110 protein-coding genes, 1 tRNA gene, 1 other RNA gene and 1 pseudogene (2 of these 113 only partly in view) are annotated in these 112,564 nt (G+C 60.9%); 78 read left to right on the forward strand and 35 right to left on the reverse strand.

What is annotated here, in order from left to right:
* Window positions 1–234, forward strand: the 3' portion of a protein-coding gene (locus tag ACE3TY_RS02365; RefSeq protein WP_374650986.1) for a hypothetical protein. 63 nt of this gene lie to the left of the window's left edge; the window shows 234 of its 297 coding nt (coding positions 64–297); the start codon falls outside the window, past its left edge; it ends in the stop codon at window positions 232–234.
* Here ACE3TY_RS02365 and ACE3TY_RS02370 read toward each other — a convergent pair.
* Window positions 209–865 (reverse strand): hypothetical protein, encoded by a 657-nt coding sequence (locus ACE3TY_RS02370; protein WP_374650540.1) that lies wholly within the window; start codon window positions 863–865, stop codon window positions 209–211. The two genes, ACE3TY_RS02365 and ACE3TY_RS02370, sit on opposite strands and share 26 nt — an antisense overlap.
* Window positions 866–1,080: 215 nt before the next feature.
* Here ACE3TY_RS02370 and ACE3TY_RS02375 point away from each other — a divergent pair, with 215 nt between their 5' ends.
* Window positions 1,081–1,512: a helix-turn-helix domain-containing protein gene (locus ACE3TY_RS02375; RefSeq protein ID WP_374650967.1), complete on the forward strand. Its 432-nt coding sequence runs from the start codon at window positions 1,081–1,083 to the stop codon at window positions 1,510–1,512.
* Between the two features lie 46 nt (window positions 1,513–1,558).
* Here the strand turns inward: ACE3TY_RS02375 and ACE3TY_RS02380 are convergent, their stop codons facing one another.
* Window positions 1,559–2,290 (reverse strand): SOS response-associated peptidase, encoded by a 732-nt coding sequence (locus ACE3TY_RS02380; protein WP_374650541.1) that lies wholly within the window; start codon window positions 2,288–2,290, stop codon window positions 1,559–1,561.
* A 138-nt stretch (window positions 2,291–2,428) separates the two neighbouring features.
* Between ACE3TY_RS02380 and ACE3TY_RS02385 the strand changes: the two genes are divergently transcribed.
* Together ACE3TY_RS02385 and ACE3TY_RS02390 are read left to right on the forward strand one after the other, a co-directional pair.
* On the forward strand, window positions 2,429–2,749 hold the full coding sequence (locus ACE3TY_RS02385) for a DUF433 domain-containing protein (protein WP_374650543.1): 321 nt from the start codon (window positions 2,429–2,431) through the stop codon (window positions 2,747–2,749).
* Window positions 2,750–2,756: 7 nt separating this feature from the next.
* Entirely contained in the window at window positions 2,757–2,954 is a 198-nt protein-coding gene (locus ACE3TY_RS02390) for a hypothetical protein (protein ID WP_374650545.1), read from the forward strand.
* Window positions 2,955–3,191: 237 nt separating this feature from the next.
* Here the strand turns inward: ACE3TY_RS02390 and ACE3TY_RS02395 are convergent, their stop codons facing one another.
* A complete protein-coding gene (locus tag ACE3TY_RS02395; RefSeq protein ID WP_374650546.1) occupies window positions 3,192–3,650 on the reverse strand; it encodes a hypothetical protein in 459 nt (152 codons plus the stop codon).
* 760 nt (window positions 3,651–4,410) lie between these two features.
* Here ACE3TY_RS02395 and ACE3TY_RS02400 point away from each other — a divergent pair.
* The 7 genes from ACE3TY_RS02400 to ACE3TY_RS02430 all read left to right on the forward strand — a co-directional run bounded on the left by ACE3TY_RS02400 (window position 4,411) and on the right by ACE3TY_RS02430 (window position 10,850).
* Window positions 4,411–5,583, forward strand: a complete 1,173-nt coding sequence (locus tag ACE3TY_RS02400; protein WP_374650548.1) for an MBL fold metallo-hydrolase — start codon at window positions 4,411–4,413, stop codon at window positions 5,581–5,583.
* A gap of 161 nt (window positions 5,584–5,744) precedes the next feature.
* Window positions 5,745–7,058, forward strand: coding sequence for a hypothetical protein (locus ACE3TY_RS02405; RefSeq protein ID WP_374650550.1), 1,314 nt, complete (start codon window positions 5,745–5,747; stop codon window positions 7,056–7,058).
* A 25-nt stretch (window positions 7,059–7,083) separates the two neighbouring features.
* The gene (locus ACE3TY_RS02410) at window positions 7,084–7,668 is read left to right on the forward strand and encodes an N-acetylmuramoyl-L-alanine amidase (protein ID WP_374650551.1); all 585 of its coding nucleotides are present in this window, start codon (window positions 7,084–7,086) and stop codon (window positions 7,666–7,668) included.
* A gap of 65 nt (window positions 7,669–7,733) precedes the next feature.
* Window positions 7,734–8,660 (forward strand): zinc dependent phospholipase C family protein, encoded by a 927-nt coding sequence (locus ACE3TY_RS02415; RefSeq protein WP_374650552.1) that lies wholly within the window; start codon window positions 7,734–7,736, stop codon window positions 8,658–8,660.
* Window positions 8,660–9,097: a hypothetical protein gene (locus ACE3TY_RS02420; protein ID WP_374650554.1), complete on the forward strand. Its 438-nt coding sequence runs from the start codon at window positions 8,660–8,662 to the stop codon at window positions 9,095–9,097. The genes ACE3TY_RS02415 and ACE3TY_RS02420 overlap by 1 nt, the downstream gene beginning before the upstream one ends.
* A gap of 29 nt (window positions 9,098–9,126) precedes the next feature.
* Window positions 9,127–9,675: a hypothetical protein gene (locus ACE3TY_RS02425; RefSeq protein WP_374650556.1), complete on the forward strand. Its 549-nt coding sequence runs from the start codon at window positions 9,127–9,129 to the stop codon at window positions 9,673–9,675.
* Window positions 9,672–10,850 carry a hypothetical protein gene (locus ACE3TY_RS02430; protein ID WP_374650557.1) on the forward strand — a complete coding sequence of 393 codons (1,179 nt, stop codon included), beginning with the start codon at window positions 9,672–9,674 and terminating at the stop codon, window positions 10,848–10,850. Before ACE3TY_RS02425 ends, ACE3TY_RS02430 begins: the two co-directional genes overlap by 4 nt.
* A 20-nt stretch (window positions 10,851–10,870) precedes the next feature.
* Here the strand turns inward: ACE3TY_RS02430 and ACE3TY_RS02435 are convergent, their stop codons facing one another.
* The 9 genes from ACE3TY_RS02435 to ACE3TY_RS02475 all read right to left on the reverse strand — a co-directional run bounded on the left by ACE3TY_RS02435 (window position 10,871) and on the right by ACE3TY_RS02475 (window position 18,779).
* Entirely contained in the window at window positions 10,871–11,182 is a 312-nt protein-coding gene (locus ACE3TY_RS02435; RefSeq protein ID WP_374650559.1) for a hypothetical protein, read from the reverse strand.
* 483 nt (window positions 11,183–11,665) lie between these two features.
* Window positions 11,666–12,274, reverse strand: coding sequence for a methyltransferase domain-containing protein (locus tag ACE3TY_RS02440; RefSeq protein ID WP_374650561.1), 609 nt, complete (start codon window positions 12,272–12,274; stop codon window positions 11,666–11,668).
* Window positions 12,271–13,527 carry a His-Xaa-Ser system-associated MauG-like protein gene (locus ACE3TY_RS02445; RefSeq protein WP_374650563.1) on the reverse strand — a complete coding sequence of 419 codons (1,257 nt, stop codon included), beginning with the start codon at window positions 13,525–13,527 and terminating at the stop codon, window positions 12,271–12,273. The genes ACE3TY_RS02440 and ACE3TY_RS02445 overlap by 4 nt, the downstream gene beginning before the upstream one ends.
* On the reverse strand, window positions 13,484–13,867 hold the full coding sequence (locus tag ACE3TY_RS02450; RefSeq protein ID WP_374650565.1) for a TIGR03982 family His-Xaa-Ser system protein: 384 nt from the start codon (window positions 13,865–13,867) through the stop codon (window positions 13,484–13,486). The genes ACE3TY_RS02445 and ACE3TY_RS02450 overlap by 44 nt, the downstream gene beginning before the upstream one ends.
* The gene (locus ACE3TY_RS02455; RefSeq protein ID WP_374650567.1) at window positions 13,864–14,439 is read right to left on the reverse strand and encodes a peptidoglycan-binding domain-containing protein; all 576 of its coding nucleotides are present in this window, start codon (window positions 14,437–14,439) and stop codon (window positions 13,864–13,866) included. Before ACE3TY_RS02455 ends, ACE3TY_RS02450 begins: the two co-directional genes overlap by 4 nt.
* 10 nt (window positions 14,440–14,449) lie before the next feature.
* A complete protein-coding gene (hxsC, locus tag ACE3TY_RS02460) occupies window positions 14,450–15,562 on the reverse strand; it encodes a His-Xaa-Ser system radical SAM maturase HxsC (RefSeq protein ID WP_374650569.1) in 1,113 nt (370 codons plus the stop codon).
* Window positions 15,531–16,970: a His-Xaa-Ser system radical SAM maturase HxsB gene (gene hxsB / locus ACE3TY_RS02465; protein WP_374650571.1), complete on the reverse strand. Its 1,440-nt coding sequence runs from the start codon at window positions 16,968–16,970 to the stop codon at window positions 15,531–15,533. The genes hxsC and hxsB overlap by 32 nt, the downstream gene beginning before the upstream one ends.
* Entirely contained in the window at window positions 16,970–17,221 is a 252-nt protein-coding gene (locus tag ACE3TY_RS02470) for a hypothetical protein (protein WP_374650573.1), read from the reverse strand. The genes hxsB and ACE3TY_RS02470 overlap by 1 nt, the downstream gene beginning before the upstream one ends.
* Before the next feature lie 265 nt (window positions 17,222–17,486).
* The gene (locus ACE3TY_RS02475; protein WP_374650575.1) at window positions 17,487–18,779 is read right to left on the reverse strand and encodes a hypothetical protein; all 1,293 of its coding nucleotides are present in this window, start codon (window positions 18,777–18,779) and stop codon (window positions 17,487–17,489) included.
* 1,072 nt (window positions 18,780–19,851) lie between these two features.
* On the opposite strand from ACE3TY_RS02475, the pseudogene ACE3TY_RS02480 reads away from it, so the two are divergent.
* From ACE3TY_RS02480 to ACE3TY_RS02490, 3 genes and pseudogenes are all read left to right on the forward strand, one after another.
* Window positions 19,852–20,421: pseudogene (locus ACE3TY_RS02480) on the forward strand (IS3 family transposase); the annotation flags it as partial.
* Window positions 20,422–20,905: 484 nt separating this feature from the next.
* Window positions 20,906–21,556, forward strand: a complete 651-nt coding sequence (locus tag ACE3TY_RS02485; protein ID WP_374650577.1) for a hypothetical protein — start codon at window positions 20,906–20,908, stop codon at window positions 21,554–21,556.
* A gap of 5 nt (window positions 21,557–21,561) precedes the next feature.
* The gene (locus ACE3TY_RS02490; protein ID WP_374650579.1) at window positions 21,562–23,772 is read left to right on the forward strand and encodes a KGGVGR-motif variant AAA ATPase; all 2,211 of its coding nucleotides are present in this window, start codon (window positions 21,562–21,564) and stop codon (window positions 23,770–23,772) included.
* 2,334 nt (window positions 23,773–26,106) lie between these two features.
* On the opposite strand, the gene ACE3TY_RS02495 is transcribed toward ACE3TY_RS02490, so the two are convergent.
* The 3 genes from ACE3TY_RS02495 to ACE3TY_RS02505 all read right to left on the reverse strand — a co-directional run bounded on the left by ACE3TY_RS02495 (window position 26,107) and on the right by ACE3TY_RS02505 (window position 28,578).
* Window positions 26,107–27,237: a hypothetical protein gene (locus ACE3TY_RS02495; protein WP_374650581.1), complete on the reverse strand. Its 1,131-nt coding sequence runs from the start codon at window positions 27,235–27,237 to the stop codon at window positions 26,107–26,109.
* A 167-nt stretch (window positions 27,238–27,404) separates the two neighbouring features.
* On the reverse strand, window positions 27,405–27,818 hold the full coding sequence (locus ACE3TY_RS02500; RefSeq protein ID WP_374650583.1) for a helix-turn-helix transcriptional regulator: 414 nt from the start codon (window positions 27,816–27,818) through the stop codon (window positions 27,405–27,407).
* Window positions 27,819–27,909: 91 nt separating this feature from the next.
* Entirely contained in the window at window positions 27,910–28,578 is a 669-nt protein-coding gene (locus ACE3TY_RS02505) for an alpha/beta hydrolase (RefSeq protein ID WP_374650584.1), read from the reverse strand.
* A 247-nt stretch (window positions 28,579–28,825) separates the two neighbouring features.
* On the opposite strand from ACE3TY_RS02505, the gene epsC reads away from it, so the two are divergent.
* The 16 genes from epsC (at window position 28,826) to ACE3TY_RS02585 (ending at window position 42,411) form a co-directional block, all read left to right on the forward strand.
* Window positions 28,826–29,608 (forward strand): serine O-acetyltransferase EpsC, encoded by a 783-nt coding sequence (gene epsC, locus ACE3TY_RS02510; RefSeq protein ID WP_374650585.1) that lies wholly within the window; start codon window positions 28,826–28,828, stop codon window positions 29,606–29,608.
* Window positions 29,609–29,683: 75 nt separating this feature from the next.
* Complete coding sequence (locus tag ACE3TY_RS02515; RefSeq protein WP_374650587.1) at window positions 29,684–30,187, forward strand: Rrf2 family transcriptional regulator; 504 nt, start codon at window positions 29,684–29,686, stop codon at window positions 30,185–30,187.
* Between the two features lie 11 nt (window positions 30,188–30,198).
* On the forward strand, window positions 30,199–31,362 hold the full coding sequence (locus ACE3TY_RS02520) for a cysteine desulfurase family protein (protein ID WP_374650589.1): 1,164 nt from the start codon (window positions 30,199–30,201) through the stop codon (window positions 31,360–31,362).
* Window positions 31,363–31,388: 26 nt separating this feature from the next.
* Complete coding sequence (locus tag ACE3TY_RS02525; RefSeq protein WP_374650590.1) at window positions 31,389–32,663, forward strand: IscS subfamily cysteine desulfurase; 1,275 nt, start codon at window positions 31,389–31,391, stop codon at window positions 32,661–32,663.
* 39 nt (window positions 32,664–32,702) lie between these two features.
* Window positions 32,703–33,104 (forward strand): Fe-S cluster assembly scaffold IscU, encoded by a 402-nt coding sequence (gene iscU / locus ACE3TY_RS02530; protein WP_374650968.1) that lies wholly within the window; start codon window positions 32,703–32,705, stop codon window positions 33,102–33,104.
* A 14-nt stretch (window positions 33,105–33,118) separates the two neighbouring features.
* Complete coding sequence (locus tag ACE3TY_RS02535; protein ID WP_374650970.1) at window positions 33,119–33,496, forward strand: HesB/IscA family protein; 378 nt, start codon at window positions 33,119–33,121, stop codon at window positions 33,494–33,496.
* Between the two features lie 9 nt (window positions 33,497–33,505).
* Window positions 33,506–34,153, forward strand: coding sequence for a Fe-S protein assembly co-chaperone HscB (gene hscB, locus ACE3TY_RS02540; protein ID WP_374650592.1), 648 nt, complete (start codon window positions 33,506–33,508; stop codon window positions 34,151–34,153).
* Window positions 34,134–36,062: a Fe-S protein assembly chaperone HscA gene (hscA, locus tag ACE3TY_RS02545; protein ID WP_374650594.1), complete on the forward strand. Its 1,929-nt coding sequence runs from the start codon at window positions 34,134–34,136 to the stop codon at window positions 36,060–36,062. The genes hscB and hscA overlap by 20 nt, the downstream gene beginning before the upstream one ends.
* A gap of 49 nt (window positions 36,063–36,111) precedes the next feature.
* Window positions 36,112–36,444 (forward strand): ferredoxin family 2Fe-2S iron-sulfur cluster binding protein, encoded by a 333-nt coding sequence (locus tag ACE3TY_RS02550; protein ID WP_374650595.1) that lies wholly within the window; start codon window positions 36,112–36,114, stop codon window positions 36,442–36,444.
* A gap of 17 nt (window positions 36,445–36,461) precedes the next feature.
* Window positions 36,462–36,668 carry a Fe-S cluster assembly protein IscX gene (iscX, locus tag ACE3TY_RS02555; protein WP_374650596.1) on the forward strand — a complete coding sequence of 69 codons (207 nt, stop codon included), beginning with the start codon at window positions 36,462–36,464 and terminating at the stop codon, window positions 36,666–36,668.
* Window positions 36,669–36,812: 144 nt separating this feature from the next.
* Window positions 36,813–38,126 (forward strand): hypothetical protein, encoded by a 1,314-nt coding sequence (locus ACE3TY_RS02560; RefSeq protein ID WP_374650598.1) that lies wholly within the window; start codon window positions 36,813–36,815, stop codon window positions 38,124–38,126.
* 26 nt (window positions 38,127–38,152) lie between these two features.
* Window positions 38,153–39,298, forward strand: coding sequence for a tRNA 2-thiouridine(34) synthase MnmA (gene mnmA / locus ACE3TY_RS02565; protein WP_374650599.1), 1,146 nt, complete (start codon window positions 38,153–38,155; stop codon window positions 39,296–39,298).
* Window positions 39,299–39,314: 16 nt separating this feature from the next.
* Window positions 39,315–39,617 (forward strand): SCP2 sterol-binding domain-containing protein, encoded by a 303-nt coding sequence (locus ACE3TY_RS02570; RefSeq protein WP_374650601.1) that lies wholly within the window; start codon window positions 39,315–39,317, stop codon window positions 39,615–39,617.
* Window positions 39,618–39,730: 113 nt separating this feature from the next.
* Window positions 39,731–39,805, forward strand: a tRNA-Met gene (locus tag ACE3TY_RS02575).
* A 70-nt stretch (window positions 39,806–39,875) separates the two neighbouring features.
* A complete protein-coding gene (locus ACE3TY_RS02580; RefSeq protein WP_374650602.1) occupies window positions 39,876–41,129 on the forward strand; it encodes an Hsp70 family protein in 1,254 nt (417 codons plus the stop codon).
* 157 nt (window positions 41,130–41,286) lie between these two features.
* On the forward strand, window positions 41,287–42,411 hold the full coding sequence (locus ACE3TY_RS02585) for a class I SAM-dependent RNA methyltransferase (protein WP_374650604.1): 1,125 nt from the start codon (window positions 41,287–41,289) through the stop codon (window positions 42,409–42,411).
* Here ACE3TY_RS02585 and groL read toward each other — a convergent pair.
* Window positions 42,408–44,030 (reverse strand): chaperonin GroEL, encoded by a 1,623-nt coding sequence (groL, locus tag ACE3TY_RS02590; RefSeq protein ID WP_374650606.1) that lies wholly within the window; start codon window positions 44,028–44,030, stop codon window positions 42,408–42,410. The two genes, ACE3TY_RS02585 and groL, sit on opposite strands and share 4 nt — an antisense overlap.
* Window positions 44,031–44,282: 252 nt before the next feature.
* Between groL and ACE3TY_RS02595 the strand changes: the two genes are divergently transcribed.
* Window positions 44,283–44,681 (forward strand): DUF3775 domain-containing protein, encoded by a 399-nt coding sequence (locus ACE3TY_RS02595; RefSeq protein WP_374650607.1) that lies wholly within the window; start codon window positions 44,283–44,285, stop codon window positions 44,679–44,681.
* 182 nt (window positions 44,682–44,863) lie between these two features.
* On the forward strand, window positions 44,864–46,246 hold the full coding sequence (locus tag ACE3TY_RS02600) for an L-serine ammonia-lyase (RefSeq protein ID WP_374650609.1): 1,383 nt from the start codon (window positions 44,864–44,866) through the stop codon (window positions 46,244–46,246).
* A gap of 2 nt (window positions 46,247–46,248) precedes the next feature.
* On the opposite strand, the gene ACE3TY_RS02605 is transcribed toward ACE3TY_RS02600, so the two are convergent.
* From ACE3TY_RS02605 to ACE3TY_RS02615, 3 genes are all read right to left on the reverse strand, one after another.
* Window positions 46,249–47,262: an ornithine cyclodeaminase family protein gene (locus ACE3TY_RS02605; protein WP_374650611.1), complete on the reverse strand. Its 1,014-nt coding sequence runs from the start codon at window positions 47,260–47,262 to the stop codon at window positions 46,249–46,251.
* A 16-nt stretch (window positions 47,263–47,278) separates the two neighbouring features.
* Window positions 47,279–49,603 (reverse strand): caspase family protein, encoded by a 2,325-nt coding sequence (locus tag ACE3TY_RS02610; protein WP_374650613.1) that lies wholly within the window; start codon window positions 49,601–49,603, stop codon window positions 47,279–47,281.
* Between the two features lie 102 nt (window positions 49,604–49,705).
* Window positions 49,706–50,659 carry an autotransporter outer membrane beta-barrel domain-containing protein gene (locus ACE3TY_RS02615; RefSeq protein WP_374650615.1) on the reverse strand — a complete coding sequence of 318 codons (954 nt, stop codon included), beginning with the start codon at window positions 50,657–50,659 and terminating at the stop codon, window positions 49,706–49,708.
* 230 nt (window positions 50,660–50,889) lie between these two features.
* Between ACE3TY_RS02615 and ACE3TY_RS02620 the strand changes: the two genes are divergently transcribed.
* The 3 genes from ACE3TY_RS02620 to ACE3TY_RS02630 are packed head-to-tail and all read left to right on the forward strand — an operon-like array spanning window position 50,890 to window position 53,800.
* Window positions 50,890–51,543 (forward strand): hypothetical protein, encoded by a 654-nt coding sequence (locus ACE3TY_RS02620; RefSeq protein WP_374650617.1) that lies wholly within the window; start codon window positions 50,890–50,892, stop codon window positions 51,541–51,543.
* 26 nt (window positions 51,544–51,569) lie between these two features.
* Entirely contained in the window at window positions 51,570–53,654 is a 2,085-nt protein-coding gene (locus tag ACE3TY_RS02625) for an adenylate/guanylate cyclase domain-containing protein (RefSeq protein WP_374650618.1), read from the forward strand.
* 14 nt (window positions 53,655–53,668) lie between these two features.
* Complete coding sequence (locus ACE3TY_RS02630; RefSeq protein WP_374650620.1) at window positions 53,669–53,800, forward strand: hypothetical protein; 132 nt, start codon at window positions 53,669–53,671, stop codon at window positions 53,798–53,800.
* Here ACE3TY_RS02630 and ACE3TY_RS02635 read toward each other — a convergent pair.
* Genes ACE3TY_RS02635 through ACE3TY_RS02655 form a run of 5 tightly spaced genes read right to left on the reverse strand, consistent with a single transcriptional unit; the run spans window position 53,797 to window position 59,932 of the window.
* Entirely contained in the window at window positions 53,797–54,978 is a 1,182-nt protein-coding gene (locus ACE3TY_RS02635; RefSeq protein ID WP_374650621.1) for a Gfo/Idh/MocA family protein, read from the reverse strand. The genes ACE3TY_RS02630 and ACE3TY_RS02635 overlap by 4 nt on opposite strands.
* Before the next feature lie 15 nt (window positions 54,979–54,993).
* Entirely contained in the window at window positions 54,994–56,046 is a 1,053-nt protein-coding gene (locus tag ACE3TY_RS02640) for a sugar phosphate isomerase/epimerase family protein (protein WP_374650972.1), read from the reverse strand.
* A gap of 56 nt (window positions 56,047–56,102) precedes the next feature.
* On the reverse strand, window positions 56,103–57,428 hold the full coding sequence (gene xylA / locus ACE3TY_RS02645) for a xylose isomerase (protein WP_374650623.1): 1,326 nt from the start codon (window positions 57,426–57,428) through the stop codon (window positions 56,103–56,105).
* A complete protein-coding gene (xylB, locus tag ACE3TY_RS02650; protein ID WP_374650624.1) occupies window positions 57,425–58,882 on the reverse strand; it encodes a xylulokinase in 1,458 nt (485 codons plus the stop codon). The genes xylA and xylB overlap by 4 nt, the downstream gene beginning before the upstream one ends.
* Window positions 58,883–58,894: 12 nt before the next feature.
* Window positions 58,895–59,932 (reverse strand): LacI family DNA-binding transcriptional regulator, encoded by a 1,038-nt coding sequence (locus ACE3TY_RS02655; protein ID WP_374650626.1) that lies wholly within the window; start codon window positions 59,930–59,932, stop codon window positions 58,895–58,897.
* A 413-nt stretch (window positions 59,933–60,345) separates the two neighbouring features.
* On the opposite strand from ACE3TY_RS02655, the gene ACE3TY_RS02660 reads away from it, so the two are divergent.
* The 12 genes from ACE3TY_RS02660 to dhaK all read left to right on the forward strand — a co-directional run bounded on the left by ACE3TY_RS02660 (window position 60,346) and on the right by dhaK (window position 70,420).
* Window positions 60,346–61,662, forward strand: coding sequence for an ABC transporter substrate-binding protein (locus ACE3TY_RS02660; protein WP_374650628.1), 1,317 nt, complete (start codon window positions 60,346–60,348; stop codon window positions 61,660–61,662).
* Window positions 61,663–61,731: 69 nt separating this feature from the next.
* Window positions 61,732–62,685: a carbohydrate ABC transporter permease gene (locus tag ACE3TY_RS02665; RefSeq protein ID WP_374650629.1), complete on the forward strand. Its 954-nt coding sequence runs from the start codon at window positions 61,732–61,734 to the stop codon at window positions 62,683–62,685.
* A complete protein-coding gene (locus ACE3TY_RS02670) occupies window positions 62,682–63,638 on the forward strand; it encodes a carbohydrate ABC transporter permease (RefSeq protein ID WP_374650631.1) in 957 nt (318 codons plus the stop codon). Before ACE3TY_RS02665 ends, ACE3TY_RS02670 begins: the two co-directional genes overlap by 4 nt.
* The gene (locus ACE3TY_RS02675) at window positions 63,635–63,853 is read left to right on the forward strand and encodes a hypothetical protein (protein ID WP_374650633.1); all 219 of its coding nucleotides are present in this window, start codon (window positions 63,635–63,637) and stop codon (window positions 63,851–63,853) included. The genes ACE3TY_RS02670 and ACE3TY_RS02675 overlap by 4 nt, the downstream gene beginning before the upstream one ends.
* Window positions 63,854–63,856: 3 nt before the next feature.
* Window positions 63,857–64,954, forward strand: coding sequence for an ABC transporter ATP-binding protein (locus tag ACE3TY_RS02680; protein ID WP_374650635.1), 1,098 nt, complete (start codon window positions 63,857–63,859; stop codon window positions 64,952–64,954).
* The gene (locus tag ACE3TY_RS02685; protein ID WP_374650637.1) at window positions 64,947–65,966 is read left to right on the forward strand and encodes an ABC transporter ATP-binding protein; all 1,020 of its coding nucleotides are present in this window, start codon (window positions 64,947–64,949) and stop codon (window positions 65,964–65,966) included. Before ACE3TY_RS02680 ends, ACE3TY_RS02685 begins: the two co-directional genes overlap by 8 nt.
* Before the next feature lie 39 nt (window positions 65,967–66,005).
* Window positions 66,006–66,617, forward strand: coding sequence for a dihydroxyacetone kinase subunit DhaL (gene dhaL / locus ACE3TY_RS02690; RefSeq protein ID WP_374650639.1), 612 nt, complete (start codon window positions 66,006–66,008; stop codon window positions 66,615–66,617).
* Window positions 66,614–67,003 carry a dihydroxyacetone kinase phosphoryl donor subunit DhaM gene (gene dhaM, locus ACE3TY_RS02695; protein ID WP_374650641.1) on the forward strand — a complete coding sequence of 130 codons (390 nt, stop codon included), beginning with the start codon at window positions 66,614–66,616 and terminating at the stop codon, window positions 67,001–67,003. Before dhaL ends, dhaM begins: the two co-directional genes overlap by 4 nt.
* A 37-nt stretch (window positions 67,004–67,040) precedes the next feature.
* Window positions 67,041–67,385 carry an HPr family phosphocarrier protein gene (locus ACE3TY_RS02700; RefSeq protein WP_374650974.1) on the forward strand — a complete coding sequence of 115 codons (345 nt, stop codon included), beginning with the start codon at window positions 67,041–67,043 and terminating at the stop codon, window positions 67,383–67,385.
* The gene (gene ptsP / locus ACE3TY_RS02705) at window positions 67,375–68,976 is read left to right on the forward strand and encodes a phosphoenolpyruvate--protein phosphotransferase (RefSeq protein ID WP_374650975.1); all 1,602 of its coding nucleotides are present in this window, start codon (window positions 67,375–67,377) and stop codon (window positions 68,974–68,976) included. Before ACE3TY_RS02700 ends, ptsP begins: the two co-directional genes overlap by 11 nt.
* Window positions 68,973–69,398, forward strand: a complete 426-nt coding sequence (locus ACE3TY_RS02710; RefSeq protein WP_374650643.1) for a hypothetical protein — start codon at window positions 68,973–68,975, stop codon at window positions 69,396–69,398. Before ptsP ends, ACE3TY_RS02710 begins: the two co-directional genes overlap by 4 nt.
* Window positions 69,399–69,418: 20 nt before the next feature.
* Window positions 69,419–70,420, forward strand: coding sequence for a dihydroxyacetone kinase subunit DhaK (gene dhaK, locus ACE3TY_RS02715; RefSeq protein ID WP_374650645.1), 1,002 nt, complete (start codon window positions 69,419–69,421; stop codon window positions 70,418–70,420).
* Between the two features lie 3 nt (window positions 70,421–70,423).
* On the opposite strand, the gene ACE3TY_RS02720 is transcribed toward dhaK, so the two are convergent.
* The 5 genes from ACE3TY_RS02720 to ACE3TY_RS02740 all read right to left on the reverse strand — a co-directional run bounded on the left by ACE3TY_RS02720 (window position 70,424) and on the right by ACE3TY_RS02740 (window position 75,398).
* Window positions 70,424–71,326 (reverse strand): carbohydrate kinase family protein, encoded by a 903-nt coding sequence (locus ACE3TY_RS02720; RefSeq protein WP_374650647.1) that lies wholly within the window; start codon window positions 71,324–71,326, stop codon window positions 70,424–70,426.
* Between the two features lies 1 nt (window position 71,327).
* Window positions 71,328–72,341 carry an SIS domain-containing protein gene (locus ACE3TY_RS02725; RefSeq protein ID WP_374650649.1) on the reverse strand — a complete coding sequence of 338 codons (1,014 nt, stop codon included), beginning with the start codon at window positions 72,339–72,341 and terminating at the stop codon, window positions 71,328–71,330.
* Between the two features lie 2 nt (window positions 72,342–72,343).
* Complete coding sequence (locus ACE3TY_RS02730) at window positions 72,344–73,192, reverse strand: carbohydrate ABC transporter permease (protein ID WP_374650651.1); 849 nt, start codon at window positions 73,190–73,192, stop codon at window positions 72,344–72,346.
* 1 nt (window position 73,193) lies between these two features.
* The gene (locus tag ACE3TY_RS02735) at window positions 73,194–74,057 is read right to left on the reverse strand and encodes a carbohydrate ABC transporter permease (protein WP_374650653.1); all 864 of its coding nucleotides are present in this window, start codon (window positions 74,055–74,057) and stop codon (window positions 73,194–73,196) included.
* A 75-nt stretch (window positions 74,058–74,132) separates the two neighbouring features.
* Window positions 74,133–75,398: an extracellular solute-binding protein gene (locus ACE3TY_RS02740; RefSeq protein ID WP_374650655.1), complete on the reverse strand. Its 1,266-nt coding sequence runs from the start codon at window positions 75,396–75,398 to the stop codon at window positions 74,133–74,135.
* A gap of 184 nt (window positions 75,399–75,582) precedes the next feature.
* Between ACE3TY_RS02740 and ACE3TY_RS02745 the strand changes: the two genes are divergently transcribed.
* The gene (locus ACE3TY_RS02745; RefSeq protein ID WP_374650657.1) at window positions 75,583–76,824 is read left to right on the forward strand and encodes an ROK family protein; all 1,242 of its coding nucleotides are present in this window, start codon (window positions 75,583–75,585) and stop codon (window positions 76,822–76,824) included.
* 12 nt (window positions 76,825–76,836) lie between these two features.
* Here ACE3TY_RS02745 and ACE3TY_RS02750 read toward each other — a convergent pair whose 3' ends face one another.
* Complete coding sequence (locus ACE3TY_RS02750; protein WP_374650659.1) at window positions 76,837–77,817, reverse strand: PotD/PotF family extracellular solute-binding protein; 981 nt, start codon at window positions 77,815–77,817, stop codon at window positions 76,837–76,839.
* A 409-nt stretch (window positions 77,818–78,226) separates the two neighbouring features.
* On the opposite strand from ACE3TY_RS02750, the gene ACE3TY_RS02755 reads away from it, so the two are divergent.
* The 3 genes from ACE3TY_RS02755 to ACE3TY_RS02765 are packed head-to-tail and all read left to right on the forward strand — an operon-like array spanning window position 78,227 to window position 81,121.
* Window positions 78,227–79,210, forward strand: coding sequence for an ABC transporter permease (locus tag ACE3TY_RS02755; protein ID WP_374650661.1), 984 nt, complete (start codon window positions 78,227–78,229; stop codon window positions 79,208–79,210).
* 2 nt (window positions 79,211–79,212) lie between these two features.
* On the forward strand, window positions 79,213–80,016 hold the full coding sequence (locus ACE3TY_RS02760) for an ABC transporter permease (protein ID WP_374650663.1): 804 nt from the start codon (window positions 79,213–79,215) through the stop codon (window positions 80,014–80,016).
* Window positions 80,017–80,020: 4 nt separating this feature from the next.
* Window positions 80,021–81,121 carry an ABC transporter ATP-binding protein gene (locus ACE3TY_RS02765; RefSeq protein WP_374650665.1) on the forward strand — a complete coding sequence of 367 codons (1,101 nt, stop codon included), beginning with the start codon at window positions 80,021–80,023 and terminating at the stop codon, window positions 81,119–81,121.
* An 11-nt stretch (window positions 81,122–81,132) separates the two neighbouring features.
* Here the strand turns inward: ACE3TY_RS02765 and ACE3TY_RS02770 are convergent, their stop codons facing one another.
* From ACE3TY_RS02770 to tkt, 3 genes are all read right to left on the reverse strand, one after another.
* The gene (locus ACE3TY_RS02770; protein WP_374650667.1) at window positions 81,133–82,350 is read right to left on the reverse strand and encodes a serine hydrolase domain-containing protein; all 1,218 of its coding nucleotides are present in this window, start codon (window positions 82,348–82,350) and stop codon (window positions 81,133–81,135) included.
* A gap of 173 nt (window positions 82,351–82,523) precedes the next feature.
* Complete coding sequence (gene gap, locus ACE3TY_RS02775) at window positions 82,524–83,531, reverse strand: type I glyceraldehyde-3-phosphate dehydrogenase (protein WP_374650669.1); 1,008 nt, start codon at window positions 83,529–83,531, stop codon at window positions 82,524–82,526.
* Between the two features lie 163 nt (window positions 83,532–83,694).
* Window positions 83,695–85,698: a transketolase gene (gene tkt, locus ACE3TY_RS02780; protein ID WP_374650671.1), complete on the reverse strand. Its 2,004-nt coding sequence runs from the start codon at window positions 85,696–85,698 to the stop codon at window positions 83,695–83,697.
* A 289-nt stretch (window positions 85,699–85,987) separates the two neighbouring features.
* Between tkt and ACE3TY_RS02785 the strand changes: the two genes are divergently transcribed.
* The 6 genes from ACE3TY_RS02785 (at window position 85,988) to ACE3TY_RS02810 (ending at window position 90,260) form a co-directional block, all read left to right on the forward strand.
* Window positions 85,988–86,215, forward strand: a complete 228-nt coding sequence (locus ACE3TY_RS02785; protein WP_374650673.1) for a hypothetical protein — start codon at window positions 85,988–85,990, stop codon at window positions 86,213–86,215.
* A gap of 4 nt (window positions 86,216–86,219) precedes the next feature.
* Window positions 86,220–86,549: a cell division protein ZapA gene (locus ACE3TY_RS02790; RefSeq protein ID WP_374650675.1), complete on the forward strand. Its 330-nt coding sequence runs from the start codon at window positions 86,220–86,222 to the stop codon at window positions 86,547–86,549.
* A gap of 14 nt (window positions 86,550–86,563) precedes the next feature.
* Window positions 86,564–86,722, forward strand: a non-coding RNA gene (gene ssrS, locus ACE3TY_RS02795) — 6S RNA.
* A gap of 87 nt (window positions 86,723–86,809) precedes the next feature.
* Window positions 86,810–87,406, forward strand: a complete 597-nt coding sequence (locus tag ACE3TY_RS02800) for a 5-formyltetrahydrofolate cyclo-ligase (protein WP_374650677.1) — start codon at window positions 86,810–86,812, stop codon at window positions 87,404–87,406.
* Window positions 87,407–87,410: 4 nt separating this feature from the next.
* Window positions 87,411–88,238 carry a TIGR00282 family metallophosphoesterase gene (locus ACE3TY_RS02805; RefSeq protein WP_374650679.1) on the forward strand — a complete coding sequence of 276 codons (828 nt, stop codon included), beginning with the start codon at window positions 87,411–87,413 and terminating at the stop codon, window positions 88,236–88,238.
* A gap of 105 nt (window positions 88,239–88,343) precedes the next feature.
* Window positions 88,344–90,260, forward strand: a complete 1,917-nt coding sequence (locus ACE3TY_RS02810) for an MHYT domain-containing protein (protein ID WP_374650681.1) — start codon at window positions 88,344–88,346, stop codon at window positions 90,258–90,260.
* A 5-nt stretch (window positions 90,261–90,265) separates the two neighbouring features.
* On the opposite strand, the gene ACE3TY_RS02815 is transcribed toward ACE3TY_RS02810, so the two are convergent.
* Window positions 90,266–90,532, reverse strand: a complete 267-nt coding sequence (locus ACE3TY_RS02815; RefSeq protein ID WP_374650683.1) for a hypothetical protein — start codon at window positions 90,530–90,532, stop codon at window positions 90,266–90,268.
* 317 nt (window positions 90,533–90,849) lie between these two features.
* Between ACE3TY_RS02815 and ACE3TY_RS02820 the strand changes: the two genes are divergently transcribed.
* The 19 genes from ACE3TY_RS02820 to ACE3TY_RS02910 all read left to right on the forward strand — a co-directional run bounded on the left by ACE3TY_RS02820 (window position 90,850) and on the right by ACE3TY_RS02910 (window position 109,701).
* Window positions 90,850–91,599 carry a YebC/PmpR family DNA-binding transcriptional regulator gene (locus ACE3TY_RS02820; protein WP_374650685.1) on the forward strand — a complete coding sequence of 250 codons (750 nt, stop codon included), beginning with the start codon at window positions 90,850–90,852 and terminating at the stop codon, window positions 91,597–91,599.
* Window positions 91,600–91,627: 28 nt separating this feature from the next.
* Window positions 91,628–92,143 (forward strand): crossover junction endodeoxyribonuclease RuvC, encoded by a 516-nt coding sequence (gene ruvC / locus ACE3TY_RS02825; protein WP_374650687.1) that lies wholly within the window; start codon window positions 91,628–91,630, stop codon window positions 92,141–92,143.
* On the forward strand, window positions 92,140–92,760 hold the full coding sequence (ruvA, locus tag ACE3TY_RS02830; RefSeq protein WP_374650689.1) for a Holliday junction branch migration protein RuvA: 621 nt from the start codon (window positions 92,140–92,142) through the stop codon (window positions 92,758–92,760). The genes ruvC and ruvA overlap by 4 nt, the downstream gene beginning before the upstream one ends.
* A complete protein-coding gene (ruvB, locus tag ACE3TY_RS02835) occupies window positions 92,757–93,812 on the forward strand; it encodes a Holliday junction branch migration DNA helicase RuvB (protein ID WP_374650691.1) in 1,056 nt (351 codons plus the stop codon). The genes ruvA and ruvB overlap by 4 nt, the downstream gene beginning before the upstream one ends.
* Before the next feature lie 130 nt (window positions 93,813–93,942).
* Window positions 93,943–94,377, forward strand: a complete 435-nt coding sequence (gene ybgC / locus ACE3TY_RS02840; RefSeq protein ID WP_374650693.1) for a tol-pal system-associated acyl-CoA thioesterase — start codon at window positions 93,943–93,945, stop codon at window positions 94,375–94,377.
* Between the two features lie 21 nt (window positions 94,378–94,398).
* Window positions 94,399–95,193, forward strand: coding sequence for a protein TolQ (tolQ, locus tag ACE3TY_RS02845; RefSeq protein ID WP_374650695.1), 795 nt, complete (start codon window positions 94,399–94,401; stop codon window positions 95,191–95,193).
* Entirely contained in the window at window positions 95,193–95,663 is a 471-nt protein-coding gene (locus tag ACE3TY_RS02850) for an ExbD/TolR family protein (protein ID WP_374650697.1), read from the forward strand. Before tolQ ends, ACE3TY_RS02850 begins: the two co-directional genes overlap by 1 nt.
* Before the next feature lie 4 nt (window positions 95,664–95,667).
* The gene (locus ACE3TY_RS02855; protein WP_374650699.1) at window positions 95,668–96,564 is read left to right on the forward strand and encodes a hypothetical protein; all 897 of its coding nucleotides are present in this window, start codon (window positions 95,668–95,670) and stop codon (window positions 96,562–96,564) included.
* 138 nt (window positions 96,565–96,702) lie between these two features.
* Window positions 96,703–98,019, forward strand: a complete 1,317-nt coding sequence (gene tolB / locus ACE3TY_RS02860; protein WP_374650701.1) for a Tol-Pal system beta propeller repeat protein TolB — start codon at window positions 96,703–96,705, stop codon at window positions 98,017–98,019.
* Window positions 98,020–98,176: 157 nt separating this feature from the next.
* Window positions 98,177–98,683 (forward strand): peptidoglycan-associated lipoprotein Pal, encoded by a 507-nt coding sequence (gene pal / locus ACE3TY_RS02865; protein ID WP_374650703.1) that lies wholly within the window; start codon window positions 98,177–98,179, stop codon window positions 98,681–98,683.
* Between the two features lie 178 nt (window positions 98,684–98,861).
* The gene (pal, locus tag ACE3TY_RS02870; protein WP_374650705.1) at window positions 98,862–99,386 is read left to right on the forward strand and encodes a peptidoglycan-associated lipoprotein Pal; all 525 of its coding nucleotides are present in this window, start codon (window positions 98,862–98,864) and stop codon (window positions 99,384–99,386) included.
* A 204-nt stretch (window positions 99,387–99,590) separates the two neighbouring features.
* Complete coding sequence (gene ybgF / locus ACE3TY_RS02875) at window positions 99,591–100,562, forward strand: tol-pal system protein YbgF (RefSeq protein WP_374650707.1); 972 nt, start codon at window positions 99,591–99,593, stop codon at window positions 100,560–100,562.
* A 60-nt stretch (window positions 100,563–100,622) separates the two neighbouring features.
* Window positions 100,623–101,882, forward strand: a complete 1,260-nt coding sequence (tilS, locus tag ACE3TY_RS02880) for a tRNA lysidine(34) synthetase TilS (RefSeq protein WP_374650710.1) — start codon at window positions 100,623–100,625, stop codon at window positions 101,880–101,882.
* An 82-nt stretch (window positions 101,883–101,964) separates the two neighbouring features.
* Complete coding sequence (gene ftsH / locus ACE3TY_RS02885; RefSeq protein WP_374650711.1) at window positions 101,965–103,896, forward strand: ATP-dependent zinc metalloprotease FtsH; 1,932 nt, start codon at window positions 101,965–101,967, stop codon at window positions 103,894–103,896.
* A gap of 87 nt (window positions 103,897–103,983) precedes the next feature.
* The gene (folP, locus tag ACE3TY_RS02890; protein ID WP_374650713.1) at window positions 103,984–105,021 is read left to right on the forward strand and encodes a dihydropteroate synthase; all 1,038 of its coding nucleotides are present in this window, start codon (window positions 103,984–103,986) and stop codon (window positions 105,019–105,021) included.
* Between the two features lie 181 nt (window positions 105,022–105,202).
* Entirely contained in the window at window positions 105,203–106,072 is an 870-nt protein-coding gene (locus tag ACE3TY_RS02895) for an NYN domain-containing protein (RefSeq protein ID WP_374650715.1), read from the forward strand.
* A 67-nt stretch (window positions 106,073–106,139) separates the two neighbouring features.
* Complete coding sequence (gene glmM, locus ACE3TY_RS02900; protein ID WP_374650717.1) at window positions 106,140–107,501, forward strand: phosphoglucosamine mutase; 1,362 nt, start codon at window positions 106,140–106,142, stop codon at window positions 107,499–107,501.
* A gap of 30 nt (window positions 107,502–107,531) precedes the next feature.
* Entirely contained in the window at window positions 107,532–107,921 is a 390-nt protein-coding gene (gene gloA / locus ACE3TY_RS02905) for a lactoylglutathione lyase (RefSeq protein ID WP_374650718.1), read from the forward strand.
* Between the two features lie 169 nt (window positions 107,922–108,090).
* A complete protein-coding gene (locus tag ACE3TY_RS02910; RefSeq protein ID WP_374650720.1) occupies window positions 108,091–109,701 on the forward strand; it encodes a methyl-accepting chemotaxis protein in 1,611 nt (536 codons plus the stop codon).
* 57 nt (window positions 109,702–109,758) lie between these two features.
* On the opposite strand, the gene gltA is transcribed toward ACE3TY_RS02910, so the two are convergent.
* Window positions 109,759–111,177, reverse strand: coding sequence for a citrate synthase (gene gltA, locus ACE3TY_RS02915; RefSeq protein WP_374650721.1), 1,419 nt, complete (start codon window positions 111,175–111,177; stop codon window positions 109,759–109,761).
* 247 nt (window positions 111,178–111,424) lie between these two features.
* On the opposite strand from gltA, the gene ACE3TY_RS02920 reads away from it, so the two are divergent.
* Together ACE3TY_RS02920 and ACE3TY_RS02925 are read left to right on the forward strand one after the other, a co-directional pair.
* A complete protein-coding gene (locus ACE3TY_RS02920; RefSeq protein ID WP_374650723.1) occupies window positions 111,425–112,381 on the forward strand; it encodes an ABC transporter ATP-binding protein in 957 nt (318 codons plus the stop codon).
* A protein-coding gene (locus ACE3TY_RS02925) for a hypothetical protein (protein ID WP_374650724.1) crosses the window boundary here: on the forward strand, window positions 112,378–112,564 show its start. Its footprint extends 1,226 nt past the window's final position; 187 of the gene's 1,413 nt are visible here — the first part of the coding sequence; it begins with the start codon at window positions 112,378–112,380; its stop codon lies beyond the right edge, outside the window. The genes ACE3TY_RS02920 and ACE3TY_RS02925 overlap by 4 nt, the downstream gene beginning before the upstream one ends.

Here is a 112,564-nt window from a genome sequence, read left to right on the forward strand (position 1 = left end):
GAAAAGAGGGCGACGAGTGGCGGCTGGCGCCAGCTGCCAAGGCCATTCTTCAATATCGATAAACATGGGCTGATGCTGAAGAGGGCAGGGCGCCATTACAAACCGCTTTTAGCGGAAGACGGGGCGGCGTCGAGACACTGGTCCAAATATGGCGAAACCTTCAATTTTGCAGCTTGGAGCGTTCTGAAGGATCGCTTCGGCAGCTTGGCTAAAACGAACTACCTGTGGAAATGACGTCATCAACAATGATGACGCGGGTCATTTTGCGGATTGTTTCTCCCATCTCTGCGGTGATAAGCGGAACGAACCGCCTAAGACGAACCGGTATGTGCTTCATGGCAATTGTGGCACTTCGATCCAAACTCGTTAGCCGGCGCCGAAAGCTTGCGTAATCCGCTCTCACGCCAGGAGATACCGCCGAAACCGGTGGCATGACTTCGAGCAGTTCCTCGACAGAGCGCTTACGAAGGGCGTGAGCGATAGGCGGCCGACCGGACATACGGGCGGAAGCATACCTGCAACATCTGCTTACGATCTCCGACGTCGTCGGCATCGGAATTAGGGCATCGGTATATTTCCCCTGGATGGCACCAATACCGAGAGAGATAGCACGCTGGGCAATCGTCAGTGTATCGGATCGCGAAATGCAATAATCGCGGCTTCCCTTCATGGCGTGAAGCAGCGCTGCGGCGTCGCCCGATTTGCCTCCGGGGTGACGTGAGAAAAGATAGGTGATCTCGAACTTGATGCTGCCGGCAATGTTGAAATGAAGACGATGCACACGCTGCCGAATGTCCGTGTTGACGCACTGATTATGGTTGTCACTGAGGCTGACGAGATTTCCAGCGGTGACAATAACTCCCATGTCCTCACTCCCCCTGGTGGCGGCTCCTTCAGGAGCAAAAACTGCTTTAGTGTGAAATTTTCCTCACATCCCTGGGTCGTAACAACTGATTCGACACCACTATAGGTATATTGCTATTGCGAGCGATTAGGACCATTTTTCGGCGGCGAATGACGATGGAGAGGCGCGTGGCGAAGAAAGTGGTGGCCAAGAAGGCAAGGAAGTCATCCGGTCGGATGGCCAGCAAGGGTTTTCCCAATCCAATTGACGTCCATGTCGGGCAACGTATCCGGCAGCGGCGCACGCTTCTCGGAATGAGCCAAGAGAAGTTGGGTGAGGCGATCGGTCTGACGTTCCAGCAGGTTCAGAAGTATGAGCGTGGCGCCAATCGCGTTGGCAGCAGCAGGCTCTTCGACCTCAGCCAAGTCCTCGACGTGCCCATCGTCTACTTCTTCGAGGACATGCCGGGCGATGTTCAAAAGAAGTCACCGGCAAATTTGATCGGCGTGTCGGCGCCGGAACCGGTCGAATACGATTTGAATCCGATGATGAGGCGCGAAACTCTTGAGTTGACCCGCGCCTATTACAAGATCCCAGATCAAGGCGCGAGAAAGCGTCTAGCGGAACTCGTAAAGGCGCTTGCGAAAACTGTCGGTTTCGACGACTGATCCGGAACCTCGCCGTCTATACTGTTACTCGCTTGCAGTCGGTGAGTTAGGAAGCGTCTGCACCATCCGCTTTCTTCCCACGCGCGACAACTCGCAGGCTGCCATCGGGTAATGGTCTTTGCAAGGAAAGAGCTTCCTCCACCGGTGCAGTCATCCATGTCTCGATCTCTTCGTTTGTCCGCAGGATGACGGGCATCGCCTTTGGATGAATTGCCTCGACCTCGGCGTTTGGATTTGTTGTCAGGAAGCCGTAGAGATCAGTCGTGACTAGACCTTCGCGAACTTTTCGCACTGAGGTCCAGTTCGTCCAGATGCCGGCGAAGAATGTCAATGGACGGGTTTCGTCGGTGGCGAACCAGACTGGCTGCCTTCCGCCGCCAGGTGCGTCTTCGTTCTCGGAAAAGCTGGTGAATGGCACGACGCAGCGGTCCTCTAGTCCAAGCCAACGCTTCCAATGCTGGCTTTTTGTATTGCGGATGTTTGTCGTTCCGCTGTCGGGCTCCATCTTGAGTAGCTCTTGAAAATCGAAATCTTTCCCTTTGGCTCGAAGCTTATCGGCCCGCTTCTGTGCAGCTTCAAGTTGGGCCTTTTGCGAAGAAGGCATGCCCCATCTCGCCAGGCAGAGTTCGCGGCCTTTGGCTGTGTTGCGGACGATTGGCGCGCTGTAGTCGGGGAAGACGCCGGGCATCGGCGGCAGATTGCCGGTGCTATCGACCATAGCGTCGACAGCCTCCATGATCGCCTTCTGGCCTTTGGTCACACTGTAGAGGTTGCACATTGTGGTGAGCCCATCGTGTCAGCCAAACATCGGCCTAAGGTATTAAACGTATTGGGTGGATAGCAATCCCGGATCAATCTGATGGCCAGACCAGCGCTTGACTGGCAACGACACCTGATCGGCCATATCTGGATGTGAATGATGCCTAATAACAGCGAGGTAACGCATCCCGGATCGGCGGAAGCCGCTGTGATTGAAGATCCGGAGATCCTGGATGGCCTGCCAGTTCTCAGGGGAACACGCATGCCGGTCTTTATGGTGGCGGATATGAGAAGGTCTGGCATGTCGATAGGAGCGATGCTGGCAGAGTATCCATCCCTAAACGCTGAACTGATCGAATTTGCCGAAGTTTATGCGGCCACGCACCGCCGCGTCAGCCCGACGGCTCCTACTTGGCGTAGCCAAGCACCTATGGGCGCTGCATTTGTATCTCGCCGGCGTCAGACAACGCCTCAATGAGCGCCTGATGAGCAATAGGAATGAACCAACGGTCCTATGGTTGTGGCCAGAGCTATCTAAAGAAGAGAACGCCCAGATGGACTTACAGGCAGAAGCGGATTGTAACGCCGGTATAGGTATTCCAATGGATGAAGTAACCGCCTGGGTGGAAAAGTGGATCGACGGTATTGAAGCCCCCATGCCCAAAGCTCGCAAGCTTTGGTGAGGCATTTCAATATTATCCAACTCTGACGACAATCGGTCGACGCTTCGCCAGCCTATCATCTGATCGTAGGACGACGCTATCGCCGAGGCCGAAGCGGCTGGCGATGCATCGGCAGAAGAATCTGAGCGACGTGCCGACGCTTTATTGATACGTCTTGGCGGACTAGCACTTGAGGGGAGGATTCAGCCCTGACGTGAACACTTAGGGTTGACGATTCCGTGCCGGGTGACGTTGTCTTCAAGCCTTCTCTTCGACGGGTAGGATATCCTCAAAGCTATCGACACTGACACTGTTGTCTCCGAGCCGAATCTCGATATTCAGTTCACCGCCGATGTTCCACAAATAGGTCCGCAGCGTGCCGAGATAGATATCAGTCCAGCGTTCGATGTTTTCGTTCTCGCCCGGACGAACGCTTATGACTTTGGCGAGTTTCTCTCTGGTTATCTGCAGGACGGTGAGAAGCTGCGTGTAATGTCGTCGTTGTTCGCTGGCGATAGCGGCTTTCTGAAGCCGGTGATATGTCTTCGGTTCAATAGCGACAGTGACGATCCGACCTTTGTCGACGATGGCGATGAACTTTTTCTTTTGCAGGGCACGAGCGAACACGTTCCACCGCCGGCGCATATCCGCGGCTTCCCATGTTGGCAGGTCTTCTAACGGGCGCAGTTTTGCGAGCATCCAATGTGGTGCTTCCAAGATTAAACTCATCTAAGCCTGTCACACGGATCGGTCGGCGCCACACATGAATTGCGTAAATTATTCGACCGAGCGGGCGCCAGCATCCGGCGATAAGGCCTTGCCCAGCATTTCATGGACCAGCTCGCATGCGCCGCGTTCCTTCCATGGCCAATCTCGCATAGACGATCGATAAGGTCCAAGCATGGCATCCATCCAGGGATCCTCTGAGAACTGCGCCTTATAGCTCGCGGTAGATGCCGACGTTTTGTCTGCGAAGTGGATACTTGCTTCTCCGATTGTCCTAGCATTGGCGGCGTCGCTTTGCGGCAATACTTCGATTGATATCTTAAGCATCAGGACACGCCTCCCGTATCGGAGATGCCTATGGCCGCGGTCACGCTGAGAATTTACTTCTGATCGCCCAAGTCGGATGGAGCTTCTTCATCGCTCGGCGAGCCGGCCCACAGTCCTAGCAGCAGCCTTGCTGTCTCATTAACACTTATGCGATTAGAGCTGGCCCCCTAGGTCTTGCTAGTTGACTCTATCATTGGATGTGTCAGTCTGCATCTGCAACCGAAAGGGGCTGATCTACCTCCTTGCGCAAGAAAAGGGAGGCGATCAGGGGCAAGTTCGATGAGCGCGTGCCCGATCGGTTCATTCCAACAACTGACATCCGAGGCCGAAGGGCTTCCGCATGACCGAGGTGAGAGCATTCATTCGGAGGATAATGATGGCCTATGGCGGACGCTTGTCAGTCTTCTGGCTTCGCGGAGCGCGCATGAGCGTGCTTGCGGCGATTTGGATGTCGATCTTGTCTACTGCTGCCTATTCCGATTCCGTTCAGCCCTCCGAACGTGTCGTCAACTATCTCGTAGTCCGTGAAACACCCGAAGCCGACGGTCGGCAGGTCGGCACTCTCCGACCAGGAGAGAGTGCTCAATATCTCGGGGATGAACCTAACCGATACTTCATCCAGCTAACCGATGGCACCAAGGGCTACGTGAGTAAAGCCTGGGCCAGACGTGTCGGCGCAGCGGCGACTGTGGTCGGAACTGGTGAGCTTCAGATTGACTTCATCGACGTTGGGCAGGGGGATTCTTCTCTCATATCATGTCCCAATGGTCGCCATATCTTAGTTGACGCTGGATCGACCTCGGATCCGGAGGAAGACGCAATCCGTGATTTTGTCCTGAAGAGAGTCGACGAGCACCAGAGATCCATTGATGACCTTGTGATCACTCATGCTGATGAGGATCACTACAATCTCATTCCCTCAGTTCTCCATGACGTTCCCGTTGGCGCTATCTTGCGCGTTGGCGACATGGAGGATTATCGGGCTGACTTCCAGTCGTGGCTCCAGGACCATGCTTCGAAAACGGAGGTCCTCAGTCCGGAAACGTTCGATAAGGAGGCGACGCCGAGCGCAAAACTGGATTGCGGCGCTGCGAAGGTCTGGGTCCTGGCTGCAGCCGTAAAAGCGAAGAAATCTCCCAAGAATGCCATGAGCATCGTCCTCATGGTGCGGTTCGGTGACTTCGAAGCGATATTGACCGGAGACGCCACGACGGACACCGAGAAAGTGATCCTGGAGCGCTACTCGAAGGATTGGCTGCGCGTGGATCTGCTCAAGATCGGCCACCACGGCAGCCTAGCTACATCGACCGGAACAGCCTGGGCTCAAGCGCTTGAGCCGAAATACGCTGTGGTTAGTTCTGGCTACGACAGCAAATACGGCCATCCTCGTAAGGAGGTCGTTCAGCGCCTCGAGCCATTCACCCAAGCCGCCGCCCCTCATGCCATGCGCTACTTCACGGGCAAGTCACGGAAATACCAGAGTGAAGAGATCGAAACGTATGCAGAGGCCATCTACTCCACGGCAGTAAGTGGCAACATCACAGTGATAACGGACGGTAAGACGACCAGTCTTTCGACGGCGTTCTTTGAAGAATAGCGCGGCCGAACGGCGCGCAAGAGGTCTGATATGGGGTAGTGAAGATGCCAAAGCTACCAAAGAAGCCCACGAAGCCTATTGGTGCTGCAAAGGGCGCAATTAAAAGCCCCCCAGCGCCTCTAATCCACTATGTCGTCTCAGGCGTTGAGAGAGCCGAGCTCATGGCAATCGGCGATTCCATGTTCAACGGCGTCCGGTCGGCGATGATCAGCGACGAGCTGGCCGCTCATTCTCCGGTCGTTCTGTTCGCACGCGCAGCGGGCATAGGAACTTTCCGGCGGCCGATTTACCCAAGGCCAGTGCTGCTTGACGTTGAGGCTGAAGCCAGAAAGTCGTTGCCCGAGCTTATCAAGGACTTCAAGACCCTAAAAGCGATCGTGGTTCCAAACGCCAGGCTCTGGCTGAGCGATGGGGATCTCACGGGGCGTCCGGCATTTCACGACAATATCGCGTGCGCGGGTGCCACCTATGAAAGCATGCACCTCCAAACGGGTGCGAAAGCACTGGAAATCGCCAAGGAGGCTTTCGCGAAGATTGAGACGAGTAAGTCGCTCGATTTTGGCGACCTACTTAACTTGTGGTTTGGTCTCAATGATGCCTTCGTCCTCGATCCCTCACGCGGCGGTCTAGGAAAGCAGATATCCGACATGTCACAGGTCGCCCAGGTCATCGCGCGTCGACCGAAGCGGCTGCTCGTCAATGTTGGGTCAAACGAAGGCCTCTTCAATTTTGGTTTGATGGGAAAGCACAAGAAGTCAGACCTCGATCCGAAGACTAGTGTGGTCTTCAAGGTGCTCGTCGATGGCGCCCGTGAGCTGGGGGTGGCACTCAGGAGTGGCATGGGAGATCGGGAGTGTGACATCCATTTCAACACACTCGTCCGACCTCGTTGCGTTCCTAACCTGGCTCCGCGGCGCGATGATGAGATGCTCCGGGGACCAACTCCGCCTGGCGCCTATTTTGAGCGCTACTCCACGAAAGTCGTATTGAAAAGTCCCCTAAAGACCGAGGTAGTCAACGCCTACGACCGAATGATATCGGCAGCCAACGACGCTGCCTTTGACGCGTTGGTCGGCGCCATTGCTGGATCGAAGTTACGAGCGCACAAAGTGGACATGTATGCAGAAATCGACCGGTATGACGCGAAGCACTGGGGTGACTCTCGTGCGCTGGATGTCGGGGCACCATGGCGCATGCGGAACCTGCCGTTTGCTACGGGAGGACCGACGAACAAGCGGCAGGGCGGTATTTGCGGTCTCGACAACATGCACCCGACGGGCGTGGGCTACGCAAAGATGGCGCAGGCGATGCTCACATCGGCCGGACTGGATCCGGCGAGAATTGATATTCGTGCGGCGTTCTTGGCGGATTCGTTGCTGCAGTCTCCACCGGCGGGCTGGGAGACAACAAACGTGATTGTGTCGGTTATCGCGGAGTTTCTGCTGCTGTCGCTAATGAGGCGAAAGACTGCCTAGCGAGTGCAATTGAGGGGGAAATCAAATGGCGACGATCGTAATTGATCCGGGACATGGAGGGACACAAGAGGTCGGCGGTTCGAGCCCAAACAATGCGACTGGCCCCACCGGATTGTTGGAGAAGGACGTCACACTCCAGGTTGGGCGGCGGGTGGCGGATATTCTTGGGGCCAATGGCCATGCGGTCGTTCTGACGCGCACGAAAGATGTGAATGTAGGTCTGTCGGCCCGTGCCAGGGTCTCGATGGACAACGATGCCGATGTCTTCGTTTCGATCCACTTCAATGGCTTCAATCATCAGGCACAGGGCACGGAGACGATATGTGATCCTGACCATACCGCCAACTCGGCCAACTTATGTCGGAGGGTTCAAGCCTCGCTGGTCGCGGCGACCGGACTGGCCGATCGCAATGCTGATGAGCCGAATGGGGTCAAGGTTCAGCCCTTGAGCGTTCTGAAGCGAGTGAAGCATCCATCAAGGACTGGATGCTGCCTGACCGAGATTAGCTTCATGGACGTAGCGACTGAGGAAGCACGTTTGAAAAATCCTGCGTATCTTGAATCTATCGCGACGGCGATTGCTGGCGGAATTCGAAGCTACCTGAATTGATGGTGCATCACTGTGCCACGAAGCGGCCATTTCGGGCCGTGCGTGCTTGAGACGAAGGGGATGGAATGGCTGGTGGATTTGCGCACATTACCGCGGCCGCGGAGGCGCTAGGTCGCCTGCGGGATGTTCGGGGTTTCACTCAAGATCAGAAGCGCCTGCTACGGCAATTACAGCCTCTCGTGGAGGTGGGGTCCGTTGCTCCTGACTATCCATATCTAGGGGGCCAGTCTGAATGGGCCGATCTGATGCACTATCGACTGACGGGCGAAGTTATCAGGAATCTCGTAAGGCACATCCGAGTAAATCTCGACGCCAACGACGGGCAGCATTGTTGCGCTTGGGCGCTTGGTTATACGGCCCACGTGGCGACCGATCTCACAATCCATCCTGTGGTAGAGCGGATAGTGGGGACATACGCCGAGCATAAAAATGAGCACCGAACCTGCGAGATGCATCAGGACGCGTTTGTGTGGGCACGTAGGGGTATCGGCGACGTGGGTCTAGCGGATTACTTCCGCGTCGCCATCGGGCATTGCTCAAGTGAGGAAGGGGCAATGTTGGCGAGTCTGTCGGCAATGTGGGGCGACGCGCTACATAAGACATTTCCGAAAGAGTTCGCTCAAAATGCCCCAGAAATTGGGTCCTGGAATAGGGGCTTCCGGAGGATAATCGATGCAGTCGATGACGTCGGATCACTGTTTTCTTTTACACGACACCTTCTCGCCGGCGGGGGTCTCGCATATCCAGCAGCCGATGCGCTGGACAAGAAGTTCCTCATTGGTGTGCCGACGCCGGAGGGCGCGATGGATTATAAGCTCGTCTTTGAGCGAGCCGTCAGTTCGATCTTGCAGCTTTGGTCGCAGGTGGGCGTGGCACTCAATGCAAAGACCGAGGGTGAAGTTGAGGAGATACTAGCCGGCATCCCTGACGGCAATCTCGATACGGGTCGACGCCTAAGTGACGGAAAGCTCATTTTCTGGGAGGGAATGTAATGGCATCTGTTGGAGTCTTACGGCGGTGTCTCATTCCGATCATCATGCTGTGTGGGAGTTGCTCGATTGCCAATGGTGACAGTGCCGAAGCATTGGCCGATGCCGCCGTCGATCTTGGATATCTTGCCGGCGCGCTAGATGGGCTCGTCGAGTTTGGTCAGCCGACGCCAGGCGCCGAGGACATGGATCTCCTGAAAGAAGCAGTTGGTAACAACACACGTTCGCTGAACGCCTTGAAGGATTTCACGCTCAAAGCCCGTTACGTGGGCCAATTCAGCTCAGTGCTCATGTGTGACAAAACCTCTACGAGGGCCATTGCAGAGGACGCGGGATGCACGCCTGCCGAGCTTGATGAGGAGTTTTTTAGCAGGGGGAGGGTCACACCACCTGTATGCGCGTTTGTGCTAGATCCGAACACAGCGTGTGCTGCCAAGTAGACAGCAAAGGACGAGAGGAGAGTCTAGACATGAGACCCAGTTTAATCGCCGCTGTCACTGCGATTGGGGCAATGGTCGGCATTCCAGCGGTTGGCTTGGCTGAGGACCCGCTTTACATTGCTGCATTTGCTATCACGAGGAACCCTGTGGCGGTGCAATCCCCAGATCCATTGCCGGGAGAGGTAAGTCCGGTCGCAGCGCGAGTGCCCATAGGTCTTTGGACGAAGCTTGCTGGAAACCAGGCCGGATTGGATCGGCTACGCAAAGGGCGCTTTGAGCTCTTCCATCTTTGGACACAAGACTGTGGAATACTGGGCGATACCTCGTCGACAACGGTGGAAGGAGAAAAGAAGCTCGCGGTCAATGGGAGAAAGGCATGGCAGCTTATTGCCGCCGACCTCCAGCCGGAGGTAGACGATACGGGCTACTTTGATTGGAGGACCGTCAGCGAGCGCGAGTTTCTGGTCTCATGCCGGTATACGATCAAGATTGTCGATGAACGCGGCGCACCTTTGCCGTGTCCCGGCCATTCTGCTGGTTGTGAGGTAACCTTCGATGCATCGGATGTGCAGCCATGAGTGCCGATCGTGAGCTTTCTAAGTTGGCCGATGATTCGATGATGCTTTTGCAGCAGGCACAGCGGCGCGGGATACAGATTGACGAGGCCGATCGAAAAGCAATCCTAACACTTCGGACTGAAGTTCTCGCTGGGAAAACGGATATTGCGATCGATACCCAATCAGCTGCGTTTGGGGCGGAAGCCAATATCGCAAACAAGTTCAAACCCATAACCATAGATGGCTTGCGTGCCACGGATTATTCCACCGTTCAGGAGGGCCATAGTTGGCAGCGATTGGCAGCGTATCTTACCATGTATTGGTTTTCGTTCGGCGCGGCGATACCGGCGCTCGCGTTCCGCGTCGTCTATACTTATTCGGTGTTGGCATTGATCGTCCTTGCGGCTGTTGTTGGAGTTATCCAGGCGACAAACAGCCAGATCGCATACTTTTCCTTGCTAAACCAAAGCGTCGCAAAGAACCAGCAAGTATCGATCGAGCGGAAAGCCAAATCTCAAGAGATAGAGGATCTTAACAAAAAGCTTGATGCGACGCCTGCACCCTCGGACGAGGCGGCAGACGTTATGGAGCGCAAGCTGAGCGAACTGAGACTGGAGGATGGTAGGTTATCTGTCGCAGCAGAGCAGGCGGCCTCAACTTACATGGTCGCTCTGGATCGGCTTGGTGGTCCGGACGGGCAAATCGACGTTGGAGGCTGGTTCGGCCTTTCCCAGGAGCCGGCAAAGGACTACGGAGCTAACAAATTTGCTACTCAGATCAGTGTGCTCCTGGCTGTGAAAATTGCATTGATTGTCCAACTAGGATTCTTCGTGCCTGCACTAGCTGCATTGTTGGGCTCATGCGTTTTTTCCCTTCGAGGGATAGCGCGCGAAATCGCTGAAGATACTTTTACGGAGGCATCGCAGATTCAATACCGTGTGCGAATGATCCTCTCACCGCTTTGCGGGATAGTCGTTGGCTTACTGGTCGTTGGAAGCGATATTCCGATGCCGGGGCAGTCTTTCGCCGATTTGACGGCTGATCTGCTTGCGGACACAATGTCGTCCAAGAGTATCACGCTTCAATTCACATCGGGATTCTTGGTGGGATACTCGGTGGAGTTCCTGTTCTCAATTGTTGATGGCGCAATTGGCGCGGTTAAACCCAGGAAGAGTGAGGGCAATAAGCCTTCATGATCTCTATGGGGTCGAAGGGATCATTCGGGCACGCCGTCGAGTTCTGAACCCCTGGCGACGATCTTGGGGCTTCCGTCCGGGAGGGGCCGCTGCAGCTTGAGTGCATCTTCGATAGGTGTGGTCATCCAGATCTCAATTTCCTCTTTCGTGCGCAAGATGACCGGCATTGCTTTCCGGTTGACTGCGAAGACCTCAGTGTTCGGATTGATCGTCAAAAAGCCGTAGACGTCGGCAGAGACCGTGCCTTCCCGGGCATTGCAGACATGCGTGAAGTTGGTCCAGAGACCGGCGGATAAGGCGAGGGGCCTCCTCTCGTCGAGTGTGAACCACACGGGTGCCAGGCGGCCGCCGGCGGTATCGTCGCTCTCGGAAACGCTCGTGAAAGGCGCGACACAGCGATGCTCTAAGGCTTACCATCGATTCCAAGGTGCGCTTGCGGTGTTGCGGATATTTGTCGTGCCTCCCATCAGGCTCTAGCTGACCGCCGCCGTCACGCGTTGGCGGGTCACAACGATTCCATCGCAGCCGTTGCCGGTGCCAGGGTTAGGCCGAGCGCGTTGGCAGCTGGAGCAGATCCGTTGCGAGGCGGGTGAATGCGCGGATTGTGAAGTTGAGGATTGCGATTTAGAAGGAAGGCTGTCGCTTGCCTAACGGGTGGAAACAAAGGAACGGATTCTACTTCCGAATGGGTGAGCCATGGGGTTCAGGTCAGTCGCTCTGAAGAGGTGGAAATCCGTCTATTAATAGTCTCGGGCGGGATAAGCGAGAGTTGGAGCAGCGAGTATTTACCAAGCTAATTGACTCGAAAGCGGCGCTTAAAGCGAATGCGAATGCCTGCGCGCAAAAACTTTAGTTGTGCACCTCGCGCTTTCAGCCTGACGACAAGGTGTCTCACTGTATCTTAACAGATCAAACTCGTTGCCGAGGAGGGTGTGTAATGCTCCGGGGCTCGGCAATCCGCGCCAGTTCTCTCCGCGATCTTGAAACGTCTCCAGGATCAAGTATCCGTCTGTGCGAACAGCCGAGATAACCGCGCGGACGTCGATCTCAATCGAATACTCTATAAGCATGACAAGTGCGAAAGTCGCTGGGCGAATAGGTGAGCGCTGTGAGAGGTCTGCGCAAACTGCTGTAATCTGTCCACCAAGCTCAGCTCTGTGCATTCCGTAGTGTGTCATGAGGCTCGTTAAAGCATTGCGGTCCAGATCAAAAGCGATGATATTCCAACCCTGCATGGCGGCAGCGAGCGTATTCCTCCCGTAACCGGACCCAAAGTCTGCTGCGACACCGCTTCGATCGTTACCGGTCTGGGCGAGGCACGAAGTGACGAAGCGGGAGGGGGGCGCCCAGCGCGGCCGCGGAGCACTCTTTCGTTTAAGGGCCATAACTTGATCTCGGGCGGCTGGCACCTTTACCAGCGTCATTCGGGATCCCCCGCCGGATCGCCGTCAAACTCCAGCGTCTTAAGGAATGAGGCAAGCTCCGAAATCTCTCTATCGTCCAGATATCCCATTAGCAGACGCTCTCCCGCCGCGGTCTCAAGCCGCTTAAAGAATTCGTGCCGATCAAGGGCGCTCATTTCCTTCGGGTCGACAGAGCTCAGCGGATCGAAATGAACTCGTATAGCTTCTTCCACGGTGGCTACTGACCCACTGTGTCCATATGGCGAGGTCTTTAAGACATTCCAAAGAGGTGGCGTTCTAAACTTGTATAGATCTTCGGGGTCTTGGGTGACGTTGAAGCGGCCGTAGTCGACGCCAAACCCATTCTTGCCAAACCCGATTTGAGGAAATGGCACGGCGTGGAAGCGGAAGTCAGTAAAGTAGGTTCCGCTATGACAGGTTGAGCATTTACCTTTGCCATAGAACAGTCGAGCGCCGTCGAGCTCATCGGTGCTGAGCTCAGCGCCGTCGAAGACGAACCGATGGAACTTAGTTTCCTTCAGACGAAAGTTGGTTCTGATGAATGTCGTCAGTGCAGTGGCGTAGTGGATGTATTCAACCTGGTCCGGCCCGATGCCGAACGCCGTCGCGATTTGCTCCGTCGCGGCGGCTTCGTCGCGATGTAGTTTTCTCGCAAGCTCTCGATAGAGAGTTTCGGCTGCTGCCACCGCCTCAGACTTGTTGTCTTTGACAACGCCTGTCTCTGAGAGCATCTCGCGAATTTCGACCACAGGGAGGTGGTCGGCCACAATCATGGGATCGTTGGACGGTGGCGCGTCGCCGAATTGGCTGATCTTGGCGCCAGCGAGGAAATCGACTTTTCCGTCCCAGAAGAAGGTGTCGAAACCTTTTCCGCCACGTCCCCAGAAGGGGAGTGTATTTCTCGGCAAGATCCCGCCGGCACCCATGACGCGAGCGGCACCCTTTCCGTCGCCGCCGACGGCTACAGCGTTTGGGATGCCGTCTGCGGACCCAAATTGGTCCAGATGGCACTGCTGGCACGAAATATCGCCGTTGAGACTTAAGGAGCGAGATTTGAAGAGTGTCTTGCCTGGCTCGAAGAGCGCCATATCTACGTCGGCGTAAGTCGCCTCGGGTCGAGTAAGGCCGGAATCTATCGCGGCCTTCCGAATGATATCCTCGAAAGGCAGCGCCGCGGCTGCAGAAATGCTGAAGCCTAAGACGAGCGCGCTAATAGCGAATTTCGTGAATCTCGACGAACTTGCGAAGCTCATACTTCTTCTCTTCCAGTGCGCTCAGGCCTATGGATGAGAGCTTGCTGTCTGATACGCCGAGATCGGTCATCTCTTTCCGAAGCTTGTCGTATTCGTGGCAGTCCAGCAGCCCCATCTCCGCTGCCTCAAGGGCTTTTATCGATACCTCGCTAGGCGCGAACTCGACTTCCTTCTTGGCGATGAAGTGCTCCCGCATGACCTGATCGCACTTAAACATGAGACGCTTGTAATCTTCGCCCCAGTAAGCCGCTGCGATCGATGGTAGAGCGAGCGACTTGAAGCCGAATGCAATCACCACAACGGCCGCGATCACATTGAGCGTGATCAGCGCCCGTTTCATTGAGCGACGATGCCGAGCGAAGAAAGCGTCTGATTTGTCACTTTGCCTGAGGGAATCTCACCATTGGCGGATTGATACTTGAAGAGCGCTGCGACCGTCACCGCGTCGACTTGGCCAGTGATGTCGCCTGGATGAAAGCCCTTTGACATCAGCGCCAATTGAACGCGCGTCACAATATCTTGGAACTTCGCACTATTGCCTGGGAGGACCTTGAGTTTCTTTGTGAGTGCGGGGCTGCTCGGGAGCACCGACGTTGGCGGCGTGCTGCGCATATTGCGTTCGTCAAGCTGCAGAAATGCCGTGGCATCGCCAGGCTCCATATCGGGTGGCCGGAAGTATGAGCGGTGGCTCCAATGCGATTGATGGCTCGCATGGCTGGAGTGACTGCTATGGCCGACGAGGATGAACTCATGCGATTCATCAATATTCTGAATGAGCTTGAGCGCATCGTCGAAGAATGAGTTCTTTTCTTCCTTCGGAACATCGCTGCCACCGCCATCGGCCTGCACACCGAACGGCAAGAGACCTGCGGTGACAAGGGAGCCGATGAGATATTTCCCCTTCTTAGACACCGCCGCCTCCTCAGTTAACTTTCTTCACGCCGGCCCAGGCGTATTTTGGGGCATACCACTCAAAGAAGCCGCAGCATTTCTCGCGCTCTGCGCAGCCACTGCAGTCTTCTAAAAACTTACGTTTCCAATCCGAAATGGACTGGGTGCACGCTTCCCTATAGTGCGCGGGAATCGTGCAGCGGGGGAAATTATACAACTTGCACGGTAGGCTGTGAAGTCGGGCAATTTCGAGCGCGGAAATGATTGGTTGCGGGAAAACACTGTGGTCAAAGAAGAGACGATCCCAATGTGCAATTGCGTAGCCAATTGATTCCATTCCCATAATTGCCCAAAGGCTCACGAAGGGTAGATGCTTGCTGATGAAGCTCGCTAAATGAGGCAGATCTAGAGCGTTAATGGATGTGAAGACGGTGCGGAGCTCAATTTGCGCCCCTGTGCTTCCCAGGAGCATCAGATTGTTCATCAGCTGTTGGAAGGCCCCGCGCTTGCCGACAATCTCGTCGTGTATGCTGGGTTGCGCGGAATAGAGAGGAATGCCCCACGTGACTGACACTGAGGAATGGAACTCCTTGAGGCTCTGTTGGTCCGCTGGCGTGAAGTGCTGTGCGTTAGAGAGGATGTGATAGGAAATATCCGGCCGGCTCTTGCTCACATCGGTGAGCATATTGAGGAGGTCGCGTTTGTATAGGGTGGGCTCGCCTCCGGTGATTCCAATTCTGGCGCCGGGATCCGTCAGCTCCAATGCCGTCCTATATACCTGAAACCGCCATTCGTCGTCGCTTTTCTTTGGCGGCTGACTGCACATGACGCACAGCTGGTCGCAACGCTCGGTCAGCAGTAGCGAATTCTGAGAGCTGCGGCGCCGAAACAGGCGATGAACGCTCTGGCCTGTCGGAGAGCACAAAAGCACGTCGCCATCGATTGAGTCTTCATCATCTACATCGATAGAGAACATGCCGAACTCGGATATCAGTTCTGTCGCGTTTGCGTGTGCCGTTGCCCGCCGGATGATGGCGTCGTGCCGCGATCGGGGACTATCTCTTTCATCGACGGCTTCGCGAGCCTTGACGATGAATGGATTTCCACTCCCGTCAAATGTCGCTTTGAAATGCAGTCGAATCATAAAATAGCTCATAGGTGAGGGGCGGGTCTTCGCGCCGATAAATCCATTTGAGGAACAGGTCGAGATAGTCTTTGTCGCGCTCGGCAATTTTCTCGAAGATGAAGTCGAACAGCGAGATCTGTTTCCGACAGAACCAGGTATCGTCTTTCGGGAGATCTACGCGCCCATACCGGGAGAGGTCGTCGATCACGTCGATTCCGCAATAGGGGAGGTAGGCGCAATGAACACAGTCGGGGTTCCCCTGGTGCATTGCGCCGGCGTTGAGTTCATCGGCGCGCTTGCGCGCCAGGCCAGTCGATAGCGACCCGATCGCAAGATCTACATGTCGAACGCGACTGAGCATGCGAGCTTCATCGGTCGGGTAGATTTGACCGTCGAAATCGATCACGCAATAGTCGAGGCCGAAGCGACTTGGTGAGCGATAGTCGACAAATCCGGTGCCCAGGCCGGCAAATATCGATCGCAGCTGCAAAGCCAGGTAGAATTCCTCGAAATAGCGCGTGCGGTTTACTTCCTTGATATGGTCGAGGGCCAAAAAGTAGAACTTGTTCCACTTCGCGATGTCGTGGCTGAGAGCAGCGTGTTGCTTTCGCGCGAAGCCCATATAATTGACCGGGCGCAAGAACACACCATGGAAGCCCAAATTGGCGTAGAGATCGACCGTGGCAGCTGGCTTGTCGATTGTCGCTTCTGTGATCGTTGGGAGCGCGGAGACCTTCGACGGGCCATACGTGGCGATCACATGTCGAAGATTTGTGAAGAATTGGTGAGACGTCTCATCAGAGGCGGTTCGGTTCGACGTCGTCGCTTCGATGTCTCCGTCGATCGATGTGCTGATAGTAACGTCCGGCTGACGCAGGACTTCGCGGAACGCGGGCGTCAATTCAATGAGGTTGGTGCAAATGACGAATTCCGGTTTGTCGAAGCGCCGTCGCACCACCTCTATGAGCCTCATCAGCAAATCGGGACGTAACGACGGCTCGCCGCCTTGGAACTCAACCTTCAACCGCGGGCCGGGCAACGTTTGCAGAAAGACTTCGAACTGCTGGATCTGCTGATCTGTCCAATCAAACCCCTCCGCGGTAAGCGGCGCGCGCGAGACCTGGCAATAGGCACAGCTGAGATTGCAGCGTAGTGTCGGGATGACAATGAGATATTGAATGCCGGCATTTGCCGATCGGTGACGCTTTCGCAGGCGCCGACCGAGTGACGTAATGCGCCACGGCTCATTCGGGCTTACAATTGCGGATATAGATTCCATTTGCCGCCTATCAGTCGCGGTCATGGCGTCTGTCGCAAAGCGTTCGATAAATTCACCGTCTGTGAAAGTGAAGTCACCAACCTCGTTGGTGATGAGTATCTGTTCTCCAAACGGCTTAAACCTAAAGGGCGTAACGATATCAGCCATCAAAGCGCCTCATAGAGACGGCGGCGGATGACGGCTGTCTCCAACAAGATCTTCTCGCGATAAATCTGGTAATTGAGATCTTTCTGAAGAGCTGCCTTTCGCTGATTAACGTCGCCGGCTGCGACCACTTGTGGCGCATCGTGGTCGAATTCCCAGGTAATGTCGGGATAGAGATATCGTAGACGTGTGAGAGCAGTTTCCACGAACTGGACCAATGACCGATCTATGGTCAGCGAGATTTGGTTTTCCATATTACCGGTTGCCTTGATAAACGCGCATTAATCTAACAAAAATACTCGCATGCCCGTAATAATGAAATAGTGTTTTCTCGCGCGATTTTAGCTTGCTTTGCTTGGATAGGAGGACAAGGGCAGGTCGCAGTTGCTTGCGAACTAAACTTCGCGTTGCCTACCGACTGCGCGAACAAGGGCAATTGCGAGCTCAAATGACGAGCATTCGAGGCCGCGCTCCCGGCCCAAAGTATAAGACTAGCCCCAGTATGCTTACTTGGAGCCTTCAGTAATTCTCCTTGAAACTGACCCAGTTCGATACTTCAGCATCATCGTTCATGAGGTCATGCTTTTCGAGGATCGGCGCCAAGGCCTCCGGGGAAATCTGATTTCTAAGATGGTCCGCTAGCAATGTCGCAAAAAGGACAAGCGAAGCAGTGGGTTCCACAATTTCGCCAAACTCAGCTTGATAGTCATTGGCAAACGCTCGCAACCGCTTCACCCGCGCGAGCTGCTCAATCTGGAGATCAAGGAACTCGCAGCGCTTATTGTGCAAGGTGACTCGGCGCTCCTGGTCCTTTCGCTTCCAGGCGTCTTCTTCCCATTGTCGCTTCTGCGCCTCATCTCGAACGCGCTTTTCTTTTCGCGCAGTGGCACAGGCCGCCATGCCGGCGAGAACACTGTCCATACTGTCCTCAAGCCGCCGGCGCTTGGTGTCGCCGAAATTGCGCTGCAGGCCGTCCCAATGGTCTCCCTGGTCGATACCAAAGACCAATAGACCGTTTGCAACCTGGTCAGTCTCTGGAATTCGCGGCTTGTCCCAATCGCTGTAATAGGTCCCTCTCTTCTGGCGAACCAGCTTGTCAGCTTCCCATCGCCGCAGATCTGCCTCTTCTTTGGTTGTGAGCACATGCGGCACGCGGTCCAGGCGCTCCGAGATGCGTAGAGAAATCCTTTCACCATCGACGCTCAGCATAAATCCTTCCTTGCTGTCGATGACCTTGTAGCCGGCGGCGATCGACCGGGCGAGCAGGAGGTCAAGCAGGCTGACCGCCCGTTCAACGGCCTCCGGTGAAATGTTGACGGCGGGGAGACGTGGCTTCGTGAACGAAATCAAGCCGGTAGCGTCGGCGCGCCGGCCGGCGAGTTTTCGGCGTAGCCGGTCGACCACCGGGTGCAGGGCGTGAAGCGGTTGCGCCGCGCCGGGAGCATCATTTACCTGGGCGTCGAAAGATGGAGTGGGCTGATCGACTGCTGGAGCTTTGGCCAGCGGGTGTTCACGCAATCGGGCTCGGGCAGTCGCCCTAGCCGCCGCCACAGTCGGCGGCAGTTGGGCTATTGGACTACCGAAGATCCGCACTTCATTGAGGTGCACGTCGGCGACTTCCCGAAAGATCGCACGCGCAACATCTTGACCAGCGGCGAGCTTGGCCCAGTAGCCGCGCCCTGGCATGGGCACACGATGCTTGTCGCAAATCTTGTGAAGGGCGACGCTGGAAATACCAAACTCGGCCGCGATCTTTGTGAGTGGGCGGTCCCAGACTAGATCAAAAAGGGCGCGGCGGGTCAGCGTGTGCAAGGTGGCCTCCGTTCATTGCGGTTACGGGCCCATAATCGTGAGGAGAGTTTTCCTGGCAAGTTTTGCTGTGGTGCCGGCACGGGAGATGGAATCAAGTTCTCCCTAGGGCGACTCCCTCCACTGATGTTGGCTCACTCACGCTTGATGCTTTTTGGTATTAGTGATAAACTATAATACAATCAGAAATAATACATGGAGAGTGCGATGGCACGGTATTTGGTCAATACCAACCCGCAGCCAAATGGTGATCACGAGGTTCATACGACGAGTTGCGGTCACCTGCCGAATCTCACCAATCGACTCGATCTGGGAGAGCATTCGACTTGCACCACTGCGGTGGCCGCGGCGAAGCGCTATTATCCGACTGCAAATGGCTGCTACTACTGCGCTAATCCCTGCCATACAGGCTGAGCCAAGCCATGCCCCCCTTACGGTCGGTCTGGTTCGCAGTCTCATTTGTGCTGCTTTGCATCACGGCACCGCTTGTTGGCCGGGCTGCCAACCTTTCTGACGCCGAAATTGCACAGAGGCTAATTACTGCCTCAATCGCCAATTATCCCGGCAGCTGCCCCTGTCCATACAATCTAGCCCGGAATGGTAGCCGCTGTGGCAAGAGAAGCGCTTGGTCGCGCGCAGGTGGATATGCGCCCCTATGCTATCCCGAAGACGTAACGCCGGACATGATCAGGCAATATCGGCTCCAATTTGGGAATGAGATAGGCGCAGCGCTGCCATAGCCCATGCCGTTGCAGGCCGACATTTTCAGAGGCTTTTTTTCTGGAGGAAGAGTGACCCAATGGCCAAACGCGCGCATTAGAAATGCCAGTTAATCGGCCGGACACTTTTTGAATGGCACTGCGTGTTCACCTAGAAACATCGTGGCTGCAAGATGTCCAGAACTTTCAGCCTGGCTCCGAGCAACAGTTGGAAGTTCCCGGAGAGATCGGTTGACTTGATCGAGCGCAATTGGGTCGTCCGTCTCCGGGGGATCAATTCGTAAAACGTTGTTTCTGCCGACCAGTAGATATGCCTGGCCAAGTGCATTCTTCGATTGTGCGCGAGCGATGGCGGCAAAGCCCTGCGGCGGCTCTATGCCGAGGAGCGGCTACAAGTGCGCCGCCGGGGCGGTCGCAAGCGCGCCCTGGGGACACGGGCGCCGCTGGCGATCCCGCAGGGGCCGAACCAGCGCTGGTCGCTGGATTTCGTGAGCGATGCCTTCACTGATGGGCGCCGCTTCCGAATCCTGACGGTGGTCGATGACTTCACACGGGAATGCCTCACCCTGGTGGCCGACACCTCGCTTTCCGGGGCACGGGTGACGCGCGAACTGGAGGCCGTCATGGCCCGGCGCGGGCGTCCCTTGACCTGTGTTTCCGACAACGGCACGGAGCTGACCTCCTTGGCGATCCTCAAGTGGTCGCAGGAGACGGGGATCGAGTGGCATTGCATCGCACCGGGTAAGCCCACCCAGAACGCCTTCATCGAGAGCTTCAGCGGGCGCCTCAGGGATGAACTGCTGAACGAAGTGCTGTTCACCTCGCTCGCTCAAGCCAGGCAGGCCCTGCGGGCCTGGAAGGACGACTACAACACGGTCCGGCCGCACAGCACGCTGGGCAATATTCCACCAGCCATCTACGCCGCCATCAGCGCTCCGGAGAAGCAACTGGCCGGGTCGCCTGCGCTGGTTGAGGGCTTCGCCCCCTCCACCCCGTTGCCCAACGACCCAGACTGGGGTCAAATGCGGAACGGATTCTCCTGCCGAATGGATGAGCCATGGGGCTCAGGTCAGTCAAGCTCCTCTCAGTGGGCTCTATCGCCTGCAGCCCTTCGACCAGTAAGAACTGAGTGACAATGTGGCACGTGGAGATTGCCAGCATCTCCTTTAGTAATGCGTTTTGCCTCTCTGTGCCGGTTTTCGCGCTTGGTGGCTTCATTCCTGCGCGGCAGGCTGCGAGAAGTCGGTCAATTTGGGTCGGATCCGCCGGTCTATTAGGTCGAAATCACAGCGAATAAGGAGAATGCGTAATTCTCGGGCGCGCGTTCTCGGCAACGAATTCACAGACTAAGCGTTGACAGGATCGTTGATCGAAACCTATATGTGAATGGGTAGAGATGGGAGGCAGGCTGTGTCCAACGAGATCTGGAGCTACCTAAATGACGCGAAGAATCTGTTGTTAGTAGCAAAGAATGAATTAGTTGACGCAAAGGTTGACGGTCTACTGAACGCAACATTCGAGGCGTCGGCACGTGTTTTACCTTCCGCCAATGCTACCGAACTCAAGTTGGGCGCTGATGCAGCAAGGGCAGCATTAAGAGCAATATCGAGGTCTCATCCAATTCAACGCAACTCCCCCGCTTTCGTGGCTGGAAGGTTGGCGGCGCTGGTTGACTTGCTGGGTCACACTGCTTCTCAGACGGCGAATTCAGAGGCCGAAGTGATGGCGCGGAGGAAGCCTTACGCCGACGTATTGGCGGCACTGCACGTAAAGGCACTGCGGAATGCGGACCTCGCAAAGCAGCTGGGCAAACCAGAGGAGAGCATTTGCAGGCAACTGAGGGACCTTCGTGAGAATGATCTGGTAACGAGCCATCGGCGAGGTCGAGAGGTATACAACTCCCTAACGCCTATCGGGCGCCTGGTCGTCGATATCGGCATCGAACGCGTGCAGCGAAGGGACATTGATGACACGAATGTCTACGCAGGGAACTTTGAACTCTGGAGGCGTAGGCCTCGGGAGAAGAGAGGGACTGACCTCTTTCGGCTTGGGAACGTCTGAATCAGATGTCAAGTGTCACCACTTTCTATTCTTATAAGGGCGGCAGCGGCAGGAGTATGGCGCTTGCTAATGTTGCCTGGGCGTTGGCAAGCAATGGCGAGCGTGTCCTAACGATTGATTGGGATTTGGAAGCGCCTGGACTGCACCGCTATTTCCACCCATTTCTCAGAGACCCTGGGCAGACAAATAGCCGCGGACTGATTGATGAAGTCTGGAATTACGTTGCTTTCATGGAAGCGAATGAATCGGCCGAGCCTGGATATTTCGCACTTCATTCGGAGAGCATTGTCCAGAAGCTGGATATGCCGATCGATGGGCCGGGCGAGATTCATTTCATCGGTGCCGGTCGACAGGACGAACTCTATAGCGCGAAAGTGGGCGGGCTGAACTGGTCGGATTTCTATGCGCGTTTCGATGGAGAGAGGTTCATCGACAGTATAGTCGAGTGGGCTAGGAGCAAATACACGCACATCTTGGTAGATAGTCGAACCGGTGTTGCCGACACGGCGGGCATATGCACCACGCTGCTTCCGGATACCGTAGTCTTTTGCTTTGTCTACAATCGTCAGAGCATCGAAGGGTCTGCGGCAATCGCGCGTTCCGTGGCGGCGGCCCGCGAGACGCGAAAAGAACGTGTTCCGGAGTTCATTATTTGTCCATCTCGAGTTGAAGATCGATCATCAATCGACGCTGCTCGCAGGCACACTATGGTGCATCTTCGCGGCATTCCCGGTATTTCGCCGGGCAGAGTCCAGAAGGAACTGCGCTCTTACGAAATTAAGCACTATCCGTGGTGCGCCTTCGAGGAAAAGCTCGCTATCTTTGAGGAGGAGGCCGATGAGCTAGGCACTCTGCTCGAAGCGATGCATGTTCTTGCGGGGCGAATATCAAAACGTGACCTAACGCGACATAGTATTGACCATGATGTTCTGGCGCGATACTGGCGCCGAGCAGCGTTCGTTGATCCGAGGCTTGCCGAACTGGAAGAGACGCTAGAGACGCCGTCGGACGAAACTCATGTGAAGCTTCTCACGTGGGCCGATGAAGCGCTTCGACAAGAAAATGAGCGTTACGACTGGATTTCTCGTCTGGCAGAGGCATGCGTCGAGGAAGGCGCCGAGCCGAGCAAGTTAGTCGACGGATCAACCAGTTCCTCGCTCGTGACCATGGGAATGGAGCTCGCAAGGCGGGCTTACGCGCAAGATGCGAAAGGCTATTACTATCGCCTATCTCGCCTGCTGCAGCTGCGCGCCGATCAATTGAAGTTAGAAGGAAATGCGGAAGCAGCCTATGATCTGGCTCGCGAGGCCTCCGCGCTTCTAAAAGACGACACCGATCCAATAGGAAAACACCGATATCTCCGGGCGGAAGAACGAGTGGCCGAGCTCGAACTAAAGTTAAAGGGCCTTGATGCAGTATTGCCAACTTACATTCGCATTGCTGCCGAGTATCGGAGTCTAGAGAGACGCTCAGTAAAGAATCCGCAGAGTCATCAGCAGAGCCTAAGATTTCACCGCATTCTCGCCGAGCGATATTACGATGCGGGAATGATGGAGGACAGCGCGAAGGTCTCTGGAGGAGCTATTGGTCGCGCCCGGCGCCTGATTACGGCTTCCTCCAGGTGGATTGATCAAGTGGAGTTCTCTAAGTTACTTGGTATCTACGTTGAGGCAAGTGCTCGTTTAGATCCAAATATCGCAGACGTTGCGATTTCTGACGCCGAGAAGCTCGCACAGCAGCACCTACGAAGTGAAATGGCGATCGCTCACTTCAGTAGAAGCGTTGCAAATGCAAGGGCGGTCGGGTTAGCGGGTGCGGGCAAGATTGGCGCCGCCTTCGAGGAGCTCAGCGTGGCCGAAGAAGAGGGAGTGAACATTGCGACAATTCAGTTGCGAGTAGAGCTTCTTCTTTCACAGCGCCGTTTGAGCGAAGCACAGATAGCGCTTTCGCCGATCCTAAGCGACATGTCTCGCCCGCTGACATCAACTCAAATCGGCCTTGTTAGAGATGCGTTCTCTCACGTCGAGCGAATTGAGAATGCCCGTTCGCTATTGAATCGTGCCATAGCTTGTCCATATGATCCAGAAGTCGATGAAATACGAGCGATATTTCAGTCCATCATTCATCGACAAAACCTGGATCCGAGCGACGTTATTCAAAAGCTCCTTGGAATTACAGGGGCAAGTTCGACAGGGAAACGGGGCCCCGTTGAATGACAACTCCGGGGAGGATGTTCGGTAATTTGTGGAAGGTCGTGCGCCCCCACGAAGGTGCTGTGCTCACCGTTCCCTGGCATGGAAGAAGCGCTAGCGAGTTCGATTCTATCGTCTCATACCTCCGTAACTGCATCACACCGGAAGTTCCGCCTGAGATACACAATTATCTTAGTGGGGGCGCTGTCCCATTTGCCACCGAGGTGAAGATTCCTGAGCAGAGAGCATTCGTGGTAATGTGCGCTATCGACGAGGTGGCGATGGACATCCACCCTTCTTCAAAGACAAGAATCTCTGGCCGATCTATTACTTTGCACGTAATGCTGAGTCAGATGTTGCAAGAACGCACTCTGACCGGAAGTTATGCGCGCCTGGACGACCAAAGTCTCGTGCTCCCTAAGGGCCAGCTCACAGATCGGCGTCGCTTTGACGAGAGTATCGAGAATAGCGGCGCAAACTTGGCGGACCAGTTCTGCTATCTGTCCTACTTGCCTCCTCTGGATTCTCAAAGAACAGTGGAGGTTCTAGTTTTTCCGCCATCCGTGTTCGCCGGAGCCGCAGACAAGGTGAAAGTTGGTTTCGCTCCAATCGCTGAAGATGCCAATGATCTGGAGTTTACGTCTAGCGTTCGCACAAGTAGGCCTTTTTTGGACGCTCGCCCTCGAGATGCAGAAATCTTATCGAAGCGCCTCATTGCAGCGGTTGAGGCGCTTATCAAATCGAAAGCGAATGTTGCGATCCTGCCTGAGCTCATCTCCAGTAGTGTCGCGAATGGCTTACTTTCAAGATCTCTGCGCGACAGCGCCCCGGATGGCGAGAATGATGACGTGCTAATCATAGCTGGCAGTGCATGCACGGAAGAAATGTGCCCGGCTTCTAATCGACCATACAACGAGTGCATTGTTTATAGTGGAACCGGTGACGAGCTATTTCGGCAGCGTAAACTACATCCCTTCAACATGCGCTTTGACCGAATGGATGAGTGCCACGTTTCAAAGGCCCCAGGCTACGAACGCCAGAATCATCTCGAGGATATTGGGGTGGGGGGCAAGCTAACCATTTGTGATCTCGAAGGCATAGGTAGAGTTGTTGTCCTGATTTGCGAAGACTTCGAGCAGCAACATCCAACTATGGAAGTCTGCGAGGCAACCAGGCCTGATTGGATTTTCAACCCAGTCTTGGACGTTAGTCAAAGATATGGGAGATGGACTCATCAGCGCGCCGTGGAGATTGGCCGCCGAACTTGGTCGCGTGTCGTAGTGAGCTGCAGCGCGACTCTTACTGTCAGGCAGCATGAGAGGAGCCTGTTGAGCGAACTCGGTGACACAGAAGTAAACATCGGGATAGCTTACGATGGATACCAACAAAATCATCTACGGACTGTGGCAGTAAAAGGGCCATTCGATCCCGTAACCGTGGTGATCCCGTGGGAGCCAGACGCGTGGCCCCTCCACAACGTTGGAATTAGGGGTAGCCGGTAACTCCTATGCGTTGCGAGAACAACAGTCGTAACTTTGCGACTTCACATAATTGAAGAACGTGCGGCCGCCCTTCTGTGCAGGTTGCTTTAGGGCAGGTTCGTCTGTTTATCGCCATTAGTATCGGCTGTGGGTAGCAAAGCCGATGCTGAACTCCTCGGAGCTAAAACCTATTCCTGTGGGCTTGTCATCCCTTTCGGGTGATTATCCTTCAGAGTGATCCTTCAGAATGCGCGATAGTGCCAGGCTCAATTGCAAGTGCTTGGCCCTGAGTCGCCTTATTCGAGGAATGGCAGCCGGCAATCTCAGCAACGAGGAAGCAGGTTCGATAAATGCCTAGTGACATTGCTTCGAAAAATGTGAGCGCAAGTGATAAGGCAATTTTCTCCAGGCACGAAATCGTCAGTTCGACTGAGAGCCTCTCAAGGACGGCCACCCTGACCGCGCCACTAACGCGATCGCCGATTTCTCCCTGTCATAGGTGTGGACCTGCGATACAGAGAACCATCCCAAACATCCAGACTATTTTGTTCCTGAGCTCGAAGATCCGACGTGCAAGATCTCCCGACCCAAGAATGCGTCACCGTTGGATCGAGCGGCAGCGATCTTAAGGGTTGGCGCGTGGAAGCAACGCCTCGAGCATTACTTCGTCCGAGGTCAGCCCGAATTGTGCCAGGTATTTGGCCCGTGAAGGAGCCAAGTGGATCCCAATAGCTTCCACGGGCTGAACGATGCTCGTCGACGGCCTCGGTTTCGATGCTGTCGGTCTTCATTTCCTTAATGCCAATGCGTCGTGCGAGTATCGCAAAGGTCTGCATTAGACGACCGTTGGTGCCTGTGCTCGTGCATGTTGATGGCTTCAACTCTGTTCGGCAGCCCGGGAGGACATAATCTCCAGGGTCAGTAAGTGCATAAGAGAGGCGAGGAGCAGCAGTTTCTCGTCTTCCTCCTCCGTCGAATACGGAAGCTGGAGCGAACCATGGGCAACGCTGTTTCTCAAACTCTCCCAAGCCTTCAGATGCGGTGCCGATATACGTCCTTTCTCGATGAGAACTTTTAGCTTCTTCCGAGGTGTTGGTTCCCGAATGCGATCCAGGGCGCGGTTCGCGACGTCGCGGAGGCCCTTTGGGCTCGATGCTTTGGAGATATACTCCTGCAGCGACGCGATCGGATCGTCCTCAATCAAACTCTCTGCAGGCGGATCAGGCAGAAAACTGGTCAATCCTTCGATGGCGCTGGCGAAGGTGAGTGCCCAGACCCATCTTGAGCCGTCCGATGCCTGTATGATCTCGTGATAAAGGCGTGTGATCAGGTGGTTTTCGAATTCGTTCCCGCTCGCGATGAACTCGAGCAGCGAACGATAGATGTCCCAGAATCTTTGAGCCGTTTTGTCGCTGACTTCAGCCCACAATGCTGCCCATTGTGCGCCTCGCAGAACGCCGGGTGTCGGTCGGATCCATACATGGGAGCTCCGATCTGATGTGTGGCGAAAGGTAACTCTGGGATAGGTGAACTGGCCGAAGAGAATATGCAGTGGTTCAGCAATCCAGTTCTCGGCAAACGGCGGTCTAAGAGCCTCGGAGGCCGGAGCAGCGATGCTGAATGTCGATGATCGCGGGTCCAGCGAGACTTCAATCTCGGAACCGAGAACTTGGATGGTTTTAGTGTAGCGCTGCGCCGGATCCGTCGACCACAATACGTTGCTGAGAATAGTGAAGGCTGGATGTCCGCGTTGCATGCCGAAGAGAAGTTGAGTGCCATTTTCTCGTCCAGTGTTTTCTACCGAGGTGCAAAGTGCGTCGAACGTCCCTCTGAACTCCCAATCATCGTTGGAGACTTCGACCTTAGGTATCGTCCAACCGCAGGTCCATTCTCGACCAGTATCGTCTGTCGCCGACAACCTGAGTCGTGCCATCGAATCGTATGGTTTGTCTTCGATGTTGCGCAGCGACCGGATCAGGTAGGCGCCATCACCGGGGTCAGCACGCATGTAATACTCGAAGTGTGTAAGCTCAGTGGCACGTATCTCACCGGCACCGATAGAAATTGGCGGCTCCCCGTCGTGTCCAATCAGCTCCATTCGAGGGCACTTGAGAACGACGGGCACCGAAAGAAAGTTGTGCCACTCAGGGCCAATGGGCATGGATGGCCTCTCAGTTACTGATCCTGATGCTTGGCAAGTGCCGTCATGAGGGACGCGGCAAGTTGTAGGGAGCGGCTGTCCAGCTTGCGCATGAGGCCAAGCATCGAATGTATCTTGGGATCTATTGTTTCGGGTGAAGCGACGCCCAGCTCGACAGTCTCCGGGAGTGTCAGGCCAAACAACTCAGCGAGCTTCTCGACGGTCGGAACGGATGGAGAGACCGATCCGCTTTCGAGGCGGCGGAGTGACTCGCGGGTGAGCCCGGTGAGTGAGGCAAACTCCGACGGACCAATATCTCGGTCCTCACGCAGCCTACGGACGGCTGCGCCGAACCGTTTCGTGTCGAATTTCCCTGAGGCCTTTCTCAAGGTTTTCGGAGCCGATTTTCGAGGCTGAGGACGCTCAGATCCGTGGGTCGGCATTCCCATCAAAACCTTCCAATAAAGACGAAGGCACTAATTCATGGATTCTCAGGCATTAAATAAGAAATTCAGGCACTTAATACCGGTCCTCACAAGGCTACTTCCCCGCCCGCGATTTCGCCGCCGCTTCGGGAAGCGCGGTGTCGAGGTAGGTGTCGCAGATCCTGGTGAGCTGATCGAGGTGCTCGGTGAAGAAGTGGGAGGCGCCGGGGACGATCTGGTAGTCGATCTTGATGCCGCGCTGGTGGGTGAGCTTGGTCACCAGCTTCTGCACCGATTCCTGCGGCACCACCGAATCCTGGTCGCCCTGGATGACCAGCCCCGAGGAGGGGCAGGGAGCGAGGAAGGAAAAATCGTAGATGTTGGCGGGCGGCGCCACCGAGATGAAGCCGGAGATTTCCGGGCGCCGCATCAGCAATTGCATGCCGATCCAGGCACCAAAGGAGAAGCCGGCGATCCAGCATTGCGGGGCGTTGGGGTTCCAGGTCTGCAGCCAGTCGAGCGCCGCCGCCGCGTCCGAAAGCTCGCCTTCGCCACGGTCGAACTTGCCCTGGGAGCGGCCGACGCCGCGGAAATTAAAGCGCAGGACAGAAAACCCACGCTGCTGGAAGGTCTGGTAGAGGCTGTAGACGACCTTGTTGTTCATCGTCCCGCCATGCTGCGGATGGGGATGCAGCATCAGGGCGATAGGGGCATTCGGAGTGCTTGCCTGCTGATAGCGGCCTTCAAGCCGGCCTTCCGGCCCGTTCATGATAATCTCAGGCATCTCTTGTCCAATAACTGATACATATCAGCAGGTTAAGGGGTCGTCGCCAGACCGTTCGCAGACGCATGGTTGACATTTGCGAATGGAAAACAACCGGCCAACCCTCGGGTTACAACGATCAATACTTGATCGTCATAGTCAGGCATATTATATCACCTGCGAACGGTGACCTCCGCCTAAGCCCGGGCCCATAGTTGACTGAGTTCGTCAGCCATTGGCCGAAGTCGGCGGCGCGCTAATAAACACGATGGCGATGATGTTTTTCAAGAACATTGCGGCTGAGCTGGATGCAATTAAGGCCCGCGACCCTGCTGCCCGGTCGCGCCTGATGGTGGCGCTCACCTATCCGTGTTTCCACGCCATCCTCCTGCACCGCCTGGCGCGGCCGGTCTACCTGGCCGGATTTCCGACGCTGGGGCGGGTGATTTCGCAGTTTTCGCGCTTCATCACGGGGATCGAAATTCATCCCGGCGCCCAGATCGGCAAGCGCTTCTTCATCGACCATGGCATGGGTGTCGTGATCGGCGAGACGGCCGTCGTGGGCGATGACGTGACGCTCTATCACGACGTGACGCTGGGCGGCATCGCCCCGGCTGTCAATTCGGCGGCCCAGGTCAATGTGAAGCGCCATCCCACACTCGAGGACGGGGTCATTGTCGGCGCCGGCGCCCAGGTGCTGGGTGATATCGTCGTCGGCAAGGGTGCGCGCGTGGGCGGCAATGCCGTCGTCATCAAGAGCGTGCCGGCCAACAGCGTCGCGGTCGGCGTGCCGGCCCGGATCGTCATGCCCAAGGAATGCGGCAGCGAATTCGCGGCCTACGGCCTGCCCACCCAGGACCTGCCCGATCCGGTGGCGCGCGCCATCGAAGGGTTGCTGGATCAGATTTCGCGCCTGCAGGCACGCATCACGGTCCTGGAGACGGAAGTGGAAGGCCGTGCCGCGAGCGCTGCACCGAACGCCAATGCGAAAGACCAAGACGGGCTTGACGAAAGCGGGCTGGGCGATGTGCGCCGGTTCGGACGGAATTGAGAGAGCAGGCCCGGATGATCGCCCAGGCGATCGCCCAGGTGATCGATCGGGCCGGCAAGCTTTAGGAGAAGTGTCATGAGATTGAGCACCAAGGGCCGCTACGCCGTGATGGCGCTCGTTGATCTGGCCACCAACAGCCATGGCCGCCCGGTATCCTTGGCCGACATTTCGGGCCGGCAGGAGATTTCGCTGTCCTATCTGGAACAGCTTTTTGCCAAGCTGCGCCGGGCCGGGCTGGTGAAATCCGTGCGCGGTCCGGGCGGCGGCTATCTGCTGGCCCGCACGGCGGACGATACGCGCATCGCCGACGCGATCCTGGCGGTGGACGAGCCCATTCGCGCCACGCGCTGCAAGCCCAACACGGCCACCGGCTGCCATTCGGACAAGTCACGCTGTCTCACGCACGATCTGTGGGAGGAACTGTCGCGCCAGATCCATCTGTTCCTGAGTTCAGTGTCGCTGGCCGATGTGGTCGAGCGGCGAATCCTCGGCATCGCCCATAAGGTCGATGGCGCGCAGGCTGGAACGAACGCCGGCAACGGTGCGACCCACGGCACGGACGCGGCGGCGGCGGAGTAACGGACCGGATCATGAATCGCGGCGTCTACATGGACTGGAATGCAACCGCGCCGTTGCGCGCCGGAGCGCTGGCGACGATGGCGGCCGTGTTGCAGGAGGTCGGCAATCCGTCCTCGGTTCATGCATTCGGCCGGCGCGCGCGCGCCTGGGTCGATCATGCGCGCGATGCCGTGGCGAAGCTGGTCGGCGGCCGCGCCGCCCTGGTCACCTTCACCTCGGGCGGCACGGAAGCAAACAATCTGGCGCTCCATGCGCGCCAGGGGCGGACGCTGGTGGTGAGCGCCATCGAGCATGAATCGGTGCTGCGGCCGGCGCGCATCGCCGGGGCGCAGATCGCGCGCGTCGGCCGCAATGGCGAGATCGACGTGGCGCATCTTGCTTATCTCATCGACAAGGCGGACCGTCCGGCCTTCGTCTCGGTCATGCTGGCCAACAACGAGACCGGGGTCATCCAGCCAGTGGCGGAGATCGCCCGCATCGCCAAGAGCAAGGGTGCGCTGGTGCATTGCGATGCCGTGCAGGCGGCGGGGCGCGTGCCTGTCGATATCAGCGAACTGGGCGTCGATTACCTGACGCTGTCGGCGCACAAGATCGGCGGGCCGCAAGGTGCGGGCGCACTGGTGCTGGCCGGCGACCTGCCGGTCGAGCCGCTGGTGCAAGGCGGCGGCCAGGAACGCAACCGCCGCGGCGGGACCGAGAATGTGGCGGCCATTGCCGGCTTCGGCGCCGCGGCCGACGAAGCGACGCAGCTTGGCGACAATGCGCGCATCGCCATCCTGCGCGACGCGCTGGAGGAAAGACTGGTGGGTTTCGGCCTGCCGCTCACCGTTTTCGGCCGTACAGCCATGCGCCTGCCCAATACGAGCTGCTTTGCCAGCGGCACGAAGACGGCGGAAACGCTGGTGATGGCGCTGGATCTGGCCGGCATCGCCATTTCGGCGGGGTCGGCCTGCTCGTCCGGCAAGGTCAGGCCCAGCCACGTCATCTCGGCCATGGGATTCGATGCGGCGACGGCGGGCTCGGCCATCCGCGTCAGCCTGGGCTGGCAAAATAGCCAGAACGACATAGATCAATTCGTAGGCGCCTGGGGGCGCGTACAACGTATCGGCCTGAGTGCCGGGCCGGATACCGGACTGGCCCGGGGCGATGCCGACGATGCGCGCATCCCGGCGTGAGAGAATGGAAGAGTGAGCAGGCAATCATGAATATCGCGAACCAGAATCTGAAGGCGGCACCCAATGGGACCAATCCGGGCGTCAACATCCCGAAGCTGCCGATCTATCTGGACTATCAGGCGACGACGCCCTGCGATCCGCGCGTGGTCGAGGCGATGCTGCCGTTCTTCACCGAGCATTTCGGCAATCCGCATTCCCGGAACCACAAATATGGCTGGGATGCCGAAGCCGCGGTCGAGAAGGCGCGCGCGCAGGTGGCCAGCATCATCGGCGCGGACGAGAAGGAAATCATCTTCACCTCGGGCGCCACGGAATCGAACAACCTGGCGCTGAAGGGTGTGGCGCATTTCTACAAGGACAGGAAGAACCACATCATCACCACGGTGACCGAGCATAAATGCGTGCTCGATTCCTGCCGCCATCTGGAGCTGGAAGGTTTCGAGGTCACCTACCTGCCCGTGCAGAAGAACGGCCTTATCGATCTCGATGTGCTGAGGAAGGCGATCACGCCGAAGACGGCGATCGTCTCGATCATGGCGGTCAATAACGAGATCGGCGTCATTCAGCCGCTCGCTGAAATCGGCAGGATCTGCCGCGAGAACCATGTGTTCTTCCACACCGATGCGGCGCAGGCGGTGGGTAAGATCCCGCTCGATGTCGAGGCGATGAACATCGACCTGCTCTCGATTTCGGGCCACAAGATCTACGGGCCCAAGGGCATCGGCGCGCTCTATGTGCGCCGCAAGCCGCGCGTGCGCCTGGAAGCGCTCATTCATGGCGGCGGGCAGGAGCGCGGTTTCCGTTCCGGCACGCTGCCGACCCCGCTGTGCGTGGGCCTGGGCGAGGCCTGTGCCATCGCCGAGAAGGAGATGGGCGCCGAGGCTGAGCGGCTGAAGAAGCTAGCCAAGCGCTTCTATGACGGCGTCACCGCCAAGCTGTCGGAAGTCTATCTCAACGGCGATGCCGAGCATCGGATTCCCGGCAATCTCAACCTCTCCTTCGCCCATGTCGAAGGCGAGGGGCTGATGATGGGGATCAAGGATCTTTGCGTCTCGTCCGGTTCGGCCTGCACCTCGGCCTCGCTGGAGCCCTCATACGTGCTGCGGGCACTCGGTGTCGATATCGAAATGGCGCACACGTCGCTCCGGATCGGCATCGGCCGCTTCACCACGGAGCCGGAAATCGACTATGCGGTCGAGCATCTGGTGCAGGCGGTGCAGCGCCTGCGCGAGATGAGCCCGCTCTGGGAAATGGCGCAAGCGGGCATCGACATCAAATCGATCCAATGGGCCGAGCACTAAAAAAGCCAGGCGTTGGATCGCACGTTTCAAAGGGAGTAGATCATGTATAGCGATAAGGTCGTCGACCACTACGAGAACCCCCGCAATGTCGGCGGTTTCGCGAAGGAAGAAGCCGGTATCGGCACCGGGCTGGTGGGTGCGCCTGCCTGCGGCGACGTGATGAAGCTGCAGATCAAGGTCGGCGCCGACGGGCGTATCGAGGATGCGAAGTTCAAGACCTTCGGCTGCGGTTCGGCCATCGCATCCTCGTCGCTGGCCACCGAATGGGTGAAGGGCAAGACGCTCGACGAAGCCGAGACGATCAAGAATACCGAGATCGCGCAACACCTCGCCCTGCCGCCGGTGAAGATTCATTGCTCGGTGCTGGCCGAGGATGCCATCAAGGCCGCAATCAAGGATTACCGCGAGAAGGCTGGTATCGCCGACAAGGCGGCGGAATGAGTGACGGTGCGATCATGACGGAAACGAGTGCGGCGCCGGCCAGGCCAGCGCGGCGGCCCAAGCCCGCGGCGATCACCGTGACGCCGGCGGCGCTGGAGCGTGTGCGTGAATTGCTGAGCAAGCGCGGCAAGCCATCGGTCGGCATCCGCATCGGCATCCGGTCGAAGGGCTGTTCCGGCCTTTCCTATACGATCGAATATGCCGACGAGCGCGGGCCCGGCGACGAAGCGATCGAACAGGACGGCGTCACCATCCTGATCGATCCGAAGGCGTCGCTGTTCATCTTCGGCACGGAGATGGATTTCGTCGAAGAGAAACTGCAGAACGGCTTCGTGTTCCGCAATCCCAATGAAAAAGGGCGCTGCGGCTGCGGCGAATCCTTCCACGTCTGAGCGAATATTATGGCTGTGGTCCAGAAAATCGGCGGAAGCGGCGCCGGAAGCATTGGCGCGGAATTTGTGCCGTGCTGGTCCTGCAAGGGTCCGGTAGCGAGCCGCGCGCTTTTCTGCCACACCTGCGGCGCCGTCCAAGCGCCGGGTTCGACGGACCATTTCACGCGCCTGGGGATGGAGCGCAGCTTCGATCTCGATGACGAACGTCTTGAGAAGCAGTATCTGGGGTTCCAGCGCGTGCTGCATCCCGACCGCTTCGCCGGCAAGCCCGCCAAGGAGCGCGCCATCGCGGAAGCCCAGGCCGTGGCGCTCAACGAAGCCTATGAGACGCTGAGCGATCCGCTGAAGCGGGCGACCTACCTGCTGCGCCTCAAGGGTGTCGTGTCGGAGGCGGCCGCGGACAAGACGGTCAACGACCCGGCGCTGCTGATGGAGGCGATGGAGAAACGCGAGGCGCTGGCGGAGGCGGAAAGCGCCGATGCGATCGAGACGCTGATGGCCGGCGCGGCGGCGGGTGCCATCCAGATGCTGAGCGACATCTCGCGCGCCTTCAACGCGGACGATCTGGCGGCGGCCAACCGGTCCGTCCTGCGCCTCAGATATTTGCGCAAATTCCTGGAAGAGGCGCGCCTGCGGCGTGCCGCGCTGGAATCCTGATGGTGAAGTCCTGATGCTGCTGCAGATTCACGAACCCGGCGAGACACCGGAACCGCATGCGCTGGAGCGCAGCCAGGCGATCGGCATCGATCTCGGCACCACCAATTCGGTGGTCGCCATGGTCTCGGGCGACCATCCGGAGGTCCTGCGCGACGGGTCGGGCGACGGGCTGGTGCCTTCGGTCGTCGCCTATGTCTATGACGAGCCGATCGTCGGCCGGGCGGCGCAGGCCGAACTGGCGCAGCATCCCGATCTCGTCATCTCGTCGGTCAAGCGCCTGATGGGACGGGGTGCGGCCGATGTGAAGACGCTTGCCGGTGCGCTGCCCTATCAAATCGCGCCCGATCCGGATGGCAAGGCCGGCGGCATGGTGCGCCTCAAGGTGGGCGACCGGGTGCTGTCGCCGGTCGAGATTTCAGCCGACATTCTGAAGGCGTTGAAGCAGCGCGCCGAAATCAGCCTGGGCCACAAGGTCGAGAAGGCCGTGATCACGGTGCCGGCCTATTTCGACGATGCGGCGCGCACGGCTACCAAGGATGCGGCGCGTGTCGCCGGTCTGGAAGTGCTGCGGCTGGTCAACGAGCCAACGGCGGCGGCGCTCGCCTACGGCCTGGACAGCGCGGCAGAAGGCATCTATGCCGTCTACGATCTGGGCGGCGGCACATTCGATATCTCGCTCCTGAAATTGCAGAAGGGCGTGTTCCAGGTGCTGGCGACCGGCGGCGACGCGCAATTGGGCGGCGACGATTTCGACCATGCGCTGGCGAGCTGGGCCATGCGCCGCACCGGCATCACGGGCCTTACCTCCGGCGAAGCCAAGATCCTGCTGCAGGCGGCGCGGGCGGCGAAGGAACGCCTCACCACCGCGCCGGGCGCCGAACTCAAGGCGAAAGTCGCCGGGCACGATGTACGGCAGTCGATCGACCGCGGCACCTTCGAAGTGCTGATCGAACCGCTGATCGGCCGAACCTTGCGCGCCTGCCGGCAGGTGCTGGAAGACGCCAAGCTGACGCCGGCCGATGTGAAGGGCGTGGTCCTCGTCGGCGGATCGACGCGCGTGCCTTTGGTACGGGCCTTCGTCGCCGATTTCTTCAAGCAGGAGCCGTTGGCCGATATCGACCCCGACGAAGTCGTCGCTGTCGGTGCTGCCCTGCAGGCCAAGGCGCTGACGCAAGGGTCCGAGACCCTGCTGCTCGACGTCATCCCGCTGTCGCTGGGGATCGAGACGATGGGCGGCATTGTCGAAAAAGTGATCGAGCGTAACACGCCGATACCCGTCACCAAGGCACAGGATTTCACGACCTATCAGGACGGCCAGACCGGCATGCTGATCCATATCGTGCAGGGCGAGCGCGAGACGGTCGATGCTTGCCGGTCGCTGGGGCGCTTCGAGCTCAAGGGCATTCCGGGCATGGTGGCGGGGGCCGCGCGCATTCGAGTCACTTTCGCGGTCGATGCCGACGGGCTGCTCACGGTGAGCGCCGAGGAACGCATGACAGGGGTCAAAGCCGAGATCGCGGTGAAGCCATCCTATGGCCTCAGCGACGAGCAGATGGCCGACATGCTGCGCGACTCTCTTACCTATGCCCGCGAGGATATGGAGAAGCGGCTGCTGCTCGAATCCCGCGTGGAGGCGGAGCGGGTGCTGCTGGCGCTCAAGGCGGCGCTCGCGGCCGACGGTGCGCTTCTGTCATCGGCGGAGCACGCCGAAATCGACCGGGTGGCGCAGAAGCTGAAAGGCCTGGTGGCGGGAGACGATCGCGCCCGGATCCATGCCGGCATGGAAGAATTGGATCGGGCGACCCACGATTTCGCCCAAAAACGCATGGATCGGGCCATTCAGGCCGCCCTCAAGGGCCAGCGGCTTGACGAGGTCGAAGCCGGTATGGCACCTGACAACCCGAATTGACGGATTTCAGGGCCGGCAAAGACCGGCCCGCGACGGAGAATTAACCAAAATGCCGAAGATCACGTTCGTGAAGCAGGATGGCACCCGGGTCGAGTGCGACGCGCCGCTGGGCCTATCGGTGCTGGAAATCGCCCACCGCAACAGCATCGACCTAGAAGGCGCATGCGAAGGGTCGCTCGCCTGCTCGACCTGCCATGTCATCGTCGACCCGGAATGGTACGACGTGCTGGTGGAAGCGAGCGAAGATGAGGAAGACATGCTGGACCTCGCCTTCGGCCTGACGCACACCTCGCGCCTGGGCTGCCAGATCAAGATGACGGAAGAGCTCGATGGCCTTGTCGTCAGCCTGCCGTCTGCTACGCGCAACATGCAGGTCGGCTGACCGGATCGGCTTCCATCATGGCCAAGAAGCTGCGCTGGACGGACGTTCGCGATATCGCCATCGAACTCGATGAGCGGCATCCCGATGCCGACATCGTCAATCTGCGCTTCACCGATCTGTGGAAGTGGGTCCAGGAATTGCCGGACTTCGAGGACGATCCCAACAACAGCAGCGAGAAGATTCTCGAAGCCATCCAGATGGCCTGGCTCGAGGAACGTGACTAGGACTCTCTCAGTCTCCTGCCGCTCTTATTGTCATGCCCCGCGCAGGCGGGGCATCCACGACTTCCGTTCATCAAACGCGTGCAAATTCGTGGATGGCCCGCCTGAAGCGGACCATGACAATTCTGCAATTCTGGGCCGCATCGCATGAGCAGTAATGGCGGCCTCGCCCGGCTTCTCGCCAAGCCCTGGATCGATCCCTTGTGCCTGTGGGGCATGGGCTGGCTGCTGCCGGCCGCGCGCTGCTGGGCGGCGGCGGGGGCGGGCGATGCCGAGGCATTCCAGCGCACGCTGCAGCTCCATGCCGTGCCGGGCGCCATCGCCGCACGCGTGCGCCAGACTGGCGATCTGGGCCGGATATACGCGCGGGCGCAATCCGAGTGGATCGAGGCGGCATTCGGCCACGGCAAGGATGTGCTGGCGGCCGAACGGGCGCGGCGCGAGGCGGCGCATAATTATCTGGGCCATCGCTTCAGCTACGTCTGGTTCGCGCGGCGCGCGCATGTGCCTGCCGTGCAGGTCGACGTGCCGCTGCCGGGCGAACTGGCGCTGGCAACCGGCGGACTGTCCCCGGACGATTTTTTCACGCTGCCGGGTGAGTTGCCGCAGATCGAGCGCAGCCATGTGGTGGAGCATGAGGATGTGCGCGAATACTGGCTGCGTTTTCCCTCGCCGGACGATCTGGCCGATTTCTGCTGGGTGCATATATATGAGGGCCGGCAAGAAAAGCTGCCGAGCCTCATCTACGGTCATGGCTTTGCCATGGAGATGGAGATGATGCGCGGCGACTTGCGCGGTTATCGCGCCCTTGCAGCGCGTGGCTGCCGCATCCTGCTGCCCGACGGGCCGGGGCATAACCGGCGCACGCGTGCCGGGCTTTATGGCGGCGAGAGCTTCATGCGGCGACCGCCGCTTTCGGGCCTGCTGCATTTCCGCCAGGCGGCGCGGGAGCTTGCCACCATCATCCATTGGTGCCGCGAGAATGGCAGCGCGCAGGTGGGCTTGAGCGGCACCAGCCTCGGCGCACTGACCGCGCAAGTGGCGGCCGAGCGCATGGGAACCTGGCCCGCTGCCTGCCGGCCGGATTTGCTGCTGCTGCTCACCACCACGGACAAGGTGAGCGCGCTCACCTTCAATTCATCGCTGGCCACCATCACCCGGCTGGATGAGGCGGCCAAGCTCGCCGGCTGGGGTTCCGCCGAGGTTGCGGAATTGGGGCGCTTTACCGATTGCGGGCCGACGCCACCCATCGACCCCGCCCGGATCGTGCTGCTGATCGGCACCAGGGACGATGTGACGCCCTATGATGGCGGCCGGCGGATGGCCGGAAACTGGCGAATTCCGTCCGAAAACCTGTTCGTGCGGGAGCAGGGGCATTTCTCCGCCGCGATAGGATTGGAAGCGGACCCGGCCCCCTTTATCCGCACGATAGGGCTGCTAAAGGGTCATTTTGGCGCCTGAGCGCCCCAGTGTTATAAGCTCGGCCCATGAACAGCCTCGGTTTCCATAAGGCACCCGCCGATACCCGCGTCATCGTCGCCATGTCCGGCGGCGTCGATAGCTCCGTCGTGGCTGCGCTCCTCAAGGAGCAGGGCTATGACGTGGTCGGCGTGACGCTGCAGCTCTACGACCATGGCGTGGCCCTGGCGCGCAAGGGCGCCTGCTGCGCGGGGCAGGATATCTATGACGCGCGGATGGTGGCCGAGCGGCTGGATTTTCCGCATTACGTGCTCGATTACGAGAGCAAGTTCTCCGATGCGGTGATGCAGGAGTTCGCGGACTCCTATTTGAAGGGCGAGACGCCGATCCCCTGCGTGCGCTGCAATCAGCGTGTGAAATTCCGCGACCTCCTAACCCAGGCGCGCGATCTGGGCGGCGACTGCCTGGCGACCGGGCATTATGTGCGTCGGGTGATGACGGATGCGGGGACCGAACTCCATCGCGGCAGCGATCCGGCGCGCGACCAGAGCTATTTCCTCTTTGCCACCACGCAGACCCAACTCGACTATCTGCGCTTTCCGCTGGGCGATATCCCGAAGACCGAGACGCGGGCGCTGGCCAAGCGCTTCGGCCTGGAAGTTGCCGACAAGCCGGACAGCCAGGATATCTGCTTCGTGCCCAACGGCAATTATGTAAGCGTGGTCGAGCGCCTGCGTCCGGGTGCAGTGGACCCCGGCGAGATTGTGCATATCGACGGGCGCGTGCTGGGGCAACATCAGGGTATCGTGCACTACACGATCGGCCAGCGGCGCGGCATCGGCGTCAGCGAGAAGGGCACCAACAACGAACCGCTTTATGTCGTGCGCCTCGATGCGGCGGCAAAGCGCGTCATCGTCGGGCCGAAGGCCAGCCTCGCCCGCGACACGGTAGCCTTGCGCGAGATGAACTGGCTGGGGCGGCCCGACGAGGCCACAGCCGACGCCCCGGTCGGCGTCAAGCTGCGCTCGATGAGCGAAGCGGCGCCGGGAAGGCTCACCATCGGCGCCGACGGTGCGGCGCAGATATTCCTCGATACGCCGCAATTCGGCATCGCGCCCGGCCAGGCGGCCGTGGTCTATCGGGGTATGCGACTGCTGGGTGGCGGGTGGATTGCGGCCACGGCCAAGCTCGGGCAGGATAGGGCAGCGGAGTAGAAACCGGGGGTGTCGGATGGATGCGGAAAGCCTGATCGCCGAAATGCGCCAGCGCGCCGGGCAGAACCTCAAGCTCGGCTACAAGGTCAAGTTCCTGGTCGGTGACGAGATCATCTTCTGGGACGGCACCGAGCACCCGCCAGTGATCGACGGGACGGACCATGGCGATGCCAACACGACCATCACCATAACGGCCGAAAACCTCGCCAAACTGATGGAAGGCAAGCTCGACCCGACGCTGGGCTACATGACCGGCAAGCTCAAGGTCGAAGGCAGCATGGGGGTGGCCCTGAAACTCACCGCCATGTTCGGCGATTGAAGGCGAATAGGTGAGCCTCTTCAAGGGCTTGCGTTCTTCTTGACAGCTAGGGCAAGGCCCCTATATACGCTGGGGCCCAACCGGCCGGGTCGTTCGCACCCGGCATCTGATGTGGCACCGTAGCTCAGCGGTAGAGCAGGGGAATCATAATCCCTTGGTCGGCGGTTCAAATCCGTCCGGTGCTACCATTCCTCCTTTTTACATGTTCTTGAGAGTGGTGCCTCTTGGCGCCTCTCTGGCGCATCGGTCGGGGTTGTCATGCAGAAGCATTTTTGCGGTCTCGATTTCGGGACGTCGAATTCGACGGTGGGCTTGAGCGCCGGCAATGGCGTGGCGCTTTGTCCGCTGGAGGGGGAGAGCGTTACCCTGCCCAGTGCCATTTTCTTCGATTACGAGGATCACAAGGTGCGCTTCGGGCGCGATGGGATCGGCGCCTATATCGAGGGGACGGAAGGGCGCCTGATGCGGGCGTTGAAAAGCGTGCTGGGGTCGAGCCTCATCGACGATACGACATTGGTCCAGCGCAAGCGTGTCGCCATGCGCGATGTCATCGGCATGTTCGTGCGGCACTTGAAAGCGCAGGCGGAACGAAAGCTCGGCGGCACGGTCGACCATGTTGTGCTGGGCCGGCCGGTGCGATTCGTCGACGATGACGATGCGGCGGACGCCAAGGCTGAGGCGGAACTGATCGGCATCGCCAAGGCGCAGGGTTTCCGCCATGTCGAAATGCAGTTCGAGCCGGTGGCGGCGGCTTTGGCTTATGAGCAATCCCTGACCCGGGAAGAACTGGCGTTGATCGTCGATCTTGGCGGCGGTACGTCGGACTTTGCCGTTGCCCGCCTATCACCGGGAAGGTCGCGGCAGCACGACCGGTCGGCGGATATTCTGGGGCGCAGCGGCGTTCATATCGGCGGCACCGATTTCGACCGGCGCCTCAGCATCAACCATGTCATGCCGCATCTCGGCTATGACGCGCTGATCGGCCCAAAGAAGCTGCCGATGCCGAGCCATCTCTATCATGACCTCGCCACCTGGCACCGCATCCCCACGCTCTACACGCCGCAGAACATCAATTATCTGCGCTCGATCCTCTCCCAGGTAGACAGGCCGGATCTGGTCGAGCGGCTGATCAAGGTGCTTGTCGAACGCAAGGGCCACCGCATCGCCGCCGAAGTGGAGGCCGCCAAGATCGCCCTGTCGGAACAGGCGGAAGTGACGCTCCATATTCCGCTGGACCCGGATGTGGAAACGGTCCTGCATCGGGGCGATCTCGACCATGCGGTCTATGACGACGCGGTCAGGATCGTGCATGCTATCGACCTGTGCCTGGGTGCAGCCGGTGTTGCACGCGACGATATCCAGTCGGTGTTCCTGACCGGCGGCTCAACGGCAGTGCCGGAAATCCGCCGCCAGGTCCTTGGGCATCTGCCGAACGCGGTGCCGGTTTCGGGCGACATGTTCGGCAGCGTCGGGCTGGGCCTCGCCATGGATGCGGCCCGGAAGTTCGCCTAAGCGACGCGCGGCCGGCCCCAGGAACCGCTCGGCGCCGTGACGGTTTGCAGTCGCGGAAGATGGATAGACCGCCCGGAAACCGCTGAATTTTCGTCGGTGCAAAGGGAAGGCCGAGAAACTTGTCGCTGTCCCCAGGCCCAGGCGATATACACACCAGATGACCAAAGATGACGATTTCGAGATATTCCTGGTGGCCGCGCCCGGCTTCGAATCCATCCTTTGCGCGGAGGCGGCAGAGAAGGCGTTCAAGAACCCGAAGCCGGTAACCGGCGGTGTCACCGTCAGCGGCGGGTGGCCCGAGGCCTGGCGGGCGAACCTCAAGTTGCGCGGGGCATCGGCTGTCTTTGCGCGCATTGCGTCGTTCCCGGTCTTTCATCTGGCGCAGCTCGATAAAAGGGCGCGGAAGGTCGCCTGGGGACAGTTCCTGCGCAAGGACGTGCCGGTCGCCGTCGAGGCGTCGTGCAAGCATTCCAAGATCTACCATTCGGGCGCCGCCAGACAGCGCGTCGAAACGGCGATCGCCGAAACGCTCGGCGCGCCGATCTCCGACGAAGCGGAGGTCCGCGTCAAAGTGCGGATCGAGGACGATCTCTGCACGGTCAGCATCGATACGTCGGGTGAGTCGCTGCACAAGCGCGGCCATAAGGAGGCCGTCAACAAGGCACCGATGCGCGAGACGCTGGCGTCGCTGTTTCTGCGCCAATGCGGCTTCGACGGGACTGAACCTTTGCTCGATCCGATGTGCGGGTCCGGCACCTTCGTCATCGAGGCGGCGGAGATAGCGCTGGGGCTTGATCCCGGGCGGTCGCGGCCGTTTGCTTTCGAGCAGTTGAATAGTTTCGACGCCAGAGCCTGGGCCAAGATGCGAGCCGGCGCCGCTGCCCGATCTGCGCCGGCTTTCCGCTTCTATGGCTGCGACCGCGACGCCGGCGCGATCACGATGAGCAGGGCCAATGCCGAGCGGGCGGGTGTCACTGAGATCACCTCGTTCCGGCACTGCGCGATGAGTGCCGCGACGGCGCCCAACGGACCGCCGGGCCTGGTCATCGTCAATCCGCCTTATGGCCAGCGTATGGGTGACAAGAAGCGGCTCTATCCGCTCTATCAAACGCTGGGCCGGACCATGGCAGCGCGCTTCGCCGGCTGGCGCGTGGGCGTCATCACGAACGACGTATCGCTCGCCAAGGCCTGCGGCTTGCCTTTCGGGACGCCCTTCGGCCCGATCTCGCACGGAGGCCAGCGGGTGAGCCTGTATTTGACCGATCGGCTGCCCAGTTCCTAAAGGGGCAGGGTGTTCTCTGGCGGCCGATCGGGCTTTACCTCGGGAATCTCGGTCATGGTCGCTTCCGTGAGCAGCAGGACACTGGCCACCGATACGGCATTCTCAAGAGCCACACGGACGACTTTGGTCGGATCGATGATACCGGCTTCGACGAGATCGACATATTCCTTGCGGCCGGCATCGAAGCCATAGCTGCCTTTTCCTTCGAGCATGCGGGCGACGGCCACGCCGCCGTCGACCGACGAATTCTCGGCGATCTGCCTGGTTGGCGCTTCAAGGGCCCGCCTGAGAATCTGCACGCCCGTCTTTTCGTCGCCTTCGAGCTGTCCTTCCACCTGCGTCACGGCGTCCACACAGCGCAGCAGCGCCAGGCCGCCACCGGGCACGATGCCTTCGGCGACGGCGGCCTTGGTCGCATTGATGGCGTCGTCGAGCGCCTCTTTCCGGGATTTCATCTCGGCTTCGGAAGGTGCGCCGACGCGAATGACGGCGACGCCGCCCGACAGCTTGGCCAGGCGCTCCTGCAATTTCTCCCGGTCGTAGTCGCTGGTCGTCTTCTCGATTTCGTGCCGGATAAGCTCAATGCGAAGGTCGATCTGCTTCTTGTCGCCGCCGCCGCCGATGATCGTGGTGTTGTCCTTATCGGAGACGACCCGTTTCGCCTTTCCCAACTGCTCGATCGTGGCGTTCTCAAGTTTGAGGCCGACTTCCTCGGCGATGACTTGGCCGCCCGTCAGCGTGGCGATGTCCTGCAGCATGGCCTTGCGCCGATCGCCAAAGCCAGGTGCCTTGACGGCGCAGCTTTTCAGCGCGCCACGGACCTGGTTCACAATCAGGGTCGCAAGCGCCTCACCCTCGACTTCCTCGGCAACGACCAGCAGGGGTTTGCCCGATTTGGCGATCTGCTCGAGCAGGGGCAGCATGTCGTTGAGGACGCTGATCTTGCGGTCGGACAGCAAGATCAGGCAATCCTCCATCACGGCCTCCATTTTTTCGGGATTGGTGATGAAATAGGGCGATTGGAAGCCGCGATCGAATTGCATGCCCTCGACGACCGCCAACACGGTTTCCGTCGTCTTGGCCTCTTCGACGGTGATGACGCCTTCATTGCCGACCTTGTCCATCGCGTCGGCGATGAGTTCGCCTATGGCAGGGTCGTTGTGGGCGGAAATGGCCGCGACCTGGGCTTTCTCCTTACGCGTCGAAACCGGTCGGGAGAGGGCTTTGAGGGCGTCGATGGCAGCCTTGGTCGCCCGGTCGAGACCGCGCTTGATGTCGATGGCGCTGGCGCCGGCCACGACATTGCGAACACCGTCGGCGAAGATGGCATGCGCCAGGATGGTTGACGTGCTGGTGCCGTCGCCGACCATTTCGCCGGTTTTCTCCGCGGCCTGGCGCAACATGCGGGCGCCCAAATTCTCCTCCGGATCCTTCAGATCAAGTTCCTTGGCAATCGTGACGCCATCGTTGCAGACCACGGGGGCCGCCCATTTTCGTTCGATCAGCACCGATTTGGATCGGGGACCCAGGGTGACGCGGACGGCATCGGCCAGCTGCGTCGCGCCGCGCAGAATTTTTTCGCGGGCGGCGGATCGGAAGAGAACCTGTTTGTGAGCCATGTCGCTCCTCAGTGCCGCGGCGGGATCGCGCACGCCGGATCGCCGCCAAACATGGTATAAGGGGATGCAGCAGCGGCACTGATCCAAATCAATGCGGGACGAGCGCGGCGTTTCGCCGGATGCGCTGCTGCTGATATCATTTCCGCAGCCGTCTGGAAGCGGCGGCCGCGCGGCCGGCACCAAGCCGATCTTTACGAAGGTTAAGTTCTGTCGGCGCGCCGACCCGGTTGGAGAGGAATGCGAGGTGGCAAGATGACAATTTCCCTGGAGAGCCTGGCTTATATCATCGAGAAGGCGCGCGAATTCGACGTCGAGGTGGCGCCGGCCGGTGATGAAAGCAAGACCGGCGACGATGAGGAAATCGACGATATCCTGGAGGCGACGCGCAGCAACCCGACATATCAGGAACTGGTCGGAGCATTGCGGTCGCTGAACGATGACGAGCGCGACGAAATCATCGCGATGACCTGGATCGGCCGTGGCGATTTCTCGAAGGACGAGTGGGACGCAGCGTTGACGGAAGCTCGGAACCGGCACAATGGGCGGGAAGTTCGCTACCTGGTGGGCACCCCCTTGCTCGCCGACTATCTGGAAGAGGCTGCGGCGCAGCTGGGCTACTCGCTGGAAGAGTTCGAGACCGGACGAATGTAGCGTTGGCCGCCGGGTCCAGGGGCCTTCCGGCAGCAAAACCAGGCCGATTTCGCCAAATGAATGACGCTCGCAGGCTGGCGCCGACGCCGGCTGACGGTGACTCTTGCACTTTCGGGCTGCTGTTGCGATAGCATGGGTCTGGGTTTTCGCGGCCGCCGTCAGCATGGAGTTGAGATCGCCGGATGTTTTTGAGTGTCTTCGATATCTTCAAGATCGGGATCGGGCCGTCATCGTCGCATACGATGGGGCCGATGACGGCGGCGGTGCGCTTTCTCGAACAGCTGCGCGGGCGCGGCGGCGCGCCAGCCAGGCTGCGCGCGACCTTGCACGGATCCCTGGCCTTTACCGGCAAGGGTCATGCGACGGACCGCGCGGTGGCGCTGGGGCTCATCGGCTACACACCCGCCGGCATCGTGCCGGGCGAGGCGGAACAGCGCCTGGCGGACCTGCAATCGGAGAAGGTCGTGCGGCCCGCGGGTCTGCCGGCACTCGGCTTCGATCCGGCTGCCGATATCGTGTTCGATTATGGGCCGTCTCTGCCGGGGCATTCCAACGGCCTCGTCCTGGAGGCGTTCGACGCGGCGGGAAAATCGGTACTGCGCGAGGTCTATTATTCGATCGGCGGCGGCTTCGTCGTGACCGAGGCAGAACTCAATAATCCGACGGCGGTCGATAGCAGCGCACAGGCGGTGGCGCGGCCCTATCCATTCGATTCGGCGGCGGCGATGCTCGAGATGGCCAAGGCCAGCGGCAAGTCGATTGCCGAGATGAAGCGCCTGAACGAGTTGAGGACGATGTCGGCGGCCGAACTCGAATCCGGGCTGGGCCGGTTGTGGCAAACGATGAATGGCTGCATCGAGCGCGGCCTGTCGCAGCAGGGCGAGCTGCCCGGCGGGCTCCATGTGAAGCGGCGCGCGCAATCTATCCGCGCGCAGCTGGAGAAGGAGAAGGGCACCAATCGTGCTCAGCCGCATGTGACGTCGGACTGGCTCAGCGTCTATGCCATGGCGGTGAATGAGGAAAACGCCGCCGGTGGAAAGGTCGTCACTGCCCCGACCAACGGGGCGGCCGGCGTGGTGCCTGCCGTCATCCGCTATTACCTCGATCATTGCTTCGGCGCCGATCCGGCGCGCGTGTCGGAATTCCTGCTGACGGCTGCGGCCATTGGCGGTCTGATCAAGCATAATGCTTCAATCTCCGGTGCCGAGGCCGGCTGCCAGGGCGAAGTCGGCTCGGCGGCGGCGATGGCGGCGGCTGGGCTGTGTGTGGTGCTCGGCGGAACGCCGGCGCAGGCGGAGAATGCGGCGGAGATCGCGCTGGAGCATCATCTGGGCATGACCTGCGACCCGGCGGCGGGCCTTGTGCAGGTGCCCTGCATCGAGCGCAATGGCATCGGCGCCATCAAGGCCGTGGCGGCGGCATCGCTCGCCTTGCGCGGCGACGGTTCGCATTTCATGCCGCTCGATAATTGCATCGAGGCGATGCGCCAGACGGGACTGGAAATGAGCGCCAAGTTCAAGGAAACAAGCCTCGGAGGTCTCGCCGTCAACCTGCCGGAATGCTGAAGTCAGATGAAGCGCAGGCTCTGCCCGATACCGAGCCGCGCCGCCTTGGCGAGCAGGGCATGGCCAAGGGCGATGTCGCTGAGGCTGAGGCCCCGGTGCCAGAAGAGATTCGTCTCGGCATCGCTTTCGCGGCCGGGCTTCAGGCCCGCCACGATCTGGCCGAGTTCCGCATGCAGATTTTGCTCGGTCAGGCGATCGCTGTCGACATGCGGGCGGAGAGCGCCGAAGGGTAGGCCCTTGCGGCACTGGCCCCAATCGTCGACCACCATCTTGTCCATGATGTCGGTGAGCGACAGTTCGACGGCGCTCATCGTACCATACGGCACGACCAGGGCACCGCGCTCGATCCAATCCGTCTTCAGGAGCGGCTGCGGCCGCGGCAGGCGGGAGGCTTCGACGACGATGTCGGCGCCGCGCACGCAGGATTCCCAATCGGCCGTGACGCTGACCTTCTTGCCGAGGTCGGCCGAGAGGCGCGCCGCGAATGTGTCGCGGCTTTCGGGCCGACGGGAATGCACGCGGATTTCGTCGAAATCGAACAGGCGGTCGAGCAGACGCACATTCCAATAGGCAGTGCCGCGGGCACCGATATGACCCAGCACCTTGGCATTCCTGCGCGCCAGATGCTTGGCGCCGAGCGCAGTAATGGCACCGGTCCGCATGTCGGTGATCGCGGTGGCATCCAGGATCGCCTTGGGCATGCCGGTCTCGGGATCGAAGAGGTTGAGTACCGCCATTTCAGAGGGCAGGCCGCGCTGGAAATTGTCGACGAAATCGCCGACGACCTTGACCCCGGCCAGGCCCAGGGGTTTCACCACGCCGCGCAGGACGTTGAAATGCCCCTTGGCCGAATTTTCCGGCACCAGATGCACGCGCGGTTCGATGACGGTCTGTTGGTTGCCCTGCGCGCGCAGGGCATCTTCGACCGCCGCCAGGATTTCATCGTCGGTCAAAGCCAGCCGTGCTACAGCCTCGCCATTGAGGAAGGTGATGTGGACCGGCTGCTTTACGCTCATGTCTCTTCCATTGCCTCTACCTGGTCTGGGCGATCAGGAGATCGGCGCCGACCGTATAGACGTCCGGCTGCTGCACATCCGCACCATACACCGCGCGGAAGGCCTTGGGGTTCTTTTCCCGTTGCGCCAGGAACAGTTCCGGCAGGGCTCCATAGGTGAACTTGGCGACTTCCTGCGAGGAGATCCAGCCATCGCGCGGGTCGACATCGGCTTTGCCCTTCAGCGCCTGGTCGACCAGATAGGTGAGGAAGCCGGCGCCGAGATCGGCGCTTTCCGGGGCCAGCTGATCGCGCCTTGTGGCGGTGAGAACCTGGATGCCGGAACTGCGCAAGCCATTGGTGAGGAAGCGTTTCTGGAATGAGCTGACGGCGTAGAAATTCTCGACCGTGCCGCCGGAATAGCAGGCGTCGATGATGACGAAGACACGCTGCGCCCCCGATTTTTCGAGCGCGGCGCGGATTTCGCTGGCTGAGATCCAGCTGTCGGAATCCTCCTCCGTCGCATCGCCGGGGAGGAAATACCAGTCGCTTTCATCGGTGAGGCCGTGACCGGAGAGGAACAGGATCACCGAATCTTCCGGCCGCGCGGTCTTGAGACCGTCGAGGGTCGCCAGGACCTGCGCCTTCGTCGCCTTGCCGTCGGTCAAGTCGGTGGCGGCGATATCGGTGAAGACATTGTGTGAATATGCCGAGATGGCGGCCTTTACACGTCCTGCATCGGCGGCGGCGACCTTGAGCTGATAGGCCTGGGGCAGGCGGCTATATTGCGAAACCCCCACGGTGATCAGGTTGAGACGGCCCTTGCGCAACTCGCCGCTGAAGGTCTGGCGCATCTCGGCCTGGTCGCCCGGATTGTCATAGACGCCGGTCGCCACCGCCTGGAACACGTTCGGCCCCGGCACCGGCCAGACATTGTAGCCGATGACGCGCACATGCTTGCCGTCGATCTGGGCGTCCTTCTGTTCGAGGATGGCGCCCACGTCGACGATCTTGCCATTGTGATAAAGGCGGACATCCTTGATGCCGCCGCCCTGGTCGGTGGCGATGACCATGAGCTGATAGGGTTTGTCGCCGGCAAGCTCGGCGGAAATCGGCTCTATCTCGGCCTTGGGCGGCAGGGGGAACTTTTCGACCGGATTGCCGGGCACCTGGCGCAGCTCGCGCTGGTCCTTGTCGAGCAGGGCGGACAGCATGCCGGGGTCGGCAAAGGCCTGGGTCAGCGACGTGATGGGGAAGTTCGATTTCTTGACCGCCCAGGAGATGCCGCGCAGACCGCTGGTGGAGCCGTCGAAACGGCCCTGGCGGTCGATCAGGGCCCAGCCCTGGGTAGAGATGAATATCTGCAGCACCATGTCCCTGGTGACAGTGTCGAAGACCTGCATCGTGCCGGCACTATCGACGACGATGACTTTTGCCGCCGCTTCGTCGTAAACGAGCCCGATGGCGGGCGTTTCGAGCTTGGCGACGGTGTATCTGGTCTTTCCCGATTTGAGGTCGACCAGATCGAGAGCGCGGCCATCGCGCAGGACAATTGCCGTCTCGCCAGTAAGGCCTATATCAGCCGCCGTGAGCTGTCCGACGCTGCCACCGCCGTTCCCGGCCATGAGCTTGCCGTCGGCGCCGATCGCCACAAGCTGATTGCCGGCATCGGCGACATGGAGGGCCAATGGGGCCCCGCCCAGCGCTCCAGCGGGCGCAACCTTGCCGGTGGCGGCGTCGAGCCTGACAAGCGCGCCACCGGCTGTGGCGGCGGCGGCGAACTGTCCGTCCGCCGAGACGGTGAGCCTGGCGATGGCGTCCGGTGCCGCAGCCATCTGCCAGGTGGCTTGACGCGCATCGAGCTGCCAGACGGCAATTTCGCCATTGGCGTGGCCGACATAGAGCGTGGCATCGTCCGGCGAGGCGGCGAGGGCGGTGACGGCATCGCCGGCGCCGGGCAGGGTCGTGAAGGCCTTGCCGCTTTGCGGATCGATCAACTGGACGGAACCGTCGGCCATGCCGACGAAAAAGGTCGTGCCACCGGCGGAAGGCGCAAAGGCGGTCCCGGCGGGAGCCTTGATGACGGCTTGCTGGCTGCCGGCCCGCAGGTTCCACAGGCGGTAGGCGCCGTCGCTGCCTTTGATCGCGAAGCTGTCATTGCCGGTTCCGGTGACGAGGCCGGTCAGCTTGAGGAGCGGCGTCGAAATCCTGAGTTGTGCCTGGGCGTAGAGGACATTCTCGAACAGATTGCCGCTGATGGCGTCGAAGACCGCGTCCTGCGCCTTGGCCGGACCGGCAAGCGACAGCAGGCAAAGCGGTAGCAAGGCGATGGCGGTCTTCACTCTTCTTCCCAGGGCGATCATGCCGGCAACTCCGATTATGCAGCACCGTCCGCATAAAGAAAGGGCGTGCCCGCGACCCACGAGCAACGCCCCCATTCTATTCCATCCCGGAAACTTTTCGGATCAGAAGCGGGCCTTGAACTCCACCTGGCCGCCGATCTGGTTGGTTTCCTGGTTGACGACCTCGGCGCGGACGCCGGCGCCCAGCGACAGCCAATCGTTCACCCGGCCGCGCACGCCGCCGGAGAGGTAGAGGAAGTCCTGATCGCCTTCATCGACTTCCGGGACGTTTTCCGGGAAGACATGTTCATACTGAACGCCGAGATACGGCACGAAGGGATCGAGATTGTAGCCGACCTCGAACGAACCCACGGCGGTGTGGGCGTCGCTGTCGTCATCGCCTTCCGCTTCGAAGTCGAGCAGTTCGGTGTAGGCGAAGCGCCAGCCGGCCTTGCCCTTCAGGATGAAGTCGCCGACCGGGGCCGCCGCATTGAGGGCCAGTTCGGTTGAGAAGGTCTGGCTGTCGGAATCGACATCGTCGGTATCGTCCGCCGTGCTCTTGCCGTCCGAGTAGGCATAGGAGAAAAGGGCGGTGGCGAAGAAGTAGTCGGCGAAGCGGTAGGCGGCGTAGGGCGAAACCGTGAAGGTGTCGCTGTAGAAGTCCGCATCCGGGCCGCCATCGATAATGTCGATATCGGTAGCCGAATTCGCATAGGCGGCCGAGAGGCCGAGGAAGAAGGAATCGCCGAAGCGGTGATCGAAACCGAAGGGGACAGTCCAGAGGTCGGTGTCGAACTTGCTGCCGGCCTCTTCGATCAGGCTGTCACTGTCGCTGGTGATGTTGGCATAGCTGGGTGTGAGCCAGACGCTGTTGGTGTAGCCGGTATCCGGCATGCCTTCCATGTCGGAGGTCACGTCGTCGCCGATACGCTTTGAAATCGCGTCAGTTACGCGGCGGCTGACTTCGTCGCGAATCTTCTTCTCGATTTCATCGTCGGCCCGCGCCAGCGTGACGGCGGTGCCGCAGAAGACGGTCGCCATCAGGGCAAGCCGCAGTGATTTTCCCAAAAATGCCATGTCGTCCCTCGTAGTTGGTGAACGGCAAACCCCCCTCGGGCTGGCGGTTCACGGAATTGTGTCTTTTTGTACAGCCGGTCGAATACCGCTTCTAATGACCGGCGCCAAGAGCGTCAACGGTGGCTTGTGACGGGAATCACAAACCACTTAGCTGCCCATGGCGTCTAATTCAGCCACGTGCTTATGATGCCCTCCAACGAACCCGTCCGGGAAGCTAAGAAGTTGCTAAAATGACGAGCAAGTTTAATAAAATCAGATATTTGCTGGGAAACGGCCTCGTCGTCGCAGCGATGCTGATTCTACCCGGACATGCGGCGGTGGCGGCGCCCAAAGCTGTTGCCATCGTCGATGAATCCCCCCGAACCGAAGGGCCGGGCCAGATTTTCGAGATGCTTCCGGAAAACACGATTCTGGACTTGGCCGCGGGAGAAACGATCGTCCTGGGTTATCTGAAGTCCTGTGTCCGGGAGACGATCACCGGGGGCAGGGTGACCGTCGGCCCCAAGGAATCGGTGGTCGAGGGCGGCAAGGTCATTCGGGAAAAAACCCAATGCACCGAGACCCACCTGGCCCTGACCGCCGACGAATCGCAGCAGAGTGCCACCATCGCCTTCCGTGGCCAGATCAAATATATCTTCACACGCCAGCCGATCATCATCGCGCGCAAGAGTGCCGGCGTGATCATCGAGCCGGTCAATGGCGGGGAGACCTGGAAGATCGAGCCCGAAAATGGCCGCGTCGACTTCCAGGCTGTGAAGTTGGAAATGCAACCCGGCGCCGCCTACCGCGTGAAGGGGTTCACCCAGACGGTGATCGTCGAGGTTGACCAGAACGCCACCAACGCCAAGACTGGCATCCTTGAGCGGGTTGTCATTCTCGACTAAGAGGCTGGCCGCCAGAATAATTTCACATGCGAGGCAGTTTGCGGGGGCGCCGGAACCTCATCATCAGTCTGGGCCTGGCGGCGCTCATCGGCGCCGCCTCGTTTTCGTCCTGGGGCATCGCGCTCGACCGGCTGTCGATCGACCTACTGCATCTCATCCATTTCCGCCTCTGGGGTCCGCCGCCGCTCAGTGATGAGATCGCGATCGTCGCCGTGGACGAGGAAACCTACCGCGACGAGCATTTCAGCAACCTGCCACAGGCCTTGTGGACGCCCGAACTGGGCAGCGTGTTGGATGCTGTACTTGCAGCAGAGCCAAAGGCCGTGGGCGTCGATATCATTATCGGCACGACTGCGGACTCGATCGTCCCCGGTTACGACCGGCCCTGGCTGAGGGCCCTGAAAAAGGGGGCCGAGAGCGGAAAAATCGTTCTCGGTTACACGAAGCATCAGACCGATCCCGTGCAGCCGACCATTCAGCAGCGCTGGGCCGTGGGGGCCGAGGATGTGCACGACCTCACAAACCAGAATCCGGTCAATATACAGACCGATGAGGACGGCGTTGCCCGCAGCGTACCGATCTCCATCGCTACTGAAGGTGCGGGGAAGAGCGAGTTGGGACTAGCTGCTGCCGTCCTCGCACGAGCGGCCGGTACCGATCCCACAGCTGGGCAGACTCGCAACGAAATGATCCTGAATTTCGCCGCGGCAAAGCGACCGGCCGTCTACTCCCTTGCCGATCTGCGGGCCTGCGCCGAAGCGGGAAATGGTGCCTTCTTTCGCGAAAATTTCGCGGGGCGGATCGTATTGCTGGGCGGAATCCTCGATGTGGAGGATCGGGTGCTGACTTCCGGGCGGTTCGCCACCTTGCCGGACGGCCAGGATCTGGGACCGCGCTGCCAGATTCCGGCGGATCTGTCGAAATTCACAGGGGTAGCCCGGAACGCCATGCCGGGGGTGCTCATCCATGCCGCGGCACTGGACAATCTCTTGCATCAGACCGATTTAATGCAGATCTCGCCGACTGCGCGGTTTCTCCCACTCTTTCTTGTCGCTCTTGCTTCGATCCTGCTCTTCGTCCTGGCGAAACCGTGGCGCGCCTTGCCGATCTGGCTGATTCTGGTTGCGGCGTGGGCGGTCGCGTCGATGGCCGCGTTTGTGCATTTTCTGGTCGTGCCGCTCATCACAGGTCTTTTCGCCATGTCGCTGGCGGCGCCGTCTGGATTAGCTTTGCGCATGGGCAGCATGGACCGCGCGCGGCGGCAGTTGCGCAACGCCTTCTCGCTCTATCTCCCGAAGAGCGAGGTGGACAAGCTGATCGAGGAAGAAAAGCTGCCGACCTTGGGCGGTGAGTTGCGGGATGTGACGATCCTCTTTTCCGACATCGCTTCCTATTCGACCCTCTCGGAGCGGGTGGAGCCGGGGCCGCTGGTCGACGAGCTCAACCGCTATTTCGGTCGCATGACGGATATCGTCCAGGCCCATGGCGGTTTCGTCGACAAATTCATCGGCGATGGCGTGCTGGCGATCTTCGGCGCACCGCTGGCGCGCCCCAATGCAGCGGCCGATGCGGTGCGGGCCAGCCTTGCCATGATCCGCTCGCTGCAGGATGAACCGCTCTATATCGGCGGCGATGGGCGAATCTCCATCCGCATCGGCCTGCATCGCGGTGAGGCGATCGTCGGCAATATCGGCTCGGCGCAACGCTTCAACTATACCGTCATGGGCGACGCTGTGAATGTCGCCTCGCGCCTGGAAGGTGTCGGCAAACATTACGGTATCCCGATCGTGGTGAGCGAGCAGGTGGAAGCTGCGGCGGCAGCGGAATTCACCTTCCGCGAACTCGATTTCATCCGCGTTGTCGGGCGCGAACAGCCGGTGCGCCTGTTCCAGCCGCTGGAGGCCGAAGCCGCGGCGAAGCTCGACCTGCCAGCCTTTTCCTCGGCATTGCTGTTGTGGCGACAGGGTGCGTTCGCGGAGGCCGGAAAGGCCTTCTCCGCCCTGGCCGAAAAGGGAGATACGCTCGCGGCGCGTTATGTGGTCTGGGCGCAAAGCTATGCGGAGACGCCGATGTCGGATTGGGAAGGCATCATCCAGCAGGGAACGAAGTAGATCCTGCTGGGGATATGGATCTCAAGGGAAAACGCGTACTGGTGACCGGCGGTGCCACCGGCATCGGTACAGCGATCTCGTGCGCGCCGGGCGGTGCCGGCGCCAAGGTCGCCGTGCACTATCACGGCGGCCAGTTGATGGTCTAGACCTTCGGCACCTTGACCCAAGCCGCATTGCGTTGCGAGGACTTGACGGCTGCTTCGATGAAGGCCACGCCGCGCGCTCCATCGGCGACCGTGGGGAACGTGACGGCCGGATCGGTGCGGCGCCTTGCGCGCGCGGCGCGAATGGCGGCGGCGACTTCGCTGTAGATGTTGGCGAAGCCCTCCAGATAGCCTTCCGGATGTCCAGGTGGAACGCGCGTCATGCGGGCTGCCGCGGCGTTGGCGGCGCTAGTGCCGCGCGCAATGGTCCGAGTGGGTTTGCCGAAGGGTGACCAGAGCAATTGGTTGGGATGTTCCTGGTGCCATTCGAGGCCGCCTTTCGATCCGTAAAGGCGCAGGCGAAGATTGTTCTCGTTGCCGGGGCTCACCTGGCTGGTCCACAGCATGCCCTTGGCGCCGCCACGGAAGCGCAGCAGGATGTGCGCGTTGTCATCCAGCTTGCGGCCCGGCACGAAGGATGAAAGATCGGCGGCGAGGGAATCGAGTGTCAGTCCGCTGACGAAACAGGCGAGGTTGTAGGCATGTGTGCCGACATCCCCGATCGAGCCGCCGGCACCGGATTGTTTCGGGTCCGAGCGCCATAGGGCCTGCTTCTGCCCCGTGGCTTCCAGTTTCTCGGTCAGCCAGTCCTGCGGATACTCAACCTGTACGACGCGCAACGCGCCGAGCTCACCGTCCGCTACCATCTGGCGGGCATGTCGTACCATTGGATAGCCGGTATAGTTATAAGTCACGGCCAGCAGCTTTCGTGCCTTCCTGGCACGCTGCTGCAGGTCGAGCGAGTCCTTCAGCGTCGTCGTCAACGGCTTATCGCAGATCACATGAATGCCGGCATCGAGAAAGGCGCGCGCCGCAGGTGCGTGAAGGTGGTTGGGCGTCACGATGGCGACGACCTCGATACCGTCTTGGCGCGCTGCTTCATTCTGCGCCATGGTGTGAAAATCGAGATAGGCGCGGTCGCGAGCGATCCCGAGGGCCGCCGCCGACCGTTTCGCTTTTGCCGGCGTGGAGGAGAGCGCGCCGGCGACGAGTTCATATTGATCGTCCATGCGCGCGGCGAGGCGATGCACGGCACCGATGAAGGCGCCTTCGCCGCCGCCCACCATGCCGAGGCGGATGCGGTCCCGGCGTGCCTTCTCTTTGCTGCCTTCGATAGCCATGGCGTTCTTCTCCCGTTAGATGCCGAGCATGCGGCGGTTGGCAGCCTTGTCCGTGCCGGCGCCGGCGAAATCATCGAAGGCTTTCTCGGTCACGCGGATGATGTGGTCGCGAATGAAGACGGCCCCTTCGCGCGCGCCCTCCTCGGGATGCTTCAGGCAGCATTCCCATTCCAGCACAGCCCAGCCCTTGAAACCGTATTGGGCAAATTTCGAGAAGATGCCTTTGAAATCCACCTGACCGTCACCCAGCGAACGGAAGCGGCCCGCACGGTTCACCCATGTCTGATATCCGCCATAGACGCCCTGGCGCCCGGTCGGGTTGAATTCGGCATCCTTCACGTGAAACATCTTGATGCGCTCATGATAGATGTCGACATATTCGAGATAGTCGAGGCATTGCAGAACGAAATGCGATGGATCGTAGAGAATGTTGCAGCGGGTATGGTTCTTCACCCGTTCCAGGAACATCTCGAAGGTGACGCCGTCATGCAGATCCTCGCCAGGATGGATTTCATAGCAGACATCGACACCGACCTTGTCGAAGGCATTGAGGATCGGTAGCCAGCGCTTGGCCAATTCCTCGAAGGCGGTGTCGGTAAGACCCTTGGGACGTTGCGGCCAGGGATACATGAAAGGCCATTCGAGTGCACCCGAGAAGGTGACGTGGGCGTTGAGTCCGAGATTGGCGGAGGCCTTGGCGGCCAACATCATCTGGTCGACCGCCCATTTCTGCCGCGCCTTCGGATTGCCGCGCACCTTGGCCGGTGCAAAGCCGTCGAAGGCTTGGTCATAGGCGGGATGAACCGCAACCAGCTGCCCCTGCAAATGCGTCGAGAGTTCGGTGATGGCAATGCCGTGCTTGGCGGCGGTGCCTTTGAGTTCGTCGCAATAGGCTTTCGACTTTGCCGCCTTTTCCAGATCGATCATGCGGCCGTCCCAGCTCGGTACCTGGACGCCCTTGAAACCCAATGAGGCCGCCCACTTGCAGATTGCGTCGAAGGAATTGAATGGCGTCTTGTCGCCCGCGAACTGCGCCAGGAAGATGGCGGGTCCCTTGATCGTGGTCATGGCCATGTTCGTCTCTCCCGTTGCTGCGCCTTGTGACCGGCGCGTTGCTTGTTCGATCAGTGATAGATGTTGGCGAGGTTCTCCAGCATCTCCTGGCGGCCGGAGCGCGGGGCCGGCTCGCTGTTGCGCGCTTCGACCGCCGCGGCAAGGTCGGCCAGCGAGCGTTTGCCGCCGAGAATGGCGCGGCCTTCGTCGCTGTCCCAGCCCCCATAGCGCTGTTTCACATGCTGGGCGAGTGCGCCGTCCGTGATCATTTTTTCCGCGATCAGCAGGGCACGGGCCGAAACATCCATCCCGCCGATATGGGCGTGCAGCAGATCGTCGGGATCAGTCGATTGGCGGCGTATCTTCGCGTCGAAATTCAAGCCGCCATCGGTGAAGCCGCCACCTTGCAGGATATAATACATGGCTAGGGCGGTATCCTGCACATTGTTGGGGAATTGATCGGTATCCCAGCCCAATTGCGGATCGCCCCTGTTCATGTCGATCGAGCCGAAGATGCCGAGCGCCTGCGCTAGCGCGATTTCATGTTCGAAACTGTGGCCGGCAAGTGTCGCGTGGTTGGCCTCGATATTGACCTTCACTTCCTTGTCCAGGCCATAGCGCACGAGGAAGCCGTAGACCGATGCGACGTCGAAATCATATTGATGCTTCGTCGGTTCGCGCGGTTTGGGCTCGATGAGGATGGTGCCCTTGAAGCCGATCCTGTGCTTGTGCTCGACAACGAGATTGAGGAAGCGACCGAGCTGGTCGAGTTCCCGGCCGAGATCGGTGTTGAGCAATGTCTCGTAACCTTCGCGGCCACCCCAGAGGACATAATTGGCGCCACCCAGTTCGTGCGTCAGTTCGAGAACGGATTTCACCTGCGCTGCCGCATAAGCGAAAATATCCGGATCCGGATTGGTCGCAGCCCCCGCCATGTAGCGGCGATGAGAGAAGAGGTTGGCGGTGCCCCAGAGCAGGCGGACTTTTGCGCCCTCCATCTTGCGGGCGAGAATATCGCCCATTTCCCGTAGGTTCCGGTTGGACTCGACGATGTTGGCGCCTTCGGGAGCGACGTCACGGTCATGGAGAGTGAAGAAGGGGACGCCAAGCAGCCGGAAGAGTTCGAATGCGATGTCCGCCTTGGCGCGCGCCTGCTGCATGGGATCGCCCGGCTGCATCCAGAAGCGCTGGAAGCTGTCGCCGCCGAAGGGATCCGTGCCCGGCCAGCAGAAGCTGTGCCAATAGCAGACGGCGAAACGCAGATGATCTTCCATGCGCTTGCCCAGCACGACCCGGTCGGGATCGTAATGTCTGAAGGCGAGCGGATTTCGCGACGCCGGACCTTCAAAAGGAACCGGACTGCTGACGGAGAAGAAGGATCGTATCGGTGCATTCATGAGTTCATCTCCTTCAAGGCGGGATAGAGCTTGCGATAGCGCGCATAGGCGCCGGCATAGGCTTCGCGCAGCACAGAATCGGGTTCCACGGTGCCGCCGCGGGCGGGTGGCAGGCAGATATCGGCCACATTTTCGCCCGTCACCGCCAGACGGGCGAGGCGCGCTGCGCCGAAGGCGCCGCTGACCTCGGCGCTCGTCACCTGCGTAAGCGGCATGTCGAGCACATTGGCCAGTATCGACAGCCATAGGGGCGACCGCGCACCGCCGCCGATCGCGTCGGCCTTGGCGATACCGGTTCCGGCCGTCTGGAGCGCCAGCAGGCAATCCTTCAGCGCGAAGGCGACACCTTCCATGACCGCCTGGACCAGCATGTCCCGGTCGGTCTCATGGGCCAGTCCGATAAAGGCACCACGAATCTGCGCATCATTGTGCGGTGTGCGCTCGCCTGAGAGGTAGGGGAGGAAGAGAACATCGCACGGCCGCGCCGGCTTCCGGCCGAGCGGCGCCAGAAGCGCGCTTTCCGTTTCACCCAGGGTCCGTGCCAGCCACGATAGGCAGGAGGCTGCCGACAGGATGACGCCCATCTGGTGCCATGTCTGCGGCAGGCAATGGCAGAAGGTGTGAACGGCCGCGGTTGGGTTGGGCGCGAAGCCCGCCGTCGTGGCCCATAGCACGCCGGATGTGCCGAGCGAGATGAAGGCGTCGCCGGGCCGGACCGCGCCGAGGCTGATGGCGCCGGCTGCATTGTCGCCGGCGCCGCCGGCAAGGATGGGCGAGGCCCTCATGCCCCAGCGCTGTGCCAATTCGGACCGCAATCTGCCGGCGGGCGCCGATCCTTCCACCAAACGCGGCATGTGCCTGCGCGCAAGGCCCGTCGCTGCAAGTGCTGCGTCCGACCAGTCTCGCCTGGCGACGTCCAGCCAGAGGGTGCCAGCGGCATCGGACATCTCCTCGACATGCTCGCCGGTCAGCTTCAGGCGCAGATAGGCCTTGGGCAGAAGAACCCTGGCTGTGGCAGCGAATATGTCTGGCTCGTGCTTTTTCACCCAGAGCAGTTTTGGCGCCGTGAAGCCGGGCATGGCGATGTTGCCGGTGACGGCACGCAATTCCGACCATGCGGTTTCCATTTCGGCGCACTCCATGGCGGCGCGGCCATCGTTCCACAGGATGCACGGGCGCAAGGCGCGGTCGGCGGAATCGAGGAGGGTAGCACCATGCATCTGCCCGGACAGGCCGATCCCCAGAACATCCTGCATGGCCTGGGGTTGGCTGGCCGCGAGCCGGTCGAGCGTCCGCTGGCAGGCTTGCCACCAGGAATCCGGATCCTGCTCGGAATGCGCGGGAGCGGGCCGGCTTACGGTGAGGGGCTCGGTTGCTGTGGCGACGACATTCTGGGCAGCATCGACGAGGACGCATTTGAGCGACGAGGTGCCGAGATCGATGCCGATATACAAGGGCGCCTCCGCTCAGGGCAGGTTGTCGCGGAGGAAGATGTCGATACGGATGCGTTCCTGATCGTCGATCATCGGCTGACCGCTGCAATAGGCTAGAAGGACGCGTGCAGCCGAGCGCGCCTCGTGTCCCGCATCCTGATTGATCACGGCGTCCATGATGCCACGGATCAGGTAGCGGCGGGAGAATTCGGTCAGTTCATGGCCGATGAAGAGAATCTGCCGGGATTTGCCCGCCTCTTCGAGCGCCTCGACGATGCCGCGATTGCCGGCACCGATGCTGTAGATGCCGACGAGATCGGGATTGTCCTTCAGCAAGGCGTGGGCCAACCCCTTGCATCGCACGGCATCGTCATTCCCTTCGAGCGCCGGCAGGGGGGCGAGAGCGGCATATTCGGCGGCAATGACCTGCTGAAAGCCGAACAGGCGTTCGGCGTGGTCGCGCAAGGCGAGGCTGCCGGCGATGAGGCCGAGCTTGCCTGCACGCTGGCCGACAAAGCGTCCCATCAAGGTGGCAGCGGTCCGGCCGGCGGCGGAATTGTCGATGCCGATATAGCGGTGGCGGCGAGAGGAAGGCACATCGGAGACGAGGGTGACGACATGGGCGCCGCTTTCGACCAGCGCGTTGATGGCGTCGCGCACCACCGGATGGTCCAGCGCCACCACGGCGACACCATGATAGCGCCCGCCCAGGCCGCGCAAGGTGTGGGCCAGAACCTGCGGGTCGAACACATCGACGCGCAGGATATCGCCGAATGTATTCTGATCTTCGAGCCATTGCAGCGACCGTTCCACTTGGGCCGCCAGCATCGACATGAAGGTGTTGGTGCCGGCTGGAAGGACGAAACAGAAATTGAACTGAATGCCGCGGGCGAGCCGCACCGCCGCCGCATCCGGCCGGTAGCCGAGCTTCACCAAGGCCTGCTCGACACGCTGCACGGTTTTTACACTGACGCCGGGGCGGCGATTGAAGACGCGATCGACGGTGGCGAGGCTTACCTGGGCGTGCTCGGCGACGTCGACAAGGGTAGGGCGGCGAGGGCGGTCATCCATAACCGCAACCTGCCGTGAAAGATTGAGGTGCGCAACTCAGAAATTGATGTGATGTCGTCCCATGACATAAGCGGAGATGTTTACTATGTTTAGTTCGATTGCAGAATGATGAGAAAGAACGCGACGGATTTCGCGAGTGCGAAAAACTTAATGACTCTATTGCTGCATAGCAGCGCAGCTTTACTGCTGAATTTTGTTGTGTTGCCTGCGTTCGGGCCTTGTGATGTTTAGTGATATGGATTATTACTGAACACCGCGAGCCAACCGACAAAGACCTCAAGAACAGGTTGGCGCGGAATCCATCGAAGAAATGCCCGAAGGCGCGGGGAGCGCGATCGGGGCCCTCCAGCACCACCGCGAGAACGAAGCGGCGCGTATGGGGGAAATGGATGCAACAATGGGAGGGTACCGGAATGAAGAAGTTCCTTGCGGGCGCAGGTGCGCTGGCGACGGTGGTCGCCTTTGCACCGATGTCGAGCGCCAAAGCCGATTCACTGACACTCTGCTGGGCGGCCTGGGATCCGGCCAATGCGTTGGTCGAACTGTCGAAAGACTTCACCACACAGACCGGCACGGAAATGAAGTTCGAATTCGTGCCCTGGCCGAACTTCGCCGACCGCATGCTCAACGAACTGAATTCAGGCGGCAAATTGTGCGACCTGCTGATTGGCGACTCGCAGTGGATCGGCGGCTCGGCGGAGAATGGCTATTACGTGAAGCTCAACGATTTCTTCGACAAGGAAGGAATCAAGATGGAGGACTTCGCGCCGGCCACCGTCTATGCCTATTCGACTTGGCCGAAAGGCACGCCAAACTATTGGGCGCTCCCGGCGATGGGCGACGCCAATGGCTGGTTCTACCGCAAGGACTGGTTTGAGAATCCGGACCTGATGGCGGAGTACAAGGGCAAATACAATCGCGACCTGGCGCCGCCGAAGACCTGGGAAGAATTGAAGGAAACGGCCGAGTTCTTCCAAGGCCGCGAGATCGATGGCAAAAAGGTCTATGGCGCGGCGATCTTCACCGAGCGCGCCTCGGAAGGGATTACCATGGGTGCCACCTCGGCCCTCTATCCCTATGGCTTCAAGTACGAGAACACGCCCGGCAAGTATGACATGGAAGGTGCCGTCAACTCCGCCGATGCGGTGGCCGGACTGGAAATGTACAAGGCCATATACAAGTGCTGCACACCTCCGGGCTATACCGACAGTTATATGGGTGAGGGCCTCGACGCGTTCAAATCGGGTCAGGTCGCCATGATGATGAACTGGTTCGCCTTCATGCCCGGAATGGCCAAGGACGAAACCGTCGGTTCGAAGACCGGCTTCTTCGTCAACCCGAGTGCCAAGGTCGCCGCATCGACGCTTGGCGGGCAGGGCATCTCGGTCGTCGCCAACACCGACAATATGGATGGCGCACTTGCCTACATCAAATGGTTCGCCCAGCCGGATGTGCAGAAGAAGTGGTGGTCGCTGGGTGGCTACGCCTGCCACAATGCCGTGCTGAACGATCCGAGTTTCAAGGACTCGCAGCCCTTCGCCGCGCAGTTCCTCGAAGCCATGGGTGGCGTGCAGGATTTCTGGCAGGAACCGGCCTATGCCCAGCTGCTCCAGGCCATGCAGAAGCGCATGCATGACTTTGTCGTGGCCGATCAGGGCACAGCGAAGGAAGCGCTCGACGGCCTGATCCAGGATTGGACCGCGATCTTCCAGGAAGAAGGCAAGCTCTAACGACTTTTCCCGAATGCCACGGCGTCTCCAGCGATCCTGCCGGAGACGCCGCTCTTTCCAGAGAGCCATATGCCGAATATTGACGCCATTGCCCATCGCGCTGCTTCTGCGACGCCACCCGGCGTTGCCAGGACCGTGCGTGGATTATCCGACCGGTCGATCGCCTGGCTGTTCGTTGCACCAACGATGCTGCTGCTGCTGGCAATCAACATCTTCCCCTTGATCTGGACGGTCTATCTTTCTTTTACCAACTTCGCGTCGAACCGGCCGAACCGGCCGGTGGTGAATGTCGGCCTGAAATGGTATCGCGACATTCTGAATTCGCCGGAAATCTGGGCGGCAATGCAGGCAACGGCCCACTTCGTCTTCTGGACAATCCTGTTCCAGACCTTGATCGGTTTCGCATTGGCCTATCTGATCGACCGCAAATTCCGCGGCCACGCTTTCTGGACGACCATCATTCTCATTCCGATGATGCTGTCGCCGGCGGTGGTCGGGAATTTCTGGAAGTTCCTGTATCAGCCGCAGATCGGCCTGTTCAATTATATCGTCTCCTTCTTTACCGGCGTCCCACCCTCATCCTTCGAAATGCTGGGGTCGGTCACCTTGGCGCCATGGGCGATCGTCATCGTCGATACCTGGATGTGGACGCCTTATGTGATGCTGATCTGTCTTGCGGGTCTGCGTTCGATCCCGGACTACATTCTGGAAGCGGCGGAAGTCGACCGCGCGTCGCGCTGGCAGCAATTCTGGTCGATCACCCTGCCGATGGCGCTTCCCTTCATCATGCTGGCGGTCCTGTTCCGCGGCATCGAGAACTTCAAGATGTTCGACATGGTCATGCTGCTCACCGGCGGCGGCCCCGGTTCGACAACCGAGCTGGCATCGATTGCCCTGAAGCGCCAGGCCTTTGAGGCCTATCGGACGGGATACTCATCGGCCTTCGCCATCATCCTCTTCGTCGTCGTCTTCGGTCTCGCCAATGTCTATGTGAAGGCACTCAACAAGGTGAAGCAGAGATGAGCGGCGCGTCAAACACAGCCCATTCCGTCGTCGAGCCTTCGTCCAACTCGAAACGGGTCGCCGGCTTCTTCGTGGTTTTATATGCGCTCGTATCGATGGTGCCGCTTGCCTGGATATTTGCGACCGGCTGGAAGACGCCGCCTGACTCGATATCCTATCCGCCCAAGGTCGTGTTCGATCCTTCGCTGGAGGGATACTGCAACCTTTTCACGACCCGCACGCGGCAAACGGACGAGTATATCGAGGCGCTGGGTCCGCCCCAGGGCGCCTGCGACGAGGTGACGAGGCGCCGCGAAATGGTTATCGCCGGTTCGTCGAATTATGTTCCGCGCTTCGTGAATTCGCTGATTATCGCGTTCGGGTCGACTTTCCTGGCTGTCTCGCTGGGCGTCTTCTCGGCTTATGCCTTCTCGCGCTTCAAGATTCCGCTGGCCGACGATCTGCTGTTCTTCATCCTTTCCACCCGCATGATGCCGCCCATCGCGGTGGCGATCCCGATCTATCTGATGTACCGCCAGCTCGGCCTATCGGACTCCGCCCTGGGCATGATCCTGCTCTATACGGCAGTGAATGTGTCGCTGGCCGTCTGGCTGCTGAAGGGCTTCATCGACGAGATCCCGCGCGAATATGAGGAGGCGGCGATGATCGACGGATATACGCGCCTTCACGCCTTCTTCAAGGTAGTGCTCCCGCAGGCCGCGACCGGCATCGCCGCGACCGCCATCTTCTGCATGATTTTCGCCTGGAACGAATATGCCTTTGCCGTCCTGCTGACTTCCGGCGAGGCGCAGACCGCGCCGCCCTTCATCCCGACGATCATCGGCGAGGGCGGCATGGACTGGCCCGCGGTCGGCGCCGGGACAACCTTGTTCCTGATCCCTATAGTGTTCTTCACGGTCCTGCTGCGCAAGCATCTGCTGCGTGGCATCACCTTCGGCGCGGTGCGCAAATGAGCATGGAGCCATTCACCGACGATCGGCGACGGCCACAGCGGAACTGGCCAAGCTGGGCTAGGCGCGGCCTCATGGAGAATGTCGCCATCGCACTCATATTGTTCGGTGTCTTCATGCTGGTGCAGCCTTTCTCGATAGACCTCTATGGCTGGTCGTTCGTCACCGTGCTTGCGGGTGTCGTGATGTTCATCGTCGTCAGCAAGTTTCCGGAGTAGGCCATGGCTGAGATCCGGGTTGAAAACCTCCACAAGAGCTTTGGCGATTTCGCCGCTGTGAAGAACTCGAACTTTACGGTGGAGGACGGCGAGTTCTTCGTGCTGCTGGGCCCGTCGGGCTGCGGCAAGACAACGACCTTGCGTATGATCGCGGGGCTGGAGTTGCCGACATCGGGGCGTATCATGCTGGGCGGCAGCGACGTGACCTTCAAGCGGGCGGCGGAGCGCGATATCGCATTCGTCTTCCAGCTGTTTGCGCTTTATCCGCATATGAATGTGCGGCAGAACATCGGCTTTTCGTTGAAATGCCAAGGTTTCTCGAAAGCTGAAATTCGGCGCCGCGTCGATGAAGCGGGGCGTATCCTGCGCATTGAGCATATTTTGGATAAATCCGTTTCGGGCCTGTCCAGCGGCGACCGGCAGCGTGTCGCTCTGGGGCGTGCCATCGTGCGCGAGCCGATGTGTTTCCTGATGGATGAGCCCCTGGGTGCCCTCGATTCGGAATTCCGCCATGTGATGTGCGGCGAGCTGCGCGGACTGCACAATCGCCTGAAGGCGACGACGGTCTATGTGACGCATGACCAGCTGGAAGCGATGTCCATGGCGGACAAGATCGCCGTCATGAGCGGGGGCCTGATCGAGCAGTTCGGCGCGCCGCAGGAAATCTACCAGCGGCCGGTCAGCATGTTCGTGGCCGATTTCATCGGCTCGCCGCCGATGAACTTCCTGCGTTTCCATGGCGGTCTCGCCCGCGGATCGGCTGAAGCGCGTCTGGGTGATACTGTGGTGCCGATGCCGTCAGTGCACGAGGATGTGGCGCCATCGTTCCTGGTGCTGGGTGTAAGGCCGGAGCATATTCGCTTCGACGATGCGTCGCCGCTACGCGGTGCCGTCTATGGTGCCGAATATCTCGGTACGACCCAGATCGTCACGGTGGATACTGAATTCGGTCAAGTCAAGGCACGGACCAATTCCCATATCAATGTGGTGCCTGGCGCGCATGTCGGGCTGCGCTTCAATCCGGATCGCTTGTCCCTATTCAGGGGAGAGGGTGGCCGCGCCGTCAACACCGCCTTGTTCGATGGTGGCGCCCATGGCTGAGATCCATCTTGAGAAGGTGACGAAGAAGTTCGGTGACGTGACGGCGGTCGATGCCATCGACCTCACAGTGCGCGATGGCGAGTTCGTTGTGCTGCTGGGACCGACCGGTGCCGGCAAGACGACGACCTTGCGCCTGATCGCCGGGCTCGAAAAGCCGGATGCGGGCCGTGTGATGATCAACGGGCGGGACGCGGCGCGACTGTCGCCAGCCGAGCGCGACGTGGCCTTCGTCTTCCAGCAATACTCACTCTATCCGCATCTCAGCGTCTTCGAGAACCTCGCTTTCCCGCTTCGATCGCCGGCGCGGCGGCTGGACGAGGCGGCGATCAGATCGACGGTCGAACGTGTGGCGAAGCTGCTGCGGATCGAAAAGAAGCTGCAGAACCGTGCCACGAGGCTTTCCGGCGGCGAGATGCAGCGCGTCGCGATCGGGCGCGCGCTGGTGCGGTCGCCCTCGATCTATCTGATGGACGAGCCGCTATCGTCGCTCGATGCCAAGCTACGTTCGGACATGCGACTGGAACTGCAGCATATCCAACGCGATCTGGGTGCCACCATGCTCTATGTCACCCATGACCAGATCGAGGCGATGACCATGGCGACACGGATCGGCGTACTCGATCACGGGCGCCTGGTGCAGGTCGGGACACCGCGCGAGATCTATGAGGCGCCGCGCAACATTTATGTGGCCACGCGCCTCGGTATGCCGTCGATCAATCTGTTGCCGGCGGCTGCCTTTGCCGATCAGCCGATGCCGACGGGTACCGCCACCATCGGCGCGCGGACCGAACATGTCGTGGTCGGGCGGGCGGCACAAAGCCGCAGCAATCCGGCCAGGGTTGACTGGATCGAACATCTCGGCGATCAGAACCATCTCCATCTCAGCCTGGGTGAACATAAGCTGGTGACCCTGGTGGATCCGGATATGGCCCTTTCGGTGGGCGATGCGGTCGATCTCAGCCTCAGAGGCGCCCTGTTCTTCGGTGCCGATGGCGAGCGCATCGCGGCTTAGGAGGGGAATGTCGAACGTCATGCGCATGGGTCGTGGAAAATGAAACAGGACGCCGAACTTCGCCAAGCCCTGCTGGCAGCCATCGTCAAGGTAATCGAGGAACATGCGGATGAGCTGACCTCGCTGGACCAGGCCATTGGCGATGGCGATCATGGCATCAACATGAAGCGTGGTTTCGAGGCGGTGGCGGCGGATGCCGCAACGCTGACCGTCAAACCCTGGCCCGACTTCCTGAAGGGCGTCGGCATGACGCTGGTGATGAAGGTGGGCGGTGCTTCCGGACCACTCTTCGGAACGCTCTTCATGACGCTGGGCAAGGAGTTGCCGCCGGAGCCGACGGCCGTGGATTTGGTCAAGGCATTCCGTGCTGCCATCGCGGCGGTGCAGAGCCGGGGCAAGGCGGAAGCGGGGCATAAGACGATGCTCGATGTGCTGATACCGGTGGCGGAGCAGCTTGAGGGCGGCAATCTGGAGCTGGATGCCCTGAGCGCCAAGGCGCATGCGGCGAGCGAGGCGACCAAGCCGCTCAAAGCCATTCGCGGACGTGCGTCCTTTCTGGGCGACAGGTCAATCGGCCATATGGATCCGGGCGCGCGCTCCTCGGCGCTGATGATCGGTGCGGTGGCAAATGTATTGAAGGAAGTGGCATGAACAGGGTTGGCATCGTCATCGTTTCCCATTCGCCCAAGGTTGCCGAAGGGGCCGCCGACATGGTGCGCCAGATGGTCGGCAACGAGGTGCCGCTGGCTTGGTGCGGCGGCGATCCGGCGGGCAATCTCGGCACCTCGGTGGAGCGCATTCTGGAAGCTATCGACAAGGCCTGGTCTGAGGCCGGAGTCGCCATCCTGGTCGATCTGGGGGGAGCCGAAACGAATTCCGAAATGGCAGTCGAAATGCTGCCGGAGGACAGGCAGGGCCGGGTCGTGGTGTGTAACGCGCCCATCGTCGAGGGGGCGGTTATCGCGGCGACCGAGGCGTCCGGCGGGTCTTCTCTGGACATCGTCCGGCGGACCGCCGAAGAACTGTCACCGCAATGATGTCAGGCATTCGAGTCGCGGATGAAACCAGGTGAGCATGACTGAAAGCACGATCAAGGCGATGATCGAGATCACCAATCCGAGCGGGCTGCATGCGCGGCCCGCGGTGAAGATGACCAAGCTCGCCAAGACCTTTGCCGCCAAGGTGCAGCTCGCCTTCGATATGTCGGGGCCCTGGATCGATGCCAAGAGCGTTGTCAAGGTGATGGCGCTGAAGGCGCCTAAGGGGGCGGTGCTGCATTTCGTTGCCAATGGGACCGACGCGCCGGAAGCGATTGCGGCTTTGTCAGACCTGGTGCGTCGTGATTTCGATGAAAATCATGAAGGTGAGGCCGCGGGCGCGGCCGTTGGACAGCATGGCGGCCAGGGGCATGGCGGCTGAAAACTGGCATAGCGGGCGCCCGGCATCGCCTGGCTTGGCTGCAGGGCCGCTTTTCGTTTATCGCCCGGCGGCCATGCGGCGCGCATCCGCCGGCACGCCGGAGCAGGAAGCGGGTCGACTGCGTCAGGCAATCGCCCACGCGATCAGCGAAATTGAAAAGCTGCAGCAGCGGGCGAGCGAGGACGCCGCCGAGATACTGGAATTCCAGATTGCCATGCTGGGGGACGAGGCCTTGGCGGAATCCGCCTTTACCGCGATTCCCGGCGGTGTTTCTGCCGATGCCGCCTGGACAAAGGCACTCGACGAGCAGATCGCGGAATATGCAGCGGCGGATGATGAGTATTTCCGGGCGCGGGCCAGCGATCTGGCCGATATCCGCGACCGGGTGCTCGACGGGCTGCTCGGTGCTGCCGCCGAATTGCCGCCAGCCGGTGCAATTTTCCTCGCTGAAGACATGCCGCCGTCGCGGTTCCTGTCCTGCGATTGGTCGGCCGGCGGTGGCGTAGCTCTCACCGGCGGCAGCCCCAGCAGCCATGTTGCCATGCTGGCCCGGGCGCGCGGCGTGCCGATGGTGGTGGGGCTCAACATCGATCTGGATAGCATTCAGGCCCACAAGGCTGCCTTGCTGGACGGCGAAGCCGGCCGTCTCAATCTGGCACCGAGCGATGAGGCATCTCTCGACTTCCGTCGGCAGGTCGAGCGCGCAGCCCAAGAGGCTGCGCAATGGACCGAATATCTGTCGCAATCCGCCGTGACCGCCGATGGCGAGCGTGTGTTGACCCAGCTAAATGTCGCAGCACCCGCCGAGCTCGATGCGCTGGACCCGGCAATCTGCGACGGCATCGGCCTGGTGCGTACCGAGTTCCTGTTCTACGATCAACCGCGCCTGCCCGACGAGGAGCAGCAATTCGCGGTCTATCGCCGGATCGTTACCTGGGCGGCGGGTCGCCCAGTTACCATACGCACGCTCGATGCCGGTGGCGACAAGCCAATCGTGGGCCTGTCGATGGCGACCGAATCGAATCCGTTCCTGGGCCTGCGCGGTATCCGGTTGTCGCTGGCCAACCCGGAAGTGTTTCGCGTTCAGCTGCGCGCGCTGGCACGCGCGGCGTGTTTCGGGCCGCTGAAGATCATGCTGCCGATGGTGACCGTGCCAGCGGAAATCGAGGCGGCGCGGGCCTTGCTGGTCGGCGAAGTAGCTGATCTGGAACGCGTGGGCATTCCATGCCGCTTGCCGGCACTCGGCATCATGGTCGAAGTGCCGGCTGCGGCCCTGGCGATCAACCGCTATGACGCGGCATTCTTCTCCATCGGTTCCAATGACTTGACGCAATATGTAACCGCGGCGGCACGGGATATTGCGTCGGTTGCCAACCTAAACGACACAGCCAATCCTGCGGTGCTGATGCTGATCGAACATGTCGCGCGCTTCGGACGTGAAGCGGATCTCGATGTCAGCCTGTGTGGCGATGCCGGGGGAGATCCGAAGCTCCTGCCCTTGCTGCTGGCCGCCGGTGTGCGCAATGTCTCGATGCCGCCCATGCTGTTGGCACGGGCCAAGGCGGTCATCGCCGGATGGTCGCGCCCATGAATGCTGAAACGGAAGGCTCCGGCACCGAGGCCACGGCGATGGCCGAGTATAAGGGCATACTGCAACGCCTGCTCGACAACCGTCCGTCGGGCACGCGCCAGCGCCTGGCGCACGCTTTGGGCAAGAACCGCAGTTTCATCACGCAGATTACCAATCCAAGCTATGCCGTGCCGATCCCGGCGCCGCATATAGAGACGATTTTCGAGATCGCCCATTTCCCGCCCCAGGAACGGCAGGCATTCCTCGATGCCTATGACCGCGCCCATCCGGGGCGGCTGCAGCGCGCGCAGTCGGGCCGCCGTATCCGTACCGCCACCCTGCACGTGCCGGATCTGGGCAATGAGGAACGCAACCAGCGCCTCGACCATATGCTGAGCGAACTTGCCGTGCAGATCGCAAAGATCGTCGAAGGCGGCCAATAAGAATCTGGGGAGATGTGAGCATGAAGAAGCTGATCAATGGGATCGAAACGGTGCTGGCGGAGACGCTCGATGGATTTGCCGCGGCCCATGCCGACATTGTCGAGCTTGGTGACGAACGCAAGTTCATCCGTCGCCGCAGCCAGAGGAAGGGCAAGGTCGGACTGATCTCCGGCGGCGGGTCTGGGCATGAACCGCTGCATGGCGGCTTCGTCGGACACGGCATGTTGGATGCGGCCTGCCCGGGCCAGGTCTTTACCTCGCCGACGCCGGACCAGATGCTGGCGGCGGCGCAGGCGGTAGATACGGGCGCCGGCATCCTTTTCATCGTGAAGAACTATGAAGGCGACGTGATGAACTTCGCCATGGCGGCCGAGATGGCCGGCGACGCGATCGGCAGCCCGGTTGCGACAATCATCACCGATGACGATGTGGCTGTTGAAACCTCGACTTATTCGACCGGCCGGCGTGGCGTTGCCGGAACGCTGATCGTCGAGCGCCTGGTGGGTGCGGCGGCAGAGCAGGGGCGGGATCTCAACGCGCTGCAGGCATACGGCCAGAGCGTCAATGCGCGCACCCGGTCGATGGGGGTGGCGCTCACGAGCTGCACAGTGCCGGCTGCGGGCAAGCCAACCTTCACCCTGGCCGAAGACGAGATGGAGATGGGTGTCGGCATTCACGGCGAACCGGGACGCCGCCGTGTGAGGCTTGCCTCGGCCGATGCGATCGCTGCCGAAATGCTGGGTGCCATTACCGGCGATCTGGCACCCAAGTCGGGCCAGCAGGCGATCCTGCTGGTCAACGGCTTCGGTGGCACGCCGTCGATGGAGCTCTACCTGATGTGCAATGCCGCCCGAAAGATTCTGGCTGGGCAGAAGGTGCTGGTCGCGCGCTGCCTCGTCGGGCCCTATGTGACGTCGCTGGAAATGGCAGGCTGTTCCCTGACCTTGTCACTGGTCGAGGATTCAGATATCGGCCTTTGGGATTCACCGCTGCATACGGCGGCTCTGCGCTGGGCCATGTGATATTCAGCGATACTGCCGAGGCAGGGTGGCGATCGCGCGCGAGGCGGTTCTGATGCCGGCGGCGACGGCATCGGCGAAGCCGGTGCCGTTCGCGACTTCAGCGAGATAGGCGGCATCGAATACGTCGCCGGCGCCGATCGTGTCGATCGGCGTGACGCTGGGTGCCTTTATGTCGATCTGGGCGTCCCGATAGCGGCCGACAGCGCCATCGCTGCCGCATTTTATGACGATATAGGCATCTTCGCCGACAAGGCCGGATAGGGCGGAGAGGGCGTCCAGTGTCGAATTCGTCGCGGTGACGGCCTTCGCCTCGACATCATTGAGCAGAACGTGCCGGCAGCGTTTCAGCCAGCCACGGGTCCTGGCGATGGTTTCCGCGGTCCATCCGCCGATCGGCCAGCCGGTATCGAGCGCGACATCGACCCGGTATTCCCGCAGCCAGGCGAAGAGGTTGTCATACTCGTCCGTCAGGGCATCGGTGAGATAGGAGCCGACCACCAGCACGATGCCGCCTTCGATGGCGGATGCATCGAGAGCGCCGCGGACCTGCGCCAGGGTGAGCGACGGCATATGTCCGGCGATCGTGAAGAAGGTACGCTCGCCATCTGGATGGGTGACCCCGACCGAGAATGTGGTGGCGGTCGGGGTCACCGGCCATTTGGCACTGTGCGCCTTGAAGGCCTCGCGCAGCCAGCGGCCGAAATGGTCGTCGCCGGTGTTGGCCGCGATCTGATACGGATGCCGGAGCGCATCCCAGGTCAGCCCGACATTGCCGGCCGCACCGCCGATGCGAATCTCGCCATGGTCGACAAGCGCCTCCGTACCCGGTTGCGGCCAGGGAACTGCCGGGCCGATGATGATATCAACGTTGACATTGCCGATCACGGCAAGCGGGCGCGAGGTCATTCTATTCCTCGCGCGTGATCTTGCCGCTGCGCAGCGGTGTGCCGACATTGTCGACCCGGGCATCGGCCAGTTCGATGATGAGAGACTGGGCGGGCGGCAGCAGCGCCAGGGCGGCGGCGACATCGGCAGCCCTGCGGACCAGGATCTGAATCGCGCCGGACGGCGCCGGACTGCCGCTGGCATCAAGCAGGATGGTCGGCGAGCCGGCGGCAATACACTGCGCGGCGATATTGTCCACCAGCGTCGCGGTCGCCGCGTCCGACTTGATCAGCACGACGCCGACATCCTTCCCCAGTATCTCAAGCGGACCGTGACGGAATTGCCCGCCTTCGAGCGCCAACGCGGGCAGGCGACCCAGTTCCATCGCGCCCAGGGCGGCGGCTTCCGCAAGGCCGCGCATGGCCCGGCCCGAAAAAACCAGGGCGTTGCAGGAAAGGAGTGCCGCCAAGGCGGCCGAGAGATCCGGTGTCTCCGGCGCTGCGAGTACCGACAAAGCGGGTGCCGGATCGCTACCGAGGTCCGCCAGAACGCGTTGATGCAAGGCGAGGCTGATCAATAAGCTCCGCGTGGCAGCGAAAGCACGCTCCGTCCCGCCGCGTCCGATAAGAGATGGGCAGGACTGTGCCAGTGTCGAGCCGCCTTCGAGGGTGAGGCCGAACACGTCACGGTGGTCCTTCAGACTTCCAAACAGCCGATGCACTTCGATGGATTCGCCCGATTGGGATGTAACGATCACGACACTGCCGCTTATATCGAGGGGCGCATACAGCTGCTCGGAAAGAGGCAGCGAGACGGCCTCGATGCCAAGCCTGCGATAGCTGATCTCGACCATGCGGTTGACCGCATGCGAAGCGCCCATGCCGAGGAGAAGGAGGCGCCGCCGGTTACGCAAGGCGGTGGCGATCGACGCGGCAACCTGGCCATTGCCATGGTAGGAATCCAGGGCGTCCCGATGCTGGCGCGCCATCTCGGCACGCAAGGCCAATAGTCCTGGTCCGGGGGTACGCATATTCATGGTCATCCTTTCACACCGCCGGCTGTCAGGCCGGAAACAAGGGATTTCTGCAGGAAGAAGCCGATCAGCACGGGCGGTAGCGAGGCCATGACACCGGCCGTGGCGATGAGCCCGTAATCGGCCACCCGCCCACCGGCCAGATCCGCGATGAAGACGGGTAGAGTCTTCGAATCCTTGGCCGTGAAGAGCAAGGCGTAGAAGAACTCGTCCCACGCGAGCAGGAAGGCGAACAGGCCCGCCGTCGTCAGGGCCGGTGCCGCCAGGGGCAAGGTGATGCGCCGCAGAATCTGGTCAAGCCGCGCGCCGTCGATCATGGCAGCCAGTTCGATTTCTGTCGGCACATGGTCGAAATTGCTCTTCAACAGCCAAGTGGTGAAGGGCGCCAGGATGCTGAGATAGACGATTGCCAGGCTGAAGACGGAATTGAGGGCACCCAGCGCGCTCAGCGCGAAATAGATCGGTACGACCAGGGCGACGGGTGGCAGCATATAGGTGGCGACGACAAGATAAAGCGGTGGGTTCAACTTCCCTTGCGCGCGGGAAACCGACCACGCAGCCGGAATTGCCACCAGAAGCGCGCCGAGCGCTGCGATACCGGCCACGAGAAGACTGTTGCGCAGGGCAGAGAGAAAGGCGAAACCGACGCTGTTCTCCGCCAAGGAGAGGATCTCGCGATAGCGATGCAGGTCCAGCGAACGCGGCAGCCAGCGCAAGGGAATGGTGGTGAGGTCATTCGTCTGGCTGATGCTCATGATGAGCAACCACGCTATCGGCGCCAGAATGAACGCGGCGAGAACCAAGGCGCTGCCGTAGACGAGGAGGCTGAAGGCGAGACTGCGGCGCTCCAACATGTCAGCGGAACTCCCCCTGCCGGCGCAGCAGCATCACATAACCGGCAATGAGCAGCGAGCTGACCAGAACCATGAGCAGGGCGATCGAGGCACCGATGCCGGCTTTCTGGAATGAAAAGGCCTGCTCGTAGACCAGCATGCTGACCGTCTTGGTGCTGTTGGCTGGGCCACCGCGCGTCATCACCCAGATGATGTCGAAGACCTTGAAGGCTTCGATGGTGCGCAGGACGATAGCGACGGTAAGGGGGCCGATGAGATAGGGCAGAATGACGGCGCGGAAGCGCGCGACGGCACCGGCACCGTCCACGACCGCCGCCGCATGTAATTCGCGCGGAACGGATTGAAGGGCGGCCAGTGCGATCAAGGTTACCAGCGGGAAGTTCTTCCAGACATCGGCCAGGCAGACGGACAAGAGCGCCGATCCAGGCTCGCCCAGCCAGGAGCGGTAGGAATCGATCATGCCCGTCTGGGTGAGAAGGGCGTTGAACGCACCGAAATCCGGGTTGTAGATCAGGCGCCACATGGTGGCATTGACCACGGTCGGCAGGGCCCATGGTAGAATGAGCAGTGCACGCAGAAGGTTGCGGCCGACGAATTTCTGGTCGAGCAGCAGGGCCGTGCCAAGACCGATGACGAATTCCGCCGTCACCGATATCAGGACGAACCGGATCGTGATCCAGACGACATTGTAGAAGGCGCCGCTGCCGAGGACTCGCGCGAAATTGTCGGTGCCGATCCAGTTGACGTCGCCGCCGATGAGTTTTGCATCGGTGAAACTGACGCCGACCGTCTTGGTCAGCGGCCAGCCGATGATGAAGGTCATGACGGCGAGGAGCGGCGCCAGCAACAGCCAGCTCCGCAGCATCGTCGATCGTCCGGTCAACATATTCGTTTAAGTCCTGAGGCGGCGACCGGATGTTCGGTCCGGCCGCGCCGTGTCTTAGAGACCGCCGCCGGCGCTGTCCGCCGCTGCCTTCAAAGCATCTTCCGGGGTCGACTGCTTGAGCAGTGCCGCATGGACCGCCTGTTGCAGCTGGGTAGACAGCTGCTGATAGGTCGGCGTGGTCGGGCGCGGGAACATGACGCCGAGCGAAGTCTCGGCGGCTGCCACCAGGGCTTCCTGACCGGCCGTCACGGCCGGCTGGCTGTAGGAATCCGCCCAGATCGGCAGGCTGAGCTTGGCGAACTTTTCCTGCTCCGCCTTGGAGGTCATGAAGACGATGTATTTCCACGCATCGTCCGGATGCTGGCTGGTGCTGGTAACGCCCAGCCCCATCGAGCCGTTGACGGCGGAAGCTTTGCTCTTGCCCTCGACACCCGGTGCCGGAACCACGCCGACCTTGCCGACGATCTTCGATTCCTTGGGATCGTTGGCCATGTTGAACATGTAGGTCCAGTTGAGGGCGAAAGCGGCCTCGCCGCTGGAGAAGACACGGCGCACATCCTCCTCGAGATATTCTTTCGAGTTCGGATTGGTCAGGCCCTGTTCCAGCGAATCCGTCATGTATTTCAACGCATCGACGCCGCCGCCGCTCTGGAAGGCGGGCTTGCCATCGGCGTCCAGGAAGGATCCGCCAAAGGCTGCGACAAGGGTGGTATAGTCGCAGATCGCCGCCTCGGCCTGTGCCCAACTCCAGACGATGGGATATTCCGCGAGTTTCTTGTCCTTGATGACCTTCGCCTGCTCGAGCAATTCGGCCCAGGTCTTGGGCGGCGCCGCTATGCCGGCCTTCTCCAGGATATCTGTGTTATAGAAAAGATATTTGGTGTCGAGAATCCATGGCATGCCGTAGCGCTTGCCCTGGTATTCGACCGTGGTCCAGGCGCCGGGCAGGACGCCGTCCTTCATTTCCGTGGTGATCTTGTCGGTAACGTCGACCAGCACCTTGTTCTCGGCGAATTCCGCCGGCCAGATGACGTCGAACAGGACCACGTCGTAGCCGCTGCCCGCACCTTGCGCGAGTGTCGTTTTGTCGTGCAGCCCCTCATAGGGGACGAATTCCAGGTTGATCTTGACGCCCGGGTTGGCGGCTTCGAAGTCGGCCGTCATCGCGCGGACATTGTCTTCGCTATAGGCCGCCTGCGCCATGAACAGCGCATTCAGCGTCGTATCGGCCAGTGCGCCGAAACCGAATGACTGCGCGCCGGCCAGAATACCGCCGCCGACGATCGCCTGCACCAGCCGTGAGCGATACGATTTGGACATGAATACCTCCCTAAGATGCGTGCCGGATGGCAGCAGCGTTTCACGCTCCCTTGATGCCGCCTTCCATCTTCGCTTGCGTGGAAGGTCGGCACCGTCGATAATAAATCAAATTGGTTGACTTAATAAGTCTCAGGTAAAAGCGCGGTCGTGTCAATGGAGTTGGGCGCGCGGGAAGTTGGGGAACGTGAAATCCAAGCGAACCATTGTCGCTACCGCCGGCACCAATCTGGGCGGCGCCAGCGCCCATAACCGGCGCGTGGTCTTCGATGCGCTGCGCCTCAATGGCGCCCTCTCGCGCGCGGATATCGCCCGGGCGACGCAGCTGACGCCGCAAACGGTCAGCAACATCATCGATCAATTTGCCCAGGACGGCTTGGTTGCGGCCGACGAGCCGTTACGTGGCGCGCGCGGGCAGCCGGCGACGCCATATCGCATCCTGCCGGGTGGCGCCTGGTCGATAGGCGTCGAGATCGACCGTCACCGGGTGCTGGGCGTCGGGGTCGACCTTGCCGGTACCACGCTCAGCCGCCGCCATTGCCGGCTGCTCTCCGGCGGACCGCAAATGGGGCTGCCGGTCGTGCTCGACCTCATTGCCGATATCGAGCGCGACCTGAAGGATGTGGCCAAAAACCGAAAGAGCAGGGCGGTTCCACTGCTGGGCCTGGGGATAGCGATGCCGGGACCGTTCGGGACCGGCAATGACACCGTGCCGGCCGACCCGTTGCTCGATCCCTGGGTCATGCGCGAATGGCACAGCTTTCCGCTGATGGAGAAGCTCAGCGACGCTACCGGCCTGGAGGCGCGGCTGCAGAACGATGCCAGCGCGGCGGCCATCGCCGAGAAGATGTATGGCGTCGCCCGGGGTCTCGACAATTTCGTCTATCTGTTCCTGGGTTACGGCTTGGGGGCCGGCATCGTCATCCAGGGCGAGATCTATGCCGGCATGGCCGGGAATGCCGGCGAAATAGGGCAGCTGCCGGCCTCTGCGCTGGGCGCGTCATCGCCGCCACGCTCACTTGAGGAATATGTATCGATCCTGTCGCTGTGCCGAGCCACGGGACTGGACGCGGCAAGCGGGGACCTCTTCGAGGAGATGCAGCGACTTTGCGGCGAAGGCGACCGCAAGCTGCAGAAATGGGCGCAACAGGCCGGCCAGCATCTGCGTCAGGCCGTACAGATCGTCGAGGCTTTGTTCGACCCGCAGACGGTGGTGCTGGGCGGGCAGGTGCCGGGACCGCTGCTGGCCGAAATCGCGCGGCATATCGATCCGCTTTTGCCGTCGGTCTCGGCGCGGCACGATCGCAGCCGCGCGAGGTTGACCTTGGGCAGCGCGGACATGTGGGCGGTGGCCCAAGGCGCCGCCATGGAACCGATCGCCCGGACCTTCGATCCTCAGTTCCGGGCGATCTTCAAATCCATCGAGTGAGTAGCGTCGAAGCTACTGCTTCAGCGCTTTCACTTCTTCCCACAGCTTGATGTATTTCTGGTTCCGCGCCGTCTCGACCGGCTCGAACAGGATGCCGTTGTTGAGATGCTGCACCGGATCGGTGATGCCGAGGGCGGCGACCTGCGCCGGATCGGCGATCTCAAAGGCTTTCCGATTGCTGTGGCCGTAGCCATAGGCCTCGATCATGTATTTGCCGGATTCGGGCGACAGCCAGGCGTCGAGGAAGTCGTAGGCGGCAGCTTCGTCGGCCTTGCCCGTGTTTAGCAGCGTCATGCCGCACAGCCAGGTGAAGATGCCTTCCTTGGGCTGGGCATATTTGACCGGCACGCCCTGTTCCTTGAGGCTTTTCACCGTCTCGTTCCAGGCATAGGCCGCGACGATTTCGCCCGAGGCCAGGGCCTGGTTGATTTCGGTATTGTCCTTCCACAGGAAGCGGCTGTTCTTGACGATCTTTTCCAGCAGCGGCCGGGTCGCTTCCAGTTCGGCGTCCGACATTTCGAAGATCTTCTTCTTGTCGTAGCCCAGCAGCAGGCCGACGATTTCCGCCGCGGCTTCGGTGTCCGACATGGACAGCTTTCCCTCATAGCGGTCGTCGGTGAAGATCGCCCAGGATTCGTTGGCGGCGTAGTCGGGTTCAACCAGATCGGTGCGGTAGGCGATACCGGAATTGCCCCAGTCGCAGGGGATCATGACGACATTGTCGCCGACGACCACGCCAACCCCGGTTTTGAGCGGATCGAACACATCGTTCCAATGGCTGAGACGCCCGGTATCGATCGGCTTGGTGAGGCCGGCTTCGACGAAATAGCCGACCGAATAGGTGCAGGGATGAACGGCATCGGCGTTGAAGCCGGAACGCACTTTCTGCAATGCCTCGTCTTCGTTGGCGAAGATCGAGAAGGCCGGCGGTGCACCGTACTTGTCGACAAAGGATTTGAAGAAGTCCGGCTGATCGTAGCCGCTCCATTCCATGACGACGAGTTGCTCGGCGGCGCGCGCGGTTGGGCAGCATCATCATGCCGACGCCGAAAGCAGCTGCCGAGCGCATGACGTCGCGACGCGACACGCGGCCCTGCGCCATGCGGTCAATGAATTTTACGCGGTTCATTCCCATAGCCCCCTATCCATTTAAGTCGTTTTGAATTTGTTGGATGGTTCAGACCGGGGAATTTGACGACCAGCTATATACGGCTGTCAACGCTCTTTGCTGCATGCCGGCATCGGGCCCGCGAGCCCGATCGGCAATGCATGAGCTGAGGTCGCGCATTCATGAATTGTCATCCGCTTGACAGTGGCGTCGCCGGCAATTGAAACTTCGCTCAAGGCATGGCGCATCAAGACTATGCCAAAGGGATGGTGGCGTGATTGGGAATTTCGCGAAATGAGTGACTCTGCCGAAAGCAGAATTGTCACTGGTGTCGCGCGCAGCAATTCTGCTAACAGCACGATTCTGCAGCGCTATCCGTGGCTGCGCGGCTATCTGCTGATGTCACCGACGTTGCTCACCATGCTGGCGATGCTGGTGGCTCCCATAATCGCATTGGTCGTACGCAGCTTCTGGACTCAGAATGTCTTCCAGATCGATACGACCCTTACCTGGCGCAATTACGCCGAGATTTTCGGGCTGGGCGACAAGATCACCTACTGGATGGGAATTCCCTTTCCCTTCGCCAATCCGGTCTATGTCATCCTGTTGGTCAAATCGATCCTGATGTCGCTGGCGGTGACCGTCTTCGTCATGCTGCTCGCCTATCCGATGGCTTATTTCATGGCTTTCCGGGTGCGTCGCCACAAGATTCTGTGGCTCATTCTCATTACCGTGCCGATCTGGACCAGCTATCTGCTGCGCGTCTTCGCCTGGAAAATCATGCTGGGCTTCAACGGTGTCATCAATTCCGGCCTCATCAAGCTCGGCCTCATCGACAAGCCGCTCGATTTCTTGCTCTACAGTCCAACGGCGGTGATGTTAACCCTGGCACATGCCTGGGTTGCCTTCGCCATCCTGCCGATCTATGTGAGCCTGGAGAAGATCGACCGATCGCTGCTGGAAGCGGCGACCGATCTTGGCGACAGACCCTGGGAGAGGTTCTGGCATATCACCCTGCCGCTGTCGGCGCCGGGCAGCATCGCCACCGCCCTGATGGTCTTCATTCCGACGGTCGGCGACTATGTGACGCCGACCCTGGTGGGCGGCTCCGGCGGCAGCATGATCGGTAACAGCATCCAGATCCTGTTCGGCCGCCAGAACGACGCGCCACTGGGCTCGGCCGTCTCCGTCGTGATGATGGCGCTTATCACCGGCATCGTCTGCCTCTTCCTCTGGGCGGTCGGCTACCGCAAGATCCGCGCGCGCGAGGCGATCTGAGCATGCGCAAACGCATCGATTTCCTGCCGCTCTACGCGATCCTCTTTCTGGTGTTTCTCTACGGTCCGGTGCTGCTGCTGCCGCTTTTCTCGTTCAATGACGCGACCTATGCCGTCTTTCCGTTGAAAGGCTTCACGCTGAAAGCCTATCAGCAGATGGTCCACGACCCGTCGCTGATCAGCTCGCTGAAGAACAGCCTGACGGTGGCGATCGGTGTCTCCATCGTCAGCACGACTTTCGGCCTGCTCGCGGCCATGGGTGTCACGCGCTACAGGATGCCGGGACGAGGACCGGTGATGGGCGGCATCATGCTACCTTTGGTCGTTCCCAGCATCATCCTCTCCGTGGCGCTGCTGGTCATAGCACGCCAGGTCTTCGACATACCGCTCACCTTGTGGACGGTGGGAGCGGGTCATGTGCTGCTCTGCGTGCCGTTCTCGATGATGGTGCTGATGGCGCGCCTGGAGGGCTTCGACAAGAGTCTCGAGGAAGCCTCAAGCGATCTTGGCGAGACCGGCTGGATGACCTTCTGGCGCGTGACCTTTCCGCTGGCGCTTCCCGGTGTCGTTTCCAGCCTGCTCATGTCCTTCACCATTTCGCTCGACGAATATGTGATGGCCTTCTTCCTCTCCGGCCTCGATCAGACCTTGCCGATCTTCCTTTATGGCCAGCTGCGCTTCCCGCAACGCCTGCCGATGACGCTGGCGCTGGGCAGTACCATCCTGGTCGTCTCGACGATCATTGTCGTTTTCTCGGAAGTCCTGCGCCGTCGCGGCGTCCCCACCACCAAGCCAAGCGGATTGTGAGATCATGCCCGAAGCCGATACCATCATCTCGCTCGACAATGTTTCCCGGCATTTCGGGCCGGTCCGCGCGGTGGACAATGTCAGCTTCGAGATCAAGCGCGGCGAGTTCTTTTCGCTGCTGGGGCCGTCTGGCTGCGGAAAGACCACATTGCTGCGCATGCTGGCGGGCTTCGAGGTGCCGACCGCCGGCGCGATCCTGATCGACGGCCAGGATGTTTCGACCGTGCCGCCCTATGCGCGGCCGACCAATATGGTGTTCCAGAATTACGCCATCTTCCCGCACCTCAATGTCGGGCAGAACATCGCCTACGGTTTGCGCAAGAAAGGCCTCTCCAAGGCGGACATGAGCCGTGTCGTCGAGGAGGCGCTCGACCTCATCAAGATGCCGGGCTATGGCGCGCGCGCCAGCCACCAGCTGTCCGGCGGCCAGCGGCAGCGCGTTGCGCTGGCGCGGGCGCTCGTCTGCAAGCCGAAGGTGCTGCTGCTCGACGAACCGCTGGGTGCGCTGGACAAGAAGCTGCGCGAGGAGATGCAGATCGAGTTGCGGCAGATCCAGCGTTCGGTAGGCGTTACCTTCGTTTTTGTGACGCATGACCAGGAGGAGGCGCTGGCCCTGTCCGACCGTATCGCGGTGATGTCGGGCGGCAAGGCGCTGCAGATCGACAGCGCCAATCGGCTCTACGAGGCGCCGAGCTGCCGCGAGGTGGCGGCCTTCATCGGGTCCATGAACTTCTTTCCAGGCATGGTCAGGTCGGTTGCCGCCGGGATCGCCAGTGTCGATGCCGGCGCGCTTGGCAATCTGGCTGTGTCCGTGAATGGTTCGACACCTGCGATCGGATCCAGCGTTACCGTCGCTGTACGGCCGGAAAAAATGCGTCTTGCCTGGGCGCAGCCGGCCAGGGCCGGAAACGCAGTCTCGGGTAGGGTGGCGGCCGAGGCCTATTTCGGCGACCGCAGCCATTATCATGTGGCGATCGACGGGATGAAGGAGCCTGTCGCCGTCGCGCACCAGAAGGCCGACCGTCGTCTCGATGATTCAGATTCGATCGGTCGCCCGGTCTGGCTGAGCTGGGCGGAGAGCGCTGGCGTCCTGCTCAGCGATTAAGGCCGCGCCGCTCAGCCGAAATGCGTGCCGATGGCGCGCAGACCAGCCATGATATGCCGGTCCATGCCCTCGTCGACCGGCAAGGGCTGCGACGAGACCTTGACCGCAACCAATTCCGCCTTGCGGTCGATGAAGATCCATTGCCCATGAATGCCGACGGCGCAGAAGGCTTCGCGGTCCTCATCGACGATGTACCATTTGCTGCGATACTTGCCGCCTTCGATGAAATGGGCCATGTCGCCGCGCGACCAGGCGCCGGCATCGCCGTTCCGGAGAATGTCGTCGATCCAGGCGCGTGGCACGATGCTCTTTCCGGCGACCTCGCCGTGGCAGCGCATCATCTCGCCGAAGCGGCCGAGATCGCGCAAGGTGGCGCTCATGCCGCCGGCCGTGCGCGCGGCGCCGAGCCGGTCGACGGTGACATAGGCCGGCATTTCGGCGCCAATATGCTGCCAGATGCGGTCGCTGAGGAGGTCGGACAGTTTGGAGCCCGAAGCGCGTTCCAGCAGCCAGCCGAGCAGGTCGGAATTGGGTGACACATAATGGAACGTATGGCCGTGCTCGCCGCCGGCTCGTTTGGTTGTCGCCAGGAAACCGCGCAGGTCGATCTTTTCGGCCGGATCCTCGACCGGGTTCCAGCCGCTGGCGCGGCGATAGCGCATGAAGTCGCCCTTTGGATCGAGATAATCCTCGGTAAAATCGATGGCGACGGTCATGTCGAGTACTTGCCGCACAGTGGCATCGCCATAGGCCGAACCCGTGGTTTCGGGGAGATAGTCCGAAACCGGGGCGCTGGGATCGAGCTCTCCCTTCGCGACCAGCAGTCCGGCCAAAGAGCCGGTGATGGATTTGCTGACCGAGAAGACGATATGCGGCCGGTTGGCGGCCAGCGCCGCGGCATATCGCTCGGTCACGATGCGGCCCTGATGCAATGCCAGGAAGCCGTCGGTAAACGTATCGGCGACCATGCCGCCGACTGTCCCGTTCTTTCCGTCGGCCGTGCGATAGGCGATTCCCGTGAGGTCCATTGAGGATGTCGCCAGGGGTCTGACGCGGGACGGATCATGGGCAATGATCGCGCTGGGGATGATCTCCGACACATGCGAAAAGGCCCAGCGATTGAAGGGGGCTGTTCGCCAATTGGCCAGGGTTACCTGATTTTCGACACTTGCCGGCGATCCCTGCATCAATCCGGCCTGAAACGGCATTCCGTCCATCGCGACACCCATCCCATTATTCGCTCGTGCAATTGGCGCTGCAATCTAGCGCCGGGAAAGGAGCGGTGCCAAGTCCTGCCGAGTGGCTGGAGCGGTTGGAAAGCCGGCCATTGCTGGTGGCAGGCAGCAAAAAAACCCCATGCCGGAAGCACGGGGGTTCTTCTTTGGTGCGCCCGGGCGCCGGCTCAGCCCAGCTTGCCGACCGCGACGAGCGTATCGCACATGCGGTTGGAGAAGCCCCATTCATTGTCGTACCAGCTCAGCACGCGGACGAAGGTGCCGTCGATGACCTGGGTCTGTGACAGATCGAAAGTCGAACTGTTCTGGTTGTGATTGAAATCGATCGACACCAGCGGCTGGTCGTTGACACCGAGAACGCCCTTCAAGGGGCCGTTGGCCGCCTTGATGATCGCTTCATTGACCTTTTCCTTGGTTGTGGCCTTCTTGGCGACGAACTTGAAATCGACGACCGAGACGTTCGGGGTCGGCACGCGGATCGACGAACCGTCGAGTTTGCCGGCCAGTTCCGGCAGCACCAGGCCGACGGCCTTGGCAGCGCCCGTCGTGGTCGGGATCATGCTGAGGGCCGCCGCGCGGGCGCGATAGAGATCCTTGTGCATGGTGTCCAGCGTCGGCTGGTCGCCCGTGTAGGAATGGATCGTCGTCATATAGCCATGCTCGATACCGATCGCCTTGTGGAGAACGGCCGCGACCGGCGCCAGGCAATTGGTGGTGCAGGAGGCGTTGGAGATGATCCGATGCGATTTCTTGAGTTTGGCGTGGTTGACGCCGTAGACGACGGTGAGGTCGGCGTTGGTCGCGGGCGCCGAGATGACGACGCGCTTGGCGCCGGCATTGATATGCGCCATCGCCTTTTCACGGTCGGTGAAGAGACCGGTGCACTCGGCGACGATGTCAACCTTCAGGTCCTTCCACGGCAGCTTGGCGGGATCGCGCTCGGCGCTGACATTGATCCAGCCGCGGCCCACATCCATGGCACCGGCCTTTGTCTTCACACTGCCGGGAAAGGCCCCATGCACGGAATCGCGGCGGAACAGGTGGGCGTTCGTTTCGACCGGGCCCAGATCGTTGATGGCGACGATGTCGAGATCCTTGCGGCCCGATTCCATCATCGCACGGAGGACCAGTCGGCCGATGCGGCCGAAGCCGTTAATCGCAACCCGAATTGCCATGTCAGTACCTTTCACAAAATCTGGTTATCAACACTTGGTGACTACATTGGGTACTCGCTAAAACTCCACTTGTCATCCCCCGCGAAGGCGGGGGATCCGCGAGTTTCTGTCGCTCGATAAAAACTCGCGGATGGCCCGCCTGAAGCAGGTCATGACAAGGCTGTTACATTCGGGCAATGACGGCGTCGACGATCGCCGCCGGCGTGATGCCGAAATTCTTGTAGAGATCGGCAATGGGCGCCGAAGCGCCAAAGCCCTTCATGCCGATGAAAATCCCGTCCGTGCCGATATAGCGCTCCCAGCCGAAGCCGATCGCGGCTTCGACTGCGACCTTGAGGCCGCTGCCAAGAACTTCCTGGCGATAAGCCGCGGATTGCTGATCGAAGAGTTCGCAACTCGGCATCGAGACGACGGCGGCGCCGATACCCTTTTCCTCGAGCAGTTTCTGCGCATCGACGGCGATGGCGACTTCCGAACCGGTGGCGATCAGCGTGACCTTGCGTTCCTTCTGCGTCGGGCGGATGACATAGCCGCCGCGCGCGCAATGATTGGCGTTGGCGGCGTCCGCCCTGAGGTGCGGCAGGGCCTGGCGGGTGAGGGCCAGGACCGACGGCCGGTCCCTGGTGGTGAGCGCCAGCGCCCAGCACTCGGCCGTTTCCATCGTGTCGCAGGGGCGGAAGACGAGCAGGTTCGGAATGGCACGCAGGGCGGCCAGATGCTCCACCGGCTGGTGCGTCGGACCGTCTTCGCCCAGGCCGATTGAATCATGAGTCATGACATAGACGACCCGCTGGTTCATGAGCGCCGAGAGGCGAATGGCCGGACGGCAATAATCGGTGAAGACCAGGAAGGTGCCGCCGAATGGAATGACGCCGCCATGAAGGGCCATGCCGTTCATGGCGGCGGCCATGCCATGCTCGCGAATGCCGTAATAGATATAGTTGCCGCCATAATTTTCGGCGGTAACGGCCTTGGCCACCTTGGCCTTGGTATTGTTCGAGCCGGTCAGATCCGCCGAACCGCCGATCAGTTCGGGCAGGGCGGGGACCAGGGTATCCAGGACCAGCTGCGAGGACTGGCGGGTCGCCAGCTTCGGCGCGTCCTTGGCGATGGTCGATTTCAGGTCGCCCAGGACTTCGGCGAAGTTCGCCGGAAGTTCGCCCTTCATGACGCGCTCGAACTCGGCCTTCTGCTTGTCGGCATCCAGGCGCTTGCCCCAGGCTTGCATCGCCTCGCCGCCGCGGCTGCCGATGTCGGCCCAGGCAGATCTGATATCGGCCGGGATGTCGAACGGCGCATGAGCCCAGCCGAGCTTTTCGCGCGCACCTGCCACTTCGTCCTTGCCCAGCGGCGAACCGTGGGTGGCGGAGGTGCCTTCCTTTTTCGGCGCACCGAAGCCGATCACCGTCTTGCAGGCGATGAGGCTGGGCTTGTTCGACTTCCTGGCGGCGGCGATGGCGGCCGAGACGGCTTCCGGATCGTGCCCGTCGACGCGCGTCGCGGCCCAGCCGCTGGCCTGGAAGCGCATCAGCTGGTCGTCGGAGCAGGAGAGGGAGACGGCGCCGTCGATCGAGATACCGTTATCGTCGAAAAGGACGATGAGCTTGCTCAGTTTGAGGTGGCCTGCCAGCGAGATCGCCTCGTGGCTGATGCCTTCCATCAGACAGCCGTCGCCGGCGATGACATAGGTGTGATGATCGACCAGATCGTCGCCGAAGCGGGCATTCAGAATGCGTTCGGCCAACGCCATGCCGACCGCGTTGGCTATGCCCTGGCCCAGCGGGCCGGTCGTCGTCTCGACACCCGGCGTATGGCCGAATTCGGGATGGCCTGGCGTCTTGCTGCCCCATTGGCGGAAGCGTTTCAACTCGTCCAGGGTCACGCCGGGGACACCGGTGAGGTGCAGGAGCGAGTACATCAGCATCGAACCGTGGCCGGCGGACAGCACGAAGCGGTCGCGGTCGGGCCAGGCCGGATTGGCTGCATTGAATTTCAAATGCCGCTGGAACAGGACCGTCGCCACATCGGCCATGCCCATGGGCATGCCGGGATGTCCGGAATTGGCGGCTTCGACTGCATCCATCGACAAGGCACGGATGGCGTTGGCGAGGTCTTTGTGGGGGATCGTGCTCTTGGCGGCGGCGGCCGAGTTGGCGTCCATCATCATTCCTTGGATGACCGGCGATTACCGGAGAATCCTAACGTGGCGGCCGACCGATCCGGCCGCCGGATCGCGGCGGAACATGCCCGCCCGGGGCCGCAAGGTCAACAGCGGATTCCCGCTGAATTTGGCGCAAAGTGCTAAGTTCTTACAGCACTGCGGCAGATTGGCAGGCTGCATCGGTTGACGCCGCTCGAAGAGGTCGAGTAAACGAGAAGAAGCGGATACCTAAACCGGCCCCCTGAGGCCGGAATCAGAATCGGACCGTCGCAACCGGGGGGCAGGAACCGACAGGATGTCCAGATTGGATACGGCATTGAGCCGCCTCGATGCGGCTATGGCGCGATTGGATTCGGCGGTCGAGGAAAGCTCGTCGCGCGGCTACCGGGATCGCGATCTTCTGCAGACCGAATTGGCCGTGCTGCGCCAGACCTATTCCCTGCTTCAGTCCGAAGCCCGGCTTGTATCGGAGCGCCTGGACACAGTCATCGGCCGCATGCATTCCGTGACCGAGGGGGCTTGAGAACATGCCGACCGTCACTATCGGGCTGAACGGCCGCAATTACGACATCGCCTGCGGCGAGGGCGAAGAGGCCCGGGTGCAGGAACTGGCCGGCGAACTGCGCCGCCGCATGGAAAGCCTGGCCAAGAATGCCGGCCCGGTCGCCGAAAACCTGCTTTTCGCACTGACGGGCTTGTTGCTCGCAGACGAGCTCGACCAGAAGAACCGGCAGATCTCGCAGCTCAAGGGTCAGCAGGAGGATCTGGTGCAAAGGCGGGAAATCGCGCTCGCAGATACGATCGAGCGCTTGGCCGTCAAGATCGAAGCTATTGCGGCGCGGCTGGAAGCAGCCTAAGTACCAGCCCGGGCGGAGCGCTGCAGGGTGCGTGAGGCCGTGTATTCCCTGAGGCCAATTCTTAACCTCTAGGGAGCTGTCCCTACTTGGACCGTGGTCCAAGCATATGGCGCCCACCTGCTTAAGCAGGCCACAGAGGAATCAAACGAGCTAACGGCTCAGGTGGCACCGCCCACCTCTCTTTCCCAGCCGCATCTCTGATCGACGAAATCGATCGAAGATGCGGCTGTTTGCTATTCAGTCGATTAAAGAAATGCCTTATGGATTCCCAGGAACTCACTGATTTTAAAGCTCAGTTACGCAAGCAGGCGTTTGCCGAGCGCGATCTTGCCTGGCAGAAGAATCCCGGGGCCGGTGAAGCGCTGAAACATCACCTGATCGAGGCCCTGGCCATGCCGCCCGGCCTGGCTATTTCGGGATATTGGCCGCTGCCCGGTGAAATGGATGTGCGGCCGGCACTGGCGCATTACCATGCCGAGGGGCATGCCGTCGGGCTGCCGGTCGTAACGGGCAGGAACCTGCCGCTCATCTTCCGACGCTGGAACCCGAAGGTGGAACTGGTCCAGGGCAGCTTCCGGGTCATGACGCCACCGGACAGTGCCCCGGCGGTAATTCCTTCGATCCTGCTGGTGCCGCTGCTGGCGTTCGATCCGGAAGGCTATCGCCTTGGCTATGGCGGCGGGTTCTACGATCGGACCCTGGCCAAGCTGCGGCACGAGGCGCATGCTGTCGCGGTCGGGGTGGCCTATGCGGTTCAGGAAGTGCCGATGGTGCCGCGGGGCATCTATGACCAGCCGCTGGACTATGTCGTCACTGAGCGCGCAGTCTTTAAGTTTAATAGAAAGAGTGATCTGTAATATAATGAATTTGTTGTTTTTAGGCGATCTTGTTGGTCGGGCTGGCCGCGACGTGGTGATGGAGCGTCTGCCGCAGCTGCGTCGCGACCTTGCAATCGATTTCGTGGTCGCCAATGTCGAAAATGCGGCCGGCGGCTTCGGCATCACCCAGAAGGTGCTGGCCGAGCTTTTCGCCAGTGGCGTCGATTGCGCCAGCACCGGCAATCATGTCTGGGATCAGAAGGAGACGGTCGGCTTCATCGGCAGCGAACCGCGCCTGCTGCGACCGCTCAACTTCCCGCAAGGAACACCGGGCAAGGGCGCTGGCCTGTTCCAAACGGCGCGCGGGAAGAAAGTGCTGGTCGCCAACCTGATGGGCCGTCTGTTCATGGACCCGCTCGACGATCCGTTCGCCGCCGCCGAAGTTCTGCTCAAGACCTATCGTCTGGGCGGCAATGCCGACGCGATCCTGTTCGACTTCCACGCTGAAGCGACCAGCGAGAAGATGGCCTTTGGCCATTTCATCGACGGGCGTGCTTCCTTTGTCGTGGGAACACATACCCATGTCCCGACCGCCGATCATATGATCCTCGAGAAAGGCACGGCCTATCAGTCGGATGCGGGCATGTGCGGCGATTACGATTCCGTCATAGGCATGGAGAAATCGCTCCCCGTCCAGCGCTTCACACGCAAGCTGCCGACGGAAAGGTTGAGCCCGGCGACAGGGGCCGGCACGCTTTGCGGCGTTCTGGTCGAAACGGACGACGCAACTGGTCTCGCCCGCCGGATCGCGCCGGTACGTCTCGGTGGAAAGCTGGAGTCAACGCTCCCGAAATCGGCCGCAATGGCCTGATTGCAGTGCTGATATGAACCTGGGTTATGTTAAGTTAACCCGGATTTAAGCGCTTTGCGGCACTGATGGTCGGGTAAAAATGCCCGGATCGGACTTGGACTCGACATGGTAGGTCACCTGCACACGACACATGATCCGCTAATCGTCCTGTTGTCGTTGCTGGTTGCCGCGGTCAGCTCGCTGGTCTCGCTCGATGTGGCGGAGCGATTGCGTGGCGGGCGAGGGCTGGCCTGGGTGCTTTGGCTCGCTGCCGCCAGTTGCGCGTTGGGTGGCGGCATCTGGTCGATGCATTTCATCGCGATGCTGGCCTTCAAGCCGCCCTTCGACGTTCGCTACGATGTCGGCCTCACCATCGCCTCGCTGCTGATTGCGATCGTCTCGACCGCGATCGGCTATGCGATCGTCGCCTGGCAGCGGGCCCCAGGCTGGCCGAAACTGGCCCTTGCGGGGCTTTTTGCCGGAAGCGGCGTTGCCGCCATGCACTATACCGGCATGGCCGCCATGATCGTTCCGGCGGACATCTCTCACGACGGACTGCTGGTTGCCGTTTCGGTGCTGATTGCCATCGTTGCTGCGACGGCTGCTTTCTGGCTGAGCCTGGAGTTGGACCGGACCTGGCATAAGCTGGCGGCGTCGCTGGTCATGGGTGGCGCCATCGCCGGCATGCACTATACCGCCATGGCGGCCGTAGACTTTACCGCCGATATCCACAGCGACCTCCGTTCCTTGGCTGACGGTACGCCGACGCCCATCCTGGCAGCCGCCTTGGCCATCGCGACCATCCTCATCCTGGCGATCGGGTTCATTGCGGCAATCAGCGACCGCAGGTTCGACCGGCGTGAACGGGAAGAGGCGGCGCGGCGGCTGCAGACCGAACGCCGGTTCGAGACGGTGGTGAGCGCCAGTTCCAGCGTGGTGCTGCTGTTGGATGAAAACGGTGTCATCACCTATGATTCGCCCTCGACCCGGCGCGTCCTGGGCGATGGCACGGCGGTCTTTTGCGGCCAGCGCCTGGAGAAGTTCATTCCCCAGGACAATAAGCAGCAATATCAGAATCTTATGCGGGAGATCTTAGATGCGCCCGGCGGCACGGAAGAGATCGAGATGCCGATTGTCACGGTCTCGGGCCATACGACCTATACCGACATGGCCATGACCAACCTGCTGGCGGACCCGCATCTTCATGCCATCGTGGTGAAGCTGCATGACATCACCGAGAAGAAGCGCTTCACCGAAGAATTGCGCGCCGCGAAGGAACGCGCCGAGGCCGGCAGCCGGGCCAAATCAACATTCCTGGCTAATGTAAGTCATGAACTGAGGACGCCACTCAATTCGATTATCGGCTTTTCCGATCTGCTGCTGGCGCAACCGAACGGCCCGCTGCAGCCCTCCTATTTCGATTTCGCCCGCGACATCAACGCCAGCGGCAAGGAACTGCTGAACCTCATCAACCGAACGCTGGAATTCTCGCGGGCTGAATCAGGCAATGTCCGGCTTGAAAGCGTCCCCCTGGACCCGATGGCGGAGGTCGATGCGCTGGTCCATCTCTTTCAAGGCCAGATCAACGCCAAGAACATCGCTCTGACCGTCGAGCCGTTCGATGGCCGATTCAAGCTGCTGGCCGATCAGGATAAACTGCGCCAGGTCCTGATAAATCTGCTGTCCAACGCGGTGAAGTTCACGGGCGAGAACGGCCGGATAAATGTGAACGCCGAGGTCGACACGACCGGCAGCCTGGTCATCGCCGTTCAGGACAATGGCTGCGGCATGGCGGAGGAGGAGATCGCCCAAGCCCTGCAACCCTTCGGGAAAGGGAATGCCGGGCTGAACCGCAATTTCGACGGGGCCGGGCTGGGATTGGCGATCAGCAATGCCTGGGTGGCGCTGCATGACGGGCGCATCATCATCGAAAGCGCCCGCAGCGTGGGAACCCTGATAATGGTGAAATTCCCGGCGACCCGTGTGACGGTTGCCGGCGAGGCGGAACTCCCGCATTCCCGGGTGGAAGCGGCGGCCCGGTAGGCGGATCAGGCGCGCTTGCCGCCAGCCACCGCCATGAAGCGGTCGACTTCGGATTGCATCTGTTCGGCGCGCGCCATGAACTGGCGGGCCATCTCATGCACCCGGTCGCAGGCCCGGGGTTCGCCGTCGGCCGCCATCTTGAGCGCGCCGCTGACACCCTCGATACCCATCTGACGGGCGACCTGGGTCACGACTTCCGCCATGCGGTGGATTTCGGCTTCCAGATTGACGCTCCGGCTTTCGCTGCCGGGCTCCCGGATCGTTCGGGACATAAAGTGACCTCGCTTCATCCACATTTGGCCCGAATCGAGGCCAATCGTTAAAAGCTATAGGGAGCTTTCCGTAAACGAGTCATGAATTTTGCGGCCGGACCGTCCAAATCTCTGCTGAACTGCGGATTTGGGTGTGCGGTCGCCTCCGGCGATGGATTGACGCCGACCGGGCTTGGCAGCGGGGGGAATTGTGCTAAAAGGCGTCAAAATCCTGCCATATTCGCGGTCTAGCGTCGCCCAAAGGATGGCGCCGATCCCAACATCTGGTCAGGGTTTGCCGATAGTCCACACTAGGTTTTGCGTTCAGGAACGGATCGATGGCTGGCCATTCCCAATTCAAGAACATCATGTACCGCAAGGGTGCGCAGGATGCGAAGCGCGCCAAAGTCTTCACCAAGATCATCCGCGAATTGACGGTCTCGGCGAAGATGGGCTCGCCCGACCCGGCGACCAACCCGCGCCTGCGCGCAGCAGTGATCGCCGCCCGCGAAGCGAACATGCCCAAGGATACGATGGAACGCGCCATCAAGCGCGGCGCCGGAGGCGAGGACAATACCGCCTATGACGAGGTCCGTTATGAGGGATATGGCCCGGGCGGCGTGGCCATCATCGTCGAGGCGCTGACCGACAACCGTAACCGGACTGCAACGGAGGTGCGTACCGCCTTCGCCAAGGCCGGCGGCAATCTGGGCGAGACGAATTCCGTGAGCTTCATGTTCGAGCGCAAGGGCGTCGTCCGCTACCCGGCCAAGACGGCCAGCAACGATGCGATGTTCGAGGCGGCCCTGGAAGCGGGCGCCGACAACGTGGAGTCCGATGCCGAGGCGCACGAGATCACCTGCGCGCCGGAGGATTTCGCGTCCGTCCGGGACGGGCTCGAAGCCAAATTCAAGGAAGCCAAGGAAGCGCGCCTGCAGTGGCGCCCGGTGACGACGGCCCCGGTCGATGGCGATACGGCCGAGACACTCTTCAAGCTGATCGACACGCTGGAGGACAATGACGATGTCCAGACGGTCAGCGCCAATTTCGAAGTGTCGGAAGAAACCCTGGCCAAGCTGACGGCCTGACCAGGGTAATAAAGGAACCGCAAAAGGCATGCGAATTCTCGGACTGGATCCCGGTCTGCAGCATACCGGCTGGGGCGTCATCGACGCCGTCGGCTCGCGGCTCTCCTTTGTCGGTGCCGGTGTCATCAGCTCGGATGCCAAGCGGGACCTCGCTGAGCGGCTGGTGCAGATTCATGACGGCCTGCGCGAGGTGATCGACCTCAACCAGCCCGATGAGGCGGCGGTCGAGGAAACCTTCGTCAACAAGAACCCCAGTTCCACGCTTAAGCTGGGCCTGGCGCGCGGTGTTTCGCTGCTGGTGCCGGCGCTCTACAAGCTGCGCGTCGCCGAATATCCGACGAACCTCGTGAAAAAGTCGGTGGTGGGTGCAGGGCACGCCGACAAGGAACAGGTGAAGATGATGGTGGGCGTGCTGCTGCCGGCGGCCCGCGACCAGAAGAGCGCCGATGCCGCCGACGCGCTGGCCGTGGCCATCTGCCATGCCCATCACATGGGAACGCTCGGCAAATGGGGCGCGCAGGACTTCCGCGAGGTTGCCCGTTGATCGGCAAGCTGACAGGCATTGTGGACAGCGTCGCCGCCGATGCCGCCATCATCGATGTGAATGGTGTCGGCTATGTGGTCCATGCCAGCGGCAAGACGCTGGGCCGGCTGGGTGCGCGCGGATCGGCGGTGAGCCTGCTCATCGACACTCATGTGCGCGAGGACGCGATTTCGCTGTTCGGCTTTGCGGAAGGCGTCGAACGCGACTGGTTCCGCGCGCTCCTCAATATCCAGGGTGTCGGTGCCAAGGTGGCCCTCAGCATTCTTTCCGTGATGGCGCCCGACGAACTCGCCCGCGCCATCGCCGCGCAGGACAAGGCTGCCGTGGCGCGCGCCAACGGCGTTGGCCCCAAACTCGCCCAGCGCGTGGTTTCGGAAATGAAGGACAAGGCCGGCGGTATCGGACTGGGTGTGGCGCTGGCGGGCGGCGACGTGCCCGTGGCGGCGCCCGCCGAAACGGCTGACGGACCGATGAACGACGCCGTCTCGGCCCTTGTGAATCTGGGCTATCGCCGGACGGAAGCCTATGGCGCGGTAGCCAGGGTGATGCAGCGCCAGGGTGCCAATGCGGCTCTCAATGACCTCATTGTGCATGGCCTCAAGGAATTGGCGCAATGAGCGAAGTCCAGCCCCGCATGGTGTCCGCCGAGCGCGCCGAGGACGACAATCCCGAGCAGAGTCTGCGCCCCCTGGCGCTGACTGAATTTATCGGCCAGCAGAAGCTGCGCGAGAATCTCGGCATCTTCATCGAAGCGGCGAAGGCGCGCGGCGAGGCGCTGGATCATGCCTTGTTCTATGGTCCGCCGGGCCTGGGCAAGACGACCTTGTCGCAGATCGTGGCGCGCGAGCTTGGCGTCGGCTTCCGTGCAACTTCCGGTCCCGTGATCGCGCGGGCAGGGGATCTTGCCGCCTTGCTGACCAACCTGCAGCCGCGCGATGTTCTGTTCATCGACGAGATCCACCGCCTGTCGCCGGCGGTCGAGGAAATCCTCTATCCCGCGATGGAGGATTTCCAGCTCGACCTCATCATCGGCGAAGGCCCGGCGGCGCGTTCGGTGCGGATCGACCTGCCGAAATTCACGCTGGTGGGTGCCACCACACGCCTTGGCATGATTACGACGCCTTTGCGCGAACGCTTCGGCATTCCGCTGCGGCTCAATTTCTATACGCATGACGAACTGGAGTTGATCGTGCGCCGTGGCGCCCGCGTGCTGGGTCTCGATCTGGCCGATAGCGGTGCCGCCGAGATAGCCCGCCGCGCGCGGGGTACACCGCGCGTTGCCGGCCGCCTGCTGCGCCGCGTGCGCGACTTCGCGGCGGTGGCCAAGGTCGGGCGCGTCGAGGCCAAGCTCGCCGACGCGGCGCTGACGCGGTTAGAGGTGGATCAGCTCGGCCTCGACGCGATGGACCGGCGTTACCTCACCTGCATCGCCGACAATTACGACGGCGGGCCCGTTGGCGTCGAAACGATGGCCGCCGCCTTGTCCGAACAGCGCGACACGATCGAGGATGCGATCGAACCCTATCTCATCCAGCAGGGCTTGCTGCAGCGAACCCCACGCGGCCGGATGCTGACCTTGAACGGCTACAAGCATCTGGGCCTCACTCCATCGAGCCACGCCGCGCAAGCCGATCTCCTCGAACCGGCGATCGGGGAGGATGAGCTGTGATGGATAGACCCTTCGCTCACCCCCTCACCCCAACCCTTCTCCCGCGAGGGGCGAGGGGCTATCATTTGCAGGGTTCGGTGGAAACTCCCTCTCCCCTCGCGGGAGAGGGGCGGGGTGAGGGGGCGTTTCGATGACTCTCACCGCGTTGAACGCCGCAGCCGCAGCGCACCATCACCCCATCCGCGTCTATTACGAGGACACGGATGCGGGCGGGATCGTCTATTACGCCAACTATCTGAAATTCGCCGAGCGCGCGCGGACGGAGATGCTGCGCGCGGCGGGTTTTCATCACACGGCCATGATGCAGGGCGATGGACTGATGCTGGCCGTGCGGCGCGTGACGGCCGACTATCTGCGCCCCGCGAAACTGGATGACGCGCTGGATGTTGCAACCGCCGTCACCGGCCTGGGTGCCGCCACGGTCGATCTCGATCAGTCCATCCGGCGCGAGGGACAGGAGCTCTGCCGCGTTCATGTGACCATTGCCTGCGTGGGGCGCGATGGCAGGCCGGCGCGCCTGCCGGCCCCCTTGCGCACGGCACTTTCACCCATCATTCAATCCTAAAGTAAGAAGCGAAGAAAACCCATGGATCCGCAACAGCCAGCACCTTCCGCAACCCCCGTTGCCCCGGTCTCGGGCAATGCCCTCGACGGTGTCGATGCCGCCGCCCAGGCCGCTGTCGGCTTGCCGAGTGCCGCGCACGATCTTTCCGTCTGGGCCCTGTTCATGCAGGCGGACTGGATTGTGAAGAGCGTCATGCTCTTCCTGCTGTTCGCCTCGATCTGGAGCTGGGCGATCATTTTCGACAAGATCATCCGCATCCGCCGCCTCCGCGAACAGGCCCGCCAGTTCGAGGAAGCCTTCTGGTCCGGCGGCTCGCTCGAGGAGCTCTATGACCGCATCTCGAACCGGCCGGCCGATCCGATGTCGTCGATCTTCGTCGCCGCCATGCGCGAATGGCGCCGGTCGGCCGCCAAGGGTCTGCTGGCGTCGGAGCAGTTCCGCGAAAGCCTGCAGGACCGTATCGAGCGCGTCATGAACATCACGCTGGGGCGCGAGATGGACCAGATCGAACGTTACATGGGCTATCTCGCCTCGGTCGGTTCGGCTGCTCCCTTCATCGGCCTTTTTGGCACGGTCTGGGGCATCATGAACTCGTTCGCCGCCATCGCCGGCTCGAAGAACACGACGCTGGCCGTCGTGGCGCCTGGCATTGCCGAAGCCTTGTTCGCGACTGCCCTGGGTCTCGTTGCCGCCATCCCGGCGGTGCTCGCCTATAACAAGCTTTCGGGCGACATCAACCGCTATGGCAACCGGCTCGAAGCCTTCGCCGGCGAGTTCGGCGCGATCCTCTCGCGCCAGCTGGAGGAGAAGCACTAATGGCCGTCAAACTCGGCGCCGGGCATCCGTCGCGCGGGCGGGCCGCGCGGCGCAAATTTTCGCCCATGGCCGACATCAACGTGACGCCGATGGTCGACGTCATGCTGGTGCTGCTCATCATCTTCATGGTGACGGCGCCCTTGCTCACCGTCGGCGTCGAGGTGGAACTGCCCAAGACCAGTGCCGAGGCGATGTCCAACCCGGACGAGCCGCTGGTGGTCACGGTCAGAAGCGATAACGCCATCTTCCTCCAGGAAACGCAGATCGCCATCGAGGAGGTGGGCGCCCGCCTCAAGGCCATCACGATGAACAAGCCGGACACGATCATTTACGTCCGTGGCGATGCGACGGCGAACTGGGACGGCATTGCCCAAGTTTTGGCGGAATTGCAGGCTAATGGTTTCAACAAGGTCGGTATCGTGACCGACACCAAAGCCTCTGGCGAGCCGGAAAAGAAGAAGTCGAACTAGCGTAATGAACTTTTTGACCGAAAAGCTGGGTCTCGACCCGGAACTCAACCGAGGATTCGTCATCTCGGTCGTGTTCCATGTGGGCCTGTTCCTGTTCGCCTGGTTCGGCGTGCCGCAGCTCTTTCAGGATGACATCATCGTCGAGCCGCTGGGTATCGAGGCCGCAATCGTCTCGGACCTCACTGCGGCGCCCAAGGTCGACAAGCCATCGAAGAAGGTGAGCGAGAAGAAGAAAGAGACCCAGAAGGTCGAGCCGAAGAAGGAAGCGAAGCCGGCGCCGGCCAAGGAGAATCCGAAGGCCACCTCGGCGCCGCCGCCGCCGGAACCAGAGCAGCAGGCGGTCGTGATTCCCGACCAAACCAAGCCCAAGGAAGAAAAGAAGGTCGAGAAGAAGCCGGAAGAAAAGCCGCAGGAAAAGCCGAAGAAGAAGACCGAGGAAAAGAAGAAAGAGAAGAAAAAGAAGGAATCGGCCGAACTCGACAATCTTCTGGCCAGCGTCCTCAACGAGCCGGCCGCCGAACCGACGCCAGAGAAGCCGAAGAAGCAGGCAGCAGCCGAGCCGGAGGAGAGCACGGGCCCGCAGACGGAGCTTGCCTCGGAAGTGCCGATGACATCCGGCGACGAGGACGGCATCCGCAGTCAGATCGAGCAGAACTGGAATCTCGGCAGTGCCGCCGGTGCGCCCAACCTCGATCAAATCCTGGTCGAGCTTCGGATTGAATTGCAGCCCGACGGCACGGTCACGCGCGTGGAATTGCTGAACAACCAGGCCGACCCCTATTTCCGGTCGATTGCTGAGGGTGCTGTGCGCGCCGTGAAGCGCGCCAGCCCGCTGCGCCTGCCGCCCGGCAAGTTCTGGCCGACGATCAAATTGCGCTTCCGTCCGTCGGAGATCATCTAGACGGTAAGGCGGCGCGGCAAGTTCAAGCGTTTGTAAGATGCGTTAATGCGTGAATCACGGTATGAAACCAATTGAACGTTTGCATTGTTGCTTAGCGGGCGATTGGGCAAGGTGAAGCCCTAGATGATGAGGCAAGGCATGAAGCAGTTAATGCGCGGCATCCTGATTGTGTCGCTGGTGATTCTTCCCATTGGGATAGGCACGGCCAGGGCTGAGCCGACGATAGATATCACGCGCGGCAATGTGGAACCGATGCCGATCGCGGTGCCGGATTTCTTCGCTGCGTCGCCCAGCGATTCCCAGGTCGCGCGCGACATGGCCGGCGTCATCGCTGCCGATCTCGAACGCTCGGGCCTCTTTGCACCCATCGACAAAAAGGCCTTCATCCAGGATTCCGGCTCGTTGCAGCAGGCGCCGCGTTTCCAGGATTGGCGTCTTATCAACGCCCAGGCGCTGGTGGCCGGTAATGTCACCTCGCAAGCCAATGGCCAGATCGCCGTTCAGTTCCGCCTGTGGGACGTGTTCGGCGAGCAGCAGATGACCGGGTTCCAGTACAATTCGGCGACCAACAATTGGCGCCGTGTCGCCCACAAGATCGCCGACGAAATCTACAAGCGCATCACGGGCGAGCAGGGCTATTTCGACACCCGCATCGTCTATGTGTCGGAAACCGGCCCGAAGGCCAAGCGCGTGAAGCGCCTCGCCATCATGGACCAGGATGGCGAGAACCATAAGAACCTGACCGATGGCGGCGTGCTGGTGCTGACGCCGCGCTTCTCGCCGGCCGCGCAGGACATTACCTACATGTCCTATTACGGCAACAAGCCGCGCGTCTATCTCTTCAATATCGACAGCGGCCAGCAGGAAGTCCTCGGCGACTTTCCCGGTATGACCTTCGCGCCGCGCTTCTCGCCGGACGGTTCCAAGGTCATCATGAGCATGGCGCAGGGCGGCAACACCGATATCTATGTGATGGATATCCGCACGCGCCGAACGCAGCGCATCACCAACACGCCGGGCATCGACACGGCGCCGAGCTATGCGCCGGACGGCAGCCAGATCACGTTCGAGAGCGACCGTGGCGGCAGCCAGCAGATCTACGTCATGGGTGCCGATGGCGGCGGCGCCCGCCGGATCAGCAAGGGGCAGGGGCGTTACGGCACGCCGGTCTGGTCCCCGCGCGGTGATCTTATTGCGTTTACCCGCATGTACCAAGGCAGCTTTTACGTGGGCGTGATGCGCCCCGACGGATCAGGCGAGCGGATGCTGTCCCAGGGCTGGCTGATCGAGGGCCCGACCTGGGCGCCCAATGGCCGCGTACTCGCTTTCTATAAACAGGAACCCAATGGCAAGACGCAGCTGCATTCCATTGACCTCACCGGGCACAATGAGCGTGTCATGAAAACGCCACTGGACGGGTCGGATCCGGCATGGTCGCCCTTGCTTGAAAACTAATAATGATTTATGTTCCGCCCCGATTCTGGGATCAATTCGAACCTGGAATACCTTGATTCAGCGCGGAATTTGAGGCGCGTGCAGGTCGGCGATCCACATCGGGGGGTGGTCGGGGGATTTGCACGAGCCGAGAACGGACAATAAGAGGAAACAAAAAATGCGTCTTTCGATCCTGTCGGCCTTGGCTGCGGCCGCTCTCCTGGCAGCCTGCTCGTCGGATGTTCCGGTGAACGATGCCGGCGGTGCCGGTGCCGGCACCAGCGCCTCGGCCTCGACCGATACTGGCATTGCCGGTGCGGCCGTCCCGGGCTCGCCCGAGGACTTCAACCAGAATGTCGGCAACACCGTCTATTTCGACCTCGACAGCTATAGCTTGAGCTCTGACGCCCAGAGCCAGCTGCAGCGTCAGGCCGCCTGGCTGCAGCAGTACCCGCAGCGCACGCTGACCGTCGAAGGTCACTGCGACGAGCGTGGTACGCGTGAGTACAACCTCGCCCTCGGCGAGCGTCGTGCGAATTCGGTTGCCAACTACCTGGTCGCCCTCGGCGTCGACAAGGCGCGTCTCAGCACCATCTCCTACGGCAAAGAGCGTCCGCTCTGCGTCGAGTCGGATGAGTCCTGCTGGTCGCAGAACCGCCGCGGCGTCAGCGCCATCAACCAGTAATCCAGCACTTCAGCGGATAACTGGAATCATCAGCGCCGGCCTGGAGCGATCCAGGCCGGCGTTTTTGTTTGCGCGGCTGGCACTTTCCCCGTCTTCGCGACAATTCCGCCGCAATCCCGCCCTCTTTGGCGCCGAGTTTACCTCGGTTGATGATTTTCAACCTTAAGAGGGGACTCCAATGCTTCCAACGAGCGATCGCAGCCGGCAGATGGCTGCGGTCATGTTCGCATCGCTGATGCTTCATGCCTGCGGCACCGATGGCGATGCGAAGACGATTGCGACCAAACCGCCGGTTCAAACCGGCACCGGCCCGTCCGACCCGAATGGGGTCGATACCGGGCTCCTGGATGCCGAGCGGGTGTGGGAGACGGAGGTCGGCAACGTCGTCGCCTTCGTCACGAACGCGCATGACCTGACGCCGGAGGCGCAGGCGATCCTGCAGCGCCAGGCGCAATGGCTGCTGAAATACCCGAACCGCACGGCCGTCATCCAGGGTCACGCCGACGAACGGGGAACGCGCGAATACAATCTGGCGCTGGGCGAAAGACGGGCGGAATCGGTGCGCGCCTATCTGGTGGCGCTCGGCATCGATACGGGGCGCCTCGAGACGACTTCGTTCGGCAAGGAACAGCCGCTGTGCGGCGAAGCCGACGAGACCTGCTGGGTGCGGAACCGGCGCGCCGTGACGGCGTTGAATCCCTGATTTTCGCCGTTTTTCGGCTGAAATGAGGCCCGAAACGAGCCTGGGCAAATGCTTGCCCAGGCTTGCTTTTCACCGAGTCCCTTTGGCATTGTCAGCTCGCAATTTTGTGACCGGGCTGGCCCGGCTACGCCATAATTCCGCCCGGATCGGTGTCGAGCATGCAGGATGCCGGAACCGGGATGACGAGCGATGAGGATGACCCGCGTGACTTTTGCAAATGGGATGAAGATCGCCGCCCTGGCGGGCCTGCTGGCATTGGCGCCGATGGCGGCCGTCCAGGCCGACGAGGTCGACGATCTCCGCGCCGAGCTGCAGCAATTGAAGCAGCAGGTCACCTTCCTGGAAAACCAGATGCCAAAGGGCGGGACGGGCGTCGGCGGCGGTACCGTGGCGGCTCAGACCGAAGTGCGCTTCCAGCAATACGACCAGCAGATGAGCCAGCTGACCGGCCAGATCGAACAGCTGGAACTGAAGATCAACGATCTCGCCGACAAGTTCGACCGCATGCAGAAGGATACCGAGTTCCGCCTCGGCGAGCTTGAAAAGGCGAGTGCCGGCGGGGCTGCCGCGATGCCACCGGTGGCTGGTGCCGAGACGGGTGTTGCCGCGCCAACCGATACGGCGGCAGCGGCTTCGGGCGCGGTCGATCCCGGCGCGCCACCGCAGCCGACCCAGCCCGGCGTCATGGGCACGCTTTCCAGCGACCAGATGCAGAACCTGCCGCAGGCGCCGGCGGGTGCAGCCGAACAGGCAGCGGCTGGCGCCGCGACATCGGTCGTGCTGCCCGGCAACTCTCCGCAGGAGCAATATGATTATGCAACCGGCCTGGTCCAGCGCGGCGCCTATGCCGAGGCCGAGATTGCACTGAAATCCTTCGTCGCGGAGCACCCGAAAGACCCGCTGGCGGGCAATGCGCAATACTGGCTGGGCGAAACCTATTACGTCCGCAGCGATTTCAAGAACGCGGCGGTCGCCTTCGCCGAGGGCTATCAGAAATATCCCAAGAGCGCCAAGTCGGCGGACAATCTGCTGAAGCTCGGCATGTCGCTGGGGCAGACCGGCCGCAATGCCGACGCCTGCACGGCTTTCCGCCAGCTGGACAAACAGTTCCCCGAGGCGTCCCAGGCGATCAAGGATCGCGCCGCCCGTGCCAAGCAGCGCTACAAGTGCGGTTGAGGCCAAGCGCTTGGGGATAGTCCCGCGACATCGCTGAACGACCGGGCCTTTGCCGCGCTGATGGCGGCATGCGGGCCTTACGAATCCCGGCCGCACATTGCCGTTGCCGTGTCGGGCGGCGCCGACAGCTTGGCACTGATGTATCTCCTCCATGCCTGGACGCGTGCGCAAGGGGGGCGGCTCAGTGCGTTCACCGTCGATCATGGCTTGCGCGCCGACTCTGCTGCCGAAGCGGATCAAGTTGCATCCTGGGCCGTGGCTGCCGGCATTGCGCACCGCATCCTGCGCTGGACCGGCAAGAAACCGGAGAGCGGTCTTCAGGCGGCGGCGCGGCGGGCTCGCTATCAGCTGCTTGCCGATGCGTGCCGGGCGGCCGGCATCCTCCACCTCGTCACCGCTCATCAATTGGATGACCAGCGCGAGACAGTCGCCATGCGGCAAGCACGGAAAGGGGCGGACCAGCAGGGGTTGGCCGGGATGAGCGCCATTGTGGCCCGCGACGGCGTACGCCTGCTGCGCCCGCTGCTCGGCGTATCCGGCGAGATATTGCGGGACTATCTCCGGGCGCGCGGGCAGAGCTGGCTCGACGATCCCAGTAACCAGCTGGTCCGCTTCGAACGCGTGCGCTGGCGCATGGGCCTGGAAGGTCCGCTGCCGGCGGCTGCCGAAATCCACGACTGGGGCCGGCAGCGCGTGGCGGGTGAGGAGGCGATCGCCGATCTTTTCATCCGCTCGGTCGAGATCAATCCGGCGGGTCATGTCCTGATTGATTTGCCGGTGTGGCGGCATGCGCCCGAACGGGTACGAGGACCGGCCCTGGCGCGCCTTATCGGGGTGATTTCCGGCATCGATTATCCGCCGGCGAGCGAGGCGCTGGGGCGGGCGGTCGATTGCCTGCTGGCGTGCCGGCCGGCCATGAGCCTGGGCGGCTGCCTGATCGGCACCTGGCATGGCCTCGGCCTGGTCTGCCGCGAAGCATCGGCTGTGAAGGACCGGCTGACGCAAAGCGGCCGCTGGGACAACCGGTTTGACGTGCGGATGGAGGGGGAGCCGGGTTCAATTGTGGCAATCCTTGGCGAGGACGGCGTCGCGGAAATCGGGCAAAGCGGGTATTTCCGATCGTGGCGTAAGGATATTCCGCCCCTGGCAAGGCCGGCCTTGCCGGCGGTTCGCGATGCGACAGGTCGTCTCATCTTCGTGGCGTATCTGGGTTTCGACCCATATGGCCAAGGACAAGCCACCCATTTCCGGTTTTTGCCCCGAAATTCAGCAACATCAAGCGGCTTTACAGTTGCGTATGGGTGGCCGCACACTATTTAACTACAAGTGAAGCGTCGGGTTTCCATCGCCGCCCGCTCTCGGCAGGCGCGATCCCCAAACCGACCTTGAGACCTTATGAGGGATGAAGATTGTGAATTGGGGTAAGAACCTGATGATCTGGGTGGCGATCGGCCTGTTGCTGGTCGTCCTGTTTCAAATGTTCGGTGGGGCGACATCGCGCACCGCGCAGACCCAGATGGCCTATTCGGCGTTCCTGGGCAAAGTGAATGAAGGCGTCGTCAGCGACGTGACCATTCGCGGCCCGGATATCACCGGCCATACGACGGACGGTCAGGCTTTTGCCACCTATGCGCCGGACGACCCCAAGCTGGTCGAGAATCTCTCCGCCAAGGGCGTCGAGATCAAGGCCGCGCCGCAGGATGACGGCATGAGCCCGCTGATGGCGCTTCTCATCAACTGGGCACCGCTCATCATCATCGTCGGCATCTGGATATTCTTCATGCGCCAGATGCAGGGCCAGGGCGGCAAGGCCATGGGTTTCGGCAAGTCGCGCGCCAAGCTGCTGACCGAGCGTACCGGGCGCGTCACATTCGACGACGTCGCCGGCATCGAGGAAGCCAAGTCCGAGCTCGAGGAAATCGTCGAATTCCTGAAGGATCCGCAAAAGTTCCAGCGCCTGGGTGGCAAGATTCCCAAAGGATGTCTGCTCGTCGGTCCTCCGGGCACCGGTAAGACGCTGCTCGCCCGCGCCATCGCCGGCGAAGCCAATGTGCCGTTCTTCACCATCTCGGGCTCGGATTTCGTCGAAATGTTCGTCGGCGTCGGCGCATCCCGCGTGCGCGACATGTTCGAACAGGGCAAGAAGAACGCGCCCTGCATCATCTTCATCGACGAAATCGATGCGGTCGGCCGTCATCGCGGCGCCGGCCTTGGCGGCGGCAATGACGAGCGCGAGCAGACCCTCAACCAGATGCTGGTCGAGATGGACGGTTTCGACGCCAATGAAGGTGTCATCATCATCGCCGCCACCAACCGGCCGGACGTGCTCGACCCGGCGCTGCTGCGTCCGGGCCGTTTCGACCGGCAGATCACCGTGCCGAACCCGGATATCAGCGGTCGTGAGCAGATCCTGAAGGTTCATATGCGGAAGGTTCCGCTGGGCCCGGATGTGGATGCCCGCGTCATCGCCCGTGGTACCCCCGGTTTCTCCGGCGCCGATCTTGCGAACCTTGTCAACGAGGCGGCACTGATGGCAGCCCGTTTCGGCAAGCGCGTCGTCACCATGGCCGATTTCGAACAGGCCAAGGACCGCGTCATGATGGGCAGCGAGCGCCGCTCGATGGTCATGACGCCGGAAGAGAAGCTGGCGACCGCCTATCACGAGGCCGGCCATGCGATCGTCAATCTGGAGGTGCCGGAAGCCGATCCGCTCCACAAGGTGACGATCATCCCGCGCGGCCGGGCGCTCGGTCTCACCATGTCGCTGCCGGAAAAGGATCGCTACAGCATTTCCAAGACTTGGATGGAAAGCCGTATCGCCATCTGTTTCGGCGGCCGTATCGCCGAGCAGCTCATCTATGGCCAGGAGCACCTCAATTCCGGTGCCTCGAACGACATCATGCAGGCCACGGAAATGGCGCGCCGCATGGTCACCGAATTCGGCATGAGCGATAAGCTGGGGCCGCTGCGTTATTCCGACAGCGAACAGGATGTGTTCCTGGGCTATCAGATCGGCCAGCAGCGCAAGAACATGTCGGATGAAACGACCAAGCTGATCGACCAGGAGGTCCGCCGCATCGTCGAAACGGGCGAGAATAAGGCGCGCGAACTGCTGACACATCACCTTGAAGGCCTGCACACGGTCGCCAAGGCTCTGGTCGAGTTCGAGACATTGAGCGGTGACGAAGTTCGCTCCCTGCTCAGTGGCGAAAAGATCCGCCAGGATACGGGCCAGGGTGGCAGCGCCGCGGCGACGGTGAAGCCACGTTCGTCCATCCCGACCGGTGCCATCACGCGTCCGGGTTTCGAGCCCAAGCCGCAGCCGGGCAGCTGACCCGGCAAGAACAAGCATATGATTTGCTCCGAAGCCCCGCCTTGCCGGCGGGGCTTCTGGCATCTGCAAGGTTGAATGGGGCACTCAATGGCGGGAACCTATCTCATTCCCACGGCGATGCTGGCCGGGTCGGCCGCCGAACGCGCGGTTGCCGCTGGTACGGCGCGGCGACTTGCCGGCGGACCGGTGGCCTTTGCCGGCATGGAGAGTGCGACCCGCGACATTGAGGGCAGGGGTATACGCCGGCCGGTTCAACTGGCCGATCTCGATGCCGCGGCGCTGGCACCGTTCTCGGCGCCGCCGCTTCCCTGGGCTGGCTTCGATCTCAAGCGCGCGCTCATCATGGGTATTGTCAACGTGACGCCGGACAGCTTCTCCGACGGCGGCGACTATGCCGATGCCAGCGCGGCGGCCGCCCGTGGCATTGCCCTGGCCGAGGCGGGCGCCGACATTCTCGATATCGGTGGCGAGTCGACGCGGCCGGGATCGGCGCCTGTGTCGGTGGCGGAAGAGATTGGCCGCGTCGTGCCCGTCATCCGCGCTTTGGCGGAAAAAGGGCTCTGCGTCTCGGTCGATACGCGGCACGCACCAGTCATGGCGGCGGCGGTCGAGGCCGGGGCACGCATCATCAACGACGTTACGGCGCTGACCGGCGATCCAGAGAGCGAGCGGGTCGCCGCCGGCTCCGGAGCCGCGATCGTGCTGATGCATATGCTGGGCGAACCGCAGACCATGCAGGCGAACCCGGTCTATGCCGACGTGACGCTCGACCTCATCGACTATTTTGCGGCGCGGCTGGCCAGGCTGGAGGCGCTGGGCGTGGGTCGCAGCCGGATATCCCTCGATCCGGGGATCGGCTTTGGCAAGAAGGATCCCCACAATCTGCGTCTCCTCAACGAACTGGCGGCCTTCCATTCTTTCGGCTGCCCGATCACCCTTGGGGTCTCGCGCAAGAGCTTCATTGGCCGCCTCTCGCGCGGGGAGGCACCCAAGGAACGGCTGGCCGGATCGCTGACCGTGGCGGCCCTTGGCCTGGCCCAAGGCGTCCAGATCGTCAGAGTGCACGATGTTCCGCAGACATTCCAGATGCGGGCCATGGTCGAGGCTCTCCGGTGTTGGCAATGAAGTATATTAATATCAGTAAATTAGACGTCTTCCTTGAAGAGGTCCTGGCGGCAAACCGCTTGACAATGTGTTCGTTGGCTCTCATATCTAGTTTTGCCTGAAGCCAAGCCTAAATTGCTGCTTGGCCAACGGCCTAATAAAGGGCTCCTGCGGGAGCCCTTACCTTTTTCTGGAGCATGACGTGGATCGAACTGCAATTCTGGTGGATGCAGGATACCTTTTCGCTCAAGGCTCTGCCCTTTTAAAGGGAGCTAAGCAGCCCAGAACTGCTCTTTCGGTGGTAGAGGAAAAAATCCTTGAGCTGCTCATCACAGAATCCCACAAGCTAGCTCCGCGAAAGGAGCTCTTGAGAATTTACTGGTACGACGCGCCGCCTCAGGGAAATCGGCCATCGGGTGAACAGTCAAGTCTAGCTCATCGCGATCACGTCAAACTTAGGCTGGGTTTCTTAAATGGTGTCGGTCAACAAAAAGGTGTCGATTCACTCATTGTGACCGACATGATCGAGCTTGCCAGAAATCATGCAGTATCTGATATCGTCTTGATATCGGGGGACGAAGATGTCCGTGTCGGTGTTCAAATTGCGCAAAGCTATGGCGTACGAGTGCATCTTTTGGGAATTTCTCCCGCTCGCGGTTCGCAATCTCTCGCCCTCCTCCAAGAAGCCGATACAACGACGGAGTGGGATAGGTCGATCGTAGAAAGTTGGCTCCTAGTGAAAGAAGTTGGCGTGCGTTCGGAAGCGAAAACTTCTTCTGCGCCAGCATCAGCCGGGGCTGCAGGATTTAGCCGTCAAATTTCTTCCACCTCTAGCGCCGCGATTCCTGCTGAGGTTACTCAGATATTGGACAGCATTGCAGCAGCCTATTCTGACGGACTCGATCCGCTGACAAAGGCGCAAGTGAAGCTGAATTGGGAGAACAATCACTCCGTTCCGCCGGAACATGATGGTAGATTGTTAGCTCGCGCTCGAACAGCTTTACAGCGAGACCTAGATCCGACAGAAAAGCGCCACATTCGCAAGTTGCTCGCTTCTAAGGCCGGCTCCTAAAAGGGCTAAGTTCGTATGAGTGACGGGACTCTTGCTCAAATAGCAACACCAGGTCGAGTTGAGGCACATGATGACCCGTAAACTATTCGGCACCGATGGGGTGCGCGGGCTCGCAAATGCCGAGCCGATCACGGCGATGACGGCCCTGCGCCTGGCCCTGGCTGCAGGTGCGCATTTCACGCGGGGCGGACATCGGCACCGGGTCATCATCGGCAAGGATACGCGCCTTTCCGGCTATATGCTGGAAACGGCATTGACCTCCGGCTTCCTTTCGATGGGCATGGACGTGATGTTGCTGGGGCCCTTGCCGACGCCTGCGGTCGCCATGCTGACCCGGTCAATGCGGGCCGATCTCGGCGTCATGATCTCGGCTTCGCACAATCCTTACGAAGACAACGGCATCAAGCTGTTCGGCCCGGACGGCTACAAGCTGTCCGACGATATTGAAAAAGAGATTGAAGAGCGTGTCCTTGGCACTGGGTTCGAACCGGTGCGCGGCCTGGCGCCGTCGGCGCAGTTGGGCCGGGCCAAACGCATCGACGATGCGCAGGGGCGCTATATCGAATTCGTCAAATCCAGCTTTCCGAAGGGACTCAGCCTCGAAGGGCTGCGGGTCGTCGTCGATTGCGCCAATGGCGCGGCTTACAAGGTGGCGCCCACGGTGCTGTGGGAGTTGGGCGCCGACGTGGTGGCCATCGCCAACGAGCCGAACGGCACCAATATCAACGCCGGCTGCGGCGCCGTGCATACCGAAAGACTGTGCGAGCAGGTCAAGGCCAGCGGCGCGCATCTGGGGATCGCGCTTGATGGCGACGCCGACCGCGTCATCGTGGTCGACGAAACCGGTACGGTGATCGATGGCGATCAACTTATGGCTCTCATCGCTGAAAGCTGGCAGAGCGCGGGGCGCCTGGCCGGCGACGGCATTGCCGCCACGGTCATGTCCAATCTTGGGCTGGAGCGTCACCTGGGGCACTTGGGCCTGAAGCTGCACCGAACCTCGGTCGGCGACCGCTATGTCGTTGAGGCTATGCGACGCCTCGGCCTCAATATCGGTGGCGAACAATCCGGCCATATCATCATGAGCGACTTTGCCACGACCGGCGACGGGCTTATCGCGGCGCTGCAGATCCTGGCCGTTCTCATCAAGGCCGACCGGCCCGCCAGCCAGGCCGGCCGCGTCTTCACGCCCCTGCCGCAATTGCTCAAGAATGTCCGCTACCGGCCGGGCCAGCTGCCCTTGGAACAGGCTCTGGTGAAAGACGCCATCGCTGCGGGCGAGGCGGCGCTCAACGGCAGCGGCCGGCTGCTGATCCGGAAATCGGGAACCGAACCGCTCATCCGCGTTATGGCGGAGGGCGAAGACAAGGTGCTGATCGCACGGGTCGTCGACGATATCGTCGGTGCGGTCGAAGCCGCCGCACGCTAAAAAAACAGGCATCCAATCAGAGGTATTTGCATGTCGAACCGTCTGCTCCACACGATGATCCGCGTCATGGACATGGATAAGTCGATCGATTTCTACACCCGGCATCTCGGCATGAAGCTGCTGCGGCGCAAGGACTATCCTTCGGGCGAATTCACGCTCGCATTCGTCGGCTATGGCGACGAGGACGATCATAGCGTCATCGAACTGACCCACAATTGGGGCCGCAAGGAGCCTTATGACATCGGCACGGCCTTCGGCCATCTGGCCATCGGTGTCGAAGACATCTATGGCACCTGCGACAAACTAGCCAAGGAGGGCGTCAGGATCCCGCGACCGGCTGGCCCGATGGCGCATGGCGGCTCGGTTATCGCTTTCGTCGAGGATCCCGACGGCTACAAGATCGAGCTCGTCCAGAAGTAAGGCCGTGTTAAGCATACATAAATCTGTCGCGATGGGCAGCCGATCGGCTGCCCTTCTGCTTTTCGGCACAGGTTCGTTTGATCTAGGTCATGTTTCCTTAACGGCGGGGCGATTACCCTCCGGCGCTGAAGCCGTACACCTGGATCGAACAGCGCGGAAACCGAAGCCGATGAAGATCTCGACGAGATTGCTGCTGCATGGACTGGCCAACATCGTCGTGGCAACCGGCCTGATGGCGATGGTCGTCCTCTACGTCGTCTACCAGGGCAGCATGCGCCAGCTGGCGCAGATAAATGAGGCCGCGCGCAATCATGTCGAGACGGCTCTCCAGGATCTGGAGAGCGGACAAGGTCAGCTTGACGATACCTGGCTGGCCGATCTCGCGCACGATGTCGGCGGCGAGGTCAGCGTTTGGCGAGACGGTAAGCTGGCCGCCAGCAGCATTGCCGAAACGGCGGTCCGCGAGGATGTGGAGCGCCTTGTGAATGCGCCGGAGACGAATGCGCATTTGGCGCGGCAGCCGATCTACGAAGTGCAGCCGACCTTGGCGCTTCCGCTTTCCGACATACACCTGACTTCGATCTTCCGCGTCGGCGACGACACAGTCGCCATTTCACGCGATTCCGATGTGTTTCTGGGTACGTTCATCGATCTGCTGGTGGCATTCTGCATCTTAGGCCTCGGCGGCGCGGTGCTCTCCGGGCTCGGCCTCTTCTGGTCGGTACGGCATTCCTTGAGTCCCTTGCTGCGCCTTTCCGACAGCATGACGGCGCTGGCGCAGGACCGGCTGGAAGCGGAAGTACCCGCCCGCGAGCGCCATGACGAGGTCGGCCTCATGGCGCGGGCGGTCCAGATCTTCAAGGAAATGGCACTGAAACGCCGCGAACTCGAAACCGAGCAAAGCTCCTTGCGGGAGCAGGCGACCAATGAGCGTCGCAAGGCGATGCTGACCCTGGCCGGTAAGCTGGAAGGCGAGGTCCAGCAGGCGGTCGGCGGACTGCGAGCGGCAGCGGCATCGCTCGGCCAGACGGCGGCGACGCTGGATCGTTCGGCACAGGTTGCCGCGGATCAGGCCAAGGATGCCACGAATGCCGTGGTGGAAGCAGAAGCCGGCGCCCAACAGGTGGCGTCGTCGGCCGACGAACTGGCCAATGCCATCGCCGCCATCACCGAGAATGTCGAAAGCGCGCGCGACCGTGTGCAAAAGGCGGTCTCGGTTGCCGACCATACCAACAACACCGTCTCCCAACTCCACGTCGCGGCCCAGCAGATCGGCGAGATCGTTACTCTGATCAGCGAGATCGCCGGCAGTACGAACCTGCTGGCACTCAATGCCACCATCGAGGCGGCGCGTGCCGGCGAGGCGGGCAAGGGTTTCTCCGTCGTCGCGTCGGAGGTGAAGAGCCTTGCCAACCAGACAGCGCGCGCTACCGAGGATATTACCCGTCAGATCGGCGACATCCGGCGCTCGGCGGAAGAATCGGCCCAGGCGATCGGCGCCATCCAATCCAGCATGCATGAAACCAGCGCCGCCACCAGCAGCATCACCGAAGCGGTCGAGCGCCAGGAAGCCTCGACGCAGAGCATGGCCGGGAATATCCGGCACATGGTCGACGGCACCAAGCGCGTCAGCGGCAGCATTACCGATGTCCGCTCCATCGTCGGTGAGACCAGTGGCGTCGCCCGCCAGATGCTCGATATGGCCGCCGATATGGAAAAGAAGGTGCAGGCGCTCGACGGTGCCGTGCAGCAGGTGCTGCGCGAGTTGCGCGCCGGCTGACGGAAATGAAGAAAGGGCGGCGCCCTGCGGTGCCGCCCTTTTCTCCGAACCTGACGCCTATTTGCGCTTGTTCATCGGCACGTAAGGCCGTTCGCCATAGCCGGTATAAAGCTGGCGCGGACGGCCGATGCGCTGAGTCGGATCCTCGATCATTTCCTTCCATTGCGCGACCCAGCCGACCGTGCGCGCCACGGCAAAGAGCACCGTGAACATGGAGGTCGGGAAGCCGATCGCCTGCAGGATGATGCCCGAATAGAAGTCGACGTTCGGGTAAAGCTTGTGCGAGATGAAGTAATCGTCGTTGAGGGCGATCTTCTCCAGCTCCATGGCCAACTGCAGCAGCGGGTCGTTGCGCTTGCCCAGCGCATCCAGCACTTCGTGACAGGATTTGCGCATCACGGAGGCGCGCGGATCGTAGTTCTTGTAGACGCGGTGGCCGAAGCCCATCAGGCGGGTATTGTCCTGCTTCGACTTCACCTTGCCGATATATTCCTTGATGTTGTCCTTGTGGCCGATCTCGGCCAACATCTTCAGGACCGCTTCGTTGGCGCCGCCATGGGCCGGGCCCCACAGGCAGGCGATGCCGGCGGCGATGCAGGCGAACGGGTTGGCTCCGGACGAACCGGCCATGCGCACAGTCGAGGTCGAGGCGTTCTGCTCGTGATCGGCATGCAGGATGAAGATCTTGTCCATCGCCTTGGCGACTACAGGATCGATCTTATATTCCTCGGCCGGGACAGCAAAGGTCATGCGCAGGAAATTCTCGGCATAGGACAGCTCGTTCTTCGGGTAAACGAAGGGCTGTCCGACCGAATACTTATAAGCCATGGCGGCAATCGTCGGCACCTTGGCAATGAGGCGGTGCGAGGCGATCATGCGCTGGTGCGTATCGTGGATGTCGGTGCTGTCGTGATAGAAGGCCGAGAGGGCGCCGACCACGCCGACCATGACCGCCATCGGGTGCGCATCGCGGCGGAAACCGGAATAGAAGCGCGCGATCTGCTCGTGCAGCATGGTGTGATAGGTGATGTTCTTCTCGAAGTCCGCCTTCTGCCTGGCATTGGGCAGTTCGCCTTCAAGGAGGAGGTAGCAGACTTCCATGAAGTCGCTGTTCTCGGCGAGATCCTCGATCTTGTAGCCGCGATGGGTGAGGACACCGACATCGCCATCGATATAGGTGATCGCGGACTGTGTCGAGCCGGTCGAACCGTAACCCGGATCGTAGGTGAACAGGCCCTGCTCGCCATAGAGCTTGCGGATGTCGACCACATCGGGGCCGACCGTGCCTTTGAGAATTGGCAGTTCGAAATTCTTGCCGTTGCGACTGTCCTTAACAGCGACAGACGCATATGCCTTGGGAGCGGCCGGCTTGATTCCGCTATCGACCGTCTTGGACCTTGCGGCCGGCTTTGCCGCCTTCACAGCCTTCTTGGCCTTTGCCGAAACGGTTTTCTTCTTGCTCGTCTTGCCAGCCATAGCGCTTCCCTTTGTTCTGTACGTGAGCAGCCGGCGCGGGGACATGCCGGCGAGATGTCAGTGGTGTTGCTGCAGATGCTAATGGAGACAAGGTTAACGGATGGTGACGCATCTGTCATCTGGTGTGAGAATATCGCTGGCGGATTTCGCCCATGCCGCTTTCCCCTTGATCCGAATAGGAAAACGCACACACCCCAGGGCAGGGAGGGGTCTTTCCAGAAAGCCTGAAAGCCGCGACACTTCAGCCATGCTGGAAGTCGAAAACCTTGTCTTCGATTATCCGGGCCACCGCGCCCTGGAAGATGTCTCGCTGATTCTGGAGCGGGGCACGATCACTGCGCTGGTCGGCCCGAACGGTGCCGGCAAATCGACCCTGATGCGGCTATGCGCGGGTCTCGACCAGCCCTTTTCGGGTACGGTTCGGCTGGATGGGATGGATGTTCATGCCGACCCACGGGCGGCGCACCGGCGCATGGGTTTCTTGCCCGACTTCTTCGGCCTCTATGACGACCTTACCGTGGCCCAATGCCTGGAGTACCGGGCGGCCGCCCAGGGTGTGCCGCGTGCCCAGCGGACAGCCGTGGCGGAGCGGGTCGCCGACCGAATGGAGATCGCCGACCGACTGGGTCACAAGGCGGGAACCTTGTCCCGGGGGTTGCGCCAGCGTTTGGCGATTGCCCAGGCCGTGCTGCATGAGCCGAGTTTCCTGATGCTCGACGAGCCGGCCTCGGGTCTCGACCCCTCGGCGCGCATCGGCCTTTCCGCCGTTCTGCGCAACCTTGCGCGCGATGGCATGACCGTCCTCGTCTCCTCCCACATCCTCGCCGAGTTGGAGGATTACTCGACCCATATACTCATGCTGCGGCAGGGACGGGTGGTCGATCATGCGCCGCTGACGACGATGGGCGCCGTCACCGAACGGCGGGTCGAAATCCGGCTGGATTTTGCCCGGCCGATACTCGAACTGCGCCGGCGCCTGGTGGCCGTCGGCAATATCGAGGTGCTGAGCTGCGGCATCGACGAGGCGATCGTCGTCTCGGACCCGGACCCCGGGGCCCGCGCCGCCATGCTTGCTGCGGTGATCGAGGCCGGATTGCCGCTGGCCTCCTTCTCGCCGGAGCGGCGCAGCCTGCAGGACATTTATCTGGCCCGGATGAAAGCGGCGGCGGAACGGCCGCCCCTGCGCCTCGTGGGGCCGAAATGAGCGTCGACATCAATCCGGAATTCCAGCGTAACCTGTGGCTGCATCTGGGCTGGCAGCGTATGATGGCAGCCTGCATCGTCGGCTTTACCATCGCCTATGCGATCTTCCTGGTGAGCGACTACGACAAGCTCGCCTATGCCGCCAATATGCTGCTGACCATCGTGCTCGGCATGTGGGGTCCGC

Origin of the sequence: Dongia sp., assembly GCF_041918875.1 — a bacterium.
In the GTDB taxonomy this organism is placed as follows: domain Bacteria; phylum Pseudomonadota; class Alphaproteobacteria; order Dongiales; family Dongiaceae; genus Dongia.

Coding starts and splice junctions, on each gene's coding strand:
- ACE3TY_RS02700 (WP_374650974.1), top strand. CDS start 67,041: ATGACTGAAAGCACGATCAAGGCGATGATCGAGATCACCAATCCGAGC.
- ACE3TY_RS02660 (WP_374650628.1), top strand. CDS start 60,346: ATGAAGAAGTTCCTTGCGGGCGCAGGTGCGCTGGCGACGGTGGTCGCC.
- ACE3TY_RS02805 (WP_374650679.1), top strand. CDS start 87,411: ATGAATTTGTTGTTTTTAGGCGATCTTGTTGGTCGGGCTGGCCGCGAC.
- ACE3TY_RS02440 (WP_374650561.1), bottom strand. CDS start 12,274: ATGACGCTGGTAAAGGTGCCAGCCGCCCGAGATCAAGTTATGGCCCTT.
- ACE3TY_RS02820 (WP_374650685.1), top strand. CDS start 90,850: ATGGCTGGCCATTCCCAATTCAAGAACATCATGTACCGCAAGGGTGCG.
- ACE3TY_RS02855 (WP_374650699.1), top strand. CDS start 95,668: ATGAACTTTTTGACCGAAAAGCTGGGTCTCGACCCGGAACTCAACCGA.
- ACE3TY_RS02525 (WP_374650590.1), top strand. CDS start 31,389: ATGAATATCGCGAACCAGAATCTGAAGGCGGCACCCAATGGGACCAAT.
- ACE3TY_RS02725 (WP_374650649.1), bottom strand. CDS start 72,341: ATGAATATGCGTACCCCCGGACCAGGACTATTGGCCTTGCGTGCCGAG.
- gap (WP_374650669.1), bottom strand. CDS start 83,531: ATGGCAATTCGGGTTGCGATTAACGGCTTCGGCCGCATCGGCCGACTG.
- ACE3TY_RS02640 (WP_374650972.1), bottom strand. CDS start 56,046: ATGACCACGATCAAGGGACCCGCCATCTTCCTGGCGCAGTTCGCGGGC.
- epsC (WP_374650585.1), top strand. CDS start 28,826: ATGGCGATGATGTTTTTCAAGAACATTGCGGCTGAGCTGGATGCAATT.
- iscX (WP_374650596.1), top strand. CDS start 36,462: ATGGCCAAGAAGCTGCGCTGGACGGACGTTCGCGATATCGCCATCGAA.
- ACE3TY_RS02385 (WP_374650543.1), top strand. CDS start 2,429: ATGATGCCTAATAACAGCGAGGTAACGCATCCCGGATCGGCGGAAGCC.
- folP (WP_374650713.1), top strand. CDS start 103,984: ATGGCGGGAACCTATCTCATTCCCACGGCGATGCTGGCCGGGTCGGCC.
- ACE3TY_RS02490 (WP_374650579.1), top strand. CDS start 21,562: ATGTCAAGTGTCACCACTTTCTATTCTTATAAGGGCGGCAGCGGCAGG.
- ACE3TY_RS02670 (WP_374650631.1), top strand. CDS start 62,682: ATGAGCGGCGCGTCAAACACAGCCCATTCCGTCGTCGAGCCTTCGTCC.
- ACE3TY_RS02810 (WP_374650681.1), top strand. CDS start 88,344: ATGGTAGGTCACCTGCACACGACACATGATCCGCTAATCGTCCTGTTG.
- ACE3TY_RS02740 (WP_374650655.1), bottom strand. CDS start 75,398: ATGTCCAAATCGTATCGCTCACGGCTGGTGCAGGCGATCGTCGGCGGC.
- xylA (WP_374650623.1), bottom strand. CDS start 57,428: ATGAATGCACCGATACGATCCTTCTTCTCCGTCAGCAGTCCGGTTCCT.
- ACE3TY_RS02425 (WP_374650556.1), top strand. CDS start 9,127: ATGAGACCCAGTTTAATCGCCGCTGTCACTGCGATTGGGGCAATGGTC.
- ACE3TY_RS02445 (WP_374650563.1), bottom strand. CDS start 13,527: ATGAGCTTCGCAAGTTCGTCGAGATTCACGAAATTCGCTATTAGCGCG.
- dhaK (WP_374650645.1), top strand. CDS start 69,419: ATGAAGAAGCTGATCAATGGGATCGAAACGGTGCTGGCGGAGACGCTC.
- ACE3TY_RS02630 (WP_374650620.1), top strand. CDS start 53,669: ATGGATCTCAAGGGAAAACGCGTACTGGTGACCGGCGGTGCCACCGGC.
- ACE3TY_RS02720 (WP_374650647.1), bottom strand. CDS start 71,326: ATGACCTCGCGCCCGCTTGCCGTGATCGGCAATGTCAACGTTGATATC.
- ACE3TY_RS02580 (WP_374650602.1), top strand. CDS start 39,876: ATGCAGAAGCATTTTTGCGGTCTCGATTTCGGGACGTCGAATTCGACG.
- ACE3TY_RS02430 (WP_374650557.1), top strand. CDS start 9,672: ATGAGTGCCGATCGTGAGCTTTCTAAGTTGGCCGATGATTCGATGATG.
- ACE3TY_RS02450 (WP_374650565.1), bottom strand. CDS start 13,867: ATGAAACGGGCGCTGATCACGCTCAATGTGATCGCGGCCGTTGTGGTG.
- hxsC (WP_374650569.1), bottom strand. CDS start 15,562: ATGATTCGACTGCATTTCAAAGCGACATTTGACGGGAGTGGAAATCCA.
- ACE3TY_RS02515 (WP_374650587.1), top strand. CDS start 29,684: ATGAGATTGAGCACCAAGGGCCGCTACGCCGTGATGGCGCTCGTTGAT.
- mnmA (WP_374650599.1), top strand. CDS start 38,153: ATGAACAGCCTCGGTTTCCATAAGGCACCCGCCGATACCCGCGTCATC.
- ACE3TY_RS02815 (WP_374650683.1), bottom strand. CDS start 90,532: ATGTCCCGAACGATCCGGGAGCCCGGCAGCGAAAGCCGGAGCGTCAAT.
- ruvB (WP_374650691.1), top strand. CDS start 92,757: ATGAGCGAAGTCCAGCCCCGCATGGTGTCCGCCGAGCGCGCCGAGGAC.
- ACE3TY_RS02920 (WP_374650723.1), top strand. CDS start 111,425: ATGCTGGAAGTCGAAAACCTTGTCTTCGATTATCCGGGCCACCGCGCC.
- ACE3TY_RS02400 (WP_374650548.1), top strand. CDS start 4,411: ATGAGCGTGCTTGCGGCGATTTGGATGTCGATCTTGTCTACTGCTGCC.
- hxsB (WP_374650571.1), bottom strand. CDS start 16,970: ATGGCTGATATCGTTACGCCCTTTAGGTTTAAGCCGTTTGGAGAACAG.
- ACE3TY_RS02625 (WP_374650618.1), top strand. CDS start 51,570: ATGCGAGGCAGTTTGCGGGGGCGCCGGAACCTCATCATCAGTCTGGGC.
- ACE3TY_RS02790 (WP_374650675.1), top strand. CDS start 86,220: ATGCCGACCGTCACTATCGGGCTGAACGGCCGCAATTACGACATCGCC.
- ACE3TY_RS02585 (WP_374650604.1), top strand. CDS start 41,287: ATGACCAAAGATGACGATTTCGAGATATTCCTGGTGGCCGCGCCCGGC.
- ACE3TY_RS02850 (WP_374650697.1), top strand. CDS start 95,193: ATGGCCGTCAAACTCGGCGCCGGGCATCCGTCGCGCGGGCGGGCCGCG.
- dhaL (WP_374650639.1), top strand. CDS start 66,006: ATGAAACAGGACGCCGAACTTCGCCAAGCCCTGCTGGCAGCCATCGTC.
- ACE3TY_RS02635 (WP_374650621.1), bottom strand. CDS start 54,978: ATGGCTATCGAAGGCAGCAAAGAGAAGGCACGCCGGGACCGCATCCGC.
- ACE3TY_RS02535 (WP_374650970.1), top strand. CDS start 33,119: ATGACGGAAACGAGTGCGGCGCCGGCCAGGCCAGCGCGGCGGCCCAAG.
- ACE3TY_RS02665 (WP_374650629.1), top strand. CDS start 61,732: ATGCCGAATATTGACGCCATTGCCCATCGCGCTGCTTCTGCGACGCCA.
- gloA (WP_374650718.1), top strand. CDS start 107,532: ATGTCGAACCGTCTGCTCCACACGATGATCCGCGTCATGGACATGGAT.
- ACE3TY_RS02620 (WP_374650617.1), top strand. CDS start 50,890: ATGACGAGCAAGTTTAATAAAATCAGATATTTGCTGGGAAACGGCCTC.
- gltA (WP_374650721.1), bottom strand. CDS start 111,177: ATGGCTGGCAAGACGAGCAAGAAGAAAACCGTTTCGGCAAAGGCCAAG.
- pal (WP_374650703.1), top strand. CDS start 98,177: ATGCGTCTTTCGATCCTGTCGGCCTTGGCTGCGGCCGCTCTCCTGGCA.
- ACE3TY_RS02570 (WP_374650601.1), top strand. CDS start 39,315: ATGGATGCGGAAAGCCTGATCGCCGAAATGCGCCAGCGCGCCGGGCAG.
- ACE3TY_RS02765 (WP_374650665.1), top strand. CDS start 80,021: ATGCCCGAAGCCGATACCATCATCTCGCTCGACAATGTTTCCCGGCAT.
- ACE3TY_RS02800 (WP_374650677.1), top strand. CDS start 86,810: ATGGATTCCCAGGAACTCACTGATTTTAAAGCTCAGTTACGCAAGCAG.
- ACE3TY_RS02470 (WP_374650573.1), bottom strand. CDS start 17,221: ATGGAAAACCAAATCTCGCTGACCATAGATCGGTCATTGGTCCAGTTC.
- ACE3TY_RS02500 (WP_374650583.1), bottom strand. CDS start 27,818: ATGGGAATGCCGACCCACGGATCTGAGCGTCCTCAGCCTCGAAAATCG.
- ACE3TY_RS02375 (WP_374650967.1), top strand. CDS start 1,081: ATGGCCAGCAAGGGTTTTCCCAATCCAATTGACGTCCATGTCGGGCAA.
- ACE3TY_RS02685 (WP_374650637.1), top strand. CDS start 64,947: ATGGCTGAGATCCATCTTGAGAAGGTGACGAAGAAGTTCGGTGACGTG.
- ACE3TY_RS02370 (WP_374650540.1), bottom strand. CDS start 865: ATGGGAGTTATTGTCACCGCTGGAAATCTCGTCAGCCTCAGTGACAAC.
- ACE3TY_RS02785 (WP_374650673.1), top strand. CDS start 85,988: ATGTCCAGATTGGATACGGCATTGAGCCGCCTCGATGCGGCTATGGCG.
- ACE3TY_RS02610 (WP_374650613.1), bottom strand. CDS start 49,603: ATGATCGCCCTGGGAAGAAGAGTGAAGACCGCCATCGCCTTGCTACCG.
- ACE3TY_RS02770 (WP_374650667.1), bottom strand. CDS start 82,350: ATGGGTGTCGCGATGGACGGAATGCCGTTTCAGGCCGGATTGATGCAG.
- tolB (WP_374650701.1), top strand. CDS start 96,703: ATGAAGCAGTTAATGCGCGGCATCCTGATTGTGTCGCTGGTGATTCTT.
- tilS (WP_374650710.1), top strand. CDS start 100,623: ATGGCGGCATGCGGGCCTTACGAATCCCGGCCGCACATTGCCGTTGCC.
- ACE3TY_RS02505 (WP_374650584.1), bottom strand. CDS start 28,578: ATGCCTGAGATTATCATGAACGGGCCGGAAGGCCGGCTTGAAGGCCGC.
- ACE3TY_RS02405 (WP_374650550.1), top strand. CDS start 5,745: ATGGCAATCGGCGATTCCATGTTCAACGGCGTCCGGTCGGCGATGATC.
- ptsP (WP_374650975.1), top strand. CDS start 67,375: ATGGCGGCTGAAAACTGGCATAGCGGGCGCCCGGCATCGCCTGGCTTG.
- ACE3TY_RS02420 (WP_374650554.1), top strand. CDS start 8,660: ATGGCATCTGTTGGAGTCTTACGGCGGTGTCTCATTCCGATCATCATG.
- ACE3TY_RS02615 (WP_374650615.1), bottom strand. CDS start 50,659: ATGGCATTTTTGGGAAAATCACTGCGGCTTGCCCTGATGGCGACCGTC.
- ACE3TY_RS02410 (WP_374650551.1), top strand. CDS start 7,084: ATGGCGACGATCGTAATTGATCCGGGACATGGAGGGACACAAGAGGTC.
- ACE3TY_RS02680 (WP_374650635.1), top strand. CDS start 63,857: ATGGCTGAGATCCGGGTTGAAAACCTCCACAAGAGCTTTGGCGATTTC.
- ACE3TY_RS02415 (WP_374650552.1), top strand. CDS start 7,734: ATGGCTGGTGGATTTGCGCACATTACCGCGGCCGCGGAGGCGCTAGGT.
- ACE3TY_RS02750 (WP_374650659.1), bottom strand. CDS start 77,817: ATGGAATGGAGCGGCTACGATCAGCCGGACTTCTTCAAATCCTTTGTC.
- hscB (WP_374650592.1), top strand. CDS start 33,506: ATGGCTGTGGTCCAGAAAATCGGCGGAAGCGGCGCCGGAAGCATTGGC.
- tkt (WP_374650671.1), bottom strand. CDS start 85,698: ATGATGATGGACGCCAACTCGGCCGCCGCCGCCAAGAGCACGATCCCC.
- ACE3TY_RS02675 (WP_374650633.1), top strand. CDS start 63,635: ATGAGCATGGAGCCATTCACCGACGATCGGCGACGGCCACAGCGGAAC.
- ACE3TY_RS02605 (WP_374650611.1), bottom strand. CDS start 47,262: ATGAGCGTAAAGCAGCCGGTCCACATCACCTTCCTCAATGGCGAGGCT.
- dhaM (WP_374650641.1), top strand. CDS start 66,614: ATGAACAGGGTTGGCATCGTCATCGTTTCCCATTCGCCCAAGGTTGCC.
- ybgC (WP_374650693.1), top strand. CDS start 93,943: ATGACTCTCACCGCGTTGAACGCCGCAGCCGCAGCGCACCATCACCCC.
- glmM (WP_374650717.1), top strand. CDS start 106,140: ATGATGACCCGTAAACTATTCGGCACCGATGGGGTGCGCGGGCTCGCA.
- ACE3TY_RS02735 (WP_374650653.1), bottom strand. CDS start 74,057: ATGCTGCGGAGCTGGCTGTTGCTGGCGCCGCTCCTCGCCGTCATGACC.
- ACE3TY_RS02520 (WP_374650589.1), top strand. CDS start 30,199: ATGAATCGCGGCGTCTACATGGACTGGAATGCAACCGCGCCGTTGCGC.
- ACE3TY_RS02910 (WP_374650720.1), top strand. CDS start 108,091: ATGAAGATCTCGACGAGATTGCTGCTGCATGGACTGGCCAACATCGTC.
- ruvC (WP_374650687.1), top strand. CDS start 91,628: ATGCGAATTCTCGGACTGGATCCCGGTCTGCAGCATACCGGCTGGGGC.
- ACE3TY_RS02595 (WP_374650607.1), top strand. CDS start 44,283: ATGACAATTTCCCTGGAGAGCCTGGCTTATATCATCGAGAAGGCGCGC.
- ACE3TY_RS02655 (WP_374650626.1), bottom strand. CDS start 59,932: ATGGATGACCGCCCTCGCCGCCCTACCCTTGTCGACGTCGCCGAGCAC.
- ACE3TY_RS02710 (WP_374650643.1), top strand. CDS start 68,973: ATGAATGCTGAAACGGAAGGCTCCGGCACCGAGGCCACGGCGATGGCC.
- ACE3TY_RS02560 (WP_374650598.1), top strand. CDS start 36,813: ATGAGCAGTAATGGCGGCCTCGCCCGGCTTCTCGCCAAGCCCTGGATC.
- ACE3TY_RS02380 (WP_374650541.1), bottom strand. CDS start 2,290: ATGTGCAACCTCTACAGTGTGACCAAAGGCCAGAAGGCGATCATGGAG.
- ACE3TY_RS02730 (WP_374650651.1), bottom strand. CDS start 73,192: ATGTTGGAGCGCCGCAGTCTCGCCTTCAGCCTCCTCGTCTACGGCAGC.
- pal (WP_374650705.1), top strand. CDS start 98,862: ATGCTTCCAACGAGCGATCGCAGCCGGCAGATGGCTGCGGTCATGTTC.
- ftsH (WP_374650711.1), top strand. CDS start 101,965: ATGAAGATTGTGAATTGGGGTAAGAACCTGATGATCTGGGTGGCGATC.
- ACE3TY_RS02495 (WP_374650581.1), bottom strand. CDS start 27,237: ATGCGTGCTGACCCCGGTGATGGCGCCTACCTGATCCGGTCGCTGCGC.
- ACE3TY_RS02760 (WP_374650663.1), top strand. CDS start 79,213: ATGCGCAAACGCATCGATTTCCTGCCGCTCTACGCGATCCTCTTTCTG.
- tolQ (WP_374650695.1), top strand. CDS start 94,399: ATGGATCCGCAACAGCCAGCACCTTCCGCAACCCCCGTTGCCCCGGTC.
- groL (WP_374650606.1), bottom strand. CDS start 44,030: ATGGCTCACAAACAGGTTCTCTTCCGATCCGCCGCCCGCGAAAAAATT.
- ACE3TY_RS02390 (WP_374650545.1), top strand. CDS start 2,757: ATGAGCAATAGGAATGAACCAACGGTCCTATGGTTGTGGCCAGAGCTA.
- ACE3TY_RS02600 (WP_374650609.1), top strand. CDS start 44,864: ATGTTTTTGAGTGTCTTCGATATCTTCAAGATCGGGATCGGGCCGTCA.
- ACE3TY_RS02755 (WP_374650661.1), top strand. CDS start 78,227: ATGAGTGACTCTGCCGAAAGCAGAATTGTCACTGGTGTCGCGCGCAGC.
- ACE3TY_RS02550 (WP_374650595.1), top strand. CDS start 36,112: ATGCCGAAGATCACGTTCGTGAAGCAGGATGGCACCCGGGTCGAGTGC.